The organism is Candidatus Zixiibacteriota bacterium (genome assembly GCA_040753875.1).
Lineage (GTDB): Bacteria > Zixibacteria > MSB-5A5 > GN15 > FEB-12 > DATKJY01.
In genome coordinates, this window is record JBFMDV010000001.1 from 1 (window position 1) to 115,343 (window position 115,343).

Here is a 115,343-nt window from a genome sequence, read left to right on the forward strand (position 1 = left end):
ATAGTTTTTCAACAGGCCCAATCATGTGTGCCCTGGCCGGTCAGGCAGATGATCTCGGCAGCAACAAGTAGCGTCGGGCGAGGACGCCCGACGCCCCACCAGACATAGTTGCGTGCCACACAGGCCACCAACCCGCCCCAAGGAGCGGGGTACCCCACCGCTTGCGGTGGGATTACGGTTGCCGGAACATGGCAGATTACACCTTCGCCAAGAACTCCCGCTTCACTGGGCCGGATTTGACAATGCTCGGCGGGCAGCCATCGGAGAACTTCTTGAAGTTCTCGATAAACAACGCCGCCAGCATCAGATACCGGTTCTGGTACGCCGCCCTGTCGTCCCAGGTATTGATCGGGTTCAGCACTTTCTCCGGCACGCCGTCGCACGACTTCGGCACCGCAAACCCGAACACCGGATCGGTAGCAAACTGAACATTGTTTAGCCGTCCATCCAGCGCCGCATTCAACAGTGCGCGGGTGTGATGAATGCTCATCCGTTTACCGATTCCGTATGGTCCGCCGGTCCAGCCGGTGTTCACCAGCCAACAGTTAGCTTTGTGCTTCTCGATCTTGCGCGCCAGCATCTCAGCGTAGAAGTACGGATGATGCACCATGAACGGCGCGCCAAAACAGGCGCTAAAGGTGATCTCCGGCTCTTTGTTCATGTCGATCTCCGTACCGCTTACTTTCGATGTGTAACCGGAGATGAAATGATACATCGCCTGTTCCGGTGTCAGTTTGGCAATCGGCGGCATCACGCCGTTGGCATCACACGTCAGCATGATGATATTGTTCGGATGCCCTGCCATTTTTTCCGGAATCGAATTAGCGATATAACTAAGCGGATACGCCGAGCGCGTGTTTTCCGTGAGCGTGCTGTCATCCAGATCGAGTAGGCGAGTCACCGGATCGAAGACAACGTTTTCGAGAATGGTTCCAAATTTCCGCGTGCAGGCGTATATCTCCGGCTCGGCAGTGGGGGAGAGGTTGATGACTTTCGCATAGCAGCCGTTCTCAAAATTGAATACACCGTCGTCGCTCCAGCCGTGCTCGTCATCTCCGACCAGAAAGCGGTTCGGGTCGGCCGAGAGAGTAGTTTTGCCGGTGCCGGAAAGACCAAAAAACAACGCCACGTCGCCCCCCTTGCCCTTGTTGGCAGAGCAATGCATGGTCATCACGCCGTTAAGCGGAAGCAGGTAGTTCAGCAGCGTGAACACCGACTTCTTTATTTCACCGCCGTACCCGGAGCCGCCAATGATGCACAGCCGATGCTCGAAATTGAGAAGGATGAATGTCGGCGACGCCGTTCCGTCGATTTCCGGCGTTCCTCTAAACGATGGTATCGACATGACGGTAAACTGCGGAACGAACTTGCGTAGCTCGTCATGAGTTGCAGCCGGTATGAACATATTCCGCGCAAAGAGACTATGCCAGGCCAGTTCAGTGATTATGCGTACCGGTAGACGGTGATTGGGATCGGCCCCGCCATACACATCCTGCACGAACAGGTCGCGCCCCTGAAGGAACCCCTGGAGTCGTCCGTAAACAGTGTCGAACTTTTCCGCCGAAAACGGACGGTTGTACTGCCCCCACCAAATTCTATCCTCGGTGGTTGCTTCGCGGACAATGAATTTGTCGTTGGCCGCACGAGCGGTATGTTTACCCGTGTTGACCACCACCGGTCCTTGAAAGGAGAGTTTCCCTTCCGCTCGGAAAATGATCTCCTCGTACAGCGCCTCGCTGGGGAGATTCCAGTAGACGTTATGCAGATTGGTCAGACCGTGATAGGAGAGGTCGTACTCGCTCTTAACCGCTTTGGCCTCGGCCTGCGCCGGGGTTTTCAATTCCAGTATATAGTGGCTCATAGCCAGTCTCTCCTCATCTTCCGATCGCCAATGTATATCTCATTCGGGGACTCTGGATCCAGAGACCACTTGATCCGCTCCACGCCAGTCATGATCTCTTTGATCGTGCCGCAGAAACTGAGTCGCAAGTGTCCTTCCATCCCGAACTCCTTGCCGGGAACCGCCACTACCAACGCTTTTTCAAGGAGGAACTTGGACAGTTTGACCGAATCTTTCTCATAAGCGCTGAAATCCGGCAGGCAATAAAATGTCCCCTGCGGCGGAATCAGGCGGACACCGGTGAAGGCATTGAGCTCGCGCACCATGACATCGCGGTTGTTCTGGAGTGTCAGTCGGAGCGCCTCAACGCCGCTCTGGACACCGGTCAACGCGCCTGCGGCGGCCACCTGCTCGATGATCGGCGGACACGATGTGTTCTGTGCCTGCACATTGATCATCGCCTGGGTGATCTTCTTGCTCGCCACAATCCAGCCGATCCGGAATCCAGTCATGGCGTACAGTTTGGAGACACCGTTGATGACGATCATCTTGGAGGAGTCGGTATCGTCCTTAGAGAACTTGTAGCACGGAGGAGCCTGAACACCATCGAATACCAGCTTATGATAAATGTCATCCATGATAAGATAGATGCCCTTACGCTCGCAGAATTCAACCATCTCCCGGATGAAGTCTTCGGAATAGACAACGCCGGAGGGGTTGTTTGGGCTGTTTACGACGATGACCCGAGTGTACGAGCTTACGCACTTAACAATATCTTCCATGCGCGGATGAAACCGGCCATCCTCGGGTGTAACAATCACCGGCACACCGTAGACCATCTTGACGATTTCCGGGTAACTCACCCAGTACGGTGCCAGAATAATGACTTCCTCCTGAGGATTGATCAGGGTAATCATGAGGTTGTAGAAAGCCTGCTTGGCGCCGTTGGCGACAAGTATCTGCTCCGGTCCGACGAGCTTGTTGTAGTTCTCTTCGGTGTACCGCACGATTGCTTTCAGTAGTTGGGGAATCCCCTCGGTCGGAGTGTACCGTATGTCAGCGGTGGTGAGTTTGCCGGCCGCTGCGAGAATGGCATCAACCGGTACCTTGCTCTTGGGTTCACCGGCGCCGAGATGTACCACTGCTTCGCCTCGGTCGCGCAAAATCTGAGCTTTCAGATTCAGCGCCAGCGTCGGCGACTCTTTAATTTCACGAGCCAATTGGCTGATACTCATATGCTTTAACCTCGCATCAACGTCGCAATAGCAGACACATCGACAATATCGTCGGCTGAGCAGCCGCGCGACAGATCGTTGGCAGGCTTGGCCAGCCCTTGTATGATCGGCCCGGTAGCGGTAGCGCCGGCCAGTCGCTGCACCAGTTTGTATCCGATGTTGCCGGCATCAAGGTCGGGGAAAATGAGACAATTGCAGTTGCCGGCGATAACCGAACCGGGCGCCTTGGACTTCGCGACTTCCGGAATGATGGCGGCGTCCAGTTGGAACTCGCCATCGACCTTCAATTCAGGATGTTCGCGCTTAAGAACATCTATGGCTTTCAAAACCTTGTTAACATCATCGTGTTTGGCCGAGCCTTTGGTCGAGAACGATAGCATGCCGATCCGCGGCTCTTCACCGATCAGGTTCCGCATCGTATCAGCCGTGGACGCCGCAATCGAGGCAAGCTGTTCGGCGTCCGGATTGGGTACGACAGCACAATCACCAAACATAAACACTTTGTCGGTCACGTCGCGGAACTTCGGAAGTGTCATTATAAACGAACTTGATACCGTTGTGATGCTAGGCTTCAAGCCAAGCACCTGGATAGCGGCGCGGAGAACATCGCCGGTTGTGTTGATGGAACCTGCCACCGATGCCGCCGCCCGGTCCCGCCGTACCAGCATAGCCCCGAAGTACAGAGGGGAGAGCATGGCTTTTTTGGCCTCGCCTTCGGTGATCCCCTTGGCCTTGCGGATTTCCATGAATTCCGCGACAAACTCTCGGTATTCCGGAGCGGTGGCCGGATTCAGAGTTTCCACTTTGTTCAGAGCCAGGCCGTGCTCCTTGGACAGCCGTTCGATCTCCTTCTGGTCTCCCAGAAGAATTACTTCGGAAATCCCTTCGGCAATAAGCTTGGCTGCCGCTTTGATGGCACGCGGTTCAGTTCCCTCTGGAAGTACCACCTTCCGATGTTTCGCTCTGGCTTTTTCTTTTATCGATGCTACAACGTTCATGTGTCAACTCCCGCTGCCCGTGTCGCGAGCGTGATGTCCTTCCGATTACAGCAATTGGTCTTTCAGTTCCGGATCGGACAGATACGCCTCAATAAACGGATCGATGTCTCCATCCATCACCACCTGCAGGTTAGAGGTCTCGTGCAGGGTGCGGTGATCCTTGACCAGGTTATACGGATGGAAAACATACGAGCGTATTTGCGATCCCCATTCAATCTTCTTCTTGGCCTTTTCGAACTTCTCCATCTTCTTAGCTTCCTCCTCCCGTTTAAGCTGATACAGGCGGGACTTGAGCACCAGGAAAGCGGATTCTTTGTTCTTGTGCTGACTTCGTTCCGTCTGGCATGTAACTACGATACCGGTTGGGAAATGGGTGATTCGAATGGCCGACGATGTCTTGTTCACGTGCTGCCCACCGGCGCCCGACGAGCGGTATGTATCGATACGAATATCCTCGTCCTTGATCTCTATCTCGACGTTGTCTTCCACGACAGGGAACACATGGACAGATACGAACGAGGTGTGCCTTCGGGCGTTAGCATCGAACGGGGAAATACGCACCAACCGATGCACCCCCATTTCGGCTTTCAGATAGCCGAAAGCATATTCGCCCTTGATTTCCATGGTCGCCGATTTTAGTCCGGCTTCTTCGCCGGCTTGGTAATCCATGAGTTCAATTGTGAAGTTGTGCCGCTCGGCCCACCGGTTGTACATGCGGAAGAGCATCTCCGCCCAGTCCTGCGATTCGGTGCCGCCGGCGCCCGGATGGATCGTCATGATGGCGTCGCGATAGTCGTCGGGGCCCGACAAAAGCGTGGCAAATTCGAATTTCCTGAGTTCGCCCTCAAGTTTGTCCAGCGAGGTCTCAAGTTCTTTGGCATCGGCGGAATCATCGCCGACAATCTCAGAGAGCTCTCCGAGGTCGGAGAGCTCGGTGGCCAGTTTGCGATGCGCCTCTATCCAGCGTTTGTGCTGGGCGATCTCCTTGAGGACAGCTTGTGCGGTCTGGTTGTTGTCCCAGAAACCGGGTTGGGTGCTTTTCTCCTCGAGTTCGGCTATCTTCGCCGCGCGGCTCTCCAGGTCAAAGATACCTCGCTAACTTGTCGAGACGAGTTTTCAGTTCAGGCAATCTGCTTTTCAGTTCCGTTATCATCGCTCTTTTCGGCCTTCCGGCTTGAGAAATAAGGCACAAATATACGTTGTTTAGTTGTTGGCGTCAAACAGAATTCGTCAGTAAATCCGGCTCGTTTTGCGGTCATCTAACCCTGTTGCGAACAAACCCTTACCGTCGTTCTGTCGTTGACAAAAGTGGTCTATCATGTATCTTCGACCAATGGCTAAAAGGCTGGAAATCTTGGTAGTGGGACCTTTTGAAGTAAACTGCTATCTGTATTGGGATGCGACCACCGGTGACGGCGTGATTATTGACCCTGGTGCCGAGTGTGAGACTATCCTGAAGACTATCGAACGGTGTAACATGACATCCAAAGGTCTGTTGCTAACCCACGGTCACGGAGATCACATTGGTGCCGTAAACGAGGTGATGAACCGGTTGTCCGTTCCATTGTATGCATCTGTCGAAGAACTCCCGCTTTTGTCGAATCCGGCGGCGAATCTGTCGGCTTTCCTTGGACAAGCGGTCAGCACACAAAAACCCGACCATTTCGTAGCCGATGAACAGCTTTTGGTCCTTGGGGCGATTCAACTGCGCGTCCTCTCAACACCCGGCCATAGCCCGGGTGGAGTAAGTTACCTTGACGAAACAGAGGGAATCCTGTTCTGCGGTGACGCGCTATTTCAGGGATCGATCGGAAGGACAGACCTGCCCGGTTGTTCGCATGAAACGCTGATCGACTCGATTCAGCGGAAAATACTGGCACTTCCGGATTCGGTCATCTGTTATCCAGGTCATGGGCCATTCACAACCGTGGGGGCAGAACGGAGCTCCAATCCTTTTCTTGTAGGAGGCTATCATGCCTGAAAAGAAGCGTGTGACACCGCTTGAGATAGGCGGCCTAGCCGATATGCATTGCCACTGTGATTATTCGATCGACGCCGTGGGTACGATCGATGAGTACTGCAACGCCGCACTTGAGCGTGGCTTGGCTGAAATCTGCTTCACCACGCATTACGATTCGAACCCAAACGCCGAAGGCGACGCCAACCACATTTTGATTGGGGGGAAGCGGAAACCGGCCACGATTGATAACCTTGCCCCCTATGTCGAGAACGTCCAACGTGCAAGGGAGGAATATTATCCGCTTGGATTGGCAGTCAAACTCGGACTGGAGTTTGGCTGGTATCCCAATTGCGAAAAAGAAGTTGAGAAACTCAAGAATTGCTATCCGTTCGAGTACGTGCTGTGCGGCGTGCATGAGATCGACAACGTCTGCTTCTGTTGCGTGAAGGAATACGAGCGCTGTTTCGCTCGTTTTTCCGTCGAACAGATGGCCGAGCGGTATTTTGGCGACGTGATCACGGCTGCGCGGTCGGGCCTGTTTGATACGATTGCTCATCTCGAATATTATCGTAAGTACGGAGTGCAATACTACGGCCAGCAGGAGATCGCCAACGCCTGGCGACCACATGCCGCCGAGTTGGCGCAAGCGCTACAAGAGAGCGGCACGGGCCTTGAGGTCAACACCGCTGCGCTTCGCAAGGGACTGAACGGTTACTATCCGCAGGTGAATCTGGTAAACGCACTGAGGAGAATCGGTGTTGAAGTACAACATCTTGGCTCCGATGCCCACACACCGGAAGATGTTGGCTATGATTTCGATGCCGCCGCGTCGTTAATACCTCATGCAATCGGCGGCTGCGACGACTAAGGTCTGATATCCCGTGTCCCGTCACCAGAAACTCACCCGCTCGTTTTACGGCCGCCCGACTCTGGAAGTGGCGCCCGACTTGCTTGGCAAGTTTTTAGTTCATGCTTCATCGAGGGAGGTCTATTCGGCGCGGATCGTCGAGGTGGAGGCATATATCGGGGAGGAAGACCCGGCCTGCCACGCAGCCTGCGGGCCGACTGAACGAAACAGGATCATGTATGGCCCACCCGGATTCGCCTATATCTATTTCATTTACGGCATGTATTATTGTCTCAACTTCGTAACCGAGCCAAAGGGGAGGCCGGCGGCTGTGCTGATTCGCGCGGCGGAGCCGTTCGACGGTTTTGACAGACTTCTCTCAAAGCAAGGTGGAGCAAAGGGGATACGCGCATTGAGCGGGCCGGGAAAACTCTGTCGGGCGTTCGGTCTGACTTTCCAACATAACGGACTGGACCTGACCGGCCGGCGTCTGTACCTTGAGGACCGTGGCAGCGCGGTTTCGCACATTCGTTGCTCGACACGCATCGGGATCCGCAAAGGGGCCGACAAGCTCTGGCGGTTTTTCGACGCCGATTCAGCGGTGGTGTCGTCAAGGAGATTGGACTCGCGACCTATTCGTGCGACGAACATCGGCGTAAGCCCAAAAGATGACTTAGACGTAGAAATAGCCCATTGACATGTTCAGCCCGGAGTTCCTTCAACGTGCACTTATCGCCGCACCGGCCATTCTGTTCGCGCTTACCGTGCATGAGTTCTTCCATGCCTGGACCGCATACCGGTTTGGGGACACCACCGCCCGCGATCTGGGGCGACTTACCCTGAATCCGCTGGCGCATTTGGATTTCTTTGGGACCATCATGATGTTCGTATCGCAGTTCCGATTCGGGTGGGCCAAGCCGGTCCCTGTCAATCCGATGAATTTGCGAAACCCGCGCATGGCGGACTTGTGGATATCCGCAGCCGGCCCGTTATCGAATCTGGGGCTGGGATTCATCTTCGGTCTCATTTTCCGGGCCGTGAACACGGCATCGGTGCAGCTTCCAGAAGCGGTTGGACTGTTCTTGTTCTTCTCGGTCATGATCAACGTTTCGCTCGCCTTCTTCAACCTGATTCCGCTGTTTCCGCTCGACGGCTCCCATATCCTGCGCAATCTGCTTCCGCCGGAATATGGGCCCAGCCTGGACCGGTTGGATCAATTCGCTCCGTTCATTCTGATGCTGCTCATCATTGTGGGAGCGTTCTCGTACATCATCGGCCCGTTTGTCACTCTTTTCGTGCATCTCTTCTCCGGAATACGGATCGGTTAATCGCCGCCTCTGATGTGCCATGAATCCAAAGTCTGCATTCTGGTTCTGGTCCTGCCGATTCCGACTGGTCTTACTGCTTATAGTTTTTGGACTTTCGGGCTGTGGCGGCCGAGGTATTAGCGAAGGGCCGTCAATCGATGAAAGCACCGTGAGGGGAAAGGTCTTCGCCGATGCTTTTCTATATGACGCCAAACTGGTACGGCACGGCAAACCTACATCGTTCCGACTGGAATTGTTCCGTACCGATTCGGTCATTGCGCTGGGGGGGAGAGGGTATCTCGGCAAAGGAGCCTTGCGAGGTCGAATGACCAGTGACTCGCTTGTGGTCTATTTCCCCGCCACCAACGAATATCTTCGCGAGACTATAAGCGAATTGCTGAACTCCTTTGGATGTTCCCTCGCCCGGACATCCTTGGACGCGATCGAATTCTTCGCGCGCCCTCCGGACAGAACCACAACAGACTCGTCTCTCCAAGTGGTACTTGTTAGGGATGACAAGAAGCGCCCAGTCTATGGACTATTTTCGGACGAGTGTGCCTGGCGAGTCGAGATTGAGTATGAGCGGAATAAAGAAGCGTGGCGTGTACGCGAGTTGGTGTTCGATGACGGTGCCGGTGTCACGTTGACGGCGCGCCTCCGCGAGAGCCGGAGCCACGTAGGTATTCCAGCCGCTCGCTTTGAGATCTCCTGGCCGCCCGATGCCTTGCGGCTCACCCCGTAACGATACGTCCTGCCAATTGACTTCGCATACTCAATTGGCGATTTTCCCTGCATGGATAACGGAGTTGACGCGTGAATATCTACAGACGCACGTTCGCCGCCATTAAGCTGTACTGGAAACAGCTGGTTTTGGCGTCATCGTCTGCTGCTCTGCATGCAATCTTCTCCGGATTGTTGGTCTGGATGGCCGGTCCGCTCCTGATGAATCTCTTTCAGGTGCAAGGACTGCCCGGCGTGTCCGATATGCCGATGCCTGACTCTGCCATCCAGCAGCTACCTCAGCCCGCTGCCGATTCGGCCGGTTTCTGGGGTTCGGTGGCACGGGCCGCAGTCAACCTGAAAGAGGGGATGAAAGGGATAATCGATAATCTGGTCGCGGCCGACAGCAGGAGCGAAATGCTGGTCAACTTCTGTATTATTATCCTGGTGGTGGTGCTGGCCAAAAATCTGTTTCTCTACCTCCAGTCGTTTTTCACGATTTACGTGCAGCAGTCGATGATGCGCAGTTTCCGGGATCGCCTGTTCGACAAATACCAGCGGCTTTCGCTCGACTATTTTCACCAGCGCCGCACGGGACAGGTGATGTCGCGTATCACGAGCGATGTGGTGGTCCTGAACGAATCCATAGATCTCGGTTTTAACCGTCTGGTGACCGATTCGGTGTTCGTCTTGGTGCTGTTCGCTTTTCTGGTCATCCTGAGTTGGAAACTGACGCTCTTGGCGATGGTCATCCTGCCGGTCGTGTTTGGATTCATCTGGTTCGTCGGCAAGAAGATGCGGCGGTACTCGGCGCGCTCACAGGAGCGGATGGCAGATGTTAATTCGGTGCTGGAGGAATCGGTCAGCAACATACGGATCGTCAAGGCCTTCTCCATGGAGCAGTTCGAGGCCACGAAGTTTTTCGCCGCTACCTATCGATATTTTCGCGCGCTCCTCCGCATGGCGCGCATCGGGGCGCTTGCCTCACCCATTAACGATACGCTGGCGACGGTCGCAGGAGTGCTAATCCTGCTCTTCGCCGGTTCGCAGATCATTTCGGGCAAAGGGGAACTCGATGCCGGCGACTTCATGACTTTTATCCTGGCCATGTTCTCGATGATCAAGCCGGTCAAGTCACTCAGCCAGATTCACGTCAAGTTGCAGGAGGGCATGGCGGCGGCTGATCGGATATTCGAGGTTCTGGATACGACGGAACAGATTGTCGACGGACCTCAGGCGCAGCAACTCAACTCCTTCCAGTCCTCGATCCGGTACGAGCACGTCGGTTTCAGCTACAATCCCCAGGAGCCTGTATTGACCGACATCTCATTCGAGGTGCGAAGGGGGGAGGTGGTGGCGGTAGTAGGACCGTCGGGAGCAGGCAAATCGACGCTGTTTGACCTGCTGCCGCGCTTCTACGACCCGCAGGCTGGGAGGATTGTTATCGACGGACACGACATCCGAGACCTTTCCCTGACATCACTTCGCGGGCTGATGGGGATAGTCACTCAGGAGACATTTCTTTTCAACGATTCGATCTTCAACAACATCGCGTACGGCATGAACGGCATTCCCAAAGAGAAGGTTGTAGAGGCGGCCACGGTAGCTAACGCACACGAGTTCATCTCTCAGTTCGAGAAGGGGTATGACACGGTCGTTGGTAACCGGGGTGAAATGCTTTCGGGTGGCCAACGGCAGCGACTGGCTATTGCGCGGGCGCTTCTCAAAAATCCGCAAATATTGATCTTCGATGAGGCCACCTCGTCGCTGGATACCGAATCTGAGGTGCTGGTTCAGCAGGCGATCGATCATCTGATGAGCAACCGCACCACGCTCGTCATCGCTCATCGGCTGTCTACTATCAAGCACGCCGATCGCATCCTCGTCCTCGCCGAGGGACAGATCAGAGAATGCGGCTCACATGCTGAGCTCATGGCTCTCGGCGGTTTGTACGCGCGGCTTTATTCGCTGCAGTTTCGTGACCACGCATGAACCTGCTGTTTCTGGATTCTATCGAGGCCAACACGTATGGCGGCATGGAAGAATGGATACGTCTGGTTGCGCACGGGCTGAGTCAACGAGGGCACCATATCACGCTTGTGGGCAGGCCGCGTTCGGAGTTCCTACGCCGAGCGACTGCGGGTGCAGGTCAGATCGAAACCGTGGAACTGAAGGTCTCCGGCGACTTTCATCCGGTGACAGTTGTGCGTTTGGCGAGAATGGTCAGAGCGCGCGCGATTGATGCGGTTGTCTGCAATTTCAACAAGGACATTCGCCTGGCCGGCCTGGCCCGGTCGATTGGCGGCAGGCACAGAGTAATCTGGTCCGCCGGACTTGATATTACGAAGAACACGGTAGTACATCGGTGGTTGACGCCGCGGCTTATTGATCGCGTATTTGTTCCGTCGCAATCGTTGAAGAATCAGATCACGCGACACGGCTATATCATGCCTGAGACAGTCGACGTGATCCCAATCGGGATCGACGATCTAAATGGATCGTTGCGAAACGGTGTGGCATATCGGAACCTTCGGTCTCGGTACAACCTGCGAACTGACGCCGTAGTGGGAGTAACCGTGGCTCGACTGGTCGAGCAGAAGGGGCATCGATTCCTCATCGATGCCCTTCCGGCCATCGTGGCCGCGCAGCCTCTTTTCAAACTACTTCTGCTCGGCTCCGGTCCGCTGGAGCAGGCGCTCAGAGAACGGGCAGAAGCGCTGCGGATGTTGGACCACCTCATTTTTGCCGGTATGTTGGATTCAGTCAGCGAGACACTCGCTGGTTGCGACCTGATGATCCATCCGTCGATTGATGAGCCGTTCGGGATTGCATTGCTTGAAGGGATGCGCGCAGGTATTCCCATTGTTGCTTCCGACGTTGGAGGGATTCCCGAGGTGGTCGGCGAGTGCGGCCTGCTGGTTCCTCCACGCAATTCGAAGGAACTTGCAGCTGTGGTCATTTCTTTGTTGAATGCACCGGCCCGCCGGACAGAGCTCGCCAACCGTGGGCGTGAGCGTTTCATGAAACAATTCGGCGCCGGGCTCATGACGGACCGGGTGGAGGAAGCCCTCAAAGCGGTAGTAGGACAACTTTAGCATGGATATTGTCAAGGAAATCGAATTGCGTGTTCGGCGGGCGGCCTTCGCCATGCTCCGGCCACTGCTTAAGAAAGGGAGGAATATCGGGGCTGTCGATCCGGCACGCATATCCAAGGTACTGTTCATTCGAAAGGACCGAATCGGCGATGCAGTTTGCTCCCTGCCGGTTCTTGAAGCCCTCAAGTCACATTTGTCGCATCTTTCCCTCGGCATGTTCTGCTCGCCGCGCAATCATGAGGTGTTTCGGGATGATCCCCGACTCGACGATGTGTTCCTGTACCGCAAGCGGTTTTGGCGAGACTTTTCAGAAATTTGGCGCATTCGACGAATGAAGTACGATGTCGTAATCGACCTTATCTGCGATGATTCCGTAACGTCGCTTTTTCTCTCCCAGCTATGCTCGGCACATGGCGTCAGGATAGGAGCGGGGAAAGCGCGATTTCGCCAATTCTACGACCTGGCATATGAGTTTGCTCCAGATGCCGATGAGCATATCATCGACGTGCACCTCAAAATGCTGGCCGCGTTTGGCCTGGAGCCGCGGTCATTGAATCCGCATGTCCCTATCCATGAAAGCAAGTCGGCGCGCGAGAAGGTCGATCGGTTTTTCGCCGGGCTGCCACCTCTGTCCGAAAACGGATTTCGGATCGGTTACAATCTTTCGGTGGGGAAACCCGAGCGTGTATGGGCTCTCGAGAACTCCAGACAACTGGTGGCCAGAATTGTCGAGCGGCATCCGTCCAGCCAGTTGGTGTTCATCTGCACATCGGCCGACCGCCATCGTGCGGAATCGATCATGAATGACGTGTCCGGGTCGCTGTTTCTTCTGCCGGACCGAATGAACATGATGGAAGTGTCGTCGCTGGTATCTCGGTTGGACCTTCTGATCACGCCGGACACGTCGCTCGTCCATGTCGCCCGTTCGTGGAACGTGCCGGTGGTCGGGACGTATCCTAAGTGGGACGCCCGCCGCCTCGGCCAGTGGCGCCCGTATGGACAGTTTTTTGGCGTGGTCATGTCGGAAAAAGACGACAATGTGTTCGCTATCACTGTCGATCAGGTATTTGATGCCTATGTGGAGACACTCAATATCCTGAAAACCGCTGCGGAATGAGAATCCAGGGGGATTGGTGTGACAGGATTGTTGGAATGCTTGGTACTGGCGTGATTGAAATGTATACTTTGATTATGAAACATGGAGATTTGCGAGGTTCGCACAACCCACAGCGCAATCCCGGCGCGGGAAAAGGCGAGGGCTCGTGAAGCGGTTGACAGTCATGATCATCACTCGCAACGAGGCATACAACTTGCCCCGCTGCCTGGAGTCGGTCGGATGGGCCGATGAAGTTCTTGTAGTGGACAGCCATTCGACGGACCGTACCAGGGAGATCGCCCGCGATTTCAAAGCGCGAGTGATCGAGATCGACTGGACCGGTTTCGGCCCGGCCAAAGGGATCGGAGTTCGTCAGGCGACCGGCGACTGGATCCTCTCCGTCGACGCCGATGAAGTCGTCTCCGATGAACTGGCCGGGCAGATTCGGGCGATCCTCAATCAGGAAGAGACCTTCCACGGCTACTTCGTGCGTCGCCGTACTAATTTTCTCGGACGGTGGATCTACCACTGTGGGTGGTACCCGGATCCTGTGCTCAGGCTGTTCCTGAAAGAGTATGGTCAGTTCAATGATGCCGTCGTACATGAGAAAGTCCAACTGCGCGGGATCGCCGGTCATCTCAGTGGAGAACTCCTCCATTACAGTTTCCCGACCCTCGAGCACTACATGGTCAAGTCGGACCGATATACCACATTAGGTGCTCAAGAAGCGTTTGCCGCGGGCCGGCGTACGCGCTGGTACGACCTGGTACTGAAGCCGCCCATCAGTTTTTTCAAGCACTATGTGTCCAAGCGCGGATTTCTGGACGGCACGGAGGGGTTTATGGTCGCGGTCCTGTCGGCTACGGCGGTGTTTGTGAAGTACGCCAAACTTCGCCATCTCTGGTTGATGAAACTGCGATCCGGGGAGAGCAGCCGTGCATAGACGTGTGGAGTTTTTCCCCGGTGATCGCATTCTCGTCAGCCGGACGGACAAGCTGGGTGACCTGATTCTGGCGCTGCCATTCGTGGAGTCGCTGAAGCTGCGCTATCCGGAGTGCCGGATCGAAGTTGTAGCTTCGCTCTATGCTTCGCCGGTGCTGGAGCAGAACCCGAAAATTGACGGTATCGTCCGCGTCCAAAATGACCAGCTTCGTGCCGACAACCTGTATCGCAAGGATCTTCTCCGACGTCTTCGATCTGCCAATTATCGGGCCGTAGTGGCGCTATTTCCTGAATCGCAAATCTGTCGCCTGTTTTACGCCGCCGGTATCCCGCATCGATTCGGCACAGCGGGCAGATTCCATTCTATCTATTTCAATCACCGTTTGTTGCACAGTCGAAAAGCGAACAGGAAGCACGAGTCCGAATACAACCAGGATTTTCTGAAGTACTTTCGATCAGGCCAGACGGTTACCATGCCAAAAGTGCATTTGGTTGACAAGGAACTGACCCACGCCAGACGCATTTTGTCTGAAATCGGTGTCGATGGCCGATTTGCGGTGGTTCATCCGGGCTCTGGTGGCTCTGCCGAAGTATGGCCGGTGAAACGGTATCTCGAGTTGGCGAGACGTCTGGAGGGAACCGGGCTGCCGGTGCTGCTTACCGGCTCCGATCCAGAACGGCAGTCGATAGATGAACTGTCGCGTACGGCCGACATAGCTGTCAGGAACCTCGCCGGCAAGACCGACTTACGCACCCTTGCGGCCTTGTTGTCACTGGCGTCGGTGGTGGTCAGTAATTCCACCGGTCCGCTGCATCTGGCCGTCGCAGTTGGAACGAGAGTTGTCGGGGTGTATCCGAGCAGAGTAGTCATGTCACCAGTCCGGTGGGGACCGCTCGGCGACGGCCACCGTGTTATTCAGCCTCGTACCAGCAATTGCACGTGTCCGTCGCACCATTGTCGCTGTATGGAGTCGATAACGATAGAGAAGGTTGCGATGGAAGTCCTGGCGGTGAGCGGATAGATCCATGAATCTGGCGGAATTCATCATTCGCGTTGAATCCTACAACGCCAATATCGATATCCCGCTTATTCGCCGGGCGTACGAGTTCTCGGATCGTGCGCACGCCGGGCAGAAACGGCAGTCCGGCGAGCCGTTCGTAGAACATTGTCTCGAGGTCGCGTTTATACTGGCGGAGCTGCACATGGACTCCACCACCATCGCCGCCGGGCTGGTTCATGATGTTGTCGAGGATACATCGTTCACGCTGGAGGATGTGCGGCGGGAATTCAGTGACGAGGTGGCCGAACTGGTTGATGGCGTTACCAAGATAGGGGCTGTCGCGTTCAGTTCTTTCGAGGAACTGCAGGTCGAGTATTTCCGCAAGATGCTCTTGAGTATGGCCAAGGATATTCGCGTGATCCTCATCAAACTGGCCGACCGCCTGCACAACATGCGCACGCTGGAACATCTGCCTGCAGAAAAACAGACACGGATAGCGCTGGAAACGCGTGACGTCTATTGTCCGCTCGCACATCGACTGGGCATCAACAAGACCAAGGTCGAGCTCGAAGACCTGTCGTTCAAGTATCTCGAACCGGAGGTGTATCAGGAGCTGGCCCAGCAGATCAAGGAGAGACGCGAGGAACGCGAGGCGTATATTCATGAAGTTGTGACACCAATCAAGGAATCGCTGGCCAAGGACGGCATCCTTGGGACGGTGAGCGGACGCGCCAAGCATCTCGACTCGATCTATCGAAAGATCAGAATCCGCAAGGTGCCGTTCGACGAGATTTATGATCTGTTCGCCATACGCGTCATCGTGAACACCGAGCGGGAATGTTACCACACGCTCGGCATCATTCACGCCATGTGGAAGCCGGTGGCGGGACGATTCCATGACTACATCGCCAATCCCAAGCCGAACGGCTATCGCTCTCTTCACACCACCGTCTTCGGCCCGCGCAACAAGATGGTCGAGATCCAGATTCGCACCCACCAGATGCACCACGTGGCGGAGAACGGAATCGCGGCCCACTGGCTGTACAAAGAGGGGCGCCAGCAGATGAGCCGTGACGACCGCCAGATGATCTGGCTTCGTGACGTGCTCGAATGGCAGAAAGACATGACCAATCCTTCGGAGTTCATCGAATACCTCAAGATGGATCTCTACTCCGAGGACATCTTCGTGTTCACACCCAATGGACGGCTGGTACATCTGCCGCGCGGCGCCACGCCGCTCGATTTCGCTTTTCAGATTCATACGCAGATCGGAATCCATTGTGCAGGCGCCAAGATAAACGGCCGGCTGCAGCCGCTCTCCACCGGCTTAGAATCGGGAGACGTGGTCGAGATCATCACCAACCCCAGCCGCACGCCATCGCACGATTGGCTGAAACTGGTCAAGACTTCAAATGCCCGCACCCGGATCAAACGGTGGCTCAAACTGGCCGGTTTCGAGCAGTCGGTGGCGCTCGGGCGCGAGATCATGGAGCGGCGCCTGAGGGAAGTTCACGCCAAACTCCCGCCAGACGAACAGCTCCAGGAATTCGCCGAGCAACTGGGGAAGAAGACAGTCGACGAGCTGTTGAGCGGAATCGGTAACGGTTCGGTTTCCGCTCGCGCCCTGCTCACCCTCATCCAACCGGAGGAAAAGAAGGAAGAGACCGGTTTTGTCGGGAAGGTCATCGAGCGGATCCGCGGGACCAAGGGGATCAAGGTTCAGGGGATGGACAACATGATGTTCCGCTTCGCAGGCTGCTGTCAACCGGTTCCCGGGGACGACATTGTCGGCTTCATTACCCGCGGGCGCGGTGTAACGATCCACCAGGCGGATTGCACTCTGGCCGTCGACATTGGCAACAAATATCCCGAACGCAAGATCGCAGTGAGTTGGGACACCGGCCGCGACCAGTCATTCATTGTGCAGCTCCAGATCATCGTTGAAGATCGTCGCAATATGTTGCGCGATGTTACCCAGGCGATTGCCGATGCCAACACCAACCTCAGGGCCGCGGAAATGTACGCGCACGACAGTACGGCGGAGGGCCGTTTTGTAGTCGAAGTGGCCAACCTGTCGCACCTGAACCGCATTATCGACAAGGTGAAAAAGGTCAAAGGCGTGATATCCGTGCGGCGTGCCCGCGGCGGGACACGAGACGCGCACGAATCGACCGGATAATCGGTACAATGGCTACTTGAAGACCACCGTGACTTCCAGCGTGTCGGTGCCGCGCTCCAGGGAAATTACGGTGCTGTCTCCCTTCTTGAATTTCCCCAGCGCACTCATGTAGCCGTAGATATCCTCGATCGCGAAACTTCCCATCCGGAAAATGACATCGCCTTTGAGAATGCCGGCGCGCTCGGCCGGCTTATCGGGCGACACCCCGTCCACTTTGACTCCCTTTACCTCGGCCACATAGTCCGGCATAATGCCGAGGGTCACCGAGAACGAACTGCGCCGTTTGCCTTCGTCGGGGTCCTTGGTCTTCTGAAAGGTCAGCGAGGCAGTCTGGCCGTCGAAGTGCGTGACCACATCGGCAACCAGATTGGCCACCGTAGCCACGCCGTTCAGATCGATCTTCTCGACCACGTCCTCCGGCCGGTGATAGTCCTCATGAGCTCCGGTGAAGAAATGGAGCACCGGGATCCCCTGGTTATAGAACGCCGTATGATCCGATGGTCCTGTCCCAGGCTCGCGAAATGTCAGCTTTAGCGAGTCAACCTTCAAACTGTCAAAATAAGATTTGAACTCGGCAGCGGTGCCGGTGCCGAAAATGGCCAGTCCGCTCTCCTGGTCCCTGAGCCGTCCGATCATGTCCATGTTGGCCATCATGAGAATCCTCGACACATTGATCGTAGGGTGCTTCGCGAAATAACTCGATCCCAGTATCCCCTCCTCTTCACCGGAAAAAGCCATGAACAGGACGGAGTGGTGAAGCTGCTCCTTGCGGGATGCAAAGTAACGCGACAATTCCAAAAGCCCGGCGGAGCCCGAACCGTTGTCGTCGGCTCCATAGTGAATCTTCTTCTCGGTTCCTTGATAACGCGAGTTGATGCCGCCCCAGCCCAGGTGATCATAGTGCGCCCCGACGACAATTGTCGTGTCGCTCCGCCCGCGCACGAGACCCAACACGTTGTAGCCGGTGTCGCGCACACGGATTAACTCCGTTTCGCCTGAAACTGACCTGATATCGGGGGAATCGAGATTTAAGCCGAGCCGCTCCAGTGCTGCGCGCCTGATGAAGACTATCGGGATATCTTTCGCTGCCATATGAGTGGCACCTGTGGCCGGGAGGGTATCGTCCTTGTCGGATGGCGTCAAGAACAGTATTGCGGCTGCTTTCCGATTCACGGCACTGCTGATCTTGTCAGATAGGGAGCTGTACTTGTCAAAGTCGACGTGAGGATTGGATTCAGCCGAGGGTGCGAATCGCCTAACCAGTACCGCTTTCCCGGTTATGTCTTTGCCTGCATAATCATTGTACGTGCTGTCTTCAGTGACTATACCGTAATTTACATCGACTACCTGATCGAACGAGAACGGACCGTTAGCCGACTGGGGGAGAGGTTGAAATTCTTCACTGATCTTCAAATCCTGGCCGTTCAGCACCAGGCGGTTTTTCGGTCCGGGATCGATCCGCTTGATGAACTCGAACGCTTGCAGGAACGTGCCGTTGTCGCCGTTTGGCTGCAAACCGGCCGCGCCGAACACTCGCGTTATATATTGCGCCGCTTTCCATTCCCCCGGTTCGCCGGTCTCGCGCCCTTCGAGTGAATCTGACGCCAGAATAGCAATATGCCTGTGAATAGAATCGGTGGAAATTACATACTGATTTGCCGCAGTTGACAGGCACGGCACTAGATAAATGGCAAGTGCGAGAAGAAGCTTATGCATAACAGTCCAATTCCTTTCTGATACAAGGCTCGAATATACAAACCTACCTGGACCCTGTCAGCCGGAATTTGGTCAGGACCATGGTCGATTGGAGTTGCGCAACTCTTGTGATGGCATATATTTGTCGCAGCACGTTTGAACAAGGATATAACGAGTATGGGTTCGAAATTCTGTCCCAATTGCGGCAAGCCAGCACCACAGGCGGCCCGGTTTTGCCCTGAATGCGGTGCCACAGTGAGCGGAGGTAAGACCGGTTCGGGTGAAACACGCGGTGTGAAGTCGACCGGCATGAGGGACCTGATCATTATTGTCGCCGCCCTTGCCATAGTGGCGGTCGGTTATTTCGTATTCAAAGATCAGCCAGAGCCGCCTGCCAAGCCGGCGGAGATGCCACAGGCCCAGGCCGGCGGGGTCAGCAATCCGCATCAGGGGATGTCCATGGCCATGCTTGACAGTCTGCCGCAAGATTTCAACACGCTGGTCGGCATGGGGAATCAGTTCATGGATGAGGGGAACTATCCGATCGCCGCGGAGTGCTACAAACGGGCGCTTGCCATCGATTCCACCAAACCGGATGTGCGTGTGGACTACGGGGCGTGCCTTCATGGCATGGGGCTGGCGGAACGCGCCGTGGACGAATTCAGAAAGGCTCTCATCTACAAACCGGATCATGGCATCGCGCATTTCAACCTCGGCATAGTTTTTCGCGAACTGAATCAGAACGACTCCGCCAGGATTTATTGGAACAAGTACCTCAAGATCGACCCGAATGGCCAGGCAGCAGAGGCGGCACGCAAATTTCTGAAAGAGTTGGGCGGTTAGCGCGTTGGCACAATTCATCGCGATCTGGGCCGAATCCACCTGGTTCATGCTGGTTGATTCGGCTCTTCTGTTTCTGATCGGACTCATGCTGGCAGGGCTGCTCTGGCTCGTCCTCAACGAGAATAACATTGTCCGCTTGACACGCGGGTCACCGTTGGGAAGCGTCTTCAAAGCAGCCCTGGTTGGTCTGCCATTGCCTCTCTGTTCGTGCTCCGTCCTGCCGGTGGCGACACAACTTCGGAAATCCGGTGTCGGTAAAGCCGGGGTAACGGCATTTCTCATTTCCACCCCGGAGATAGGTATCGATTCTATCCTGCTCACATACTCACTTACCGATCCGCTCCTCACCGTGGCCCGCCCCGTGTCTGCGTTCGTGGCAGCGATGACAGCGGGGCTCCTCGAGGCGACCGTCGCTTCCGAACTCCCCCCGATCGAGTCGGATCAGATGGATGGCTGCCATGAAAGTTGCGATTGTAAACAAGGTGACGAACCAAAAACGAACTCACGAATGCCCGGTCGTCTGGTTTCAGGTATCCGCTACGCGTTCACTGACCTTTTGAGTGACCTGGCGCCTTATCTTGCTGTCGGGTTCGTGTTAGCCGGCCTGGTCGGTGCGGTGCTTGGCGGCAACCTGATTCCATCGACGCCCGGCGTTGTCGGCGGGTGGATGGGGTATCTATGGGCAATTGTCATCGGTTTGCCGCTGTATGTCTGTGCAACATCATCGACTCCTTTAGCGGCCGCCATGCTTGGAGCCGGTTTTGCTCCCGGCGCTATTCTGGTGTTTTTGCTGGTTGGCCCTGCCACCAACGTAGCATCACTTGTCGTGCTCAGGCGGGTGCTGGGCGGATGGTCCACCGCCCGTTACGTTTTTGCCGTCATACTCGCGGCGGTTCTGTGTGGACTGGCGACCGATGCGGCATATCGGCTTCTTGATCTTGCGCCTCAGTATGACGGTAGCGTGTCGCATCACTCAGAACACAGCGCGGTACAAGTGGTCGCGGCGCTCCTGCTTGCCGTCCTGATAATCTACTATACCGGCCGCAGGCTCCTGAAGCGTTGGACTTAGTTTTTTCTTGAGAGTCGGTGATTCCATTTTGTAATTACGCGTATGAGCGAGTTGGACAGCATGCGTTGGACCAAGCCCGGGGGTTGGTTGGATTTTTTCCTGCCGCCATTGTGCCTCGGTTGTGGGAAATACTCCGATGCCCCGGATTTCATCTGCGATCGGTGTCGGAGCCGAATTGACGCATTTGAGCATCCTATCTGTCTGACCTGCGGTCAAATGATCGATCGTGGTCACCGGTGCGACCTTTGCCGTGAGGACGCCTTCATGCTCTATGCCTTTGGCGACTATCGCGACCCGCTCAAAGAAATTATTATCCAGTTCAAATTCAGAGGAATAACAGCACCGGCGAAGACCCTGGCGGCAGCGATTGACGGGAAATTCGGCGACCGATTGCAGCCATTCGGGGATGCCCAGTTGGTGCCGATTCCTCTGTACCCGTCTCGGGAATACGCGCGCGGATATAATCAGGCGTATCTATTTGCCGAAGCACTTTCTGAACAACTGCGAATGCCGTGCCTCGGTGATATTCTCTATCGTGTGGCGCACCGACGTCCCCAGGCAAAACTCCATCACGATGCACGTACCCGAAATGTCAAAGGCGTGTTCGAGGTGGCGAGGGAAGCCGAAGGGCGGCAGCAGGTCATTCTTGTGGATGACGTCGTCACCACGGGAGCGACGGTGGCTGAGGCGCGTCGGGTTTTACTCGCAGCCGGATATCAAGTCCCGGCCGTGATCGCTATGGCGCACGGGTTGTAGGTCAATATGCTGGATACCGCCATCGACGAGTTCCTTCAGTACTTGCGTTTGGAGCGCGGGCTCTCGGCCAACAGCCTTCAGGCGTACCGACGTGACTTGATCGAATTCAGCCGTGCGTATCCATCGAAACGCCCCGCTCAGGTGTTACCCGCTGATGTCACCAGGTTTTTTGCAGGACTCAGCGCACGCGGACGAAAACCCGCGACAATGGCGCGAAAAATATCGAGCCTGAGGCAGTTCTTCGCTTTTCTACGTGAATCCGGCGTAACCAAGGAAGACCCAACCAGTTCGTATGGCGCACCAACCATATCCCGATACCACCCGGATTATCTTTCACCCGAAGAAATAGACAGGATCATCAAGAGCGTAGAGCCGACCGCAAAGCATGCCCGGCGAGACCGAGCGGTGATCGAAGTGTTGTACGGGTGCGGTCTCCGCTTGTCGGAACTAATCAATCTGAAGTGGTCCGATATCGAGTTTGAGGCCGGGTTCGTCAGGGTGCTCGGGAAAGGGAACAAGCAGCGTCTGGTGCCGATCGGTGAATATGCCCGACGGGCGCTGACGGACTATTCAGAGCGGACCCAGAACTTGACAGCATCGGTTCCCCACCGCTCGATCTTCCTCAATCGCTTCGGGCGCCCGTTCTCACGGGTTGGCCTGTGGAAGATCGTCAAAGGGATGGTCAGGAAGGCCGGCATCTCCAAGAGGGTTTCTCCCCATACTTTTCGGCATTCGTTTGCCACGCATCTCATTGAGGGCGGGGCGGATCTGCGAATGGTACAAGAAATGCTCGGCCATGCCGATATATCGACGACAGAGGTATATACCAAACTTGACCGTGACTACATTATCGCCGAGCATCGAAAGTACCACCCTCGCGAACTGGCCGGACATAAGCGACCTGCCCGCGCCACGTAGCCTGACCAGCCATTTTGCTATTAAGCAAAATGGTGTGAGCCTTGATTTTCATATCAGCCAATTCTATCGCCACCAGCCGGTTTCATTTCACTATTTTGAATCGTTTGAACAACTTCAGGTCATTTGTCGCCGTTTTTCCATCAGCGCCATCGTGATCGGAGGGCGAGGGGACTTTCTGAAAGAGATCGACCTCGTGCGAGGCATCAAGCAGAATGTTTTTCTCTCCATCGTCCCGATCATTCTGTTCCACCCGGATCCGCCGATGTCGACTGTCGTCGCAGCGTTCGAAAACGGCGCCGAGGAGTTTATTTACGGCGAATGGATCGACAGGCTGGTCGAAGTACGTCTCCGCAGGGTGATCGAACGAAACCGACGTGATATGGCGGTGAATCCCTCGACGATGCTGCCGGGGACGGCCATCATCGAACAGGAACTCACCCACCAGATGAGTCTCCGCAATACTTTCGCGGCCTGCTACGCCGACTTGGATAATTTCAAGGCTTTCAACGACTACTATGGCTATTACCGGGGCGATCGAGTCGTCAAGCTGACGGCCCGCATCATTAAAGACGTGGTATACGACCTCTGCCCGGAAGGATTCGTGGGGCATATCGCCGGCGATGATTTCATGTTCATTATTCCATCGGAGATGATCGATCCCGTCTGTTCGGGGATCATCCGATGCTTTGACACGCTTATCCCGTACCGGTATGAATTGGAAGACAGAGAGCGGGGCTTCATCACCACGGTCAACCGAAGGGGAACCGTAGAGAATTTCCCCATTCTGACCATTTCAATAGCGGTCATAATCAACGACAACGGGAAATTCACGCACGTGGGGGAACTGGCCAGGATGCTGGCCGACCTCAAAAAGGCCACCAAGCAGAAGCCCGGCTCAAATTACATGATCGAGCGACGCGCCAAGTACTGAGCTCTCACTTTCTCGCACAACAACCAATCATGCATGGCAGGTCGGTCGCCGGGTCTGCTAACCGATGGCCGACCGTGAAAGGGTGTGCGACAAAAGACCTAATTTCTCTTGTCTTCTCTGATCGCCGCGCGATAGAGGGCCAACGCAAGCATCACGAACAAGACAATGGAAAGCGAGGGGCCGAAGCCGCCCGACAATGTGGTAAGTCCGTCATGCGCCTTGTCGTAGTCTGAAAACCAATTCCAAAATCCTACCAGCATCGCAACGCAAAGCCCCGTCAAAGCATCCCCGGCCACGAGACCCGACGCAAGAAGCGTCCCCCTCATGTTGCGAGCATCAGCGGTGGCCTTGTCCGTTCCCTTTGAAGCCAGCCACGCAATGGTACCGCCTACCATAATGGGTGTAGACAGGCTTAAGGGCAGGTACAGCCCAATAGCAAACGGTAAGGCGCCGATCCCAAGCAGTTCGACTGACAGGGCCAGCATCGCGCCGACAATGATCGGTGCCCAGGGAAGATTGCCGTTCATAATGCCGCTTACTACCGTGGCCATCACGTTGGCCTGAGGTGCCATCAGCGGCGTGCGAGTGGTCTCACCTGCAACGAAGCCATAGGTATCCCTCAGGTAGAACAGTATGAATCCTATCACAATTGCTGGTGCGGCGATACCGAGCAGGGTGGTAAGTTGCATTCTGATAGGCGTACCGCCCAGGAGAAAACCGGTCTTCAGATCTTGAGAGATGTCCCCTGACATACTGACGGCAACGGCGACAATCGTTCCCACCATCATCGCCGCGATCATGCCTTTGGGGCCGGAAAAACCCAACCCGACAAGTACCAGGCATGTGACAATCAACGTGGAAATTGTCATGCCTGAGACAGGCATGGAGGAGGAACCAACCAATCCTACAATGCGAGCACCAACTACCACGAAGAAGAACCCAAAAATCACCGCAAGAATCACCCCGATCAGAGGTAGTCCAGTGCCCGGCAGAAGCGCGATCATTACAATGACAGCAATGACCCCAAGAAGCACCCACTTCATTGGGAGATCGTGGGCGGTGCGGAGCGCGGTGTTCGAACCATCCGATCGTGCGATCAACTGCTTGAAGCCCTCGCGAAACGACGAGATAATGATAGGCAACGACTTCATGAGGGAGATGAAACCACCGAGAGTCACAGCTCCAACTCCCAGATACTTGATATAGAAATTGCGCAATTGCCCTGGGTCCATCTGCGAGAGCGGAATCGTACCGGGTGACACGATCATGTCTGGCGCTTGGTTGCCGATAAAGGCCAGCAACGGACCGATTGCCAGATAGCCAAGGACTGCTCCTGAAAGCATCATGGCCGATATCTGCGGGCCTATAATATAGCCGACTGCGAGGAGGGCAGGCGTGGCATCGATCCCCAGTACACCGCCTCTGAAAATTCCCTTCAAGTTAGTTTCTACGACCTCCGGCCACCCCTTAACCAGGTTCATCAGTATCTTATAACCTGCGCCAACGCCGATTCCGGCGAACACCATCTTGGCGCGACTGCCTCCTTCATCTCCAGCCTTGATTATTTCAGCACAGGCGGTTCCCTCGGGGTACTTCAGTTTTCCGTGCTCCTTATCAACCAAGAACCGCCTCAGTGGGATCATAAGTAACACGCCGAGACTACCGCCCAACACTGCCAAGGCAAGTATTTGCCACCATTTAATAGCAAACGAATATCCCTGAGCGGCTAATTGCGTACTGGCCGACCAGATGAAAAATGCCGGCACCGTAAAAATGACCCCCGCTGCAAGAGACTCACCGGCCGAGCCCATCCCCTGCACGATGTTGTTTTCCAGCACCGTCGGCTTATTCTTAAATGCCCGTAGAACTGCCATCGAAATGACGGCCGCCGGAATCGAGGCCGATACCGTCATACCCACCTTGAGGCCGAGGTAGGCGTTGGCCAGTCCGAAGATCAAGGCCACTGCAATGCCAAGAACAAGGGCCCGAGTGGTGACTTCGGCAGGCGATTCGGTGTGAGGAATAAACGGTTTGTAAGTCTCCGGAGCCTTAGAGTCGGCGCTTCCTGTCGGTCTCACGCGACCTCCCTGAGAGCTAAATTTTCGTGTGTCAATTACCTCCAGATAAAGCAGAACTGTTGTCGTGTCAAGCATTTAGTCGGTCGCGTCTGTATGATCGTCTGGTAGGTCCACCTGGTCCATTACCTCGCCGGCGAAGGCAGGCAATAATGGCAAGCTCGGAGGAAGCTGCCTGTTCTGTGTGTCAGCTTCTTGTAAGGCCGGTGTTGCGCCGGCATGAGCCGCAGAATCTGCGTCATACCAAGGCTCAAATATCGGGCGATGGACCTGAAGCTGATGATGACATCTTGTCAACAACAGGAACAATTTCGCAACCGTATTGTATAGGTATTGGACGATGCGAAATCGCGAGGAGGACAGGTTGACCGTCCTAAGTCCAGAATCTGCTCACCGGCCGGCCGATCCGATCGGCGGAATCTCGGCAAAGACCTGTACAAAAACACTTGACAGCGACTCTGTCAGTCGTTAGACTACCTTTGGACACGGGGTAATCTGATTTTCCTCACGATTGCGCACATTAGAGTAACCGCTAAGCAGTAGCAATTCGTATTGCGGATAGAAAGCGGCTGCGTCGTGCAATGGACTGTACGGGCCGGCGACAGCCACAACGTTAACCACATGCTAACCCTGAGGGGGTGAGCCTTGTTGAGACGTATTATGACGTTCGCAGTCATCTCAGCCATCCTGGCTCTGCCGGCAATGCTGTTTGCCGCGAGCGACCAGGCATTGGTGGCCGGTAAGCCGCTTGTCAACGCGGACAGGACGATCACCGTCCCGTTATCGATCACTAATCAGGACAACCTGATGGCAATCGACATCCCGCTGAAGTTTTCGGACGGGGTGACCCTCAAGGAGGTTAACTTCGAGAACACCCGGGTCTCCTATTTTGACCTGAAGGTGGCCAAAATCGACAACGCCAATAAGAACGTTGTCATTGGTCTGGTCTCGCAGTTGACTCCGACTCGGAAGCCGGAGCTCTCAGCCGGCACCGGGCCTGTCGCTAATCTGGTCTTCGAGGTGAAGGATCCTTCAGTGAGCGAGCTCTCGCTCGAGACCGTCAAGCTGGTGAATCCACATCATTCGCTCCTGTTTATCTATCACACCTGGGATCAGAACGGAAGAATCGGCCAGCAGCGTGTCGAGCCGACCTTCGACAAGGTCGCGTACGCGCTGACGGCGGGTTCTGGTCTGCCGCAGAATTTCGATCTGAAGCAGAACTATCCGAATCCATTCAACCCGTCCACCGAGATCTCATTCGATCTGCCGGTGGCCTCGAAGGTTGAACTAACGGTGTACAACGTCCTTGGCCAGCAGGTCAGGACATTAGTGAATGAGGAGATGACGGCCGGTTCTCACGTAGCCACGTGGGACGGCAGAGCCACTGATGGCAACCAGGTTGCCAGCGGCGTCTACTTCTATCGCATTTCGGCCGAGAGGTTTGAGATGACGAAGAAGATGCTGCTTTTGAAGTAAGCATGGTCGTAGGCTGACTACGATTGCTCACGCGTTCGATAAAGTTCGAGCCCTCGCTGCTGGTCACAGCGAGGGCTTTTCTCTGCGCAGATTCTAACGACCACACAAGCCGATTATCGCACAGTCTGCGACTAATCGCCTTCCCGACACGGGGGACGCCACAGCATCTTATTGATAATCAATTGGTTATGCCTTATTGAATGCCCCGGCACGCTTCTTGATATACTGTGCTTCAAACCGAGGTAGTGGGATCAGTAGTCCCATACGGGGCTGGGAGATTCCCCAGCGGACCTCGTGCGGATGGTCTTTCTTGGCGGTTATACCGTTCGCATCGAGAATCGGTTTTTGAGGAGAGCTGGGTCCTGACGTGAGTCGGGACCTTTTTTTTTCTGGGGGATGCGGGCGAGTTTACGCTTGCTCAGCCAATGTGCTCGGCCTACATTTTCGATGAAACCCATAAGGAGGCTGATCATGAAACGAATCGCAACCTGCGCAGTGGTGCTGTGTTTTGTGGCCGCGCTTGCCGTCGCTCAGGAAGCAGCGGAAAAACCGTGGTTTGATCTGCAAAACTGCGTGTTCTGCAAGGAAGTTGCAGCCCAACCAGGTCTGCTGGAACACATGAACACTGAATACCACAATATCTCCAGCGGCTTTCTGTCAATAAGCAAAGTCGATGACGAGTATCTGCCGGCGTATGAGAAGATGAAGGCGGGTATGAAGAAGGTTATCACGGACATGCAGACCACAGGCAAGATTCCATATATGTGTCAGCATTGCAGCAAGTACGGCGAGTTCGCGATGGCCGGCGTGAAGATGGAAGAAGTGGAGACGGGGTACGGCATTATTCACATGGCCATGTCATCCGATTCTACGGTGGTGACGAAACTTCAGGAGTTCGCCAAGCGGACCGACACTGAGTCCAAAAAGTACAAGAAGGAGATGGCGGGGAAGAAGTAACGGCATTCACCGTTACTCGTCGGAATAGATGTGAGGCCGCACAGGAAGGTGCGGCCTTTCTTTTGAGATCAAGGCAATGGTTCTCGGCCTTCGACTCCGCTCACCCCGACGATGATGGGGGCCGCATCACAACCGCCATCGCACTGGCGCTACGTTGCCGCGTCACGTCTCACCCCATCACCGCCAGCATATACTCCAGCAGCTTGACCACACCGTCACGGCCGTGTTCGCCGACCTCCATGGGCGGGCCGACACAAGTGGGACAGCCCGACGAACAACCGCATTTCTTGGCATGTTCGCGACACGCCTCAAACAGGCGTTCAGCTTCGCCGAACAGCTTCTCGGATAAACCCACCCCACCAGGGATGTTCTCATACACATAGACCGTGGGCCGCTCAGTAAACGGCGCGCGCACTTGTGAAATGGACCGAAGGTCCCTTGCGTCACACATCACCCAAAGCGGCGCAATCTTGCCGAGGATATTGGCCAGTCCGCGCAGCGCTCCGCCGAAGGTGTCACCGCTCAATCCCAGCTTAACGGCAACATCACCGGGAAACGCATACCAGAACGCATTCGTGTGCATTTCGAGTTCAGGGAGATTCAAAATGCCCGAGCCGACATTCTCATGTGTCTCGAACTTGATCTTCTTGAAGAGCACGGTCACGTTGGAGACTGAGACCTCACCCGATTGCATGCGAGCATCATCGAGCAACACGGATTCCTGGTTTGTCGCCAGCACTTTGAGATCGCTCTTTGTTTCGGCATCGGTGTAGTAATCGACCTCAGTCTCTTTCACATATGCCTTTTTCCCGTCCCAGTCCAATCGGGTGACCTGGTACTGGTTGGCGGAGTGAAGATAGATCGCCTCCGGATGCAGGAAGATCGGCGCCGAGAAATAGTCTACCTCGCCGATCACCTCGGCGTTATTCGATTCATTAAGGATGACGAAATTGTCCGGCGACGCGGAGCGAAGCGAGACCTGTTGCGCAGGATAGATCTCCGATGACCAGTGATACCGGTCGGATGCCTTGCGAACAATATTCTGGTGCGATAGATAATCCAGGATTTGCCCGGTCGAATTGTCGGCGGCAAGCTCTTCCTGCCCGAACGGGAGCTCGAACGTAGCGCATTTGAGGTGGTTGGTGCGGATGATCAGATTGTCCGGATCCACAATGCCGGACTCAGGTGTTCGTTCGAAAATGTATTTCGGCTCCGTGCACAGGAATTGGTTGATAGCAGTCGAATTGGCGACCATCACGGTGATCGATGTCCCTGCGCGTCGCCCGGCTCGCCCAGCCTGCTGCCAGAGCGACGCTATGGAGCCGGGATAACCAACGATTATTGAGACATCAAGATGGCCGATATCGACCCCCAGTTCCAGTGCGTTGGTGGATACCACGCCGGTAATGGACCCGCTTCGAAGACCCGCTTCGATCTGACGTCTCTCATTGGGCAGGTAGCCGCCGCGATAACCGGAAACAGTGATCCCTTTGCCAAAGTCCCCTTTTAACTCGCGCTGCAGATAGGTGAGAAGGACTTCAACATATAGGCGGAAATGAGCGAACACGATGGTTTGTATGCGATGACGGAGAAACGTGGCCGCCAGGCGGGCCGCCTCGTTCACCGCCGACTTGCGAATGCCCAGTTGCTTGTTTATGAGGGGCGGGTTGTAGATGAGAAAGTGCTTCTCACCCGAGGGAGCGCCGTTGTTGTCGATCAACTCGGGTCTGCGACCGATGATCTTCTCGGCCAATTCATCCGGATTGGCAATGGTGGCGGAACAACAAATGAACAGCGGATCTGAACCATAGAAACTGCAAATGCGTCTCAAGCGCTTGATCACGTTGGCCAGGTGTGAGCCGAAGATCCCGCGGTACTGGTGGATCTCATCAATGACCACATATCGCAGGTTCTCGAACAGCTTGATCCACTTGGTGTGATGGGGCAGGATACCCGCGTGCAGCATGTCAGGATTTGTCACCACGATATGTCCGGCGGACCGGATCAACCGTCGCGCGGTCTGCGGCGTGTCACCATCGAAGGTATATGTCTTGATGTCCACATCCAGTTTCTGGATGAACTCATACAGTTCACTCAGCTGGTCCTGCGCCAGTGCTTTGGTAGGGAAGAGGTATAATGCCCGGGAATCAGGCTGACGGAGTATTTCATTCAACACCGGCAGGTTGTAGCAGAGCGTCTTTCCGGAGGCGGTGGGAGTGACGACAACAACATCACTTTCCTTCATGACCGCGTTGATCGCACTGGCCTGATGGGAAAACAGACGTTCGATCCCTCGCGCGCTCAGCGCGTCTGTCAGTCGGCGATCGAGTCCATCGGGAAAGTCGGCGAATTTCGCCTCGCGTGCAGGATAGGTTTTCCAATGCGTGATGTTCTTGCCGACAACCGGGTCGGTTCTCAGAAAGTCGAGGATCTGGTCAAGGGTCATTTATGTCACGCTGGTGAGCTGGCGGCGACAGATATCGCAGAATCGTTCGGTTTTGTTGTCGATATCCAGCATCACCTGGCTATAATAATTAACACATCTGGGATTGCGGCACTCGGTGAGGTCAAAGAGATGTGCCAGGCGGTGTACCGCCTCTTTGAACAACCGTGGATACACCTTGCTTTCGTCCTCCGGAAGCCCATAGAATTCCTGCCTGATGCGGTACAGCGACACCACGGCGGTCCCGGACAGCCGGTCCACACAGGCCATTACAAACGACTCGTCCGGGAGATACAGGTCTTCTTCGCAGACGCCAATCACTTTTTCACGGCTGTTGGCTTTTGTCCGTTCGAGTTTCGCCAAAATGACCTGGGCATAGTATTGGCCGCGGACGGCATTGTACGCCTCCGAGGGCATTTTCATCCCTTTGAGAATATCGACCGAGCGGTTGAACACCGGCCCCACGTTGGAGGCCAGCTTGTTGACTGCCATGAAGTCAACATCACCCATCGGTACAACGACGATCTTCGATTTCACCAGTGTCATCTCCATTCACCGGCCTGATCTCAGTCGGCCGAGAAGAAGCGGGTATCTGAACCGGTCGGCGTGACCCGAACTTCGGCTTTCCTGGCACACTTTGGGCACCAGCCCACAAACGCCGTTCCGGCCGCGTTCAAGTATATCCGGGAATAGACTCCGCAGCAGCGAAAGTGCATGCCGACAAACGGCTTCCCGGAGCCGCCCTGTTTCTCCGGTTTATCCACATGTCAAATATACAGGGAGCTGAACCAAAAGCAAAGGGGGAGAAGCCACCGCCGGGAAGTCCGTCTGATTCCAAAGGAGACTGTCTATTCCCTGCTAATACAGGGTCGCGAACTCTTTCATGATTGCCACTGATGCCGATGATCCCAGCCGAGTCGCGCCGGCTGAGAGCAGGCGTTGGCAGTCTTCGAGAGTGCGAATCCCCCCGGAGGCCTTGACCTCAATCTGCCCTTCGGCTGCCCGAAACAGGGTCCTGACTTGTTCGACTGTGGCGCCGCCAAAGAAACCGGTGCAGGTCTTGACGAATTGCGCCCCACCGTTTATCACACACTTGGTAGCTTCGACCTGTTGCTGTTCGGTCAGTCTGCCCGCCTCAATGATCACTTTGAGGATTACTTCTGGTGGCAGATTTCGCCGAACCTTGCGAATTTCGGCTTCCACATCGGAGAATTGGCCTGCGCACAGCCTGCCAATATTAGCCACCATATCGATCTCATGGGCGCCGTCGCTGACTCCCTCGACCGCTTCCACTATTTTGACATCCGTCCTATTGGCACCGAGGGGAAAACCAGCCACGGTAAGGACCTTGACCGAGGTCTTCTTGAGAAGTTCGACTGCAAGCGCGGTCCACGCCGGATTGACAGCCACTGAATAGAATAGATACTCCCTGGCTTCGCAGCACAGCCGCCGGATGGCCGCCTCGTCCACTTCCGGTTGCAGCGCCGCGTGGTCAATCTTTAGGTTCAGGTCCATGAGTTCCTTATCCATTCTGTTCTCCCTTGCTTCCGGTCAACTGGCTCAGAAACGAGGTCCCGTCGAGAACTTCCGGGAGGTCGAAAATATCGGCAATGGTGGATCCAAGATCAGCAAAGGCGGAACGAGTGCCGAGGTCTGCACCCTGTCGCGTCGTTTTGCCGTAAGCAAGAAGAGGCACGAACTCTCTCGTGTGGTCGGTCGAACTCTTGATCGTCGGGTCACAGCCGTGGTCGGCCGTCAGCACCAGCAGATCGTCATTGTGCAGCACCGCAAGAAGTTCTCCAAGTTGGAGGTCGAACGCTACAAGCGCACGACCAAAACTGACCTCGTCGTTGCGATGTCCCCAGAGCTGGTCGAAATCTACGAGATTCGCGAAGATCAGTTGATGTTCCCTGTCCTCTTTCACTGCTCGCGTGATCTCGCTCATCACCTCGTTGTTGTTGCTGGTCTTGATAACGGTATTGATGCCGCGCCCGGCAAACAGGTCATATATCTTGCCAATAGAAAGTACTTTGTGGCCCTCGTTTGTCAAAAGATCCAGGAGGGTGTCGCGGGGTGGTGTCCGGGAAAAATCTTTTCGTCCAGCTGTGCGGACATAACTGCCCGGTTTGCCTGCAAACGGTCTGGCAATCACTCGCCCCACCTCGAACGGCCCGGTCAGCAGGTCTCTGGCGATGCGGCAGATCTCGTAAAGTCGCGGCAACGGGATTGTCTCTTCGTGGGCAGCGAGTTGGAACACCGAATCCGCCGACGTGTAGAGGATGATGGCCCCGGACAGTTGATGTTCTTCACCAAGTTGCTCGATGATCTCGGTACCGCTGGCGGCACAATTGCCAATGGTCATTACTCCGGCTCGCCGCTCGAACTCGGCAACAATGTCATGAGGGAAACCTTGCGGGAATAATGGAAACGGCTCCTTGAGGATGACCCCTGCCATCTCCCAATGACCAGTAGTGGAATCCTTGCCGGGAGATTGCTCCGCCATCCTCCCGTAACTGGCTAGCGGCGAGTCAGCGTGCGGCACACCCTTGATCTGGGTGATATTCCCCAGTCCCATACGTTGACAATGTGGCATCTGCAGTCCGCCAACGGCGTTTGCCACATGAGGGATCGTTGCCGCTCCCTGGTCGCCAAAGAGGTGAGCGTCGGGGAGCGCTCCGATACCGCAGGCATCAAGGACTATAAGGACTACCCGAGCGATCGGCATCACAGGATCCAGCGTTACCGGAAGGGGGTGCGGTTACATTAGCTTTCGCTCTTTGAGAGCGAAGCGTGTTTCGGACTGGCTGTCGACGCGATACGACTTGCTCGCACCTTCAGACAGTTTCTCCCGCTGTCCTGCGACCGTCCAGTTCTCCACTTGCATCACGACACAGCCTTCTTGGTAGGCAAAATACATGGTCCCGGTCGCCCGGATGCGATCGACTCCCTGACGTTGCGTGCTATCCTGAGGCGAGATCTTGACCGGAATTACCAGGTTGCCGTCGTAGGTTATGACAGCACACCGGTAGCCGAGCTGGCGCTCGACTCCTGTGAAGATATAGCAAGTCGAGGCCACGGTGGGAACGCTGTCGATAAAAACGCTCGTTTCCTGAGTCCAGCTTTGACCCGGCCGCAATTCGCCGGAAGGAAACACGGGTGTGGCCTGATCGAAGTAGTCCTCTATGTACGACGCAGTGGAGCTGTCCATTTCCGATGTGAAGTCGATATCAACAACTTTTCCGTTTGGCTTGACGAACACGACCATCTCCCGACTTCCGCGGACCGTATCCAGCTTTGTGGAGTCCTTTTCATTCACTTGTGTGTAGTCCCAGGAGTCTCTCTCCAGGATTTCCGCGGAGGTATCGGGAAGCACTCTGCGGACGGTTTGCTCGATCTGGAGAAGAATGGTAGCGCTCGATTGCTTGGTCACCGAGTCGGCTTCGGTAACGGTCAGACTCCTTCGGGTCGTTTGATCGTACACCAGTTTCAAGCCCGGCTCGAACTTGAATCTAAGACTAATCTCTTCGCCGCCCGTGCCGCATGACTGGAGCACGGCGGTCAGAAGGCTGATCCCAACGATGGCGGTTATTTTATTCACGACTGTCTCCGTATGGATTATCGGCTATTGTGGCCAAAGTAACTCCGGGAGGGTGGCAAATCTTCCCAATGGCCCCGGCGCCCCAAGCACCAAAGAAGCCCGGGCTACGAGGCGACGTTCATGGACCGACATGATAGTGGACTGGTCCGACGCAAGCAGTCCTCGAAGTGGTGCCGTTACCAGAAGCGGATGGGGGGAGGCATTGGCGGCTGTGACCTGTTCGCGTCGCTGGCTTCCCACCCAGACGGCGGCAAAAAGGAGCAGCAATGATGCCGCACATGTCAGGAGCGCACGCGAAAGTTCCGGGTTGATGCGCCGGGGGAGATGCGTGATCGACGTGCGCTCGACAACCGGTTCACGGTCAACGGTCTTGGCTGCTATCAGCGGGCTAACTTCCGCCCAGTAGTCAGGGCCAGGATCGGTCGCTGGCGCCGCGGCCAGCATCCTCTTCAATCGCAGTGCACGATCGTACTCCGCCTGGCAAGCGGAGCACGCCGCCAGATGCACTTTCACTTGTGCCTCATCCGGCGGGGAGAGTTCGTTATCGACCAGATCGTCAATGAGCGACAGGACAACGTGACAGGTCATTGTTACTCCTTTGTGCTCAGCCGCTTCGACAGAATTTTCTTCAGCTTGGTTCTTGCAATGTGCAGGTTTGAGCGGACGGTCGCCTCCGGGCAGTTCAGGATGCCCGCTATCTCCGTCTTGGTGTATCCTTCAATGTCATGGAGGATAGCGGTCAACCGCTGCCGCGGTGGAAGTCGATCCAGTGCCTGCAATATTTCCTTCATCAGCACCCGGTCATCGAAGTCATCGCTGGGGGTCCGAACGCGCCGGGACAACTCCATCTGGACGTTGCCGGGCAGCGTCGCCGGATCGTCGCCAACACTGCCCCTCCCTTTTCGCTTGCGCAAAAGGTCGATGGCATAGTTGGTTGCGATGCGCATCAAGAACGAGGTGAAACTGGCTACATGCTGTAATTCCTTTCGTCTTCCATATACCCGCACAAACGTTTCCTGAACCACCTCGTCGGCATCAAGATGGTTCCCCAGCAGTCGAAACGCTACTGAGTATATCCTGCGCTGGTGAAGTCGCACCAACTCGGTGAAGGCGCCGGTGTCGCCCCCAATAAACCGCTCGACCAACTCCGGGATGGTCCAGTTCATACCCCGAACGCGGATACGCCACTCACTTTAGACGCTGCCACCGACCGATTGTTCAATGCCCCTGAAACCTGTTGACCCTGCATCGGGTTTAGGTTATGGTTAGCGCCGACGGTTGTCAATTCATTTTTTGGCAACGCTTTGACAGATAAGAAGTTATGGACGAACAGGCAATTCAAACCAACCGCTACAAGTTTTTCACGGTCGGTGCTCTGGGAACGTTCATGGCGACATTCGATGGTTCGATTGTCAATGTCGCCCTCCCGACCATTGCTGAGAAATTGAGCTGCCCAGTCGATGTTGTCGCGTGGGTCGTGCTCGCCTACTCACTAACTCTGATCGCCCTCATGCTTGTCTTTGGAGCCTGGACTGAGTCGAAAGGGTACGCATTCGCGTACCGATTTGGGTATATCTTCTTTCTCCTCGGATCGCTGACCTGTTCTCTGGCCTGGGACATCTATGCGCTGATCATCGGCCGCATACTGCAGGCAACTGGCACGGCAATGTTTGCGGCTATCGGCCCCGGCATGGTGTCACGGGTCTTCCCGGCCAACGAAAGAGGCAAGGGGATCGGTATGATGGTCATGATGGTAGCCGCAGGCTTCATGGTTGGCCCGCCGGTCGGCGGACTGATGCTGGGGATCTGGTCCTGGCCCTCGATCTTTCTCGTGAATTTGCCCGTCGGCTTGGTCGGTCTCTATCTTGTGTACCGTTATTTTTCGCTTCTCCCGCCCCCCAAGTCAAAGCGAGAAGTTCGGTTTCCCAGTGCCGCGGCCATTTCAACGTCGCTTGTCGCGGGGATTTTTGCGCTGTCGATGCTCAACGATCATCCGTTCAACGACGTTCGGATCTGGGGACTGCTGCTGCTTTCCGCGGCCGCTTTACTGGTTTTCTTTCGTATCGAGTCAAAACCCGAAAAGGCGCTTATCGGGCTGGAGATATTCCGCAACCGACAATTCACGACTTCGATCCTGGCACAATCGACATACTTTATCGCCTCCTCGGGTGTATTGGTGCTCATTCCATTCTATTTGGAGCGCGTGAAAGGGCTGGAGCCGCGACAGGTCGGGCTGTTTCTCATCATCCTGCCGGTCCTCATGTTCGTTCTTTCCCCCTTAGCTGGCCGTCTCTCCGATCGCATCGGTTACCGGCTGCTCACCTCGGCCGGGATGTTGATCACAGGACTGGGTCTTGTGCTTCTGGGGCGAATGGACCTTGAAACCACGAATATGTATGTGGTTTTGTCGATGACCGTCATCGGCGTTGGTGTGGGCCTGTTCAGCACTCCCAATTCATCAGCTTTGATGGGCTCGGTAGAAGCGTCGCAGCAGGCGGTGACATCCGGCATCCTGGCTACCAACAGGAACATCGGGATGTCGGTCGGAGTCGGTCTATCCACGGCCTTTTATTCATTTCTCGAAAACAGGAACGGTGCACTGGCAGATCCCAAGCTGATATTCATCCGAAGTTACAGGCCGGTGATCTACTTCGCCGTTGCCCTGACTTTGGTGGGAGTTGTTTTCTGTTTAATCCGCGGCAACGGCGAGAACAAAGCAGTTGACATAACGCCCCCCGGCGTGTAAAATCGGGGACTCATAATACGGGGCCATAGCTCAGCTGGGAGAGCGCTTGACTGGCAGTCAAGAGGTCGGGAGTTCGATCCTCCCTGGCTCCACAAATTCCGATCATACGCCCCGACTTTGCAGTCGGGGCATTTAGTATCGAGTTAATTCACGGACATAGCGGCAGGGCAGAGCTGAAAAAAAGAAATGAAACCATCCTATTCAGGTCCGAGATGTCGATAACGCCCCCCAGGCTGCCGTCCACATTCGCTTCATCAGGGCATGACGTTATCGCACCGCCGAAAAAAAGGTAATCCACCAAGGCTCCAAGGTCGCTGATATCACTGAGATCACCCAAGTCACCGTCCACATTGCCGGTTGTGCCGGTACAGCAACCCAGACTGCACTGGCTGGGGACGCCGTTCGGCACGATCTTGTAAACGCGTCCGGCGTTCAGGTTGACTACGTACAACTCTCCACGGGCATCTTCGCCGAACGAGGCAACGCCGGAACTGGTTAAACCCAATTCCGTATTTCGGTTCTGGAAACCGGTAATACCCGAACCATCATACGTGAAACTCCATATCTCGCCGGTACAGTAGTCGGCGAAAAAGTAGGTTCCTTGCAGGTCCGGTATGGCGCAACCACGATAGACGTAGCCACCGCTGATGGAACATCTCCCTCCCGAGTGGGTGTACTGATAGATCGGGTCCACCAACGTGAAACCTGCCTCACAGTTGGTTGGCGGGTTGTAGCAGTTCAGACCTTCTTTTCGCCGCCAGCCGTAGTTCTCGCCACCGGAGCTCGAACCGGGCTGGAAGTCGATTTCTTCGATGACATTCTGGCCAACGTCGGCGATATACAGATCGCCGGTCTGCCGGTCGAAACTCCACCGCCATGGGTTTCGGACGCCAAGAGACCAGATCTCGTGGCGGTAATTCGCCGAATCGACGAACGGGTTGGAGGGGGGGATGATCACCGTGTCGGCGCTGACGTCGATACGGAGCATTTTGCCGAGAAGGGAAAGGGGATTCTGAGCGTTGTTGTTAGGGTCTCCTGCGCTGCCCCCATCACCCATGCCAATATACAAATATCCGTCGAACGGCCCGAAACCGATCATACCCCCGTTATGATTTGAAAAAGGCTGGTTGATAGTCAGATAATCGTGACGTGTGGCAATGCTGGCGCTGTCGGGGTCACTGCTGACACTAAACCGTGTGACAACGGTGTTGCCCGACGTGTTGGTGAAATTGAGAAAGAAATACCCATTTGTGGCATAATTGGGGTGAAACGCGAGCCCCAGCAGCCCTTGCTCCGTACCGGAAGACGTAATAAGGGAAGCGACGTCAATGAACGGTCGCGACAGAGTGGCGCCGGCCCGCCAGATCTTGATCTTGCCGGTTCGCTCGACTATGAACAAGCGGGTGGTGTCGCCTGGCGGCGACGTTATGAACAGTGGCTGTGTGAAAGTCCCTCCGATCTGCACGGTCGTGAGCGGCGTGGCCGCCGGAACCGGCGATGCGACGAGTGCCGCCGCTGCCAGTACCGCGACTACTGGCAATATCCCGGTCTGAGTCATGGCTACCTCCTGACTGTTTTCCTATACAGAGATCTGCCCTGTTATACTTGTACAACCTACATGTCATGGACCGATGAAGTTGATTACAGAATAACAGCTGGATCGGTCGGTCGGTTCGCGATTGCTTCGCGGCTGGTCTACCGGACCAGCTTGAACGTGAGCAGGCGATCGAGGCGAAACGTTCGTTCCGCCTGTGCTTTTTCGCAGTAGGCTCGGATGTATATCGCGAATCGTTGTTCGAAAACACGCAGTGGGCGTATACGACGCGTCTCCGCGGGTCGGCCAGAGGACGAATACACAATCTCAAGCGTCAGTTGTTCCCGGCAGGCCAGTGAAATGTCGGCGAACTGCTCCGGCAGTTCTGCCTCCCGAAGTCGACCATCGGTGAAATGATATTGCCCGCACTTGCGCACTAGTTCATCCAGCTCTGACGTGCGGCCCAGATCATCCATCAACCGAGTGAACAAGCGCTGCACGCATCCGGCATCGGCCAGCGCCCGATGCGCCTGGGTCTGCTCAATATCAAACTTCTGTACCAGCGACAAGAGGGAGTATGACGGGAGTTGCGGGTAGGACCTGCGATAAAGATCAACCGTGTCGAGAATCAGGTTATCAGGTAGCACGTCGTCGCCTCGGTCCAGTTCACAGGCAACGAAGGCAATATCAAAAGGGGCGTTGTGTGCCATCAGAACGGCCTCCGGGCCGCAGAATTCGAAGAAGCTCATCAGCGCCGTTTTGGCCGATGGTGCACCGGCCACCATTTCATCCGTGATACCGTGAATTGAGATGACTTCCGCCGGTATGGCGCTCCGGGGATCGATCAATGTCTGGAACGTAGTGACCTGGTCGTCACCAAGTCTGAATTTCACGCCGGCAATCTCGACCAGCCGATGCGAGGGGGCCCACAAGCCGGTTGTTTCGGTATCAAACGCGACGAATGTCAACTCATCAAGGCGCATATCTGCCTTCGGGGTAACTGACCTACGGCAAGATGGTGCGCCGTAAACCGATTGACAATCGCAATCTCCGGCATATCTTGGTAGCAAAGGTGTTTGTATGATATCTGTATGCAGTAGACCCCATCACAGCTTTATTCGGACCAAACCGGTCCAGTCTTTTGCCTCTCGCTATAACGCTCTGGCCGGTTCCGGCCTCCAGGACGAGTAGTCTCGCTCTCGGTTCCACGCGGCCGCCAAGAGGTCGCACGTATCCGTAACAGCTATGTGAATCAATATGGCATCGGTTTGGAGAAGTATATGGCATTGAAAGAAGTCATTATCACGGGCGCCGACCTCACGGTTGATGAGGTTGATGCTGTCTGCCGGCGTGGGGCGAAGGTTATGCTTGCCCCGCAGGTCGAAGGAGCAGTGAAAGCCAATCGTGACGTTATCGAGCGCAAAGTGAAGGCCGGCGTAGCCGTTTATGGCGTCACCACAGGAATAGGCGAGTTTGCCCGAATTCAGATCTCGCCCGAACAGGGGATGGAACTGCAGAAACGAATTGTCTACTCCCATGCGGCGGCGGTGGGGGACCCGATACCGGAATCTGATGTTCGTGCGGCCATGTTGCTGCGCCTGAACTGCCTCTCGAAAGGGTATTCCGGTGTTCGTCCGGTATTGGTTGAGACATTGGTTCAAATGCTCAACAAGGGTGTTCATCCGGTCATCTATCAGAAAGGGTCACTGGGTACATCGGGCGATCTGGCGCCGCTGTCACAATTGGCCGAGGTTGTGATGGGAGAGGGGCGTGCCGATTTCAACGGCAAGCGGATGGCGGGAGGAGAGGCCATGGCGGCGGCAGGCATTCGGCCGATCGTGCTCAGCTTCAAAGAAGGGCTGGGCGTGATCAACGGCACTCAGGCGTTTACCGGTGTGGGAGTTCTGGCCATCCATGATACGCGCAAGCTTTGCAAGAATGCGATAATCGCAGCCGGGATGACCGTGGATTGCGTCAGTTCGGCTATTGCGGCCTTTGATCCCAGGGTCCACGAGATCCGAAACCACCGCGGACAGAAAGTGGTGGCCGAGAACATCCGTCGAGTCATTCAAAATTCTGAGACAATCCCCGCAAACAGGGGGAAAGTGCAGGATGCCTACTCGCTTCGATGTGTCCCGCAGATCATGGGGCCGACGCTCGATGCCCTGCAGTATGTGACTCAGCAGCATGAAGAGGAGATGAATGGTGTATCGGACAACCCACTCTTCTTTACGAATGACGATGCCTACCTTGCCGCCGGTAACTTCCACGGGCAGCCGGTGGCCATGGCCCAGGATTTTCTGGCGATAGCCATAGCCGAAATCGCCGACTTGGCCGAACGGCACACCAATCGGCTTATGAACCCGGTGCTTTCCGGACTTCCGGATTTCCTTGTCGAGGGTAAAGGGCTCAATTCGGGCCTCATGGTGGCCCAGTACTCTCAGGCGGCGTTGATGTCCGAAAACAAGATTTTGGCTCACCCGGCTGTAGTGGACAACGTCTCCGTCTCAGCTGACCAGGAAGACCATGTCTGCATGGGCTCGGTGACGGCCATGAAATTGACTACCATTCTCCGCAATACCGAGATATGTGTGGCGATACAATTGATGTCAGCAGCTCAGGCGCTCGATTTCAAACGGCCGCTTAAGGCCGGCAAGGGGACTGAGGCCGCGTATCAGGTCATTCGCCGAAAACTCAAAAAGCTGGTGGATGATCGCCCCCTCTATCCGGACATTGAAATTGTCACCGCACAGGTCCGCGACGGTTCGATTGTGGAAGCGGTTGAGGAAGCCGTAGGCGAAATCAAACTGTAAGCCCAAGCTGTCGGATTACAATCGAACACTGCCGTTCGTCCGTACGAGCGGCAGTTTGTTTGGAGTCCATCACGGCGTTGGTGTCGTCGATTGCTCGGCTACCTGCATGAAAATGCGAAGCCGTCGCTGCAGCCGCGCCAATTCGTCGGGGTGCTCCCGGCTGATATCCCGCGGCTCACTATTAAGCGAATCCCGGTCGAACAGGCTGATAAACTCTCCGAGCGCCTCGAGATAGAAATAGTCCCGTTCAAGGTAGGCGATACAACTGGTGGAGTTCATGGTTGCGAAACCACTGTCGTCGGCCGGCAGTAACAGCAGGTTGCGTCCCCAGCTCTGGTGAGTGTAGTCCCCCCCGAGTAAGCCCATGAGCGTCGGAAGGACATCCGTCTGCCCCCCGATTTTGTCGATCCGCTTCCTTTCGGCGCCCAGCAGCGAAGGTCCGTAGATCAGGAGCGGGACCTGAAAATCGCTCAAATTCACCGCCAGGTTTCCGCCGCGGAATTTGGCGTGGTCCGCCGTCACGACGAAAATGGTACTGTCGAACGCGGAATGAGCGCGGAACTCATCGATAAATCTCCCCAGAGAATGGTCGGCATACAACTGGGCATTGTAGACCATCGAAGTATCGGATCTGTCGAAATATCGCTGCACCGAGGAATCCGGCAGGTCGAACGGCTCGTGATTGGAGAGGGTCAGGATGGTCAGTTGAAAAGGGCGAGGGAATGAATCAAGCCGCTCAACCATCTCATGAAATACCACATGGTCCGGGATACCCCATTTGGCCAGGACTTTCTCTTTTCCCAGGTCCTTGTCCCCATAGAGGCGGTCAAACTGCTTGGCGCGAAAGAATCCGCCACAGTTGTCGAACACCAGGTCGCCGCCATATGCGAAGGCGTTGTAATAACCGCGTTCGTGCAATATCTCCGACAGCGCTCGGAACGGGTGCAACGCATTATATCGTGTCATAACCGATCGTCCGGGCAGCGCCGGAAAAGCACATAGGACACCCGGCAGACCATAATTGGTGCGGGTGCCGGTGGCATAGAATTGAGTGAACAGGATCCCATCTTCCGCGAACTGGTCAAAGCGGGGCGTGAGATTGCGCGGCGAGCCGAGCGCGCCGGTGTTTCGCCCTGACCAGCTCTCTTCCAGCACGATAATGATATTCGGTCGAAATCCCCAGCTCGCCTCCGCCTGGTGTGTCGTGCGTATGAGTGTCGAGTCGTCATCACGCCACGTCTCATTAGGTTGTCCCAACAGGGTCCGAACCGTGTCCATTCCCGTCTTGAAGTCTACGAACGGGAAGCGATCATCTTCGGGTAGGTACGCAAGGCGCGGGTCTGATTTCTCCTCGCTGAACGCCCGCCCCAGCATATAGATGCCGTTCAGCCCGAGCTGGTTGAGAAAGTGATTCTGACTCACGTACGCCATTCCCCAGTTGATCGTGGAGAGACTGGTTCGCCCTCGTATACCAACGAAGCTGATCCCCAGGAACAGCACGAAATACAGTATCTGCGATCTCCATGAGTTGCGGTAGGGCACCCGGGAGGCGACATTGAATAATACGCCAAATAGGTGCCACAAAGCTGCACTAACGGTGACCCATAGTAGCATGAATGGCACGAAGCGTGATTCAGACACGACCAAGTGCCAACTGGTCTTGCCGCCCTCGATCCCTTGGATTGCCTGGAAATTGAGGTGGCTGTCGAAATAGAAAAAGAAGCGAAGGTCGGCCAGCAAGAGCAGCACCGAAAGAGAAAACATGATGGTGGTATAGGATACGATAAGCCTTCGCCAGAAGCGAGTCACTTCGGGCAGCCATGGAAGTACCAGCAGTACCGGCAGGAGAGTCACCAGAATGACGATGGTATCAAAACGGGCGCCGATCAGAAAGGCACGAAGCAGATCCGTGTTGCTCACCCCGCTCATGCGTTCGTTAAACTGGTACCAGAACACAAAGCGCCAAAGCCCAAAAAGCAACAGGCCGGAGATCCATACGAGGAGGGAATACAGGTACGGGCAAGATGGCAGGTAGGCGCTGAACCGCGGCGGCAGTCTACGAGTCATCAGGTAAATTAAGTACTTCATGGGGCAAAAGACAAGCCCCAGTGTCGATCATACTCGATTCGTCGCATCCACTTTGTTCCTGACAGGACACACAACGCGTTAAAAGCTTGCCCGCGGCTCGCACGTGAGCAAATTTGAAAGTGCAGGCAGCGATAATCAAGGAGGTCTCGATGAAGCGCGTGTATTTCACGGTATTTCTGGCCGGGGCAACGGCGGCGCATGCTGCCGATATATCAGGTCTATCAAGGCCACTCCGCCCGGTCCATACCTATTCGATCGTCTGCTATGACTCCACCACTGGGCAGTTTGGCGCTGCAGTGCAGTCCCACTGGTTCAAAGTGAGCGATGTCATCTGGCTGGAGCCTGGCGTTGGGGCAGTTGCCACCCAATCACTCGTGGAATTCTCATACGGTCCACTTGGTCTGGCGATGATGAAAAACGGCAAATCGGCCCGCCAGGCGCTGGCCGGATTACTGGCAAGTGATTCCGCCAATGCCGTTCGCCAGGTTGCCATGATCGACCGGCATGGCATCGTCGCCACCCATACCGGATCGCGTTGTATCGCCGAGGCGGGCCATCACGTCGGGAAGTTCTATTCCTGCCAGGCTAACCTGATGCGAAACGCCACGGTCTGGGACGCCATGGCAAAGGCGTTCGAGCAGACTACCGGCGACCTTGCCGACAGAATGATGGCGGCGCTGGAGGCTGCACAGAAAGAAGGGGGAGATATTCGCGGCATGCAATCTGCCGCCATGGTTGTCGTGTCCGGCACGCCGACCGGCATGCCTTGGCGAGATCGCATTGTCGATATTCGCGTGGATGATTCGCCGCAGCCGCTGGCCGAGCTGCGACGGCTTCTTGATATCACTCGTGCCTATGACCTGATGAACAAAGGGGACGAATTGGCGGCTGTCGCGAAGCTCGATGACGCCGCGCGAGCCTACGCTGATGCTTCGCGTCTGGCCCCGGGCAATCTGGAAGTACAGTTCTGGAACGCGGTCGGTCTCGTAACCAACGGCCAGCTCGAACGGGCATTGCCGTTATTCAAGGAAATATTCGCCAAGGATGATTCTTGGCGCACCCTGGTGCCGCGGCTTGTGAAATCAGAACTGTTGCCCAACGACAGCGCCACGATAACCCGCATTATCAGCCAGTAGCACGCGCTGGAATAGTGGAGAAAGCCTGAGGTCGGAAAGACGAAGCCACGGGTTGCGGATGCACGGCTATTCGGGGAGCGCTACCATCCGATCGAGTTCTTCTTTGATCGATGCCCCCTCCAGCTTGCTGACCCGAATGGTGGCCCGGCTGCCGGGCGTGCGCGTTTTTTCGGCGATATAGTGATGGTCCGCAAGACGGGCGATCTGATGCAGGTGGGTCACCACCATGACCTGGCTGGTCTCAGACAGCCGCTTGAGTTTGAGACCCACCTCATGAGCGGTTCGGCCGCCAATACCGGCATCGACTTCGTCAAACACCAAAAGAGAGTGCCGCAGTCGAGCGTTTTTCTTTTCGGCCGCCTTGAGGGCCAGCAGAATTCGCGACATCTCACCCCCTGACGCTGTCTTCACCAGCGATTTCAGTGGCTCGCCCGGGTTGGCGGAGAAGAGAAAGCGGGCATGTTCCAAGCCGTACGCGTACGGTTTTACGGCCTTCCCATCCAGCAACACACCGTCGGTCTCTTCCTCGTACATGAACTCGGCTTCAAATCCTGCCTTGTCAATAGCCAGTTCGCTCAATTCCCGCAGCACGAGCTTGCACAGATACTCAGAGGCTTTCTTGCGCAAATCGGAAAGCTCCTGTGCCTTCCGGCTATATTCCTTGAAATTTCGCTCGACCGTCCTTTCGAGCGCCAGGATCATGCTGTCAACATCGGGATATTCACCGAGCTGCGCTTTGATATCGGCGAGCATCGCCAGGATCGCTTCCTCCGAACCGCCGTATTTCTTCTTGAGGTTGTACAGCTCATCAAGGCGCGCGTTGATCTCGTCGAGTCGTGACGGGTCATCGGGAATGGAGGCGCCGTACTGCTCGATCACGCGTCGCAGTTCTTCAAGGCGGAAGTCAATATCACCCAGCTCATCGGCCGAGTGATTCAGCCGGTTGTCGATATCCGCCATCTTGTCCAGCTCTTTGCGCGCCGCGCGCAGTTGGTGAATGACCGATTGCTCTTCATTATCGAGGATATTCTGCACCAGCTCCGCCGACGCCATGAGGGTTCGGGAGGAGTCCAGTATTTTTCTCTCACGCAGGAGATCTTCTTCTTCGCCCATCCGGACCTGAGCCTTTTCGATCTCGGCCTTCTGGTATGCCAGTAGTTCGTGTTCCTTCCGAGTCTGCTCCCGGCGCTCGACTACCCGCTTGAACTCCTTGACCGTGCGTTCCCATTCGGCGAATAACTGGCCGACCAATTCACGAAGCGTATCAAGCCCGCCGAAATGGTCCAGAAACAGGAGGTGATTCTCCTCGTTCATCAGCATTTGATTGGCGTGCTGGCCCAGAATCTCTGCCATCGGGGTGGTGAGCTCTTTGAGCCGCGCCAGCGAAGAGGGGGTGCCGTTGATCCTGATGCGGGAGTTGCCGTCTTTGGTAATCTCTCGAACCACGGTAATGGTGTTGTCGATGATGTAATCGGCGAAGTCCCGCTTGTACTGGTTGGACATGTTTGATATCTGGAACTGAGCCTCGACCACTCCCTTGGCGGCGCCGTGGCGCAAAAACTCCCGGTCGGCCCGGTCCCCCAGCGCGAGGGAGAGCGCCGTCACGATAACCGATTTGCCTGCCCCAGTCTCACCCGTTAGCACGGTAAGCCCTTTGTCGAATGCCAGGTCAGCCTCGGCGACCAGGGCGATGTTCTGTATTTTAAGCGAAGTCAGCATCAGAGTCCAAAACTCTTGAGTTGTTGCAGCAGCGCATCAGCGGTCTTCTGATCGCCTGATGCTTCCGCCGCCGCCAATTCCTTCTGCAGTTGCGCCCGAATCCGTTTGCGCTTTCGTTCGGCAATCAGTCCAATATAACGTCTTGTTTCACCGTCAACAACCTCCGGTGCCCATTCGCGGGACGCCAGTTCGGTCAGGAGGGAGATAGTAGCATCATCGGCAAGATTCTGAACGAGTGTAGCGGCGTTGACAATGCCAACAGCTTTGTATTGCTGGATCATGGCAGCGTAGAGCCGTGACAACTGCTTGGAATCGAGATCGTCCGGCGATACCGCTTCAAAGGCAGTGTCGATTGAACCGGGATTGGCAAGAAGAAGCGACACGTAGTCCATCTCCATTTGGTGTTGGCGTGCTTTCGCCCCTGCGTTAGATTGTTCCGGAGTTCCGCGCGCCGGAGATGAAGCCTTGAATATCCCCGGCTCAACGCCGATCTGAACGGCCGCCTCAGCAAAAAACAGCGTCCTGCGAGTAGGATCCCCGATCTTGCTGCCGAGCGCGCTTAGCTCCTTCACGAGCTTCTCCTTGGCAATGATACCGGCGTTGTCGAGATTCACTCGTTTCACCCGGAACGGAATGAACCCGATTGCGTCGAGCCGAAGTTCTTCCACTTTGCCCCGGCCGAATTTGCGGGAGATGCTGTCCGGGTCTTCTCCCGGAAGCGCCGGCATAACCTTCACCTCCAGGCCGGCATCGTACAGATGCTCGACCGACCGTAGCGCCGCATTCTGTCCGGCTGAATCGGCATCGAAAAACAAGTATACCTCGTCACAGAACCGCGCCAACAGTCTTGCCTGCTGCGGCGTGAATGCTGTGCCGGACGATGCCACGACGTTTTGAACACCCACCTGCCAGAGCGAGATGAGGTCAAAATACCCTTCGACGATATACGCCGCACCGGCCTGTCGGATATGATCTCGCGAAAAGTTCAAGCCATAGAGGAGATTTCCCTTGGTATACAACGGCGTCTCCGGTGAATTCACATATTTCGCCTGCTCACCCTTCTTGAGGGTCCGCCCTCCGAATGCCACCGGCTTCTGACTCAGATTGAAAATCGGTATCATCAAGCGCTGGCGGAAGAGATCGAAGTAGCTCTTTCTGGTCTCCGAGAAGCTCGCCAGCCCGGCCTTGTGCAGGTCGTCCGATGTTACATCTTTGCACCGCGCATACTTGATGAGCCCGTCCCACTCCTCGCCGCTTAGCCCGATCTTGAAAAGCTCAATGCTTTCGTCGCTGATCTGCCGCTGCGATCTCAAATACTTATCCAGGACAACAGCATATTTCGATTGAAAAAGTACCTTGTGAAAATAGTCGAGTGCGATCTGATTCGCATAGTTGAGCCGTTCGAACTGCTCGCGTTTGACGTCGGTAGCAGCCTCTCTGATGGTGATGTTCGCTTTGCTCGCCAGGAACCGCACGGCCTCCACAAACGACATCTTCTCATGCTCCATGAGGAAACTGAAAATGTTGCCCCCTTTGCCGCAGCCGAAGCAGTGGAATATCTGTCGATCAGGGTTGACATTGAACGAGGGTGTTTTCTCGGTGTGAAACGGGCAGAGGCCGAGGAAATTGCGCCCGCGTTTCTTCAATCGGACAAACTCGCCGATCACCTGGGCAATATCGGTTGCCTGGCGGACCTGCTCGATAGTTTCGGCTGGTATCATTGTTTCAGCTTCACAACCGTGACTCCCGCGCCCCCCTCGTTCCAGTTCCCGAGCGTGAAGGAGTCGACCTCGGCGTGCTTTTTGAGATAGTCTGTGATTATCCGGCGGAGCGCTCCGGTCCCTTTGCCATGGATGACATATATCTGGCCCAGGCCGGCCACGACCGCTCGGTCGATGAATTTTTCAAGCGCTTCCACGGCTTCCTCACCGGTCATCCCTCGAAGATGTATCTCCGGTGAAATATCATTGTTGTGCGGAATTCGGCCGGCCGGGCGCACGACACTACGCGCGGACCCATCGGCGTCAGGTTGTCGAAGATGCCTCAGTTCGACAATCGTATTCACGTTCCCCACTTGTACCCTGGCGCGATCTTCGCCGACCATTTCAAGAATGAGTCCCTGCTGATTCAGGGTGGCGATCCGCACCTGATCTCCCTTTTGAAAGCGTATGGTCTCGATCGCTTCCTTGTGCGCCGCCGTCAGGCGTTGTTTCAGGTCACCGACACCTTTCTGGGTCACCTTGAGCGTTTGCTGTAGTTTCTTGATCGACTCCTTTGACGCCTGCGTTTTGCGTATTTCGCCAACCAGTCGTTCGGTTTCCTTGCGCGTCTCATCGAGCAATCTCTGGGTCTCTTCAAGTGCCTTGGTTCGTTCTTCGTCAATCTCATCTCTGAATTTCTCCGTCTTGATCCGGTACTGCTCTTCAAGGTCTCTCGCCTTGGTCAGGCGGTCGGTCAATTCCGCCCGATCTGCCGTGATCTGCTTGAGTTCCTTTTCAAGCGAAGCTATCAGTTCGTTGAGGGATCGCTCACCGGTGCCGACCAGTATCGACGCATGCTCGCATACTTCGGCCGGCATACCGAGTCGACCGGCTATCTCAACGGCATATGACGAGCCGGGCAGACCGACATGCAGCCGATAGGTGGGGGCAAGTGTCTCACGATCGAATTCCAAGGAAGCGTTCTCGATGGCCGCATGGTCGAGCGCCAGTGACTTGAGCTGCGAATAGTGAGTAGTAGCCACTAATCGGGCACCGCTGCGAACGATGTGCAGTATGATCGCTTCGGCCAGCGCCGCCCCTTCCTTTGGGTCGGTCCCGGCTCCGATCTCATCAAGCAACACCAGCGTATCCGGCGACAGACGGGTTATGGCACGAATGATGTTGCCGATGTGCGATGAAAACGTCGAGAGTGACAGCTCAATCGACTGCTCATCACCAATGTCTGCGTACAACTGCCGGAACGTGCCGACTGTGGATCGTTCGGATGCCGGGATCGGAAGGCCGGACTGAGCCATCAGGACCAGCAAGCCGATCGTTTTCAAGGCTACGGTTTTCCCGCCGGTATTCGGGCCGGTGACCAACACCGCCTGGCGTGCATGATTTAGCTCAAGGGTCAGTGGAACAACTTTGGCAGGGGAGCCAGACTGCCAGACAAGGAGCGGATGTCGCGCCACTTCGAGCTTGAAACCGGCGGAATCCACAATGTTTGGTCGGTGTGATTCGGTCCGAATGGCGAACTGGGCTGTGGCATACATGCGATCGAGACTGGCGATGAGCGCGATATTTCCCTCCAGCGCGTCGGCGCGGGCGGCGATTTCCGATGTGAGATGCCGAAGGATCCGATCCATTTCGATTCGTTCTTCCTGCGAGAGCAGGTTGACGCGATTATTGAGTTCCACCGTCTCCTTCGGTTCGACAAAGAGCGTGGCGCCGGATTGACTTCGGTCGTGGAGAATGCCGATCTCGTTCCGAAAACTGCTGGCCGGCACCGGTATTACATACCGTCCGTTCCGCTGTGTGACGATATCATCAGTCCAACCAGGCTGTTTCTTCTGCGCACCCAGTAGTTGTTCGAGTCGATTGATCACGCGGCGGCGTGTATCGTTCAGTTCGATCCGGACCCGTCGCAATTCGGGGGAAGCGTCGTCCTTGATATTAGCATGTTCGTCAATCGCCTTGTGAATCTCTTTGTGCAATTCCGGGAAGGCCCTCAAGTTCTGGAGATACTCTGCTACGAGAGGGAACTTCTCGCGACTTTCCTTATCATAACCGTGAAGGGCCGTGGACAATGCCACCAGGTCAGCCACCTGAAGTATCTCGTCAGGGGCCAGGAACATACCCGATATCCGTGATTTGGCCAGCAGTTCGCGGCAATCCTCGGTACGGTACAGGGGAAAGGGGAGTCCAAAACGGACAATGTCCTTCATCTGGCTGTATTCCGACTGGAGCCGGTCGATCTCGCTTCTGTCGAATATCGGCCGAATATCCGCCACCTCGGCGCGACCGTACGGCGTGAGACATTGACCGCCTATGAGGGCGATGACCTTGGGGAATTCGAGCGTGTCTATTGCGTGTGCGTCGATCATGGTTACTTACCCACAAACAAAAACCGGCCGGAGGCCGGTTTAATATACGCTCAAGCGCACTGAATCAAAACCATATCAACTGCCACCGGACGTGTTGAAGAACCGGTCTATTTGATACATAACCCGATACACTTTCTCCCGATCATCGCTCACCGTCCCCTTCTGATTTCGCTCATTCTTGGTATCCTGACCGGTCGTTAGAAGGGTGGTCTCCACTTTGGTCATGAAGCTGGGATTGCTCGGGTGCATGACACGGGTTCCTTCATACATGAGCGGGACTGTTTTGGCCACGACCTTGCCGAACAGCGAGGAATCGTAGGCCAGGTAGAAGGATTCCGGCATAGGCAGGAGGAACACCAGAAACGCGAGCACCCCCACCGAAACCCAACCCCGGATAAGTCCGACGATTGCCCCGCCGACTTGGTCTTGTTTCCCCTGGCTCTTGATACTGGCCACTTTGTAGAAAAGCCAGGCGAGCAGTTTGAACAACCCGTAGGCACCTGCCAGCAGGATGACAAAAGACACAAAGGCCGAAACAAGGCTGGAACCGCCGATCTTGTTGTATACCCAGACGGCAAAGCTGTCCAGGTAGTTGATGGACAGCACTACTGCCAGGCAGACCACGATGAAGGCGGACAGCTCCCGCACCAGCCCCTTCTTGGAACCGATAATGACCGCTGCCAAGAGCAGCGCGATTAACAAGAAGTCGATCCAGTTCATGACGACACTCCCTGTCTTTGGATTCGTGACTTTGGCTGGGAAGGTAGAGAGTTTTTAAACTACTTGGCAAGAAATTCTGACACCAGGCGGCTGACCAGCTTACCGTCGGCTTGCCCCTTGACCTTGGGCATCAATGCCTTCATGACCAGCCCCATCTTCTGAGGGGAATCGGCGCCGGTCTCGCTGATGGCTTCCTGGATCAACTCACGGAGCCTGGCTTCCGAGAGCTGCTGGGGGAGATACTCTGTGATCACTCCAAGCTCGAACTCCTCCTTTTGCGCCAGGTCCTCGCGCTTCCCCAATCGGTACTGCTCGATAGACTCGCGGCGCTTCTTGGCGGCTGTCGAAAGCACACCAATAACCTGCTCATCAGTCATGGACTCAGAAATAAGCTCGATCTGCTTGTACTTGATATCAGACTTGAGGCCACGAAGCACGGTCAGCTTGTCTTTCTGACCGGCCTTCATGGCCTCTTTAACGTCTTGATCAATGCGCTCAAGAAGGGACATTGCTCTTAGTCTTCAAAATACCTGTTCCGACGCTGCTTGCGCTTAGCCGCAGCGAGTTTCCGCTTCCGGGTTTCGGAAGGCTTCTCGTAATGCTGATGTTTCTTGTAATCTGAGAGAATACCAGACTTCTCGCAAAACTTATTGAAACGTCGGAGAGCTTTCTCAAAGGACTCGTCGTCCCGCACTCTCACACCAGTCAATTAGATTCACCCCCTTCCCCCTTTTGTAACATGCTATATTTCAACATCATATCTAAAATCTACTGTTGCTGTATCGCTTTGTCAACCTCTATCGGCAGATTCCTCGCCAAAAACAACAGGTACAATTGCCCAACCCTCCGCTTTGCATCGATGGGAATAGGATCAGCCGGTGGGTTTATCCGAATCATCAACATCAGGAGATTTCATCAGTGCTCCACAACTAATTGCAATACCTACAGATAGCCGAGCTTGTCCACCCCCTCGTTCGACAAGAAATGAAAGTGTACATGCGGGACTTCTTGTCCGTAGCCGTTGTTGATGAGAATCCGGTAATGGTCTTCAACGCCCAACTTCCTGGCAATCAGTTTGGCGGTTTCACTCATCATGCTCAGGACCTCTGGGGGAGTGCTTTGAAAATCGGAAAACTCGGCTTTAGGAATGATCAGCAGATGAACCCGGTCTTTTGGGCGGTGGTCGGCGATGACAATGACCTGATCGGTTTCATGGAAAATCTTGGCGGGCAGCTCCCGGTTGATAATGCGCGTGAAAATTGATGTCATTGTTCCAATATATGTGAGTCCAGAGCCGGGTCAATCTGAAAGCAGATTGGTGAACCGCTCTTGCCAAGACTGAGGGGGTGTGGTAGATTACATGTTCGGATTCGACTCTCCTTGGAGAACGCCGCCTGATATGACAACCAGGGCGTGCGAACCTTCACGAGAGAGGGTCCAAGGAGAACAGGCTGGCTTTGACTATGATGATGGATGGCATATACAAGGAGGCGTAACCCATGTCAGGTCATTCTAAATGGGCGACGATAAAACGCAAAAAAGGGAAACTTGACCAGGAGCGGGGGAAGATCTTCACGCAGCATATCAAGGAGATCACCATTGCCGCACGTGAAGGCGGAGGGGACCCGAACAACAACGCCCGACTCCGAAGCGCCGTTGCCGCCGCCAAAGGCGCCAACATGCCGGCCGACAACATCAAGCGTGCCATTCTGAAAGGGACTGGCCAGCTTCCTGGTGTCACATACGAATCGGCTGTTTACGAGGGATACGGTCCTGCCGGGGTCGCTATCTTGCTCGAAGTGATGACCGACAACAAGAACCGCACGGTGGCAGAGATCCGTCACTTGCTCACGAAGTATGGCGGCAACATGGGAACCGCTGGTTCCGTAGCCTGGATGTTCCATAAAAAGGGCGTCATTACCGTCGACCTGAACGCTGCTGATGAAAATACGCTCATGGAGCTGGCGATGGAGAATGGGGCGGAGGATTTCTCTGCGGATTCCGGCTCCTATGAGATCACCACAATGCCACATGACCTTGAGGCCGTGCGAAGCGCTCTTGAGACAAAAAAAATCCCGATCGTCTCGGCTGAGATCACTATGATCCCGCAGAATTCTGTCAAGATCACTGCCGAGAACGAGGCCAATTCGATGTTGAAGCTGTTCGAGTATCTGGAGGAACACGATGATGTCCAGAAGGTCTATTCGAACTTCGACATCGACGAGAAGATTTTGGAGAAATTGGCGGGGTGAGAAACCGGATCAAGTCAGCCGGATGTTCTCGCACTTGAAGTCTTTCGGTTTTACCTGATGCCAGGCGTCCCCGCCTGGCATTTTTGTGTTATGTGACAACACGGTCCCAGATTTTTATTGGAAATGCGAGGGATTCGGACTATTTATCGTCCTATGCGAGTGCTTGGCATAGACCCTGGTCTGGGGATCACCGGCTACGGTGTTTTGGAACTGGAGGGGGAACGGCCGGTTGTTGTCGAGGTGGGTGTCATCCGCAGCGATGCCCGGCTTAGTATCGAGAACCGCCTCAGAGAAGTCTCGACTGGGCTGTCTGAGATTGTTGGGCAGTTCCGACCGGAGGCGATAGCGGTCGAAGAACTCTACTCGCACTACAGCCATCCCATAACGGCAGTCATCATGGGGCACGTCCGCGGGGTCATATTCCTCAAGGCAGCCGAGGCAGGGATCCCGGTTGTATCATACGCAGCTACGCGGATCAAGAAATCGCTGACCGGCAATGGTCGGGCCACCAAGGAACAGATTCAGCGGATGGTCAAATCGACGCTCGGCCTGCCGCAGATCCCGGAACCGCCGGATGCTGCCGATGCCCTGGCGATTGCGCTGTGTCATTGCCGCGCCATGCAGCAGAACGCGACGGTAGACGTATGATAAGCCGTCTTCGCGGGACACTCACGCAGGTTTCGGATCAGTGGGCATTGGTCGAGAACTCCGGCCTCTATTACGAAGTGTTGCTGCCGTCGGGGCTGGCCGGGCGGCTTAAGGAGAGCGGTACCATTGGACGGGAGATCAGCCTCGAAACGATTTACTATATCGAGGCGGGGGATAAGAAGGCCAATGAATACCCCAGGCTGGTCGGTTTCATAGATCCGATCGACCGGGAGTTTTTCTCGTTGCTCACCCAGGTGCCTGGGCTCGGTGTAAAAAAAGCGCTCAAATCGCTGGTGCTGCCGATTCGGGATATAGCGACTGCCATTGAAACAAAGGATGCCAGTACCCTGACCAGACTCCCGGGAGTGGGGGCGCGGCTGGCGGAAAAAATTGTCGCGGAGCTTCACGGCAAAACCGCCAAGTATGCATTGTCCAAAGCCGAAGAGCCGCTCGCAATGAAAGTGAAGGCCCGCTCGCCGCTCATGGAGGAGGCAGTTGAGGTTCTCCTGCAGCTTCAGTACAAGCGGGCCGAAGCGGAACAGATGGTGGATGCGGCAATCAAGAGCAGCCCAAGGGTCGACCGGGTCGAGGACCTGATTACCGTCATATTCAAAAGCGAACAGAAGACCAAAGCGGAAGTCCAATGACCCGCGAACGCATTGTTACCGGTGGACAACTCGGGCCGGACGAAGACCTGGTTCAATTTTCGCTGCGCCCGAAGAGTCTGTCCGAGTACATAGGGCAGAGCGAATTAAAGGCGAAACTTCAAGTATTACTTGAGGCGGCAAAAGGGCGTAAAGAAGCGGTTGAGCATGTGCTTCTCTACGGTCCGCCCGGTCTCGGCAAAACGACACTCGCCCATATTATTGCCAACGAAATGGGCTCGCGGTTGATCGCCACGTCAGGGCCAGCGCTCCAACGTACCGGTGATCTGATGGGGATTCTGACGAATCTGAACGAAGGGGATATCCTGTTTATCGACGAGATCCATCGCCTCTCGCCGGTTATCGAAGAGTTCATCTATCCTGCCATGGAAGATTTCAAGGTAGATTTCGTGGTAGACAAGGGGGCGTTCGCCAAAGTCATCAATGTTCCCCTCAAGCGGTTTACTTTGGTGGGTGCAACCACTCGCGCCGGTATGCTTTCAGCGCCTCTTCGCGACCGTTTCGGGCTCTACTATCATATCGATTTCTACGAGCCGGCAGACCTGGAAACTATTGTCCTCCGCTCCGCCAGGCTTCTGGAGATAGCCATCGACCGTGAGGCAGCTCGTACGGTGGCAGGACGTGCACGAGGGACCCCGCGTATCGCCAATCGGCTGTTGCGGCGGGTGCGGGATTACGCCGCGGTGAAGGCGGACGGGAAGATCACTTCTGAACTGGCAGTGAAGGCGTTGGACGCCGAAGGGGTGGACAGCATGGGACTGGATCCGTTGGACCGAAAGCTGTTGAAGATTGTTATAGACTATTACAAAGGCGGTCCGGTCGGTATTGAGGCCCTGGCCGCCACGTTAAGCGAGGAGATGGACACACTGGTGGATATGGTGGAGCCGTATCTGCTGAAGATCGGTTTCGTGCAGCGTACCAAACGAGGTCGGATGGCATCGACCGCGGCAGCCAAACATCTTGGATTGATGGTTAAGGGGGACTCCCCACAGGAGAGTTTGTTCTGATATGTCCGACGATGCCCTGTATCTGTTGCTACAATCACTTGGCGCCCAGGTCCTCGAGGGACGTACGAACCCTACCGGCACCGTAGCGATTCTGATGTCCGAAACACTGAAATTCCGCGACAAGCTGAAGGCGGAGACGGGCATGATTCTGACAGTCGATGACACCCGGCTGGCGCTCGACGGGCTCGAGTCGCTTCTTAATGAGCGGGAGATACCGCCTGGTCTGACCAGTGAACAACGGATGCTCGCACAAATCTGGTTTGACCGGCTGACTCTCTTCAATAGGGAGTAGACTTCGCGGGATCGCGCGTCATCCGGAGCAATACCCATCACCTGGCGTTTGATCATTCTCTTCGTGAGGCCGACCCTTGGCGACCGACATCGCACTTTTTGACTATAACCTGCCACAGGATCTCATCGCACAATTCCCAACTGTTCGCCGCGACCAATCCCGGTTGCTTATTCTTGACAGGCAAACAGGAACAATTCAGCATCTTCGTTTTGGTGACATAACCGGCTTCCTACGGCGAGGGGATGCGCTTGTTGTCAACAACACTCGCGTGTTCAAAGCGCGCCTTTGGGGAAACCGCTGTTCGGGCGGCCGGATCGAGTTGTTCCTGGTACGGCCGGCCGAGCCAGGGACAGAGCATTGGGAGGCCCTTGTAAGTCCCTCAAGGCGTCTGAAACCTGGCGAGGAGATTCTCTTCGATAATCGGCAATCTGTCCTCTTATCGACGCCCCTTGGCAACGGCCGGTGGCGCGTCCAATTCAAATCGGTCTCGGCCTGTCGCCGGATAATCGCCACGTTCGGACATGTCCCGTTGCCGCACTATATCGGCCGTCCCGACCAGCCGACCGACCTTCGGAGATACCAAACCGTGTTTGCGGCTAAGGAAAAAACCGGAGCGGTAGCGGCTCCGACAGCCGGTTTTCATTTCACTCATCCTCTAATACAGCAACTGAAGGCCAAGGGTGTGCAGGTCATTGAGTTGACGCTTCATGTCGGTCCGGGCACGTTTAAGCCGGTGAAATGCGAGCACATAGAGGACCATATCGTTGATCCTGAATACGCCGAGATATCATCTCAGTCGGCTACTGCGATCAACAATATCAAGCAGCAGGGCGGTTCCCTGTTTGTGGTGGGCACCACCACGGTCCGTACGCTTGAATCGGCGGCAACAGACGGGGGAGACGTTCGGCCATTCGCGGGATTTGTGAGTACATATATCAAGCCGGGACATAACTTCCGGCTGGTCGATCACCTAATCACCAATTTCCACCTCCCGCGCTCGTCGCTTCTGATCCTTGTCTCTGCCTTCGCAGGGCGCGAACGGATATTAGGCTGTTATCGCGAGGCGATAGCGAGAGGATATCGCTTCTACAGCTATGGCGATGCCATGCTGATCCTATAATCCACTTTTGTGCCGAATTCTGGCTCTGTATATTCGGGCCGCATGGATACCGTTGCGCTTATAGTTGCAGCCGGTCGGGCGAGCCGGTTCGGCGGTGCTGTCCCCAAGCAGTTTCGGGAGCTTGGTGACCGCCCGTTGCTGGCCTGGACCATCAGTCGTTTTGAAGCGGCGCAGAGCATAACAAAGATCGTACTAGTAGTAGCCGAGGAACACCTGCTCTATACCAGCCAGAAAATTGTCGATCCATACGGGTTCACAAAGGTTTTCAAGATTGTCATCGGAGGCGAGTCACGTCAGGAATCCGTGCTGAAGGGGCTTCGCTCCCTCCCCTTTTCGACGCCTTTCGTGGCCATTCATGATGGCGCCAGGCCACTCGTTACACCCACTGATATCGACCGGGTCGTTGCGGCAGCAATAAAAGAGCGAGCGGCGATGCTCGCGGCCCCGGCGACTGACACAGTTAAACGGGTGCGGGATGGTTTTGTCCTTAGCACTCTTGACCGTGACTCATTGTTCCTGGCACAGACACCGCAAGTTTTCCAATACGACCTCATCCTGCAGGCTCACATGGAGGCGGCCGACCGCACCATCGCGACCGATGACGCCTCCCTGGTCGAAAGCAGAGGTTTCAAAGTGTGTGTTGTCGAACCGACCGGTCCAAATCCGAAAGTGACTACTACGGAGGACTTCCAATATGTTGAGACACTGCTGAATCGAGAGCACCGTGACTAAGCTCAGAATTGGACACGGATTCGATGTTCATCCTTTCGTTGGCGGAAGACCCTTGGTCATAGGCGGTGTACAGATTCCGTTCGGGCAAGGGTTGGCCGGTCATAGCGACGCCGACGTGCTCCTGCACGCTGTCTGTGATGCCCTGCTGGGCGCGATGGGACTTCCTGATATCGGCCAGCATTTCCCGCCAACCGATCCGCGGTATAAGGGGGCTGATTCGAAGGGGCTTTTGGCCGACGTGGTCAAGCTGACTCGCTCAAATGGGATGCGAGCAGTCGTGAATGTCGATGCCGTGATCATGGCCGAGGCCCCACCAATGAACCCTCATATCCCCGCCATGAAGAAGATCATTGCCGCGTTGCTGGAGATTCCGGAAAGCTGTGTTGGTATTAAAGCCACAACCTGCGAGCGAATGGGATTCGTTGGACGGCAGGAAGGCATAGCTGCCTCGGCAGTCTGTCTGGTTGAAATGTATGACTGACGCCTCCCCAGACCTGCAACGGTATCTCGACTACCTCTTCTCCCATGGACCCGTGTGGGCGTACTCCGCCTTGTTTCTGGCCTGTTTCATTGAGAATTTGTTCCCGCCATTTCCCGGGGACTCGTTTGTCGTCGCCGGGGGAGGCTTGGTAGCGCTCGACCGGTTGAACTACCTGCCCGCCTTGTTCTCGATTGTCGCAGGTGGTATGTGTTCGGTCATGCTCCTGTACCTTTTTGGTCTCAGGTACGGTCGGGACTATTTTCTCCGGAAGAATTACAGGTACTTTGGCGTCCGCGATATCACCCAGATGGAGGCGCGATTAGTACGATGGGGCGCGCTAATCCTGATCGGTTCCCGTTTCGTGGTGGGACTCCGAACCGTGCTGACCTTGGCAGCCGGCATTGGCCGATACCCGATTGGGAAAATGATCCTGTTTTCGCTGCTTTCCTACCTGCTTTTCACCGCGCTTCTTATGTACCTGGCAGATGCACTGGTCACGAATTTTAATGTCATCGAGCAATATTTTCGCACGTATAACCGGATAATCTGGCCGATAATGATCGTAGTGGTGGTCATATGGTTTTGGCGCAAATGGCGACCGGCATCAGACCGGAAAAACGGACCGAACGACAGATGAAGATCCTCCTGTTGGCTGGCGGTAATTCAAGCGAAAATCAAGTCTCTCTCAATACGGGCGCTGCCATTTTCGATTCGCTTAAACGGCTGGGCCACGAAGTCCTCCCGATCGACCCGGCCACCGGTCGCTCGTTGATCGGCACGGACGGGACGTATCAGAATCAGTTGCCTCCTGGCGAAACAACAACCCTGACTACTACCGGCTCGCGAGCGCTCACGGCTGCACTGGCGTCGCCGGTCTACCGCAATATCGATCTGGTATTCATTGCCTTACACGGTGGGGAAGGAGAAAACGGCACCATTCAGGCGCTACTCGATCTGAGCGGCATAAAATACACCGGTTCCGGTATGGCCGCCTCTGCAATTGCCATGAACAAGGCGATCACAAAGCGCCTGTTCACGTCGGCGCAGATCCCCACCCCCGACTGGGAACTATATCACCTGAGTAGGGAACTTCCGACAGAAAGGATTGTCGAATCTGTCCGGAAACGGTTCTCTTTGCCGGTGATCGTCAAACCAAACGACGGCGGTTCGACAGTTGGACTTACCAAGGTTAAGTCTATTAAGATGCTGCCTGACGCCATCGATATTTGTGCGCACGAATCAAGAGAAGTACTCGTGGAGCAGTTCATTGCCGGCCGGGAGATGACGGTCGCAGTGGTCGACGGCAAAGCGCTGCCGGTGGTAGAGATCCGTCCCAAAAATGAGCTCTACGATTATGAAGCGAAATATACCAAAGGGAAATCGGAGTACCTTGCCCCCGCGCCTATCGATGATGCATTTGCCGTGCGTATGCAAGAGTACGCTGAGACTGCCTTTGAGTTGATCGGTGCCTCGGGGTTGGTACGAGTCGATTTCATATTGTCTCCCGACGGCACGCCGTATTGCCTGGAAGTGAACACGCTTCCCGGCATGACTAACCTGTCGCTTGCCCCAATGGCGGCCAAATGCGCCGGCATTTCATTCGATCAACTAATCGAGCGGATTGTTGCTTCGGCACTTCGCAGTTAAACTCGCCTCATGCAGAAACTCAAGCCCAGGGCGATCATATTTGATCTCGGTTCTACGCTCATTGAATACGAAGTAGTCTCGTGGGACCAGCTTAACCAATTTTGTTCGCAGAGTGCCCGTCAATTCCTGATTGCCGAGGGGTATCTGGTCCCCGACGAGGCGGAATTTCACGCCGCCTTTGAGTCTGCGAAGTCGGCCTATCGTAAGGCCGCCTCTGAGACACTTGTCGAGTGGGATGTCCCGACTGTTGCGGCCGTCTACCTGGATGCACTCCAGATCAATTTCCCGTCGCCCAGGCTCGATGAATTCTTCGATGCCTACTACGCGCCGGTGGATCGATTGCTCTATATCTACGATGATACCATAGCCGCTCTTGAATTGCTCAAGGCTCGGTTCGGTGTTATCGGTCTCATCTCCAATACGGTCTTTCCCGAGAGGGCGCATCGACGAGAGCTACGACGGTTCGGTATCGAACCATTCCTCAATTTCGCCATTTTCAGTTCAACGTTCGGTCTGCGCAAGCCTCATCCCGATATATTCCTGAAAGCGGCCGAATTGGCCGGAGCCGAACCATCGGAGTGCGTCTATGTAGGGGACCGCTACGTCGAGGACATTCTTGGCCCTGCCGCCGTCGGGATGCCGGCCATCCTTCGCGTAAAAGAGGGCCGCGAGTACCCGGCCGATATGCCGGAGTCCGTGCGCAAGGTGGCCACGCTGACGGAACTACATTTCCATATCGAAATTTGAGTAGACGCGCGAATCCGCACATCCTATATTCCGTTTTCATGACATGATTGATGAACGATCCGCCTCAGGTTGGCGCATTCAAACTACACACGAGGTGCTACAGTGGATACAACTGAACAGCTTCTGAAACGACTCACCGAGGCCAACGGCGTCTCCGGATACGAAGACGACGTGCGCGCTCTCATGGCCGCCGAGCTGAAGGGGAAGGTAGCCGAGATTCAGTATGACAAGATGGGCTCGATCCTTGGGCGCAAGAAGGGGACAGCGGCCGATCCCAAGGTCATGGTGGTGGGGCACTTGGATGAGATCGGCTTCATGGTGAAAGAGATCACCAAGGAAGGATATATCAAGTTTCTGCCGCTCGGCGGCTGGTGGGGTCATGTGGCGCTTGGCCAGCGGATGCGTATCATCACCGCAAAAGGGCCTGTCCTCGGTGTGATCGGCAGCAAACCACCCCACATGCTCCTTCAACCCGAACGCGAGAAAGTGCTCGATATCAAAGATATGTTCATCGATGTCGGTTGCCAGGAAAAGTTCGATGTCAAGAAAAAGCTCGGGATCAAACTCGGCGATCCGATCATCCCGGACAGTCAGTTCACGATTCTCGGCAACCAGAGCATGTATATGTCCAAAGCGTTTGACAACCGCGTTGCATGCGCGATCGTGGTAGATGTGATCAGCCGTCTGCAGAAAGTCAAGCACCCCAATACCGTGCTGGGCTGTGCCTCCACGCAGGAGGAAGTCGGTATCCGGGGCGCCCAGACTCTCGCGCATCTGGCTGACCCCGACGTGTGCATCGTGGTCGATACCGGCATTGCACTTGATATGCCGCCCGATGGCTATAGCCGCTCCGAGAAGCTGGGCGGCGGGCCGGCGATCCTTCTGTATGATGCGGTGATGATACCAAATATCCGTCTCCGCGATCTGGTTATCCAGACCGCCGAGAAGAACAAGATGAAGTTTCACCTGACCTACATGGAACGGGGCGGGACGGACGGCGGTCGCATACATATCAGTCGGATCGGCGTCCCGTCTATCGTCATAGGGCCGCCGGTTCGGTATATCCACAGCCATAACGCGATTCTGAATCGCGCCGATTATGACAATACGGTCAAGCTGATAGTGGAATTGATCAAGCGTCTGGATAACAGGACGGTCAAAGGGTTGACGGAGGCATAACGGGCATGCCGTTGGTATTCAAGAACAGTTACTCACGGGTGAAGGAGGAATTCAAGCCGATCGTACCGGGCGAAGTACGCATGTACACGTGCGGGCCGACGGTCTACAATTTTGCTCATATCGGCAATTTTCGCGCCTATACCTTCGAGGACCTACTCCGCCGCTACCTCAAATACAAGGGGTATACGGTCACCCAGGTCATGAACCTGACCGATATCGACGACAAGATCATCAAGGGGACCATTCAGCAAAAAGTCACGCTGAAGCAGTTCACTGCGCCGTATATCAAGGCGTTCTTCGAAGACATGGACAATCTTGGCATCGAGCGTGCCGAGATATATCCAGCCGCCACCGACCATATCCCGGAGATGGTGGCGCTGGTCAAGAAACTGGTCGAACGAGGTCATGCCTATGAAGTGAACGGCGATTACTATTTCAAGATCGCTTCATTCCCTCCCTACGGGCGTCTGGCCAATTTGGATATGGAAGGGCTGAAACCCGGCGCCCGGGTACAGGCCGACGAATACGAGAAGGAATCGGTGTCCGATTTCGCGCTGTGGAAAGCACATGATGAGTCCGATGGCGATGTGTTCTGGGAAACCGAGATCGGCAAGGGGAGACCCGGCTGGCACCTGGAATGCTCGGCTATGTCTCAGAAGTATCTCGGCACGACCTTCGACATTCACACCGGCGGTGTCGACAACATGTTTCCGCATCACGAAAACGAGATCGCACAATCGGAAGGGGCCAGCGGGAAACGGTTTGTCAACTACTGGCTGCATTGCGAGCACTTGATAGTCGAGGGGCGGAAGATGTCCAAGTCGCTCGGCAACTATTTCACGCTGCGCGATATTCTGGACAAGGGGTATTCCGGCAGCGTCGTGCGATATCTATTGCTGGCGACTCACTATCGCCAACAGCTCAACTTTACGTTTGAAGGACTCGATGCCGCGCGTCACGCGCTGGAGCGTTATAACGACTTCATCGCCAACCTCTCGGATTTCGCGGGCGGCCGGTCCGATGGCTCCGCCGAGATGACTATCAGCGCCGCATTGAAGGGATTTGAAGAGAACCTTGACGACGACCTCAATATCTCCGGGGCTCTTGGCGTACTGTTCGATTTTATCCGTGACATCAATCGGCTCAAAGCGGAGAACCGCCTTTCGGAGGACGAACGGGACAAGGCGCTGTTTGCAATCCGGCGATTTGATACGGTACTGAACCTGCAGACCCGGGTGGTATCGCTCGATACCGAGATCGAGGAGTTGATACGACAACGCGCGGAGGCACGCAAGCAGAAGAACTTCGCGCTATCGGACAAAATTCGGGATAACCTGCTTGGCCGCGGGATCGTCCTCGAGGATACCCCCCAGGGGGTAAAATGGAAGCGCAAAGTGTAGGTGCGTTCATAAGGGCGCAAACGCTGCAGAATCTGCTTGAACCTCATTCAGTCATTGCGTTTATTCTGCTCAGAAATAGCCGGCCGGCGTAACTCAGTTGGTAGAGTACCTGATTTGTAATCAGGCTGTCGGGGGTTCGAGTCCCTTCGCCGGCTTCTTCACCCGCCATCGTCCATGAACAGTAGGAATCTCTGATGTTGCTGTCCGGATATGAAAGGCGTATCGCCGTCACGGGCGGGGCAGGATTCATCGGCTCGAATCTCCTGCTTCGCCTGGTATCGAAATATCCGGACTACGGGTTTGTCAACATTGACTGTCTTACCTACGCAGGAAACCTGGCCAATCTTCGTCAGATCGAGCGCGCCCCCAGCTACCGTTTTGAGAAAGTGGACATTTGCGATCCTGCGTCTCTTCGGGCCTTATTCGAGAAGTACGCCTTCACAGACGTAATTCACCTGGCCGCCGAGACACACGTTGACCGCTCCATCATTGGTCCTGCGGCATTCATTCAAACCAATATAGTGGGTACGTTCAATCTTCTGGAAATGGTGCGAGAGCGCAGTTCGAAGACCGGACGGATGCGGTTCGTGTACGTTTCCACAGACGAAGTATACGGGTCGGACGGTGAATCTGGACGGTTTGTCGAAACCAGCCCGTTTCGACCAAGCTCACCATACGCAGCCTCAAAGGCAGCCGCTGACAATCTGGTGAGCGCCTACCACCGGACGTATGGTGTGGACACGGTCGTGGCGCGATGCTGCAATTGCTACGGACCATACCAATTCCCTGAGAAGCTGATTCCGCTGATGATTCTGAACAGTATTGCCGGAAAAGAACTCCCGATCTATGGCGATGGACAGCAGATCCGCGATTGGTTGCATGTGAGCGATTGTTGCAACGTCCTTGATTTGCTTCTTCACCGTGGTCGTGTCGGTACCACCTACAACGTTGCTGCCAATGTCGAGTTACCGAACGTGGAATTAGTCACGCGTCTGTGTCGCTTGATCGATCGGGAGCAGGGGGGAGGTCAAACAGAGAGTCTGATCAAATATGTGAGTGACCGTCCAGGGCACGACCGCCGATATGCACTCGATTGCAGCCAACTACGAGACGAGCTGGGCTGGAGCCCGGGGTTGTCTCTCGATGAAGGACTTATGCGGACGGTGAAATGGTACCTGGAGAATCAGGATTGGTTGACCGCATGTGCCTCCGGAGAGTATCAGAAATACTACGAACGGATGTATGCTGATCGATGAGGCTGGATTGACGCCATCAGGGATCACCAAAGGGATCATCCTCGCCGGCGGGGCCGGGAGTCGGCTCTATCCCGCCACCCGGGCTGCCTGCAAGCAACTGCTGCCTGTTTACGATAAACCGCTCGTATACTATCCGTTGTCGACACTCATGCTGATGGGTATTCGCGATATTCTGATCATCTCCACGCCGGCGGACCTGACCCGCTTTCGCGACCTGTTCGGCGATGGCCATCAGCTTGGACTTCGGTTCACGTATGCCGAACAGCCAAAACCTGAAGGTATAGCGCAGGCGCTAATCATCGGCGAGCAGTTTATTGACTGCAATCCGGTTGCGCTGATCCTTGGTGATAACATCTTTCACGGTACCTTTGACTTTCATGCCATCGCATCTGGATTCCAAAAAGGTGCAGTTATATTCGGATGCAGTGTGCCCGATCCGGGTCGGTTCGGTGTGCTGGGGTTCGATCGAAATGGGAATGTGCTTTCGATTGAGGAAAAACCGGATCAACCTAAATCGAGTTATGCTGTCACTGGCCTCTACCTATACGACGGTCAGGCCGTGGACATAGCGAAGGCCCTTAAGCCGTCGAATCGAAACGAGCTGGAGATCACTGACGTCAACCGCACGTACCTCGACCGCGGCCAGTTGTCGGTCGTCAGATTCGAACACGGTATGGTGTGGCTCGATACCGGTACGCACGAGAGCATGCTGGAGGCAGGGAATTTCATCGCGACGATCGAGAAACGCCAGGGTCGCAAGATCGCCTGCATCGAAGAGATCGCGTACCGCATGCGGTATATTGAGCGGTCACAATTCGAAAAACTGGTATCTGAAATGACGAATAACAGCTACAAGACATACCTGGACGGAGTATTACGGGAGGCGGATGACCGTTCGTCGTAGGGTCCTTGTTACCGGGTGCCGCGGCCGGCTCGGTACAGAACTGATGCGCTTCCTTAGCGACGATTTCGATATGCTCGGAGTCGATCGTCACGATCTGGACGTCACCGATTCGGACAAAGTGTTCGCCTGCATTCGCACGATTAGACCAGATGTAGTTCTGCACACTGCGGCGGTCACCAATGTCGATGCGTGCGAAAAGGACCCCGCAGGCGCAATCAGCGTCAATGACACCGGAGCAGGGAACGTGGCGAGAGCCTGTGAGGAGTCACACGCTGCGCTCGTATGTTACTCAACGGACTACGTTTTTGATGGCCGAAAGTGCAAACCATATACAGAGACAGATCTTCCCAATCCGGTTAATCGTTACGGCCAAAGCAAACTGGCGGGCGAACGGACGGTCCTTGCATTGTGCCGGGGTGCTGTCGTTCTGCGGGTGGCCTGGTTGTATGGTATTTACGGAAGCAACTTTGTGAAGTCGGTAGTGCAAGGGGCCAGGTCGCAGCAGGAGACGCGTGGCACCGGAAAGACTGTGGCGCCGATGCGCATCATCGAGGACCAGACAGGAACGCCTACCTGGACGGCTGAGGTGGCACGGCAGACTAGAACTGTGGTCGAGAATGATCTATCCGGAGTCCTGCACGCCACCGCGAACGGATCGGCTACATGGTTGGAATGGGCAAAACTGATCTTGTCGGAGCTTGCACTTGTGGCAGAGATTCAGCCATGTAAGGCACAGGACTTCTGGGGCGGCGTGCCCCGCCCGGTGTCCTCGGTGTTGGAAAACGTTCGTTTACGGAAAGCCGGTATGGACCTTATGAGACCCTGGGATATTGCCCTTGGCGAGTTCCTGGCTCAATACAAACGGGAGTTGTTGGCATGATCGAGTGTCCAATTCCTGGTGTCGAGATCCGAACGCTCATGCGGCATTCGGACCATCGCGGCTGGCTCATGGAATTGTTTCGAAAAGACGAACTTCCGGCTGAGCAATTCCCCGCTATGGGCTATGTTTCCATGCTCGTTTCGGGGGCAGTTCGGGGACCGCACGAGCACCGTACCCAGACCGACTACTTTGTGCTTTGGGGACCTTCTGACGTCAGATTGTATCTGTGGGATAATCGATCTGCCTCGCCCACTAAGGGGGTTTCCTGGGTAATGGATTTTGAAGAGTACGACGCGGTCGCTGTCCTCATTCCACCTGGTGTGGTACACGCCTACGAGAATGTCGGGTCGAAAGACACCTACGTCATCAACTTGCCCAACCGCTTGTATGCTGGACCGGGGCGGACTGAAGAGATCGACGAAATTCGACACGAGGACGATCCCAACTCGCCTTTCAGGACCCGATCATAAGAGTCGTCAATCGCACCCACCTATTTTTCGGAATCATTTTCCCGCACCGCTAACCATTCCTTTCCGGGTTAGTCGATGCCCCTGGTACGATCTTGCTCCTTCTTGAACTTTCGTGGGTCGTAACCCGTTGGGCGCTAAGGTGTGACTTGTTTGTCACCTAACGGCACGAATCTTGTATGCATTTTGCCTGGTTAAGTGGAGAAAATTGGATGCAAGGACGCATCATACACCAGTCTTTAGTTTCCCCTGCGTGTCGCTGTCGGCGGTCTGACTCATTTGCTCTGTGCCGTCATTCGACGCCCAGCAGGGCGGAATCATACCGCAGCAGATTCACACCGCGAAGAGGAGAGAGGGTCTGATCGATGTTTTCAGGTAAGTCAGTCTTGGTTACCGGCGGCACTGGTTCGTTTGGCCGCAAATTCGTCGAAACCGTATTGGCGAGATTTCCAGAGACAAAGCGGCTGGTCATCTATTCGCGAGACGAACTCAAGCAACACGAAATGGCGCAACAATTCCCCGTATCGAAATACCCGCAATTGCGATTCTTCATAGGTGATGTCCGCGACAAGGAGCGGCTGTTTCGCGCGATGGAGGGGGCCGACATCGTGATCCACTCCGCGGCGCTCAAGCAAGTGCCGGCCTGCGAATACAATCCCTTTGAGGCCGTCAAAACCAATATTCTGGGAGCCCAGAATGTCATCGAGACGGCCATAGATCGCAATGTCCAGCGTGTCGTGGCTCTTTCGACCGACAAAGCGGCAGCTCCGATCAACCTGTATGGTGCGACCAAGCTCTGTTCCGACAAGCTGTTCGTATCGGCCAATAACTTCAAGGGAAGTCGGGACATTCGTTTTGCGGTGGTCCGGTACGGCAATGTGATTGGGAGCAGGGGAAGCGTGATTCCGTTTTTTCTCCAGCGCCGCAACGACGCCTTCATCCCGATCACCGACCCGCGCATGACACGATTCAATATCACCCTTGAGCAGGGTATCAACCTCGTCCTGCATGCCATCGCCAACATGTGGGGAGGCGAGATCTATGTGCCCAAGATCCCGTCGTATCGGATCACCGATCTGGCCACGGCCATAGCGCCGAACACGCCACAGCAGGTTGTGGGAATCCGCCCAGGCGAGAAGCTTCACGAGGAGATGATAACCGAAACCGATGCCATGAACGCCGTCGAGTGCGGCGACTATTTTGTCATTCTCCCCCCTACACCTCACTGGAATATCGGTTCCTTTACAGAGCTGTTTCACGGTACGCGATGCCCTGATGGCTTTCGTTACTGCAGCGGCGCCAATAGCGATTGGTTGACCATCCCGCAGATTCGACATCTCATTCGAACCCACCTGGACCCCGAATTCTCGGTCGAAGGCGAGACCTTCGGTTGGGAGAAGAGACTGATCACCGTCCATGCCCCGAAGGAGTCGCTGCAATGCCGCTGAGCAATTCGCACCCCGGGTTCCTGCCGTATGGACGGCAGTCGGTGACCCCTGGTGACATACAAGCGGTTATAGAAGTGCTGCAATCGGACTGGTGGACTCAGGGGCCGATGATCGAGCAGTTTGAACACGACCTGGCTTGCAGGATTGGGGCCACATATGCAGTCGCATGCTCCAGCGGCACGGCGGCGCTTCATCTGGCGATGCTTGCCCTCGGACTCGGCGACGGAGACGCGATCGTTACCAGCCCCAATACATTCGTGGCCAGCGCCAATGGTGCTCGCTATACCGGCGCCGAAGTGTTATTCGCGGAGATCGACGCCGCCACCGGGAACATGAATCCGGACCGGCTCGAAACGTTGCTTGCGCACGATACTCCCCGGCGGATCAAGGCGGTCGTGCCTGTGCACTTTGCCGGTCTTCCGTGCGACATTGAACGTATCGCGCGGCTGGCCGACCGACATGGCGCGGTTGTTGTCGAGGACGCATGTCACGCGTTGGGCGCGACAATTGGAATTGAGGGTTCGGTTCACGCGGTCGGTTCAAACACACATAGTGCCATGACTGTTTTCTCGTTCCACCCGGTCAAGCACGTGGCCATGGGGGAAGGGGGAGCCGTTACTACCAACGATGCCGAGTTGGCAGAACGCCTTCGCCGCTTTCGAAGCCACGGTATTGTCAGAAATGAGTTTGTGAATGCCGACTTGGCGTATGCGCCAGACGGAAAGCCGAATCCGTGGTACTACGAAATGTCCGATCTCGGCTTCAACTATCGACTCACCGACCTTCAGGCAGTCCTTGGCAGAAGTCAGTTGCAGCGTCTGGATGCGTCAGTTGCCAGGCGTCAGGAGTTGGCACGGGCATATAGCCGAAAATTACAGGAGGCCTTCGTCGATGGTACAGTTCGACCCCTGCATGATCCGTCCGTATCCGGGCATGCGTTTCATCTGTTTGTCGTCCGTATAGATTTTGCTCGCCGTGGCGTGAGCCGGGCTAAACTGATGACTGAAATGCGCCGTCATGGCATTGGTACCCAGGTTCACTATATTCCGGTCCCAATGCAGCCGTACTATCGTAAGCGATACGGTTTCAAACAAGGCGACTTTCCGGTTTCCGAAGAATACTACGCGCAGGCTCTGAGCCTTCCCATGTATCCGGAACTTACCATCCATGATATAGAGCGCGTGGTGACGACGCTGAGAGATCTGCTCGCCGATGCCACCGATGTTGCCGCCATCGACCCGATCAGACAAGAAGCGTCCAGCTGTTAGAGAGAAACAATTGTATGGTACTCGGAGTTCTTCAAGCCCGCATGTCTTCGACCCGCCTGCCGGAAAAAGTGCTCAGGCCGATCCTGGGCCGACCCATGCTGGCGCGTCAGCTCGAACGCGTAGCGGACGCCACGATGATCGACACATTGGCGGTAGCCACCAGTACCGAAAAAGACGACGACCCAATTGAGCAGTTGTGTTCGACAATTGGCATCTCATGCTACCGCGGGAGTTTGCCGGATGTGCTCGACCGCTATTACGGATGCGCGCAACAGTTCGGCGGTGATACGATCGTGCGTTTGACCGGGGACTGCCCGCTGGCCGATCCCGACATAATCGATCAGGCTATTGTCCTCTTTCAGCGCGGTGGAGCGGACTATGTGAGTAATAGTGTAGAACGGACATTCCCTCGAGGACTGGATGTGGAAGTGTTCAGCTTCGAAGCACTTGAGACGAGCTACCGCCACGCTAAGCTGGCTGGTGAGCGTGAGCACGTTACACCCTATATCTACACACACCCACTGCAGTTCTCACTCTGCCAATTGACTCAAGTGGAAGATATGTCGCACCACCGATGGACCGTCGATGAGCCAGAAGACTTTGAATTCGTCAGTCGCGTGTACGAAACGCTGTACCCACGGAATCCACGCTTCCGAACTGCCGATATTTTGAAGCTGCTGGAACAGGAGCCCAACCTGATCTCCATTAACGCACACATTGGTTCGGGGGCCAACCAGGCGCGGCCGGCACGTGCGGAGGTCGCTCGATGAAAGTCCTGATTCGAACCGATGCCTCAATACGAATTGGTACCGGACATGTCATGCGCTGCCTCACCCTGGCCGGTGCACTGACCAAGTCAGGCCATGATGTGGAGTTTATCTGTCGCGCGTTGCCGGGGCACCTGTGTGACCTGATAGCGCAACGAGGGTATTCTGTGCACCGATTGCCTGATACCACCCTCGGCCATGCACACGAAGCAAATCGACTTGCCGGCCGATGGCTGGGTGCTTCTATAGCGGATGACCTGCATGATACCTCTCGACTACTCGGTCGATCCTCAGCCGGCTGTGATTGGCTTATCGTAGACCACTATTGGCTGGATGCGTCATGGGAGGAACCAATGCGGAAGATGACCGGGAATATCATGGTGATCGATGACCTGGCCGACCGCATCCATTGCTGCGACCTGTTGCTCGACACGGGCTATTTCGCTAATGCCAGTGAACGATACGGACACCTTGTGCCATTCGATTGCACGACACTTCTGGGACCGCGGTATCTGCTGCTGCGACCTGAGTTCCTGGCCGCACGAAACCTGCAAGCCACGCGAGATGGGAGAATCCGAAGAATCTTCGTGTTTTTCGGCGGCGTGGACCGGACCAATGAGACTGCCAAGACTCTACGAGCGCTCGGCTCACTGAAACACCATGATCTCGAGATCGATGTTGTCGTTGGCCAGGCAAACCCCTGCATGAACGAACTGGAGTATCTCGCCACCAACCAGGTGAACTGTCGGCTTCACGACAATGTACAGGACATGGCAAGTCTTATGCTGCGAGCCGATCTGGCAATTGGCGCGGGCGGCACAACGACCTGGGAGCGGTTATACCTGGGCTTGCCAACGCTGACTATTATGGTGGCCGGCAATCAGATACTGCAAACTGAGTCACTCGAGCGCGAACGATGCCTGGAAAATCTTGGCTGGTATGCGGATGTCACGCCTGAAAGCATAGCTCGTAAGATCAACCAGCTTGTGCTCGATCCCGAATATCTGATCGCGATGTCGACGAGGGGTCTGCAGTTGACCTCGCGAACGAAAGGACCGGACGCCGTGGTGGCACGGATGGAGGAGCGATCACGTGTTTGCGCGTGACGACATACAACTTCGGCCGATGACCGAATCGGATTTGCCATTGGTTCTTCACTGGCGCAACCAGCCGCACATACGCCAGAACATGTACACCGATCATACTATCACGCCCGACGAGCACGCGGCCTGGTTTGCCGGGGTATCCGCCGACGGTTCCAGCGTACCGCAGCTGTTTGAATGCGAAAAGCGGCCTCTGGGCGTTGTGAATTTCAGCGATTTTGCCAGACATGACGAACGCTGCCGTTGGGGGTTCTATATTGGTGAGCCAGGTGCCCGGAAAGGTTTGGGTACGGTGCTGGGGATCCTTGCCATGGAGTTCGCGTTTGGATCGCTCGGGATGCGAAAGGTAACCGGTGAAGCGTTTGCCTTTAATGAGGCGAGCCTTCGCCTACACCGCCGTTTGGGTTTCTTTGAGGAAGGGCGGCTCATTGCTCATGTACACAAGAATGGTCGATATGAGGACATTATTGTCATGGCACATTTTGCCGAACACTGGGCAAGCCTGAAGGACTCATTGACAGAGAAATACCTGTCTGAGGGAGTAACGACATGAAAGAAATTGTTCTTGGTGGGCGCGTCATTGGCCCCACACAACCGCCGTTTATTGTGGCGGAAATGTCGGGCAATCATAACCAGTCGCTCGACAGAGCGTTGGCCATCGTCGATGCCGCCGCCGATGCCGGTGCACATGCGCTGAAGATCCAGACGTACACACCGGACACGATGACGGTCGACAGCGCCGCCACCGAGTTCAATATTGCTGATACCAACAGCCTGTGGCGCGGAAAGTCATTGTACCAGCTTTATGGCGAGGCCTTCACGCCGTGGCAGTGGCACGAACCGATTTTCGAACGGTGCCGCCGACACAACATGGTTGGGTTCAGCACGCCGTTCGATTCAACCGCGGTCGACTTCCTGGAAGAACTGAATGTCCCCGCGTACAAAATAGCGTCGTTCGAATGTACCGACCTGCCTCTCATAAGGCGGGTCGCCGCGACGCGTAAACCGGTCATCATCTCCATTGGCATGGCCACGGTGGCCGAACTCGATGAGACTGTTCGTACCTGTCGTCAATACGGCTGTGACAATCTCATCTTACTCAAATGCACCAGCAGCTATCCGGCGCTTCCGGTCGACAGCAATTTGCGAACAATCCCACACCTCCGCGCCTTGTTCGACGTACAGGTTGGTCTGTCCGACCACACGCTCGGCTTCGGTGCGGCGACCGCAGCGATAGCATTGGGCGCGACATTCATAGAAAAACACGTCACCCTGAATCGGGCTGACGGCGGCGTGGACTCGGCCTTTTCATTGGAGCCATCAGAGCTGCGAACGCTGGTACAGGAAACAGAGCGGGCCTGGCAGGCGCTGGGGAAGATTCAGTATGGGCCGACCGAAAGTGAAAAGAAATCACTCCAATTTCGCCGCTCACTCTATATCGTGAAGGATCTGCGCGCGGGGGAGCAGTTGAGCGCCGATAACGTCCGATCGATTCGACCCGGATTGGGACTTGAGCCAAAGTTTTATGACGTCGTGCTTGGCAGGCGCGTCACGCGTGACATCGCCAGGGGGACAGCCCTGAGCTGGGAGCTTGTGGGGTAGTCTCGGCATGTTGAAAACCAGTCTGACAAACCTGGTCCTCCGCGGCCTTACGCTGGCCTCGAAGTTCGCGCTCATGATGCTTATCGCGCGGCACGCAACGCCTGCCGACATGGGCATTTACGGACTGATGGCGGTTTCGATCTCGATCGCTCTCTATCTGGTGGGAATGGACTTCTACGTGTACAACACCCGCGAGTTACTGGCCCGACCCGAGCCGGAGCGGCTGCCGCTGATACGGGATCAATTAGTATTCCACAGCGTTGCCTATGCGCTGGTTCTGCCGGCGCTGATGATTGTCTTTTGGGGCGGCATTCTGGACTGGCGATTGGTCGGGTGGTTCTACGGGCTTCTCGTCCTTGAGCATCTCTGTCTTGAAGTGGGCCGACTTCTGGTTGCGATGTCTCACCCAGTCGCTGCAAACCTTGTGCTGTTTGGACGAGGCACTGTTTTACTTGCTGTTGTGACGGCGCTCTCGTTTGTGCATTCACGGCGAGTCGAGCTTGACTACGTATGGTTTGGCTGGTCCGCAGGCATTGTCACGGGTCTTATTATCGGTCTCTGGTATCTGCGAGGTCTTGGCTGGCGTCACGTGAGTGCTGTCCCGGTGGACTGGCGCTGGATTCGGCGGGGCCTGAAAGTAGCACTGCCGTACCTCAGTGCGACAGCAGCTCTTCTGGGGGTACAGTATACCGATCGCTATTTCCTTCAGCAGTATCATGGCGAAGCGACCGTTGGGGTCTACACGTTCTTCGCCGGTTTCTCCAATGTGGTGCAGGTGTTTGCGTTTACCGGTATCACGATGATTATGTACCCTCGCATTGTGGCCGCGTATCAGTCCGGCAAAACGCGGGAGTACCGCGACCTTATGCGGAAGCTGGCAGTACGAATAGCCGCAGCGGTAGTAGTTCTGACGATTGCCGCCGCCACTCTGATTCATCCGGTTCTGTCGCTGGTAGGCAAAGAGGTGTATGCGGTGAATCTGTCTATCTTCTGGATCATGTTGGCTTCTACTGGGTTGTTTGCGCTGGCGGATATCCCGCACTATGCGCTCTATGTCCGTGGTCGCGATAAAGCGCTAGTACTCAGCACGCTTGGAGCGTTTGCGGTAGGGCTGATGGCGAATGTTTTTCTGGTTCCGGACTTCGGTCTGGCGGGGGCTGCGACAGCAACCTGCTGTGCAATGGCAACGTTGGTCACTGCAAAGGGAGCGTTATTGCTTCATTATCGAAAGAAAGATCTGGCGAAAAGTTCAATTCGGCCGGTCGTACAGGATATATCTATCGAAGCGGAGGTGGCGCTTGAATCGACGCCGCTGGAGCGCTGACCTGGTCACCGCCGACAGGCTGAACCGAACAGGGGACAAAAACATCCTGTTCTCATCCATCTTCGACCTGACAGTCCTGTTTCACGGTGTGGCTGAAAAGCTGGTGGCCGAGGGGCATCGTGTGTTTTGGATCACCACCGACCAGCGATGGACTGATTGGCTCGCGTCGCGTGGAATCGATCGAGATAACATATGCGAGTTGGTGTATACGCGAAACGAAGCGGTTCATCCTCACTCGATGGCTGCGATCAAGGAGCAGATTGTCGGTTGCGAGCGGCGCAACGACCTTACGGTCAATCAACTCATGCTCATGGACCGCTTCGCGCGCGTGGTGCCCGAGGTCGTGGCGAATAGGTACATGTACCTCTACTACCGGGACATAAAGAACTTCCTTTTGTCGCGACGGATCGACGTTGTCTTTGCCGAACCCACGAATGCCAACGAACTGCTGACAGCCATGATATGCCGCGAGCTGGGGATACCGTTTCTGGCGCCGCGAGATATGCGGTTTCCGCTCGGGCGGCTGATCTTCAACTCGGGATACCGTGCGGATGAGCTGATCGGAGGGGAGGGCTGTGGCGGTGCAGAGGACGCCTCACGGTTGCTGTCCGAATACAAAGCCACAAGGCCGACTCCATACTATTTCGAAAAGCTGAAGCGGTCCAGAGTTGTCACGTCGTCGTATGTTGCCAGGAGCACTCGGAACCGGATTACGCGTGTGGCGGCCGGCCATCGCCACGGCCTCACGCACCACCGCTTGTCAAGCCGAGCCCGCGTGCTTGCCGGTCGAGTTATCAATGGGTTTTATCTACGGCACCTTTATCGGTATGACAAGCTCAATGACATTCAGGAGCGGCTGGCATTCTATCCGCTTCATGTCCAGCCGGAAGCGTCGATTGATGTCCTCGGCCCATACGTGAGCGACCAGCTCAACCTGATCAAGGATATCCGGCGTGCTCTGCCGTTCAACATGACGCTGCTGGTGAAAGAACATCCGAACTTCCTCGGTCTGAAAGGGCGCCGTTTCTTTCGCGAACTGAAGCAGCTTCCCAACGTGAAGCTGATCCGACACGATGTGTCCAATTTCGAAGTGTACAAGCAGGCATCGCTGGTGCTTACTGTGTCCGGGACCCCGGCATACGAGGCAGCCTTGCTGGGAATCCCCGCCATTACCTTTGCTCCGATGTACTTTGGCAAACTATCGTCTGTTCATCATTGTCCCGATATTACCGGTCTGAAGGACCTTATCCAGTCAACTCTACGGAACAATCACAGAGACATTGAGCATGACATCCGGGCAATGGCCGAAATGCTGGCTCATTCCTATGATGCCTACTGGACTGACCCGGTGTTTGACCGATGCGTACTCGATGAGGCGAATCTTACGAAACTGGCAGTTGCATTTAATGACGTTGTCCGGCAGATCACGACTCCAGCTGTCAAGCGGATGACGGGAGCTTTGATCTCGTGAACCTGAGCAGCTTGCAAGATCGAACAACAGCATCGCAGTCTGTCTCTACGCCACAAACAGATGCGCCTCTCGACATAGTGATCGTAAACGACTTCGCTTATGTGAACGGCGGCACGGCGCAAGTGGCCATAGCCGAAGCAGCAGCGCTCCAGGCGAGAGGTCATCGGGTGAGCTTCATGGCGGGAGTAGGACCTGTCGACACGCGTCTCACAGAAGCCGGCGTCCACGTGCATCTAACCGGACAACAAGAGATTGCTGTTGACCGAAACCCTTTTCGGGCTGCGTTGCACGGATTCCGCAACGGTCAAGCGGAAAGGGCGATGAAAGAACAGCTTGAGGGGCTCTCTGCCAAACAGACGGTCGTTCACTTGCATGGCTGGACAAAATGTCTGTCGGCATCGGTCATCAGGCCGGCCGTCGACGCGGGCTTTCCGGTACTGGTTCACCTGCACGACTATTTTTCGGTCTGTCCGAACGGCGGACTCTACAACTTTCAGACCAATCTGTCGTGCAGCCTCAAACCGATGTCTGCAGCCTGCCTGCTGTCGCATTGCGACAAAAAAAGTTATGCACACAAATTGTACCGGGTCGCCCGTCAGACTATCCAGAACCGCCTAAACGGGATACCCTCTCGCACACGATACTTCGCGGCGGTCTCGTTGTTCAGCCGGAAAATCATGGGGCCATATCTTCCGATAGAGGCGACGATTTTCGATTTGCCCAACCCGGTCGATATTGAGCGGCAGCTGCCCGCCAGACCGCTCGATTCTGAGACGTTCGTGTGGGTCGGAAGATTATCTCCAGAGAAAGGGACAATGCTGTTCGCGCGTGCGGCAGCACGTGCTGGAGCCAGCGCTTTGTTTGTGGGGGACGGTCCTCAACGGGACGAGATCGCCAGAGGTTACGCGGGCGCAGCGATCACCGGTTGGCTCGAACCGCTGCAAGTGCAACAGATGATTCGCAAAAGCCGCGCGCTCGTGTACTCACCGGTCTGCTATGAGACACAGGGTCTTGCCGTTCTTGAGGCGGCCGCTCTTGGGGTACCGGCCATCGTATCTGATGGTTGTGCGGCCCGCGAAGCTGTGGTAGACAATGTCACCGGCCTGTTGTTTAAGAGCGGTGATGAGGAGGACCTGGCCGACAAGATCCGCCACCTGGCGACAGGGGATCAGGCTGCCGAGATGGGGCGACAGGCATACGACCGGTATTGGACAGAGCCTCCAACCATGGCGGCACATATCGAGAAGTTGGAAAGTGTGTACCGAGCGATCCTTAACCGCGAGAGCGCCGCACTGGACCGGCCAGCCGTGTCCGAAGTGACTGCGAGTATTTCCGGAATGAGCGAGTAGCAGATGAACAGATTGGAGTTACACGACCGCATTGGTTCCACGGGTTGGTATCAGGACGCTACACCCCCCCTGCGCGGACAAGGGTGTCCGCTCAAGGTGGCGATTGTCCACGATTGGCTTGTCACGTACGGCGGCGCCGAGCGGGTGTTGGAGCACATGCTTGAGGAGTACCCCGATGCCGACCTGTATTCGTTGTGTAATTTTCTTCCGGAAGCTGAGCGTTCGTTCTTGCTACACAAACCGGTGACGACATCGTTCATTCAGAAATTGCCGTTTGCCCGATACAAGTATCGTTCATATCTGCCACTCATGCCGCTGGCGGTCGAACGATTCGATCTGCGGGGTTACGATCTGGTGATCTCCAGCTCCTATGCGGTTGCCAAAGGGGTAATTACGGGTCCCGATCAACTGCATGTTTGCATGTGCTATTCACCTATGAGATATGCATGGGATCTGACACACCAGTATCTTGCCGAATCCGGGCTCTCGAACGGTCTGCGCGGCATGCTCGCGCACTGGCTCCTGTATCGGCTGCGCCAATGGGATTACCGCACGGCGAACGGTGTGGATGAGTTCATCGCTATATCGAGATATATCGCCCGACGAATCATGAAAGTGTACCGCCGGCCGGCGACCATCATCTATCCACCGGTCGATGTCGATCGATTCTCCCTCCGCGAGCATAAAGAGGATTTCTATCTCACAGCTTCCCGATTGGTTCCGTACAAGCGGATCGACCTGATCGTGGAATCCTTCTCTCACATGCGGAATAAGCAGCTTGTCGTGATCGGCGATGGCCCCGAGTGGAAGAAGGTCAAGCGAAAGGCCAGCCCCAACGTTCACCTGCTCGGACACCAACCGTTCGACATACTATGCGAACAGATGCAGCGGGCTCGGGCGTTCATTTTTGCGGCTGAGGAAGATTTCGGAATTGTCCCTGTTGAAGCCCAGGCATGCGGCACACCGGTGATCGCCTTCGGGCGAGGAGGTGCGACTGAGACGATTGTTGATGGCGAAACCGGGCTGTTCTTCGATGAACAAACGGTCCCGAGTCTGGTCGATGCGATAAACCGCTTCGAGGCCGCCGGCGACTCTTTCGATCCACGCCGCATTCGACGCCAGGCCGTCAAGTTCTCGGGGGTTCGCTTCAAGCGCGAGTTTCACCAGTTTATGACTCAGGTGATCGACACCCGCTTCGGTGGCGTTGCCAGGTCGCACCCGGCACTTTCTTCCTGATTAGCTGGAAAAACATTCGCTTTTCGTCGCGATTTGGCCGGCTTCGTAAACGGGAGGTATGCGGCGACCCGTAACGCCTTGAATGCTATTCAATTATATCTCTCCCGACAGGACATTTGGTGGCACGGAGTTTGATACAGAATTCTGTGATATGCTACGTCCGGAAAACACGACTTCAACGGCTGTTGGCGCAGGGAACCTGATATCTGAGCCGGGACAACTGACTCGGACTTGGTCGGGGATTGCCCTTTTCAATCTCTCGCTGTTGACCATGTTGGTGCAGTCGGTCGTGGTGGCTACAGCCATTAAGGGACTCCTGATTCCATATCTGCTAATTCTGATGCAGGCGGCTAAGGGCTTCATACTCTCCGTGATCGAACGGCCCCGCGTTCAGGTGGTAGCACCTTTTGTTTGCTTTGTCGCTGGGTTTACGGTGTATGTGGGAATCTCTCAGTTACTCAATCTCGCGTATGCGCCGCGTCTGGACAATCTGGTGCTCGTTTCGCTGGAAAACGCCAATGTAACTCTCCTGCGCTCGAGCCTTTTCACACAGGGACTATATCTGACCACTTGTGTGTTGTTTTTCCTGTACACGCTGGGATACCTGAAAACGGTAGAAACGACCCAACCGGTAATGAAACTGGTGCGGGCGGGACTCGTATTCTTTGTCGCATTCGGATTTTATGAGTTCATCGGATATCTGTTGACCGGCGGTAACGTCGATTTCATTTCGAACCGGATCACGGGCGACGAACGCACGTATAGCACGTTCCAGACATTTGATCTTGCCGGCCTGACTATTCCACGGATGAAGTCGCTGGCCGGAGAAGCCTCCATGTTCGCTTTTTCGGTCGTTCCCTTTGTCGCCCTGTTCTATTTTCTGAGGGACCGGTTCTGGATTGTTCTCTTGACGGCTGCCGTACTGTCAACGTCTACGACTGCGTATATAGGCCTGTTCTGTTTGGCCCTTTTTGAGAGCCTCCTGGCCAGGCGTCTGGGTAAACTCCTGCTCGGAGCGATGGGTCTCATGGCCACGCTCTGGCTGGTGTTTCCCAATACGGTTGCCAGCCTGGTGGATTTTGCCATGGAGAAATTTCGGCTGGAGCACATGTCGGGGATTGATCGTATGAGCAATTTCCAACACGCCTGGCAGTTCTTCGCGAATTCAGATATCCTGCACATGATGTTCGGGTACGGCTTCGGCTATATCCGCTCGACCGACGGTTTCACCACACTGCTTGTGAACGTTGGTGTGGTGGGGCTTATAGCCTTCTTGTGGTTTCTTGTGTACCCGGTAGTCCGATTGGGCGCACAGACACCGTACCATCGCGGACTCCTCGCCGCAACAGCTGTTTCAGTCGTCATGATAATGATCAGCGTACCCGAATTTTACTACCTGCACGTGTGGTTGTTGGCGGCACTCGCCTGGTTCGAGTACCACAAACTCAGTACCGTGTCACGTGCAAACAGGCCGATGCCTGCCATGCAAACAAGAATCGTACAGTGAGACAGGGAAGAAGATGTCACGAAGACTGGTTTTGACAGATACACCCGGAGCGAACAGATGTCCGGAGGGGAATGGAAACGGCACGAACGAGATGATACGCCTGGCCAGAGTGCTCCTGAAATACCGGTATAGGTTCATGATTGTATCTGTTAGCCTGGCCGTCGTTACCGGACTCATCGCGTTTCTGTTGCCCTCAACCTATACTTCACGTGCCACGCTGCTGCCGACCGGCAAAGTTGACAAGATGGCCGATCTCAAAAGTCTGGCCGGACTTTCCAGCCTGACCTCGCAGGATGAAAGCTCGTCTGAGCTGTTTCCAACTATTCTCATGTCGCGCGCGGTCGCTGATGCTGTTCTGGCACGTCGCTATGAATGTTCTGTAAATGCACGACATAGGACGCTTTATCTAAACCAATACTTCAAGATTGAAAACCCTGACTATCTGCACCTTGCGCTGGCCGGGATCACGACTGTGGAAAAGGACAAGAAGACCGGCGTTATATCCTTGGCAGTCGAAACTACTAGCCCCGAGCTCTCCCGACAGATCGCCGAGGAGTATATTACACAGCTCGACGACTTCAATATGCACCGCCGCCGCACCCAGGCCGGTGAACGGGCCAGGTATCTTGAAACGCAGGTGGCTCAAACCGCCCGGAACCTGCGGGCCGCAGAGGACAGCCTGGAAGCATTCCAGAGAGTGAATCGCAATTGGATCGGAGGCGATGATCCCGAGGTCTCCAAGATTGTAGCTCAGCTCTCTCGCGAGGTGGAACTCATCACCCAGGGCTACGGGTTCCTTCGCCAGCAGCTCGAGATGGCCAAACTTGATGCCCGGAAAGATGTGCCGGTTGTTTCCGTGCTTGACAGGCCTTCTTTGCCGACGGTGCGGACTGGACCAAGGCGATTTCTGTCCGCCGCTGCCGGCGGCGTAGCCGGACTCTTACTCGTATTGTTGTGGGTGATGGTTCGTGAGAGGTTTGTCGGAGCTCGTGATGCCGAATCGCGGCACGAACTCAAGCAATTGGGTGCTGAACTGACACAGGCTATTCGCTGGCGGCGTCGGATTCACGCTGCATCCAGTTCCACAGAGAATGAGCCGGTTGCGCCGCGGTAGCGATGATCCGCAACTGAGATACCATCAGGCTGTGGATCAAAGAGTTAATCGAACCTCCTCGCCTGCGATTCCGCTCCCGTCTTTTTTTGACCGAATCCAGTTGCTCCATGTTATTTCGGTTGATTTTTGCCCCAACACCTCATATACTCCCGCCTGACTTGCGCCGGCGTACAGCCGCGGAGGTCCGGAAATCACAACATTGGTGGGGTTCCCGAGCGGTCAAAGGGAGCAGACTGTAAATCTGCCGGCGAAGCCTTCGAAGGTTCGAATCCTTCCCCCACCACCATGTCACGCCAGCACTAAGCAGTTAGTGCTTTTTTGTGACGCTGGTGCAGTTTCGAGATCTTACTGGAGCTTTGAGATATATGCAGAGAGAGGAGTAACGGATGAGTGAATCCCTGCTATTGGGAATAATCATCGGGATCAGCGTCCTCGGACTGGTCGCGGCCTGGGCATTGGCCCAGTGGGTGCTGCGACGGCCAACCGGTTCGGAGGCTATGCAGAAGATCTCCAACGCTATCAAGGAAGGTGCTGAGGCGTTCCTTCGTCGCCAGAATCGGACCATCATCATGCTGGCGGTGGTCGTGGCGGTAGTGCTGTTCATTGGGTATGGGTTCATACGGAGTCACCGCGAGTTCGACCCGGTCGACAGCACTATGGAGCTCGCTGCGTGGATTACCTTGTCATTCGTGCTCGGTGCGCTCTGTTCGGTAATCGCCGGGTATGTTGGCATGTGGGTTTCGATTCGAAGCAATATCCGCACTGCCACTGCGGCTCTGACGAGTCTGAACGACGCACTTCGCATCGCGCTCCGCGGTGGAGCTGTCTCGGGACTGCTGGTGGTGGCTATGAGCCTGCTCGGTGTGGGCGGCCTGTACGCCATAGTCAGTGCGTTTTCGAATGTCAAAGAGACTCAAATTCCGCTCTTGATCGTGGGCTATGGGTTTGGTGCCTCTTTTGTAGCGCTCTTCGCCCAGCTTGGCGGCGGTATTTATACGAAGGCCGCCGACGTGGGTGCCGATCTGGTAGGGAAGGTCGAAGCCGGAATTCCCGAAGATGATCCCCGCAACCCTGCGGTCGTCGCCGATCTCGTGGGTGACAATGTTGGCGATTGCGCCGGTCGTGGCGCCGACCTGTTCGAGTCAACGGCCGCCGAGAATATCGGTGCCATGATTCTGGGTGCTTCTCTTGCGGCGGCGGCGGAGCAGCAGGGATTTGCATTCTCTGCCGGTATTGTCGGTGTGATGATGTTTCCCCTGATCGCCCGTGCCTTCGGAATCATTGCTTCTGTTATCGGGATCGTTTCGGTCCGGATGGACAAGGAAGAGAAGATGGACCCGATGGAAGCGCTCAACCGCGGATACTATGTGGCCGTCATCCTGGCCATGATTGGATTCGCAGGCGCCTCTTACTGGCTGCTCAATTCCCCGGCTGCACCGAACGCCTGGTGGCATTTCTTCCTGTGCGGAGTGATCGGCGTTTTGACCTCAGTGGCCTTTGTATATATCACGCAGTATTATACTGAGTATCGATATAGTCCCGTACAACGGATCGCCGAGGCTTCGAAGACGGGCCCCGCCACCAACATCATCGCGGGGGTGGGCGTGGGGTTGGAATGCACCTGGATGCCGGCTTTGGTCATGGGCGCTGCGTTGCTGGCTTCGTATTATCTTGGTGCATCAAGCGGACTACCGCACGCCGGACTTTTCGGAACTGCTGTCTCCACGATGGGAATGCTGGCGACCGCCGCATACATTCTTGCGATGGATACGTTTGGACCGATCACCGACAACGCCGGCGGCATCGTTGAGATGTCACAGCAGCCTGAAGAAGTGCGCAAGAAGACCGACCGCCTCGATTCGGTCGGCAACACGACGAAAGCGCTCACCAAGGGTTATGCTGTCGGTTCTGCAGCGTTGGCTGCCTTCCTGCTGTTTCAGGCCTATATGGATGAAGTCGCGCACTACGCCGGACAGGAAATGGAGGGAGTCAATCTGGCCAATCCGGTGGTATTTGTCGGCAGTCTCTTCGGCGCTGCGCTCGTGTTTCTCTTTTCGGCCATGGCTATTAGGGCGGTTGGCGCCGCGGCACAATCGATCATCGAGGAAGTCCGCCGTCAATACGCCAAGTTGCCTCGTTTGAATGATATCATTCAGTTCCCCTCGGACTTCAAGCCGGATTACGGCTCCTGCGTCGACATTGTCACCAAAGCAGCGCTCCGTAAGATGGTAGTGCCGGGCCTTTTGGTGGTGTTGACGCCAATCGGTGTCGGACTGGCGTTCAAGGTGTTCATAACAGAAGGGCACAGGCTGATTGCCGCCGAGGCAGTGGCTGGCCTGCTGATGGTCGGCACGATCGCCGGCATTCTCATGGCGCTGTTTCTCAATAATGGCGGCGGCGCCTGGGACAACGCCAAGAAGTACATTGAGACAGGGGCCCACGGCGGCAAGTACCTGACACTGAAAGATGGTACTCGCGCCAAGAACCCCACCCACGGCGCGGCCGTGGTCGGCGACACGGTCGGTGATCCGTTCAAGGACACCGCCGGTCCCTCGCTGCATGTGCTTATCAAGCTGTTGTCGACCATTACGCTCGTGCTGGCGCCGCTGTTTATTTAGTGCGTCCACTATCACTTTCTGCGAAGGGGTCTCGGCCAAGCCGCCGGGCCCCTTTTCCTTTGCTGATCGATAACGTATCTTGCGCCGATGACCGTCCCGCCGACCGTGAATAAGCGCCAGCGCACCGATTACACCGAGGGCTCGATCGTTGCTTCAATCCTCAAGATGGGGCTGCCATCGATGTTTGGCTTCCTCATGCAGCATACCTACTCCCTGGTGGATACCTGGTGGGTTTCACGTTTGTCAGACAGTGAGGCCTCAGTAGCGGCCATCACGTTTTTCGCCAGTATTCACTGGCTGTTCTTCACGTTCAACAACCTGATTGGGCCGGGCTCGGTGGCTTTAATCTCCCGACGTTACGGGGAGAAGTCATACGATCTGGTCGAGAAGCTCACCAAAGAAACGATCGTCATGAAGCTTGCACTCGGCGGCGTATTCGGACTTATCGGTTATATCTTCGCCGAGCCGATGTTGACATTTGTCGGTGCGGAGGGAGTTACACTCGACCTGGGTGTCCAATACGGGCGCATCATGTTTATCGGCATGGGCATCATGTACGCCACGTATTCGATCTATACTGCGATGCGCGGCGTGGCCAACCCGCACCAGGCTATGGCGCTGATGCTGGGGGCGAATGTCCTCAACATGGGACTTGATCCCATTTTCATGTTCGGCTATCTCGGTTTTCCGGCGATGGGTATTCGAGGTGCGGCATGGGCTTCGGTTCTGAGTTTCACAATCGTGTTTCTGGTCGGAATCCTGTTGTTCTACTCCGGTCGGACAAATGTGCGTCTCCACCTGCGAGGCAAGGAGCGAATGACCTGGGAGTCGATCTGGAAAATCACGTATATCGGCATTCCTGCATGGATCGGTGACATGTCATTTGCGGGCGCTCGCCTGGTCCTCGTTCGTCTGGTGGCGCCGTTTGGTACTCCGGTGGTGGCGGCATATGGCGTGGGCAACCAGGTAACATCGATCGGCGTTGCAATGCTGGTGGGAATCGGGCTGGGACTGTCCGCCCTGATCGGGCACAATATCGGCGGGGCGAAAATGAAGCGGGCCAAGGAGACCGCTGACAAAGCGATCCTGTTGGGCGTCGGTCTTAAAACCGGCATGGCGACCGTCGTCTTTCTGTTCGCGCCCGAGATCATGAGAATGTTCTTCGAATCTCCCGAGACTGTCCACGTCGGCAGCACCATGCTTCGCATATTCGCCCTCGGGTTTCCCTTCATTGGCGCATTCATGATGATAGCACAAGTGCACACGGGCGTTGGTCTTAACGGCCCGACCATGGTCGTGAATCTCATCAATGCGTGGGTGCTGGAGGTAGCTCCCGTCTACCTCCTGACCGTCTACTTCGGTTTTTCTGAATTGTCGGTGTGGTGGTCTATCAGTCTGGCTGGTGCGCTCAGCGCACTGCTCTTCTACTGGTACTACCAGCGGGGGAAATGGCTGGCCGTCAGCTTGTGACGTCAGGCAGCTGTCCGGCACTGTCCTTCACCAACATTGAATCTGACAGTTGACATTGCTAATTCATGTATTAGTTTGCCCGGCGTTTGGCCCGGTGATGGCGCTATTGGTGGGCGACATCCTGGTCCGCTTGAAACAGGGAAGAGAATTGCATGAACGGACTTACCGCCGAGCCCTGTCCTGCGGCATCGCGTCCTGTGATGTCGGTTCACTCGTTGTCCTGTGACTGGAGGGTCCATGTTTAAGCGTCTACTGCCTGCCGAGACAAGTTTTTTCGATTTCTTTGAGCGCCACAGCACGCTGGCCATCGAGACCTGTCGGGAGCTGCATGCAATCTCGGAGAATCCATCGGAACTGGTCGTGCGCGCCAATCGCATCAAGGAACTGGAGCACGAGGCGGACGATGTCACCCACAAGTGTATCGACGCCTTGCACCGGACCTTCATAACGCCAATCGACCGTTCGGATATTCACCGACTCATGAAACGCCTCGATGACATCGTCGATTCCGTTGATTCGGCCGCGTCCCGGCTCATGCTCTACGAAATGACGGAGCTGCGGCCGGAAATGCGGCAGTTCACCGAAGTACTGGTGAAAGCATCGACCGCCATCAACGGCGCCGTGCACAATCTTCGGGACCTGAAAAAGGGAGGCACATCCATCGAGAAATACTGCCGCGCTATTTACGATGCCGAGAACGAAGGGGATCAGATCCTTCGTTCGGCGCTTGGCCGCCTTTTCAAGGAAGAACCGGAAATGATGCACGTGATCAAATGGAAAGAGGTGTTCGAGCGGCTCGAGAAAGCCACCGACCGGTGTGAAGAAGTGGCCAATATCGTTCAGGGCATTGTGATCGAGGCGTCGTGACCGTGTCGCCGCTGTTTGTTGTTATCATCATCACTGTCGGCGTGGCGCTGCTCTTTGATGTCATCAATGGGTTTCACGATGCCGCCAACTCGATCGCTACTGTCGTTTCCACGCGGGTGCTAAGTCCCAAAGTTGCCGTCTGGTGGGCGGCCTTTTTCAATTTCGTGGCCATGTTCGTCTTCGCACCCCGTGTGGCTGATACCATCGCCAAGATCGTCAAGATCGACGGCAAGGATACCGTATATGTCTATGTCGTGCTCGCGGGACTGGTGGGGGCGATTGTGTGGGACCTGTTGACCTGGTGGCTGGGTCTCCCCACCAGTTCCTCGCACGCGCTGATTGGCGGCGTTGCCGGCGCCGGACTCGCGTATCAGGGACTTGATGTGATTCGCTGGGGGAATATCTGGAAGACCGTTAAATTCATCCCGCTCGCACCGCTTATTGGACTGGCCATTGGTTTCATGGTCATGATAGGCGTATATTGGTTGTTCCGGAGATGGCGGCCAAACGATGTGGATCGTCTGTTCCGAAAAGGTCAATTGCTTTCCGCGGCGCTGTACTCTCTTGGTCACGGCGGCAATGATGCGCAGAAAACGATGGGGATCATTATGGCGCTTCTGATTGCCGGCGGTGTCCTGAGCCCAGACGCGGAGTTGTCACTCACCAATGTCAGCACCATGTGGATCATCCTGTCATGCCATCTGGCCATGGGATTGGGGACTGCGTTCGGCGGTTGGCGGATTGTCAAAACCATGGGCATGAAGATCACCAAGCTTAAACCTGTCGGCGGGTTCTGCGCCGAGACAGCCGGTGCTTCGACCCTGTTCATGGCCACTCATCTGGGCATTCCGGTTTCTACCACGCACACAATCACCGGCGCGATCATCGGCGTTGGCGCCACCAACAAACTTTCGGGTATCAAATGGGGCGTAGCCGAACGTATCGTGTGGGCATGGATATTCACGATCCCGGCCTCGGGGCTCATCTCGGCCGGTTGTTTCTATCTTATTAAAGCCCTGCACTCCGGCTTCTGAGATCTGTTGCCATCGCATAATCGTCAAGGTTACGGTTGATTAGCCGGTTTTCCCCTCCAACATAGACCAAAAAAGTCCTTAACAAGGGTCGCCGGATTACTTATTTAACTCATAAGTTAATTAACCGGGTGGTATAATATAGTATGGTAAGTGATAATCTCAGCCTGACATTTTCCGCGCTGGCCGATCCGACACGGCGGGCGATCCTGGCCAGTCTCACCAGGGGGGAGGCCTCGGTCCAGGCGCTGGCAGAGCCTTTCAATATGAGTTTGCCGGGGGTCTCCAAGCATCTCAAGGTATTGGAACGAGCCGGCCTGATCGAGCGCAGCCGCGCGGCCCAGTGGCGGCCTTGCCGTCTAAAGGCGGCTCCGCTTAGAGACGTGGATGCCTGGCTGGATCGCTATCGCCGCTTCTGGCAAGAGAGCTTCGACCGACTGGACCATTACCTTCGCGAAATCCAATTGAAAGAAAAAGCTCGTGTGGAGAAGCCGCAAAGGAAGAGGCGGGTTAGGGGAGACAAAATGCGCGTGAAAAAGCATGCTCACAGAAGATAGTCCAATGATAAAACACCATGACGAAGGAACAGATGTATGAACAGTAACAAATCATCTGAAACAAAAGCAGTCGACCGGGAGTTTGTCATCTCGCGGGTCTTCGATGCCCCGCGCGAACTCGTGTTCAAAGCCTAGACCGAAGCCGACCATCTGGCGAACTGGTGGGGGCCCAAGGGATTCGAGACGCGTGTCCGCAAGCTGAACCTTCGACCCGGTGGCGTTTTTCACTATTCAATGAAATTGCCCGATGGCCAACTCATGTTGGGCAAGTTCCTCTATCGCGAAATTGTCGCTCCTGAACGACTCGTATATGTGGTCTCATTCTCTGATGAGCAGGAGGGGATAGTCCGGAGCCCGTTCGGTCCCACCTGGCCTCTGGAGATGCTGAACGCAGTGACCTTTTCGGAACAAGGGATTCGGACGGCCGTCACTCTTCGCGGAAAAGCCATCAATGCGACAGAGGAAGAACGTAGAACCTTCGAGGCCGGGTTCACATCCATGAAGCAGGGCTTTACAGGGACATTGGATCAGCTTGAACAATACCTGTCAACCATGAGTAAGGGGTAACTCGAATGAAAGCGACCTCCAACGAACTCGTCATTACCCGTATCTTCGAAGCGCCGCGCGAACTGGTATGGAAAGCCTGGACCGAACCCAAGCAGTTCATGCGCTGGTGGGGACCACAGGGGTTCACTAACACGTTTCACGAGTTTGACCTGCGTCCCGGTGGCTATTGGCGGTTTATCATGCACGGTCCCGACGGTTCCAGCTACGAAAACGAGTCTGTCTTTGTCGAAGTCTCGAGGCCGGAGCGCATAGTCTTCAGACATATATCGGCGCCGCATTTTTTGATGACGATTACGTTGGATAACCAGGCAGGCAAGACGAAAATCACCTGGCATATGTTGTTCGAGTCTGTCACCGAACGGAACAATATCGCCAAGTATGCCCTTGACGCGAACGAGCAGAATCTGGACCGACTCGAAGCGCATCTGGCCGCGATGACGGTGCAACATGAATGACATTTACGAAGGAGACCGAACTTGAACGCTGAACGGACTAAGAATGTCGCCGCCGACACATCGGACCGCGAGATCACCGCTACGCGCATCCTTGATGCACCGCGTGACCTCGTTTTTCAGATGTGGACCGATTCAAAGCACCTGGCGAAATGGTGGGGACCGAACGGTTTCACGACCACGACGCACGAGATGGATGTAAGGCCGGGCGGGGTCTGGCGGTTCATCATGCACGGGCCCGATGGCATCGACTATCCAAACAAGATCATCTATCTTGAGGTCGCCAGACCTGAACGCCTTGTGTATAAGCATTCCGGAGACGAAGGAACTGAGCCCGTGAACTTTCATGTGACTGTTACTTTCGCAAGTGTAGGACAAAAAACAAGGCTGACTGTCAGGTCACTCTTTGCAACCGCCGCCGAGCGGGATGAGGTCATCAGAAGATACGGCGCCGATAAGGGTCTGGAACAGACACTCGATCGGCTGGCCGAGCATCTCGTCAAGATGTGAACGCTAAGCCGAACCTACTCACTAAACCGGTGCGAGAAACCCGATCAAGACAGAATTACAACCCAACGGAAAACGGAGCTCACGTATGGAATGGCTTGAAACGTACACCGACCACGCCTACGCCGTATTGCGCATCATGGCGGGATTCATGTTTTCGTTCCATGGCGCCCAGAAGATTCTCGGTGTGCTTAGTGACTACCGACCGGAAATGTGGTCACAGGGCTGGTTCGGCGGGATCATTGAACTGGTAGGGGGGCTCCTTATCATGGTTGGCTTTCAGACCCGGCTGGCGGCGTTTATTTGCAGCGGCACGATGGCCGTGGCGTATTTCCAATTCCATTGGAAACTCCAGTTCGGATCTGCATTCTTTCCAATTGTGAACAAGGGGGAGATGGCGGTGCTCTACTGCTTCACTTTCCTCCTCATTGCATGTCGCGGCGCGGTGAAGTGGGGGATAGACCGAACGCGCTGAGCATTTCAGCGTTCAGACACAATGCCGGTTTGAAGAAATGACCTCATGTAGTCATTGCGAGTCCGAGCGCCTCGCTCGGGCGAAGCAGTCTCGTACCGTGAAAAGTCCCTTGTTCCTCCGGCCGAACCCGCGTAATTTGCTCTCAGCCGGAGTGGTGGAATAGGTAGACACCAGGGACTTAAAAAGCGAATCAGGCGAATCGGATTCTGATTGAGTACCAATGCACTTTGATGGACGGCATGTAGTTGGCCGCAGAAAGTCGTTGGACTGACTTGGATGCAGTTGGGTTGTTTTGGCTCTCGAGTAGTCACAAATTGGTCACACGCCACTTCCCTTGTAGATTTCTCAGTCTCGTTGCTTGAGGCAAATGGGCGGGCACGCCACTGATGCTCACTCGTTGAATGAATCGTGTTCGTTAACTGATCGCAGTGGCCATAAAGGAATGGAATACTATGGGTGCGGCCAGAGATTATACCGTTCAGTATTTTGATGCTCTGAAGGACTATCTGCACGCTGAAAGGGGCATCAGTGGAAAGTTGGAAATCGACCTTAGGAACGTAAATGGGGTGACTATAGATCGTCTTCGTGGGGCAATCCGGGATCTTCTGGAGAGCAGTCTCGCCGATAGTGCGGTCAGGGACATCCGTACTGATACGACTACGAAAATCATAGACCGGAAGATCAGGACAACCGCTGTGGGATTCAGTGATAATCTTGATCTTACCACGAGAATGGGCTTCGTCCTCGGCGAGCAAGTAGTCCTATGGGATGTCCTGATTCCGAGTATCCTTTTCGATCGCAATGGCATCGATCTCAGGTTACTCAAGGACACGACGGAAAATCTGTTGACTTGGTATTCCGTTGCTTCAAAGGGCGGGCTGGTTTATTTGAAACACCCTGCCTTTTGGTCGGACGCCTACAAGAGAGACGTTGCCAAGATAAGGAACATACCCGATGTTCCCAATGATTTCCTAGGGTTGCTCACGGCTGAAGCATTGGCTGAAGAGCATTATGATCTAAGCCCGTATGCGTTCACGCCAGGGACGGTTGAACTGTTCGAATTGCATAAGAAACTGAGACAGAAACCGCCGAGTCAGGCCAATTTGGATAATCAGAGTAGTCTCCGACGATTCTTGCGCTGCGGCTCTGTCTACGCGCTCAGGCATCTGTCACCAGAAGGGTTCTATTCAGTCATCCAAGACGCCGAAGATGTTAGGGGGGATGAGACTTCTCCCATGTATCAGGATGATTGGCGAAAGCAACTCAAAGAGTATCTAGCTTTCGATACCGGTGATTTATCTGAGCCCGAACGAGAGATTCTTCGGGAAAGGAGACTTGACGAACTCGATAAGGTGATGAAGCAGCAGGCCATGATTCTGGAAAGGGAATATATCGGCAATCGTGCGAAAGGTGCCGAGAAGGCAGGGGCTGTCTCCGGGCTATTTGGTTCAATCATGGGATTCTTTGCCCCGATGCCTGCGGCTATCATAAGCACACTGGGCAATGCTTTCCGTGCTTATGGCCGACTCCGAACGGACTTCGGAGACAAGCTTCCAAAGAGGAGAGATGAGTTGATCTTCCAGGTCTTTTTCAACTTTGAGAAGCAGTGGGAGCAAGAGTTGAAAGAGGATTAGAAGAGGGGGCGAGGAGCGATGGCTCGATAATGCTTCAATAGCTACTCCCCTTTTGTCTTGCCAATATCGCCCGACAATCTTATATTTGTCTCGCTAGTTAAGAAAGGAGGTCGTCATGAGTTCATGCAAAGTGAATGGATGCACACACGAGGCAACGCATAAAGGCCTCTGTGGCTTTCATTCCAGTCCGCTGTATGTAAGCGCACTTCCCCCGGACCTTAGAGACGGTTCTGACCCACTGCGACCGAGCGCTCTTCCACCTGATCTGAGGTCATCATTCAATCCAATGGCTCCGAGTTATCTTGTCCTCAAGGGATTGAAGAAGTAAGCCTTTCACCCCGGACTCATAAGTTTTGCGGCAGGCGCCACTCACGATGGGTGGCGCCTTGTTTCATTATTTAGTGCTCTGTACATCGACGTACTTCCAGCGTATACGGGCTGCCTGACCAGATTTGCGGCTGCGCGATTCCGAGCAGCACGGCATTACCCACCCACGCATTTTCCCCTCGCCACAATCGGGCACCAAGAAACACGTCCGGCTTGTCCGCTGTCTTGGGCAGGGTATCACAGAGTCTCAGCGACCCGTCCAAGGTCGTACAAGTCTCCACCTTGACGGGCTTGCGCGCCATGCGGCGACTTGGCCTCCGCTCCGCTGCCGCGAACACTCCGGCTCCTCCACCCCTCTGTGCTGCTGAGTGACGCGGAGAGACAAGCCGGTGTGCGTCTCACCACTTCCCACTCACCACCGGAGAAAGGTTCATCCATATGGACCTGTGCAAAGTGACGCTGCTGGGCGTCGTCGGGGCTGATCCCCGCACCAGCGAGGGCGACGGCGGGCCGACCGCCGTGCTGCGGTTGGCCATCAACCGCGCGGAGCGCGACCGGAAGACCGGCGCGCTCCTCAAGACCACCGACTGGCACGCGGTGGTCACCGTCGGCAAGCTCGCCGAGGTCGTCGGGAAGTACGTCCGCAAGGGCGCCCGGCTCTACGTCGAGGGCACGCTGCGCGCGACGAAGGAGAAGGGCGTCGACGTGCTCGCCCACAACCTCATCATGCTGGGCAGCGCCCGGAAGGCGAAGTAAGCCGACGACGGAGAGGGGGTAACTCCCCCTCTCCGTTTTTTCGTGCTCGGGGAAAACGCTCCCACCCTATGTTGGAGCCAGCCACTGCTGGATTTTCTCCTCAATGCTGTGCTTCGGTCGGCAGTAGCGCATGCGCGACTGCGCGATGATCGCTGCCCGGTGCGCGGGCGTCGGCGCGGGACGCGGGGGTAGCGTCTCCGCGCTGAACGGCTCCGACGTCCGGCCGTCGATGGACAGCCGCACGTACGTCGCGAACTGCGGCAGGCTCTGCAGGTCCACCGCGCCGAAGGTCGGCGCGAATTCTCGGCTGAGGATGGCGGCATCCTCTGCGCCGGTGGCGAAGGCCACCAATGTGCCGGCGTTGCCGAGGATCGCTGACGCGAAGCGCAGCGGCAGCTGCGCGATGAACTGGTTCGCGACACCCGCGAAGTTCAGCCGGTACTTCCGCGCTTCCGAGAGCATCGTCGGGAAATCCTCGGTCGTGAACGACTGCAGCTCGTCGATGTACGCGTAGAAGTCGCGGCGGGTCGCTTCCGGCGCGTGCGCCCGACGCAGCGCCGCGAGGTAGAGTTGCGTGAGGAAGAGCGAGCCCAAGAGCGCTGAGGTATCTTCGCCAATCTTCCCCTTTGCCAAATTCAGCAGGAGAATTTGCCCGTCGTTCAGAATGGCGTCGAAGTCGATCCGCGTCTGCGTCTGCCCGAGGATGTTCCGCGTGAGCGGCGTTGTGAGGAACTGGCCGACCTTGTTCTGAATTGGCGAGATTGTCTCGGTGCGGAACACCTTCGGGTACTGCTCAAACTCCACCTGCCAGAAGCGCCGCACCACCGGGTCGTGCACGGCAGCCACAATCCGCGCGCGGTACACGCCGTCGGTGAGCAAGCGCGGGAGTCCGAGGAGTGTGCTGCCGGGCGCTTCCAGCAGTGCCAAGATTGCATTGCGCAGGACGTACTCTAAGCGCGGCCCCCACGTGTCCGCCCAAATCTTCTTGAACACCTGCACGAGGCCGGATGCCTGGAGCGACCGCTGGCGCGGGTCCGCGCTGTGCAAGACGTTGAAGGCAATCGGGTAGTCGAGGTCGGCGGGATTCACGTAGACCGTCTCGTTCACCCGGCGCGCGGGGATGTGGTCGAGTGCCTGCTCGACGAGGTCGCCGTGGGGGTCGAAAACCGCTACCCCATTCCCCCCTACGAGGTCCTGCACAATGCAGTTGAGGAGCAGCGTCGATTTCCCCATGCCCGTCTTGCCCACAATGTACACGGGCCGCCGCCGGTCGGCGGGCTTCAGCCCGAACCGGCGTCGCACATTGCGGTAGTTTGTCTGGCCGAGGATGGTCAAGGGCGCAGCGTTCATGCGTCCAGCCTAGCCGAAAACGCTCTCCACAGTCAGCGGGGAAAAGTTGCTCGCCCCGGCAATTGCGGGTCTCTACCGCTCGCGTACCCTCACTCCCACGGCGGCAGAGCGAAATCGCACGCTCGCGCCGCACGCACCTTCACAAACTATCCAAAAGACGAAAGGAGAGTATCCCATGCACGACGGGAACGGTCTCGTCCGCACCATCGAGATCAAGGACAAGCACGGGCGGGTTGTCGAGATCAAGGAGGTTGTCACGTACGCTGGCCTCCTCAACCGCGCCCACCAGGAAGGCCTCAAATCGATACGCACGAGGCTGGTGCAACGGCCTTCCGCGGAGAACGAGATGACCGCGATTTCCCTCGCAGAGGTCGTGACGGACAAAGGCGTGTTCCGCGACTACGGCGACGCGAACCCCACGAACGTCACCGCGCGCATCGCGCCGCACATCATCCGCATGTCGGTGACGCGTGCGAAAGCGCGGGCGCTCCGGGACGCCATCAACGTCGGGGTCATGTCGCTGGAGGAACTCGGGCAGGAGTACGTCAACGGCAACGGCCACGCGGTGGAGGGGAACGGTTCGACGCGCGCCCGCCGGGCGGACGGCGACCGCCCGCTCACGGACAACCAGCGCAAGTACCTGTTCCGCCTGCTCGACGAGCGCGGCGTGAACGCCGAGGAGGGGGACGCGTGGCTCTGCCGGACGTGCGGCGTGGCGGCGGTCACGGACATCAGCCGCAAGCAGGCCAGCGAGGTCATCGACCAGCTGGTGGGCGCTGCGGCGGGTACGCCCGCCGGAGAGGAGCGGCCGTCATGACGAATCTGTACGACGCGCACTCGCAGTGGCTCACCCGGCCCGCGGACGAACGGTTCCCTGACCTCACCGCGCTCCACGCGTTCACCCAGCGGCGGCGCGAGGAGTCGAGCGAGGACGCGCGCCACTTTGCCCACGTCCACCTCGCGGTCACGCCGGAGGGCGCTGTTGCGGTCAACGGCGAGACCCCACCCGCGTACCTCACCCACTGGGCGTTCAGTCAACTCGCTACGGCGGTCGGCGCGCCCGCGCGCTACCTCCGTTCGCTGCCGCCGCAGACCGTGTGCGACTGCCTCACGCACGGTCTCGCGCGCTCCCCGGAGCGGTGCAAGCTGCTCTTCCGCGTTCGGCCGTACCCGAACGGTTCCGGCGAGCAGGTTCAGATCGCCGCGTTCACGGGCCCCACCTACGGGCGGATTTGGGACGCGGACGTCACGGCGTCGCTCATCGAGGCCGTCGAGGGCACCGGCTGGCACGTGCCGCCCGCGCACCCCATCCACGGGAGCGCGAGCGCCGGGCTCTACGCCTCAGACCGCGACGTGTTCGCGTTCCTCGTACACGACGCGAACCCCGTCGAGATCGGCGACGCCAAACTCAGTCGGGGATTCTTCCTCTGGAACTCCGAGACGGGCGCGGCGACGTTCGGCCTCACGACGTTTCTGTTCAACACCGTCTGCGGAAACCACATCGTCTGGGGCGCGGAGCACGTCAACGACATCCGCATCGTGCACCGGCACCGGGCTCCCGACCGCTTCACCCGCGAGGCACTGCCGATGCTCAACCGCTTCGTCGAGAGCCGCACGGTGACAGCAGCTGTCACCGAAACGGTTTCCCGGGCGATGGCGACGAAAGTCGGCGGCGCGTGCGGGGAGGTGCTGCAGTGGTTCGCCGGAAAGGCGTTCACCAAGCACGAGGTGATCGCCGGGTACCAGGCAGGCCTGAACGCCGGTGACGACGTTGCCACGCTGTGGGGGATGATCCAAGGCCTGACGGCGGCGGCCCGCACTCTTCCGTTCGCGGACGCACGGGTTGACCTGGAGCGGCGGGCCGGGGCGCTGTTGAACTAATCTGCTAAGCGAATCCTCATTACCAAAACAAACCTAGAGAGAATACTGGAACCTGGCTCAATATCGAGGGACTGGAACATTGCTCAGTCCCTCTTTCTTATTAGTCCAGAATCAAGAAAATCCTTTACATTATCGCATAAGTCGCGGTATCATCTACGGATAGAGCGGTGGAGACTCTGCTGATTAAATTCACTTCTGTTGCAGACGAATCCGCCAACGTGCTGAAGGGCCATTTGACTTCCAACTGTTGATATGGTGCGGACCAACGAAGCCACAGACACCGACCTCAAGGTCATCGAGGACCTAACCGCGCTCGGCTGGAAGCGCAAGGATACCCTGCTATACCAACAGGAATACATTTTGACTCCGGAACAGCAGAAGGTGTTCGAGGGCCGTAAGAGCGTCAAGCCGGACATCACGCTCACAGACCTGAACGGGAACATTGTCGCCGTCTTCGAGAACAAATTGGATGACGCCAAGAAGGCGTTGCCGAAGCTTCGGACGCTCTACGCGGCGGTACTCCAGCCGCGTTTTCTCTATGCGTGTACCCCCGAGCGCATCCTCTTCTACGACTTGGAGTGGCGTGGATTGGAAGCCGGCGAGTTTCGCCAAGTCAACGGCTTCCTGACGCTTGAGGAGATGCAGCTCAAGATCGAGCAGGCGAAGCAGGTGAACCTCAGCCGGGAAGTCGTCATCGACAAGAACATCGCTGGCGGCATCAACCCCAGCTGCGGCAAAGAGACGTACTTCCAGACCGAGTGCATTGAGACGCTGCTGACGAGATTCAAAGAACGCAAGCAGAAGATGCTCGTGCACATGGCAACTGGTCTCGGGAAGACGCGAACGATGGTTGCGCTCGTAAAGGCACTCCTTGAATACAACATGGCGAAGCGCGTGCTATTCGTCGTCGACCGGATCATGCTGGCAGACCAAGCGTTGAATGATGGCTTTGCTCTCATCAGCAAACAGTTCTCGGCTGTCCGCATAACGTCGTCGAACTACAAGCAGTACAAGAACGCGCAAATCCACGTCGTGGTGATCGATACACTAGAGAATATCTTCCAGGATATCCAAAGCACTTTTTACGACCTCATTATCGTTGACGAATGCCACCGATCCATCAACATCAACCGCAAGCTCATTTTCGATCACTTCCTCTGCCCGCGCATCGGGTTGACCGCCACCCCGCGGACGGCGGTCGCGGCCAAGGGAAAAGACATCTCCGATGAAGACCTGGCAATCCTCGACACCTACCGACTATTCGGCTGCGAGGTTGGCGAGCCTGACTACCAGTTCGACCTCGCACGCGGCATCGACGAGGGATTCTTGGCCCCATACTCGGTGCTGTCTATTGAAACAGAGCTGACGAAACTCGCACGAGAGAAGGGCGTGGAGTTTACCTATGTGCTCGATCCCGACGAGCGGAAGAAAATCGAACTCGACGAGACGAAGCGCCTCATGCTCGAGCAGCTGAACCGGAAGTACATTTCTGAGCAGCACTGCGACCGGATTGCCGAAGAGCTCAAGACCAATACCACCTACGGCGAGAAAGTAATCGTCTTCGGTGCGAGCCAAGCGCACTGCACTATGCTCGCGAAGGCAATCAACAAAGCGTTTGCAACATTGGAAGACGAAGCTAGCCCGCGTTACGCGGAGGCCATCATTTCCGATAATAATGACCTAAACGCCACGTTTAAGAGGTGGTTCAAAGATGTAAACCATAAACCCTTTGTTGCGGTGTCAGTGGACATCATGGGTACGGGTGTAGACATCCCATGCGTTCGCTACATTGCGTTCGATGCGTTGACGAAGTCAGTAGGCAAGTACATCCAGATGCTTGGCCGTGGTACGCGACTTGATCCGAAGAGCGGCAAGTTCTCCTTCAAGGTCCTTGACTTCGTCGGCTTATGCGAGAGAATGGCGGACAACGGCAAAGGGACGCCGAAGCCAAACGTGGATACGGTGAAGGGCAGGGGCGGCGGTGCCGGTCCAGGACCGGGGCCTGGTCCGAAGGGCGAGTGGTTCATTATCGACAATCCCGATCCGGCCCACCTCATCCAGCGCATCTACCTGCACGGAGATCAAGTGAAAGTGATTGACAATATCCCAATCGAGAAAGCACGTTCACTATTTGAGGACCAATTGACGCAGACTAAGTCGCCAGGTGTGATTGCGCTCAAAGCCAAGGCCGAGAAGAACGCCGACTACCGGCCCGACGAGATGGAGCTCGACACGATAAGGACGTGGGCCAAGAACCCCGAAGTGTACTTGGATGAAGGACAACTGCAGCGTGTTTATGACTTCGATCAAGGGTCGATGTGGGATTTCTTTCTCCACGCGTTGGGCGTGCGCAAGATTCCGACACTGCGAGAGCGCATCGAACGTGGCTTCGAGGCCTACGTGAAAACTTACGACTTCACTGATGAACAGATTCAGGCACTCCGCGACCTGAAGGATATTGTCGCGGAGAATATCGAAGCCAAGAACAAGCTGTCGCCGAGGGATATCTTCAACAATCCGGTGTACCTCCGCATTATCGGCGCTGACTTCGAAGAGATGAACCGCAAATTCGAGCACCAACTGCCGAAGGTGTTCGAAGAACTTGAAGCGGCATTGCGAGTCTAACGACAATGGCACGATCAACCATTCACTACGCCGATACCGACACGAACAACATCCTGAAGCGTCTGCACAATAAGCTGCGACCGGCAGGCACTCCGGTGGAACGGGTCGAGTACATCATCGAACTCCTGTTGCTGCGCATCTTCGAGGCGAAGCTCAAGCAAGACGAGGAGTTCAAGCCGCTCCGCAACCTGTTTAAAGGCGAGCGCTACCGCCTACTGTTTTCGCACTTGCTGTCGCTCACCGGCGACCAGGTACTTGCCGAACTCAATAAATCGAGCTTCCCTTTTTACGCTACAATTCTCACGAAGAGCCGTGACGTTATTAAGGGCAATCTTCCAACAAAGATTCAGGATCAGCTGGTGCTCATGGAGGAAGTGTTCGCCAACTCGAATTTTACGAACAACGTCAAAGGTGGCGTAATTGCTGAAGTGATTGGTCTAGTCCATGAGATCGAGGAACAGCGCATTCTCCGCACGGACTTGCTGGGTGATGCTATCGAGTCGGCACTATCCGAGACCGGGGGCACTCAAGCTTTGGGGCTCTATCGCACTCCAGACCATATTCGCCGAATGATGATCGAAATGGTCGACCCCGATTTCACGGATACAATATTTGACCCTGCGTGCGGCACCGCTGGATTCTTGTTCGACGCGTATGAATACGTTATCGAGAAAGCCCGAAAAACGCGAAAGTTTCCACCTGCACACGTCGCGAACCAGTTTTATCGAACTGGCATTGGTGGGATAGAGTACCAGGGCCGAATTCGTAAGATGGCCGCTGTGAATATGTACATTCGCGGGCTCAATCCGCATAACATCGATCAGGGTGATTCCCTCAAAGCCTATGATCCCGGCCGGGACGCAGCGTCAAAGACCGTTGTTATCGCAAACCCTCCTTTCGGGGCTGAACGTGACCAGCCAGCTTACCCCAACGTGTGGGAAGATTTTGCGAAGGAATCGGAAACGACGATTCTGTTTGTAAAACTCATGTTCGACTTGTTGCGGGTAAATGGGCGCTGTGCTGTCGTTGTATCGGAAGGCTTTCTCACTTGGGACCAGAACAGCGCCTGTGCGCTTCGGAAGCTGCTATTGAACGACGCCAACCTTCGGGCAATTGTCAGTCTGCCGCAAGGAGTTTTTGTATCTAAAAATGGCCAAGGCGCAAAGACATCGATCCTGTACTTCGAGAAGGGCAACGCTACGAATTTCGTCTGGCACTACCGCATTGATAACGACGGGTTCTCGATGGGCACAACGCGGAAGACAATCGACGGCAGCCAAATTCCTGAGATGCTTACCCTCTTTCGTGAAGTAAAGCGAGGGAAGCTGCCGAAGGACACTGCCCGCAGCTTCTCCTTACCCAAGGAGTGGATAGAGACTCTCGATCCCAGGGCTATTGAGCGTCTCCGACGCGAGGTTGAGTCGAAGTTGCAGACCGCGGCCAGCGACCGCAGGGCCAAGCTTCGCACGCAGCTCCAAGGGAAGAAGGACAAAGGGGCAATCGACAATCACGAATTCAAGGAGAGAATTCGTCAATTGGATGCTGTGCTAGAAGCGCAGCGAGGCAATGAGATCGCCAAGGCCATTGAACGCGCCCACTCCTTCAGCTTCAACCTAATAAGCTACCGAAGCGAGTTGAGTGATGATGCAGTCGCAGCATGGCACAATGCTCTCGCTGGAGTGGTCGCAGCCGCGCGTATGTCAGTAGAGGAAAAGTACTCCACCTTGCATAGCGGTGTAGAAGTTAAAAAAGCGCTCACGGTGATTGCGTCTCTTGACCCACGTTGTGCCCTGCACGTTGATATCGTGCGTGAATATTTAGATGGACTGCCCGATGCTGCCATGAAGCGAGACAAGTCGCTGCGTGAGCTGGATAAGGTGGTAAAGACTAGCGGCCACCACGATCGGGTCGTGCTTCGTACGCTCGTTACTCAGAGACTCGAAAAAGCGGAAATCGTTCCCGCAGGCAACTACAAGCAATTGACCGTACGACTATACGGCAAGGGCGTAGTGCTCCGACAGGAGATTGCGGGCCGAGATATTAAGACGAATAATCAGTCGATTGGCCATTCTGGAGACATTGTCCTTTCCCGCATCGATGCGAGAAATGGGGCCTTCGGCATTATTCCACCAGAATTGGACGGGGCAATACTTTCACAGGACTTCCCCGTATTGTCAGTGAATAGCCACGTAGTGATTCCCGAATTCCTGGAATTTGTGCTGCAATCGAAGCCATTCTACAACCAGATAGAGCAATTGGTCTCTGGCGCGACAGGACGACGGCGAGCAGAAGTAGAAGTTCTGTTGGAATTGAAAGTGCCGTTCCCGCCGTTGGCAAGACAAGCAGAGATTGTGGAGATCGTTCGGAGGCAGCGGCAGATATTGCAGTCGGCGGACAGTATGATTAAGTCATATTCAGTCGACATTGGTCGGTCGCCCGCTCACTCAATCAGCATCGAGCTTGGTCGCGTCTGCGAATTCGTCTATGGCGATCCGCTGCCCGAAGGCAAGCGAGTGGACGGCCCCTATCCAGTTTACGGCGCGGGCAACATCATCGGTTATCACGATAGCTTCATTGCCGAGGGGCCCGTAATTGTCATCGGTCGTCGTGGGGCAACATCGGGAACGGTCATGTGGTCGGATAGTAGCTGCTGGCCCATTGACACGGCATTTTGGGTGCGCGTCACTCAACCGGAGAAGGTGATGCCCAGGTACCTGTATTACGTCCTGCTGACCTTGGGCCTCGCAAAGCACCAGTCTGGTGGCGCAATGCCCGGCGTAAACCGAAACGACATCTATAGAGAGGTCATTGCCTTGCCGTCGCTGACAGTTCAGACGCAGGCTGTCAAAAAGCTCGATAACCTTGAGACCGCGATGGCCGGAGTACGACTGCTAAGGTCAGATGCGGAACAACGATTGGAAGACCTCATCGCAGACCTGTGGATGGAATGACTAATAGTAGAGTATGCCAGAACGATTGAGAGCAAAAATTACTCCCGCTATTCTCATTTGGGCACGGGAGCAAAGCCACTTCACCGTTGAAGAAGCCGCGAAGAAGATTGGTGTACCCACGGAGATGCTGGCTGCCTGGGAGTCTTCCACTGCCCAACCGACGATCAGTCAACTTCGCAAAACGGCACATGTGTACCGATACAGCTTGGCTGTATTCTTCCTGTCGCAGCCACCCTTGGGCAAGTTTCAGCCGATTCGTGACTTTAGGCGGTTCACTGATGGTGTTGTGCCGAGTGTGTCTAGCGCCCTGCAACTCGCCATACGGGAGGCGTATGACAAACGTGAAAGCGCCCTCGATCTCTTTGGAATGCTAGACGAGAAGCCGAATGAGTTCACGTATACTACAACTCTGAATGCAGATCCGGAACGTGTCGCAGCCGAACTGCGCCAGTACTTTGGAATAGGTGCCGATGATCAGTTAAAGTGGAAGGACCCGCAGAGGGCCTTCACCGACGTTCGCTTACGATTTGAACATCAGGGTATCCTCGTCTTTCAATTCTCCCACATCAGCGCAGGCGAGGCACGTGGTTTTTCCATCGGAGAGTTTCCGCTGCCGTCAATCGTGGTGAACCGGACCGACACGACTGCCGGCCGATTATTCTCGCTCTTCCATGAAGTAACGCATATCGCTTTGCGAAATGTCGGTATCTGCAACGAATTTGAACGATCTGCGCCCAGCCGCAATGTGAAGAAGGACGTGGAAGTGTTCTGCAACTACGTTGCGGGTGCGGTTCTCATCCCGAAGAAGGACTTGCTTGGGCACCCGGTTGTGCACGGTCACGGGGCTAAGACCTGGTCGATTGACGACCTTGGGAAGATTGCACTCACAATCGCATGCAGCAGGTACGCCCTTGCCCGACGCTTGCTCATTTTCGACGTCATCACACCGACGGTGTATGACCGCCTTGTTGCCGAGCTCAATGAGCAGTTTTCCCGTCGGCCCAAGCAGAAGGGTTTCATTTCCCCAGCGGAGAACGTTGTGAGTTTGGGCGGCAACGTCTTTCCGGGCCTCGTCTTGGAGGCCTTCAGTCGCGATCACATTTCGGCCAGCACTGTCAGCAACTACCTTGGCCTGAAGCTGAAGCACTTGCAGAAGGTGCGATCAGCATTGGATCGAGCACTATGAGTCGTGGCAATTCGACCATCTACAGCCTAGATTCGAGCTCCCTGATTGTCGCGTGGACGGATGCGTATCCCATTGCAGCATTCGAATCCTTCTGGAAGAAGCTTGACGAGTTGATTGCCGCAGAGAGAGTCGTCGTTTCCGAAGAAGTCTTCTGTGAACTGGAGAAGCAGGACGATGACCTCTTCAAGTGGGTCAAGGTGCGCCCAAAGATGGTAGTCCCCCACACGGAAGAAATCCAGGATGCCGTCATCGAGCTCCTGAAATCCCACCCGCTGCTCATCAAAGCAACGGGTACGAATCGGTCGGGCGCAGACCCCTTCGTGATTGCCCTCGCGCGATGCAGGAAGGCTGTGGTCATTAGTCAGGAACGGACTGGAAGCAATGGGAAGCCAAAGATCCCTGATGTCTGTAGTCACTACAAGGTACCATGTGAACGCCTCAAGTATCTCATTGCCAATGAAGGTTGGAAGTTTTAGTGCTTGCGTTCGCAGTTAGATTTCCAACTTCAGTGCCGAGCGCGAAAAACGAGATGACATTTCATCTTGCTAAAGCCACACCGTAGTATTTTACTGAAACATGAGCCTTTCACTCCCAGCAACTTTCTGTTGGACAAAGATCCAAGCGGAGGCAGGCGATCCGCTCGACGAAATTATTCGTCGCAAAGAAATCGAACGGCAGGCCGGCAGTGGCCTATTCTTCTGGGGAATTGGGAACTCGCTTGGTTCAAAGGTCCTTCCAATAGTTTCAGGCGAGGTGAGTGTTGTCGTTTTTTCGAAGATGCCTTCGAAGCCGAAGGCAATGGACTCTGATCCAGATTCGGTGGCCCTTTGGCTGAAATACAGAGACCACTCCGGAAATCTCGCCGATATTCCTGAGCATGTAGTGCTCAAAAGCAGAGCCTTCGCCGGTGGCGGCGCGAAGAAGAAGCACTATGCCCTAGTTTGCAGCGCCGATACTCCCCTGAAGATCGCGTCCCTTGGCATGTTTGATATCGGCGACTACCGCAATTGGGGAAGCAGCAACCCACAAATTGGTAGCTCGCAAGTGACATCAGTTGTCGAACTGAGCGACATTAATAAGAACTTGGTTGTCCCGAGGAAACAGTACCAAATTAACATGGTGGCCAAATTGGTCGCGCCCTTTTTTGTGACACTTTGCGATCCCGTAAGCTTGACTCGTGAAGAAGTTCAGTCGTTGCGCTCTATATGTACCGATTCGCCGTCCACGAGTAACTACGTGAGCAAGTTGCGCGCGTTTCGTGACGCGTTAGTGTACGATGCTACACGCCGTCACTGAACCAAGGAGCGGCTGAGTGTGGCCCAGACTTAGGGCATTACATAATCCGCTATTTTCGGGCTTTTGCAGCCTCTTTCTGGGGTGGGCGCCATGCAGGGGCATCACTAAGCAGCTGGTGCTCACCCCGTGAAAAAACCATTTCCGAATTTATAGAAATGTACTCAGGCATTCGCCGTGCGGTACGCCCGTAGAAGTTCTTCAATTTGTCATCAGTTATGCGCTGGCCGGCAAAGAGGGGTTTCTTGTTCTCCACTCGATCGACTACCATGTTGCATGACCTCAGGCTTGGTCGATCATCCAAATGATATTGATGAATTTCCCGGATCATTTCGGAGACAACGTAACCCTGGGAACAAAGAAAAGTCTGAATGTTAAACATGGCTTTTCGACTCCAGTCCTCTTTATGTGCGAAGGGTAAGAGCGCCATTCCCCAGCTCGGAGCTGGTTTGCAAAATTCCATGCAGCGGGCAAGAAACAACTTTCCGCATTCTCCACCGTCGGCAGAGCCATACGGCGGATTCGTATAGAATACGTCATGTGCCTGAGCAAACTCAGGCGGCACAGGGTTGCGGACATTGTACCGATGGCAAGTTATGAGGTCTGGAGGAATGTCGAGGTCCTTAATCGCTTGCTCGATGAACGCAAGCAGGCGCTCATCAAAATCGAAGACCCTAATCTTTGATGGTGCTTTGAAAATGCCTTTGTTTGCTAAGTGCGCGACCACCAAGGACATGCAATCGCCATCTCCGACCATGACCACGTCTCGGTACTTGAGATAGTCGATAGCCAGAAGTGCTTGCACAAGTTGACTGCCGGGTAACATGAAGATTTGATCGACCGTACGGAGTGGTCGGGGGCGGTCGGGGTGTTGTGTAACTTGAGCGACGAGATCTACCCACGCCGGTTCAGGCCGAAGGTAGCGACGAAGTTCCTCTCCGAACATCTGAGACCTCCGTTAGAATACTGTTCAGGATCGTTGTGGATCAATATATAAATATAGCCAAAGGGCTCTTCGAGTGCAACTCCTTCTGCTTTGAATGTCGAGCGCGTATCGAACTATGCTCTTGAAGCACTTACCGTTTGGAGGCATGCTGCGTCTGCTGAATCCTATAATAAGTGGTGGTGGCGAGAATGTGGTGATGCTTGCAATTCAACTTGGTGGGGCGTAGATTTGTTATGGCCAGATTGGCTATAGAGCCACCAAAAACACGTGGGTTTATAGTGTGAACATGGAGCTATACAATTGAACCTGCTGAAATTCCATGACTAGGCGCAATCCTACGCACACAATAAGGACGGGGTTCCTCTACGAGGAACTTTGGGCACTTGACTACTGTACCAAGTGGCTCGCTCAACCGGATCTCTATCAGAACGTTCAGTTCCAAACCGCGCCGTCCGAAGCAGACGCTGGCCGCTTTTCGCTTGACGACGTCGTCCTACGCATGAAGGATGGCGCGTACGAACTCTGCCAAGTTAAGCACCGAGAGTCCCCGGAGCGAAATCTGTGGACCTGGGATCAGTTGCTCAACCCCGAAAAGCCTCGAGGATCATCGCTCCTGAAGAAGTGGTCGTCTTCCTACCGGAAGCTCATCCGGGCTGGACGAATCTCCGAAGCGTTCCTCCTCACTAACGGCGCAGCGGACGTCACAGTATCGAGATTTGTCGCACCTGACGGACGACTGAGGATCGAGGACGTGCGTGGGCACGACGGCGACCTTTATGCCCGCATTGCGGCTGAGGTTGGCGTAGATATACTCGATGATTTCTTCGCCGTTTTCCGGTTCCGGTTTGGACAGTCGGGCGTAGATGATCTCGCGTCTCGTACAATCTCTGCTCTGCATGGTCTTCGTGCTACCGACAGTGGCATTCTGTCAGTCACCGATCAACTGCGCAAGGAATTCGGTGCGAAGTTTCCTCGCGCCATCAGCCTCGACGAGATCCGCGCTTGGTGTGACTTCGACGTGCCTCGCAAACTCGTAGAGGCGTTTGAAGTGCCGAGCGATTTCCAGTGGTTCAATGAGAACACGCACAATCAGCTTGTGGAAGCCCTCCGTGCTCCGGAAGGTGGCCTTCAGGTTATCGTTGGGAAGCCCGGCTCCGGAAAGAGCACCTACCTGTCGAAGCTACACGATGTCTTAGTCGACAAAGGCGTGGTCTGTATACGTCACCACTATCACCTCGCCCCAAGTGATGAGAATCCTCAGGAACGGCTCCCAGCGCATCGCGTCGTTGAAGCTATTAAGGCGCAGTTCAAAGAACACCAGGACGCCATTGGATCGCTCGCGTGGCTCAATTCGGCAGGCGTTGACCTGCGAGAATTCATTGCGCAGGCTGCACAGCACTTCGCTGCAGCAGGGAAAGCGTATGTCTTCATTGTCGACGGGCTCGATCACGTCCCCCGCTATGAAAGCGCAGATGAACTGCAAACATTCCTTCGCCAGGTGTGCCAACCGCAGCCTGGACTCTGGATACTCCTGGGCATGCAGGAAGTGGCAGAGCCGCATCTCCCGCAGGTTGTGCTAGATAAATGCCCGAAGGCATCTTGGATTGAGGTCCCTGGCCTGACTCAGGACGCCGTCGACGCTGTCGTACGGAAGAACGAAATCGGACTCACATTGCCTAAAGAACCGCCCGTGCTCCAACCGCTACTGCAGCGGATCAATACGCTTACCAGCGGCAATCCCTTGCACCTTCGGTACACGCTCCGGCAACTCAAGATCGCCAAAGGCACGACTGAAGTGAACCAGTTCGATCTCGACCAATTGCTCCCGCTGAACCAGGAGATCGAGCAGTACTACGCTGCGCTGTGGCGGCAGCTGCCGGCCCTGAGTCGTACGCTCTTGGTCGCACTGCAAGTCGTCAAGGAACGACTCAGCGAGACTCAGTACCTTAGTCTCGCTACACAATTGGCTGTGGCCCCAGCGGACATACACACCGCGTATCAGGGCATCCAGCACCTGCTCGTTGTGAAGCGAACCACGGTCGAAACGTTTCACAACAGCCTCGAGGTGTTCGTGGCGAATCAACCAGAGTGCAGGACAGAAAGTGCTGCAATCTTGCTGCGAGTACGGCACTGGCTTGAGGGCAGTACGGAAGAGTACCTCAAGTGGGGACTGCTGCCGGTGGTAAAAGCTGAACTCGGTGATCACGCAGATCTCTTTGCCATTGACCGGCAGTGGGTCATAGATGCACTGGTACGCCGTCGACCCCAGCACACGGTCCACCGTCTCATTGAGGCTGCGACTCGATTCGCCTTCGAGGACGGTGACTTCGCAAAGGTATACGAACTCGGTTCGCTGGGCGGTTACTTCGAGAGCAATACGGACTTCAGCAGGTCATTGGCCGACCGTCTGTGGATAGCTACCCTCGTGGCGGAGAGGCCACGTGCCATCGACACCAATCTCAAGGGCCTGCGCCCTGCGCAGGTTGCCGCTGTGGTGCGGCTCGCCGATCAACAGGGCGAACTCGAGTCCATTCTGGACGACGCCATTGACCAGATTAACAGCGTCCACAGGGAAGCGGAATTCAGGCGGAAGGGAGATTGGTCGAACGAACCGCCGGAGGTCTCGCTTGCCATCATTGAAGTGATTGCGCGCGACCGCCAGCACGACCCCCAGCGCATGCTCGACTACTGTCTGCAGTTTCGCGACTTGGAATGGAGCGCAGACTTCTTGGGCAGCTACGTGACGACCCTACTGCGCACGGGCCAGACGAGTACAGCGCAGTGGCTGCTGCGACAGGCGTTCGAGCCTGATGAACTGGTAGCACTCCTGAACGCAAGTGTCAGGGAAGAGTTCATGCAGCGGTCGGCGGCGCTGTTGGATGTAGTCAAGGCGCTCGCTGGCAAGGCCGTGCCGCCGTCGGTTGCGCTGTACCTCGCTCTTCACGGGGCGACGGAGCAGCCGCCCGTTGCGCTGCCAACGTACGACGCGCTTCCGGATACGGTTCCAGAGTTCGATTCGAAGTCGCGACCGGCGCGAGCGCTGCTTTTCGCAGACGGAGTTGTCGCAGCAATTGTGCTGGTCCTTCGCGGGGACTCGGCCGTCGTAGCGACTTGGCTGGATCGCGCACCGCGACGCTGGTCAGTGGACATGTTCGCGGCCTTGCTCGAATTCGCCACCCGCTATGGAGAAGCGATTCGTTCATCGCGGCCACTCGACGTACACGCACTGTGGCAGTCTCTCGCCTCGGTGACACCGCTCGAGTGGCCTGAGGATCGCGAGAGGCTCGAGTGGCAAATGGGCATGTCTCTAGTGGTTCGCGAGGTACTCGACACGCTGGTGGGCGTCAATACATTCCTCGGACACCGCGTCGCGCTCGACGTTGCCACCATGGCCGCCATCGTCCCACGCGCGTACTTTGGCCCCGAGCGGATGGTGGAGTACGTAATCGCCGCAGGGCGACCGCTGTTGGATGCACAGAGCTTTCGCCAGTACATCGCCGACGAGCGCACGCGCTACCCGCAGATCATGGAGGAGTTCCCGAACCGTGCCGAGCACTACCTAGACTTGGCAGCAATCAGCAGCATGTATGCTGATGACGCCGCGCAACAGGAATTCTGCAGGAGAGCAGCGAACTGCCTCCTTGGGTACGGCTCGCACAAGGACACCTACATCTACCGTGTGCTCAACGCCGTCGAATACTGCCACGCCGCAGGATCGACGCGCACTCGCGAGTGGTTGCGCCGCCTGATTCCGATTGCCGTGCACATTCGCAAGTTTACGGATGGCGATGAACTCCAGAGTGTGCCGGACGCCCTCGCTGATGCGATGAGCAGCGTCGATGTGGGCATGCTCTGCCACTACTGGGCGTGGGCCTGCCGGAGGGAGGAGTACACCCTCGCCCAGACTCTCTTCAGTCGGATCGTCACGGTCGCGAATCTTCGCGATCCGTTCTTTGCGGCGCTTGCTGAGACGTCGCTCGACCAGGAGTCGCTGACGGCGCTGCGGACGCGAGCGATTTCCGAACCCGAAGCAGCCGCGGCGGTCAGCCGTATTGAGGCAGTCTTCGGAGCAATTGTCTTCCCAAAGCGTGACCAATCGTCCTCATCCTTTAAAGAGTACGGTCAGTCGGACGTAGCAGCTGTGGCCCCAGATCGCCTTGATGCTCATCTGGAGACTCTCGATAGCTACGACCGGCAACGATTTTTGGGTGTCTGGGCGAACCATTGGCTCGGGGCGTCGAACTCGCAACGGGCGACAGCTTATAGCATTTTGAAGCGGCGCATTGCCGATACGAAGCCTGAGTTGGTGGATAGTCAGGTGCTCGACGCTGTCGCAGGCTATGAGCTATCGCTGGCGCCGGAGAGCGCCTTCACACTGCTTACTTGGGCGCAAGCCAACGACCGGGGCTGGGACACCTATTGGAACAAGCCCGAGTATGCCGTGAGGCGATGGAGTATCGTACAGCAGCACTTTCCGGGACGCCACCTCGAGTTCTTCGAGAAAAGCGTGCGGCAGTACGACCAGCGTCCGGGACACAATCACCACGTGTTCTTTCCGTTGCCGAGGGGAATTGAGTACTTCGCTCGGTTCAATGAACTGACGCTCATTGAACATGTCACAGAGACTGCAGTGTCCTTCCTCGAAAAGCTCATGGCCGACCTCGTGGTGCCCACTCCGGAATGGATTGATGAGTCGCAACCCGATGCCGTTGACTTGCTTCTTGCCAGGCTTACCTCGCCGTCGCCCCTCGTGCGTGAGCGGACGGCAACGGCCGTCGCTAAGCTCCTCAACGACCAGGGCACGCGCGCGGAGCTTGTTCCCAAACTGCAGAACTGGCTCTCAAATCAAGAATTGGAGACAATGTCTGCACTCGGCTTACTGATCACTCTGAAGGCCGTGTTGGATGGTACGCAGTTTCCCGAACCGGAACTCAATGCGATTCTGCGCGCAGTACCGCATTCGAGTGTTGCTATGGACGAACTCGTGGAAGAGCTTCGCGTCCGCACGGGCCTGCCGTTGCAGGACTGCGGTCAGTGGGCTGCCGTCGGACACGTGCGATCAGCATACGCTCCGAGCAAGGCGATCCTGAAGGGCATGGAACACGGCTTGCCCCCAATTTACCGGGAATATGCAACGATTGCGGAGACGAGTGGCATTCCGCAATTCACCCGACACTGGTGCCAAGTTGCCGATGATATCGTTGATCACATGGCCATCGCTGAACCCGGTGACGATGTCGCCTACTTCATGGGCGTTCGACACGATCCACGCCTCGTAGCAGCAACGACGCAACTGACCGAGGTACTCAAGACCGCTTTCGTTCGAGTGCTTCAGCACTACTATACACAGAAGCGTGTGCCTGAACCGTTCCTGCGAAAGTGGTCTACCTCCACGATTCCAATCGATTTGTCTTACTGGCAGGTGACGCCCTCCCGTTGCCCTGCTTGGTGGCCGAGAATCGTAATGCACAATGCGTATAGCAACGAGACTCGGTCTTCAGTTGCTGGTATTGAGTACCAGCGTGCGCTGGAGGAACTCGTGGGTCGAGCCGGACCTGAGATAGTCATAGGCCTCAACGGAGAGATGCTACCTACAGCCGCAGCCGATATCGACGACACTGTCTCGGTAAGCATCTGCATGTTTGGTTTCGCGTATGACGTGAGAGGGCATCGATTGCCAAGCGCTACAGATGTCGCCGCAAAGGTCCTCGCCATGCCTTTAGTGAATGTGAATCCTGCGAATCCAGGCCGTTGCCTGAGTTTCATGGAAAACCACACGCACCACGTTTGCATGGAGATGGAGTCGATTGACATCGATGACTTGCGAGTATTTCCGCTGGTAGCTGAGGGCAAGCCCTGGCCAATTTCAACGTGGCAGTGGTTCCGAGGCTACCATCCTTTCCTTATGCCAGTGCCAGAATTAACTCCCATCGACAGTATTCAGCCAATGGGAAACGAGATCGAGTTTCGCGCAGCTCAACGCAGAGTGGCCGCGTGCGCTGACTGGACAGAGGGGCTGTCGGATCGACTCGTTGACAAGCATGAGGGGCACCACGGAACCTACTTGGTGATGCAACGCCACGTCGTCGATGCGTGGTTGGCGAGTAATGGGCTGCGTCTTGGGTTCGTTGCGAAAATTGCTGTCAATCAGCAGAAGTATAGGTACGAGGAACCTACGGAGGTCACAGATTTCAGGCTATTTGGTGTGAGTCCAATAGTCATTCCGCGAAGGAGATAACCACCTATCGCTTCCCGGGCCAAAGAAAAACACCCCACGGTTTCCCGTAGGGTGTGTTGAGTGTTAGTTGGTTATTACTTCAGTAAGAGCATCTTCTTCGTCTCCACCGCGTCACCCATGGTGATCCGGTACAGGTACACTCCAGAGGAGTTGGCACTCGCATCCCAGGTGACCTGGTGGTCACCAGCAGGCTGCGCCGCATCGACGAGGGTTGCCACTTTCTGGCCCAGGATGTTGAACACATCGAGGGTCACGTGCGTGGCAGCCGGGAGGCTGTACGCAATCACGGTCACCGGGTTGAACGGGTTCGGGTAGTTCTGGTTCAGCGCGAAGGTTACGGGGAGTTGAGCCGAGGGCTCACCGACCACCTGCTTCGCGAGCGGCGCACTGTAGTCAATAAAGACGTCGAAGCCTGTCGGGAAGCCGTTCGTTGAGTAGTTAATAGCGAAGATCCGCGTCTCCTGGTCGAAGATCGCAATGTCCGCGGCACCGTCTCCATCGTAGTCTCCCGGGTCTGGGAAACGATATGAGCTTATGCCGTACCACGGCAGCATGAGGTCGAAGCCACTCGCCAAGTCCGGGCCGTAGTTAATCCGGTAGTAGCCGGAAGCCTGCTCGTACTGGGCGTAGTCATCCACCCCGTCACCGTTGTAATCAGCAGGACACGGAATAATGCTCTGCGATTCTCCGTACCATGCGTAGTTGACGTTGTAGCCCGTGGCGAAGCCGTCGGCGGCGTAGTTCACCATGAGGTGGCCCGTGCTCGACCGGTCGAGGATCGCCATGTCGGCAGCGCCGTCCCCATCGTAGTCCGCAGGACACGGCAGGACCGTAGGGCCGGACCCGTAGTACGGGTACGACTCGGTGAAGCCGTCCGCCAGGTTCGGGCCGTAGTTAATCTGCCACAGCCCGCTCTGAATGGACTTGTCGAGTTGGGCGTAGTCGTCGTAGCCGTCGCCGTTGAAGTCCGCTGGGCACGGGATGATGTCCAGCGAGGTCCCGTACCAGTCGCGCATCTCGGTGAAGCCGTCCGCCAGGTTCACGCCGTAGTTCACCATGAGCGTCCCGTGCTGGTAGCTCCGGTCAAGCTGGGCGTAGTCGGCGTAGGCGTCCCCGTTGTAGTTGGCGGGGCAGGTCCAAATGCCCGTGCTCGTGCCGTAGTACGGGAAGGCGCTCTCGAACCAACCGTAGCCGGCAGTCCAATCGACGTACAGGGTGCCCGTCCCGCGTTTGTCCAAGAGGGCGATATCGTCCTTCCCGTCCCCGTTGTAATCGGCGGAGGCGGGGAAGATTGGCGGGATAGGGGGCGTCGGCGGAGCGACGACCTGCACCCAGATGGGGTGCTGGTTGGTCCAGCCGGTGAGGGGCGTGTTGCCGTGGTAGGGGCGGAAGTAGATCGGATACGTCCCGGGGGTAGCGTCTACTGGCACCTTGCCAGTGAAGCTGAACCACGCATTCTGGCCGTGTCCAACGTTCGCAGCACCTTGGGCAACCACGCGCTGGTGGTCGTTCGCAATCCAGATACCGTCACCCGGATACAGCCAGCTGTTCGCTTGGTTTCCGCCAGATACGCAGGAGCGTAACTCGACGTAGCTCGGATCACCCGTCCCGCCGGTGTTGTGCCAGGTTACATTCCCGGTATTCTCGTACGAGACGATGAACCCGTAGCTGTCTCCGGCGTGAAGTGTGATGGTCGTGGCAGGACTCTGGGCGTGCCACTGGCAGGCAAATTCAGGAGCGGGCGAGTAATCTGGATCGCGAAGCCATCCCTGAACCACATACCCGCCACCAATCGACTGAACAGAATATGGGGCTTGTGTAGATAGCGAGAGCTGAATTGGATTGTCGACGCTCGATGTAGCTCGGTTCTGGTCGATCATCTTCACATAATTCGATCCGACCTCCGCTATGATTCCAACGTGACCGGAGTTTTCCTCCCCCTCAGCTTCGCCAAAGCAAAGTATGTCTCCCGGTTGGGGTTTCGTTGAACTCCCCTGAGAGTATGCGACGAGATTGGGCCCAACGTCATCCTGGTCTTTCTTGGAGAAAGCATTCTTGGCTTCGCCCCAAGACGTAGATATTGGATCTCCTACTTCGACACCATAAAACCGTTTGACGTACTCTACACACTGCCATTTGTAGCCGTACGTGGTGCTGCCATTTGAGCAACCAGTGCCGTTCCACTCGCCGGTGGAATAAGCATCCACATTTTGGTAGCTGGCAATTTCCGCACCCCAATTTCCGCACGCGTCCTTGCAATTGCCGTTTTCATCGAACGGGTCGCAGGCCAGTGCACGCGTCGTGGGGACCACGCTTATACAGCAGAACCAAAACACCAATAAAAAGAAGCGAATCATAAGCTCCTCCATTCTGAACGCACAGTTGCGCGCTTGTTAGATTTTTAACGGACTATGTCTGGTTTCTTGAAGTGATTTGCGAAGAGTTTATTGGGTGAACGATTCTATTATGGATTGATACATTACGTGATAATCTGCAAAGGGTACTTTATCCTCTAAGACGCCAAGGTTGACTGCTATGAGGTAGCTTCCGGCATTGGCAATAGCAGCATAGTTTTCAGTGTTCAGCTTATAGATGTTCCCGTTGAATTCACCAAATGCGATCGTCTCATTAGATGAAACTAATGTTCCTTCAGGTGCAAAGAGCCAATTCTTGTCAATCCACGAGGCCACTTGAGAAAAATCCCCAGGCATCGCCTTAATGAATGGGATAGGTTCCTGAAACTGTGGGGGCGCGACGGAAATGGTTTTGTTAGGATAGGTACTCAGTTTCCAGTCTTTGGGGAATTTGAACGTGAAACCATAGTCCTTGTCGGTGTAAGTGCGCCAGTCAACGGTGTTCACGGAAGAGTTGCTGTTCAGTGCAGAATTCGTATTTGAACTCGCTTGGTTGCGATTCAGATTGCTCGAGACATTTGCGTTGTCGTTTGTCGCAGCGTTTACATTGCTACCGCTATTAGCGTTGGTATCACTGTTCACTACTGTGTTTACATTGCTATTGGCGTTAAGCGTAGCGTTCGAATTGTCATTCTCGTTGCCTTTGGTGTACACGTACAGACTCAGTCCGACTATGGCGGCGACGATTACGACAATGATAGTCCATAGCACAGCTTTTGGCGTCTTCTTGGGGGAAACGGGGATTGGCATGTCGGTGGCCATATGGAAACCCGGTTAATGGAAGGGATGAACCAATCCTGGCACTCCGGCCCTCAGGCGTCAAGGACGGAGATAGCGACTGTTATCCGCAGGTGTTGCTCGCCAGAGCAATTGTTCCGCCTATACAGCCCTCGCGCATCGTGTAGAATTAGTTTGTCGAAGGAGCCCTTGGAATGACGGAGAGCTTGGGTGAGTCAGGAAAAAGGTTCGAACATCGTCTACTAGGGCCCACCACTTAGACAAGGGGGCCACTACACGCGTGTTTTTTGGCTCAGCTAAGCGCAAATGTGCGGGTTCGAACGGCGACTTTTCCTGCTTCGCGGTCTTTACCGTACGTTGGACGAAAAGCAACGGCTTTTGCGGCTCAATCGTGAGAATTTTGTCTCGTAGCGTGAGGTTCGAACCGGTAAACCGGAGTATTGCTCTTCGCTCCTCTGGAGAGCCGGTCCTGAAGGCATTACTTGCTTGTGCGGCAAAGTCAAAAACCTCCTCGCACCGCTTGACCATGGCGGTCACGCGGCCGTCGTTATCGTGCAGGAGTTCGCGCAATCGCGCCCGTTCCGTCTCGAGTTCTCGCTTCTTATTCACGTACTCGTCATCCGTCAGGAGGCCCCGCAGGCGGAGGTCGACGAGTTCCGATAGCTGTCGTGCGCACGCCGCGTACCGCTTGGCCGTTCCGTCGAACGCCGCGCGGTCTTTTTGGGCCTCTTCTTCGTTCAAGGCTCGTGCTCGCCCTATTGCCCAGTCACGCAGACGAGGGGAAATCGTGACAGTTTGGAGAAAGGCCTCGATTTGCCGCTCTAACGACTTCACTTCGATGACGGGTTGCGTGCAGGCGACGCCCGCCTTGCGCTTCGTGCAGTGGTAGTAGACGTACTCGCGCCCGTAGCGATTCCGCTTCTGCTCGGCGGTCACGGACGCGCCGCACTCGCCGCACTTCATGAGGCCGGTGTAGGCGAACGACGGTCGGATGGAAGGGCGAGGATTGGTCGAATTGCCGAGAATGCGCTGGGCGTGGTTGAATTCGGCCAGCGAGATCATTGGCGCGTGTTTGCCTTGGAAGAACTCGCCGTTAATGACAAGCCCACCGTAGTAGAATGGATTCTGGAAAAGGCCGTACAGCGCGGAGCGCGTTAGCGGCTTCCCACCCCTGCGCTTGAATTGCCGGGTCACGAGGCCCCACTCGCGCGTGGCAATCTGGAGAATACGGGGCGGCGTGTGCGCGCCGCCGAGGAGGAGGTCCCACATGCGACGCACGAGCGGAAAGCGCTCCGGATCCTTCACAATCGTGCGATTTACGGGATCATTCAGGTACCCGAGCGGCGGCAATCCTGATATCCACCCGCGTTCCAGTTTGGCGCGGATACCCCGCTTGACGTTGTCGGACAGGTCATCCACGTACTTCTTCGCCATGCCGAATTCGAGCTGCATCCAGAATTTGTCGTTCCCGGTGTTCAGGAACGAGCGGTGCGGCGTATGGATTGCCGCGAGCTTGCGTTCCTCCATCGCCCAGATGACCGCCCCGCCGTCGACGGGGTTGCGGGCCAGACGGTCGAGCTTCCAGACCAGGACGCCGTCGAACTCGCCGCGCTGAATACGCGCGAAGAGGTCGTTGAACACCGGCCGACCGGGGGACTTCGCAGACTTCGACTCGGTGAGTACACAAACGATAGACAAGCGTTCGCGTGCAGCGAACTGCTGCAGTTCGCGAATCTGGGAGTCAATAGAGAGAATCTGCCGGTCCTCAGA

Annotated in this window: 96 protein-coding genes, 3 tRNA genes and 3 pseudogenes (1 of these 102 running past the window's edge); 73 read left to right on the top strand and 29 right to left on the bottom strand. The window is 55.8% G+C overall.

The genetic code is table 11. The features are described from left to right. Nucleotides 1-196: 196 nt before the first annotated feature. The 4 genes and pseudogenes from pckA to prfB form a co-directional block, all read right to left on the bottom strand. A complete protein-coding gene (gene pckA, locus AB1644_00005) occupies nt 197-1,861 on the bottom strand; it encodes a phosphoenolpyruvate carboxykinase (ATP) (protein ID MEW6049444.1) in 1,665 nt (554 codons plus the stop codon). After that, the gene (locus AB1644_00010; protein ID MEW6049445.1) at nt 1,858-3,075 is read right to left on the bottom strand and encodes a pyridoxal phosphate-dependent aminotransferase; all 1,218 of its coding nucleotides are present in this window, start codon (nt 3,073-3,075) and stop codon (nt 1,858-1,860) included. The genes pckA and AB1644_00010 overlap by 4 nt, the downstream gene beginning before the upstream one ends. Before the next feature lie 5 nt (nt 3,076-3,080). Beyond that, complete coding sequence (pta, locus tag AB1644_00015; GenBank protein ID MEW6049446.1) at nt 3,081-4,073, bottom strand: phosphate acetyltransferase; 993 nt, start codon at nt 4,071-4,073, stop codon at nt 3,081-3,083. Between the two features lie 45 nt (nt 4,074-4,118). Continuing rightward, nucleotides 4,119-5,226 (bottom strand): annotated as a pseudogene (prfB, locus tag AB1644_00020) (peptide chain release factor 2). A gap of 207 nt (nt 5,227-5,433) precedes the next feature. Here prfB and AB1644_00025 point away from each other — a divergent pair. From AB1644_00025 to AB1644_00075, 11 genes are all read left to right on the top strand, one after another. Then, complete coding sequence (locus AB1644_00025) at nt 5,434-6,054, top strand: MBL fold metallo-hydrolase (protein MEW6049447.1); 621 nt, start codon at nt 5,434-5,436, stop codon at nt 6,052-6,054. Continuing rightward, nucleotides 6,047-6,901: a histidinol-phosphatase gene (locus tag AB1644_00030; GenBank protein ID MEW6049448.1), complete on the top strand. Its 855-nt coding sequence runs from the start codon at nt 6,047-6,049 to the stop codon at nt 6,899-6,901. Before AB1644_00025 ends, AB1644_00030 begins: the two co-directional genes overlap by 8 nt. A gap of 13 nt (nt 6,902-6,914) precedes the next feature. Next, the gene (locus AB1644_00035) at nt 6,915-7,577 is read left to right on the top strand and encodes a DNA-3-methyladenine glycosylase (protein MEW6049449.1); all 663 of its coding nucleotides are present in this window, start codon (nt 6,915-6,917) and stop codon (nt 7,575-7,577) included. Nucleotide 7,578: 1 nt separating this feature from the next. Then, nucleotides 7,579-8,208, top strand: a complete 630-nt coding sequence (locus AB1644_00040) for a site-2 protease family protein (protein MEW6049450.1) — start codon at nt 7,579-7,581, stop codon at nt 8,206-8,208. A gap of 148 nt (nt 8,209-8,356) precedes the next feature. Further along, nucleotides 8,357-8,929 (top strand): hypothetical protein, encoded by a 573-nt coding sequence (locus AB1644_00045; GenBank protein MEW6049451.1) that lies wholly within the window; start codon nt 8,357-8,359, stop codon nt 8,927-8,929. A gap of 71 nt (nt 8,930-9,000) precedes the next feature. Then, nucleotides 9,001-10,899 (top strand): ABC transporter ATP-binding protein, encoded by a 1,899-nt coding sequence (locus AB1644_00050; GenBank protein MEW6049452.1) that lies wholly within the window; start codon nt 9,001-9,003, stop codon nt 10,897-10,899. Next, complete coding sequence (locus AB1644_00055; protein ID MEW6049453.1) at nt 10,896-12,002, top strand: glycosyltransferase family 4 protein; 1,107 nt, start codon at nt 10,896-10,898, stop codon at nt 12,000-12,002. The genes AB1644_00050 and AB1644_00055 overlap by 4 nt, the downstream gene beginning before the upstream one ends. A 1-nt stretch (nt 12,003) precedes the next feature. Continuing rightward, nucleotides 12,004-13,119 carry a glycosyltransferase family 9 protein gene (locus AB1644_00060; protein ID MEW6049454.1) on the top strand — a complete coding sequence of 372 codons (1,116 nt, stop codon included), beginning with the start codon at nt 12,004-12,006 and terminating at the stop codon, nt 13,117-13,119. Between the two features lie 145 nt (nt 13,120-13,264). Further along, nucleotides 13,265-14,041: a glycosyltransferase family 2 protein gene (locus AB1644_00065; GenBank protein MEW6049455.1), complete on the top strand. Its 777-nt coding sequence runs from the start codon at nt 13,265-13,267 to the stop codon at nt 14,039-14,041. Then, the gene (locus tag AB1644_00070) at nt 14,034-15,062 is read left to right on the top strand and encodes a glycosyltransferase family 9 protein (GenBank protein ID MEW6049456.1); all 1,029 of its coding nucleotides are present in this window, start codon (nt 14,034-14,036) and stop codon (nt 15,060-15,062) included. Before AB1644_00065 ends, AB1644_00070 begins: the two co-directional genes overlap by 8 nt. A gap of 4 nt (nt 15,063-15,066) precedes the next feature. After that, nucleotides 15,067-17,220, top strand: coding sequence for a bifunctional (p)ppGpp synthetase/guanosine-3',5'-bis(diphosphate) 3'-pyrophosphohydrolase (locus AB1644_00075; protein MEW6049457.1), 2,154 nt, complete (start codon nt 15,067-15,069; stop codon nt 17,218-17,220). A gap of 12 nt (nt 17,221-17,232) precedes the next feature. Here AB1644_00075 and AB1644_00080 read toward each other — a convergent pair whose 3' ends face one another. Further along, the gene (locus tag AB1644_00080) at nt 17,233-18,936 is read right to left on the bottom strand and encodes a M28 family peptidase (GenBank protein ID MEW6049458.1); all 1,704 of its coding nucleotides are present in this window, start codon (nt 18,934-18,936) and stop codon (nt 17,233-17,235) included. Nucleotides 18,937-19,092: 156 nt separating this feature from the next. Here AB1644_00080 and AB1644_00085 point away from each other — a divergent pair, with 156 nt between their 5' ends. From AB1644_00085 to AB1644_00110, 6 genes and pseudogenes are all read left to right on the top strand, one after another. Then, a complete protein-coding gene (locus AB1644_00085) occupies nt 19,093-19,758 on the top strand; it encodes a tetratricopeptide repeat protein (GenBank protein ID MEW6049459.1) in 666 nt (221 codons plus the stop codon). Nucleotides 19,759-19,762: 4 nt separating this feature from the next. After that, a complete protein-coding gene (locus tag AB1644_00090; protein MEW6049460.1) occupies nt 19,763-20,827 on the top strand; it encodes an SO_0444 family Cu/Zn efflux transporter in 1,065 nt (354 codons plus the stop codon). 60 nt (nt 20,828-20,887) lie between these two features. Further along, a pseudogene (locus AB1644_00095) lies at nt 20,888-21,067 on the top strand (double zinc ribbon domain-containing protein). A gap of 24 nt (nt 21,068-21,091) precedes the next feature. Beyond that, on the top strand, nt 21,092-21,583 hold the full coding sequence (locus AB1644_00100; protein ID MEW6049461.1) for a ComF family protein: 492 nt from the start codon (nt 21,092-21,094) through the stop codon (nt 21,581-21,583). 6 nt (nt 21,584-21,589) lie between these two features. Then, the gene (locus tag AB1644_00105) at nt 21,590-22,501 is read left to right on the top strand and encodes a site-specific tyrosine recombinase (protein MEW6049462.1); all 912 of its coding nucleotides are present in this window, start codon (nt 21,590-21,592) and stop codon (nt 22,499-22,501) included. A 34-nt stretch (nt 22,502-22,535) separates the two neighbouring features. Next, complete coding sequence (locus AB1644_00110) at nt 22,536-23,432, top strand: diguanylate cyclase (protein MEW6049463.1); 897 nt, start codon at nt 22,536-22,538, stop codon at nt 23,430-23,432. Nucleotides 23,433-23,530: 98 nt separating this feature from the next. On the opposite strand, the gene AB1644_00115 is transcribed toward AB1644_00110, so the two are convergent. Next, complete coding sequence (locus AB1644_00115) at nt 23,531-25,510, bottom strand: oligopeptide transporter, OPT family (GenBank protein ID MEW6049464.1); 1,980 nt, start codon at nt 25,508-25,510, stop codon at nt 23,531-23,533. Between the two features lie 657 nt (nt 25,511-26,167). On the opposite strand from AB1644_00115, the gene AB1644_00120 reads away from it, so the two are divergent. Together AB1644_00120 and AB1644_00125 are read left to right on the top strand one after the other, a co-directional pair. Then, complete coding sequence (locus tag AB1644_00120; GenBank protein MEW6049465.1) at nt 26,168-26,983, top strand: FlgD immunoglobulin-like domain containing protein; 816 nt, start codon at nt 26,168-26,170, stop codon at nt 26,981-26,983. Nucleotides 26,984-27,454: 471 nt separating this feature from the next. After that, a complete protein-coding gene (locus AB1644_00125) occupies nt 27,455-27,940 on the top strand; it encodes a hypothetical protein (protein ID MEW6049466.1) in 486 nt (161 codons plus the stop codon). Nucleotides 27,941-28,109: 169 nt separating this feature from the next. Here AB1644_00125 and AB1644_00130 read toward each other — a convergent pair whose 3' ends face one another. The 8 genes from AB1644_00130 to AB1644_00165 form a co-directional block, all read right to left on the bottom strand. Then, on the bottom strand, nt 28,110-30,386 hold the full coding sequence (locus tag AB1644_00130; protein MEW6049467.1) for a DEAD/DEAH box helicase: 2,277 nt from the start codon (nt 30,384-30,386) through the stop codon (nt 28,110-28,112). Beyond that, the gene (locus AB1644_00135; protein ID MEW6049468.1) at nt 30,387-30,920 is read right to left on the bottom strand and encodes an archaemetzincin; all 534 of its coding nucleotides are present in this window, start codon (nt 30,918-30,920) and stop codon (nt 30,387-30,389) included. Between the two features lie 29 nt (nt 30,921-30,949). Then, nucleotides 30,950-31,147, bottom strand: a complete 198-nt coding sequence (locus tag AB1644_00140; GenBank protein MEW6049469.1) for a hypothetical protein — start codon at nt 31,145-31,147, stop codon at nt 30,950-30,952. A gap of 94 nt (nt 31,148-31,241) precedes the next feature. Continuing rightward, entirely contained in the window at nt 31,242-31,913 is a 672-nt protein-coding gene (deoC, locus tag AB1644_00145) for a deoxyribose-phosphate aldolase (protein ID MEW6049470.1), read from the bottom strand. Continuing rightward, a complete protein-coding gene (locus AB1644_00150; protein MEW6049471.1) occupies nt 31,906-33,108 on the bottom strand; it encodes a phosphopentomutase in 1,203 nt (400 codons plus the stop codon). Before AB1644_00150 ends, deoC begins: the two co-directional genes overlap by 8 nt. A gap of 33 nt (nt 33,109-33,141) precedes the next feature. Further along, complete coding sequence (locus AB1644_00155) at nt 33,142-33,981, bottom strand: hypothetical protein (GenBank protein MEW6049472.1); 840 nt, start codon at nt 33,979-33,981, stop codon at nt 33,142-33,144. Nucleotides 33,982-34,005: 24 nt separating this feature from the next. Continuing rightward, entirely contained in the window at nt 34,006-34,569 is a 564-nt protein-coding gene (locus AB1644_00160) for a zf-HC2 domain-containing protein (protein MEW6049473.1), read from the bottom strand. A gap of 2 nt (nt 34,570-34,571) precedes the next feature. Continuing rightward, nucleotides 34,572-35,147, bottom strand: a complete 576-nt coding sequence (locus AB1644_00165) for an RNA polymerase sigma factor (GenBank protein MEW6049474.1) — start codon at nt 35,145-35,147, stop codon at nt 34,572-34,574. A gap of 155 nt (nt 35,148-35,302) precedes the next feature. Here AB1644_00165 and AB1644_00170 point away from each other — a divergent pair, with 155 nt between their 5' ends. Next, the gene (locus tag AB1644_00170; GenBank protein MEW6049475.1) at nt 35,303-36,727 is read left to right on the top strand and encodes an MFS transporter; all 1,425 of its coding nucleotides are present in this window, start codon (nt 35,303-35,305) and stop codon (nt 36,725-36,727) included. A 19-nt stretch (nt 36,728-36,746) separates the two neighbouring features. Further along, nucleotides 36,747-36,819 (top strand) — tRNA-Ala (locus AB1644_00175). 56 nt (nt 36,820-36,875) lie between these two features. Here the strand turns inward: AB1644_00175 and AB1644_00180 are convergent. Both AB1644_00180 and AB1644_00185 read right to left on the bottom strand, forming a co-directional pair. Continuing rightward, nucleotides 36,876-38,285, bottom strand: a complete 1,410-nt coding sequence (locus AB1644_00180) for a PQQ-dependent sugar dehydrogenase (protein MEW6049476.1) — start codon at nt 38,283-38,285, stop codon at nt 36,876-36,878. A 137-nt stretch (nt 38,286-38,422) separates the two neighbouring features. Further along, nucleotides 38,423-39,244, bottom strand: a complete 822-nt coding sequence (locus tag AB1644_00185) for an exonuclease domain-containing protein (protein ID MEW6049477.1) — start codon at nt 39,242-39,244, stop codon at nt 38,423-38,425. A gap of 297 nt (nt 39,245-39,541) precedes the next feature. On the opposite strand from AB1644_00185, the gene hutH reads away from it, so the two are divergent. Then, nucleotides 39,542-41,074 (top strand): histidine ammonia-lyase, encoded by a 1,533-nt coding sequence (gene hutH / locus AB1644_00190; GenBank protein ID MEW6049478.1) that lies wholly within the window; start codon nt 39,542-39,544, stop codon nt 41,072-41,074. 69 nt (nt 41,075-41,143) lie between these two features. Here the strand turns inward: hutH and AB1644_00195 are convergent, their stop codons facing one another. Further along, nucleotides 41,144-43,162 (bottom strand): LTA synthase family protein, encoded by a 2,019-nt coding sequence (locus AB1644_00195; GenBank protein ID MEW6049479.1) that lies wholly within the window; start codon nt 43,160-43,162, stop codon nt 41,144-41,146. A gap of 149 nt (nt 43,163-43,311) precedes the next feature. Between AB1644_00195 and AB1644_00200 the strand changes: the two genes are divergently transcribed. Then, nucleotides 43,312-44,298 (top strand): DUF1028 domain-containing protein, encoded by a 987-nt coding sequence (locus AB1644_00200; GenBank protein ID MEW6049480.1) that lies wholly within the window; start codon nt 43,312-43,314, stop codon nt 44,296-44,298. Between the two features lie 66 nt (nt 44,299-44,364). Here the strand turns inward: AB1644_00200 and recN are convergent, their stop codons facing one another. The 7 genes from recN to AB1644_00235 all read right to left on the bottom strand — a co-directional run bounded on the left by recN (nt 44,365) and on the right by AB1644_00235 (nt 52,093). After that, the gene (gene recN / locus AB1644_00205; protein MEW6049481.1) at nt 44,365-46,017 is read right to left on the bottom strand and encodes a DNA repair protein RecN; all 1,653 of its coding nucleotides are present in this window, start codon (nt 46,015-46,017) and stop codon (nt 44,365-44,367) included. Further along, nucleotides 46,017-47,738, bottom strand: a complete 1,722-nt coding sequence (gene dnaG, locus AB1644_00210; GenBank protein MEW6049482.1) for a DNA primase — start codon at nt 47,736-47,738, stop codon at nt 46,017-46,019. The genes recN and dnaG overlap by 1 nt, the downstream gene beginning before the upstream one ends. Continuing rightward, nucleotides 47,735-50,104 (bottom strand): endonuclease MutS2, encoded by a 2,370-nt coding sequence (locus tag AB1644_00215; protein MEW6049483.1) that lies wholly within the window; start codon nt 50,102-50,104, stop codon nt 47,735-47,737. Before AB1644_00215 ends, dnaG begins: the two co-directional genes overlap by 4 nt. A gap of 75 nt (nt 50,105-50,179) precedes the next feature. Then, nucleotides 50,180-50,824: a CvpA family protein gene (locus AB1644_00220; GenBank protein ID MEW6049484.1), complete on the bottom strand. Its 645-nt coding sequence runs from the start codon at nt 50,822-50,824 to the stop codon at nt 50,180-50,182. A gap of 59 nt (nt 50,825-50,883) precedes the next feature. Then, nucleotides 50,884-51,333 carry a GatB/YqeY domain-containing protein gene (locus AB1644_00225; GenBank protein ID MEW6049485.1) on the bottom strand — a complete coding sequence of 150 codons (450 nt, stop codon included), beginning with the start codon at nt 51,331-51,333 and terminating at the stop codon, nt 50,884-50,886. A gap of 5 nt (nt 51,334-51,338) precedes the next feature. Continuing rightward, a complete protein-coding gene (gene rpsU / locus AB1644_00230; GenBank protein ID MEW6049486.1) occupies nt 51,339-51,533 on the bottom strand; it encodes a 30S ribosomal protein S21 in 195 nt (64 codons plus the stop codon). A gap of 233 nt (nt 51,534-51,766) precedes the next feature. Beyond that, nucleotides 51,767-52,093 (bottom strand): HIT family protein, encoded by a 327-nt coding sequence (locus tag AB1644_00235; protein MEW6049487.1) that lies wholly within the window; start codon nt 52,091-52,093, stop codon nt 51,767-51,769. 230 nt (nt 52,094-52,323) lie between these two features. Here AB1644_00235 and AB1644_00240 point away from each other — a divergent pair, with 230 nt between their 5' ends. From AB1644_00240 to ssb, 42 genes and pseudogenes are all read left to right on the top strand, one after another. Then, nucleotides 52,324-53,076, top strand: a complete 753-nt coding sequence (locus tag AB1644_00240) for a YebC/PmpR family DNA-binding transcriptional regulator (GenBank protein MEW6049488.1) — start codon at nt 52,324-52,326, stop codon at nt 53,074-53,076. A gap of 153 nt (nt 53,077-53,229) precedes the next feature. Continuing rightward, nucleotides 53,230-53,724: a crossover junction endodeoxyribonuclease RuvC gene (gene ruvC / locus AB1644_00245; protein MEW6049489.1), complete on the top strand. Its 495-nt coding sequence runs from the start codon at nt 53,230-53,232 to the stop codon at nt 53,722-53,724. Then, nucleotides 53,721-54,371: a Holliday junction branch migration protein RuvA gene (ruvA, locus tag AB1644_00250; GenBank protein MEW6049490.1), complete on the top strand. Its 651-nt coding sequence runs from the start codon at nt 53,721-53,723 to the stop codon at nt 54,369-54,371. Before ruvC ends, ruvA begins: the two co-directional genes overlap by 4 nt. Beyond that, nucleotides 54,368-55,396 carry a Holliday junction branch migration DNA helicase RuvB gene (gene ruvB / locus AB1644_00255; GenBank protein MEW6049491.1) on the top strand — a complete coding sequence of 343 codons (1,029 nt, stop codon included), beginning with the start codon at nt 54,368-54,370 and terminating at the stop codon, nt 55,394-55,396. Before ruvA ends, ruvB begins: the two co-directional genes overlap by 4 nt. A 1-nt stretch (nt 55,397) precedes the next feature. Then, entirely contained in the window at nt 55,398-55,688 is a 291-nt protein-coding gene (locus AB1644_00260; protein ID MEW6049492.1) for a hypothetical protein, read from the top strand. A 76-nt stretch (nt 55,689-55,764) separates the two neighbouring features. Then, nucleotides 55,765-56,808 carry a tRNA preQ1(34) S-adenosylmethionine ribosyltransferase-isomerase QueA gene (gene queA, locus AB1644_00265; protein MEW6049493.1) on the top strand — a complete coding sequence of 348 codons (1,044 nt, stop codon included), beginning with the start codon at nt 55,765-55,767 and terminating at the stop codon, nt 56,806-56,808. A gap of 42 nt (nt 56,809-56,850) precedes the next feature. Further along, entirely contained in the window at nt 56,851-57,540 is a 690-nt protein-coding gene (ispD, locus tag AB1644_00270) for a 2-C-methyl-D-erythritol 4-phosphate cytidylyltransferase (protein ID MEW6049494.1), read from the top strand. Then, a complete protein-coding gene (gene ispF / locus AB1644_00275) occupies nt 57,533-58,021 on the top strand; it encodes a 2-C-methyl-D-erythritol 2,4-cyclodiphosphate synthase (GenBank protein MEW6049495.1) in 489 nt (162 codons plus the stop codon). Before ispD ends, ispF begins: the two co-directional genes overlap by 8 nt. Continuing rightward, complete coding sequence (locus tag AB1644_00280) at nt 58,014-58,658, top strand: DedA family protein (protein MEW6049496.1); 645 nt, start codon at nt 58,014-58,016, stop codon at nt 58,656-58,658. Before ispF ends, AB1644_00280 begins: the two co-directional genes overlap by 8 nt. Then, nucleotides 58,598-59,668 (top strand): D-alanine--D-alanine ligase, encoded by a 1,071-nt coding sequence (locus tag AB1644_00285; protein MEW6049497.1) that lies wholly within the window; start codon nt 58,598-58,600, stop codon nt 59,666-59,668. Before AB1644_00280 ends, AB1644_00285 begins: the two co-directional genes overlap by 61 nt. A gap of 9 nt (nt 59,669-59,677) precedes the next feature. Continuing rightward, nucleotides 59,678-60,415, top strand: a complete 738-nt coding sequence (locus tag AB1644_00290) for an HAD family hydrolase (protein MEW6049498.1) — start codon at nt 59,678-59,680, stop codon at nt 60,413-60,415. Nucleotides 60,416-60,517: 102 nt separating this feature from the next. Further along, on the top strand, nt 60,518-61,594 hold the full coding sequence (locus AB1644_00295; GenBank protein MEW6049499.1) for a M42 family metallopeptidase: 1,077 nt from the start codon (nt 60,518-60,520) through the stop codon (nt 61,592-61,594). A 5-nt stretch (nt 61,595-61,599) separates the two neighbouring features. Further along, nucleotides 61,600-62,994: a cysteine--tRNA ligase gene (cysS, locus tag AB1644_00300; protein MEW6049500.1), complete on the top strand. Its 1,395-nt coding sequence runs from the start codon at nt 61,600-61,602 to the stop codon at nt 62,992-62,994. A gap of 82 nt (nt 62,995-63,076) precedes the next feature. Then, a tRNA-Thr gene (locus tag AB1644_00305) sits at nt 63,077-63,149 on the top strand. A gap of 39 nt (nt 63,150-63,188) precedes the next feature. Then, nucleotides 63,189-64,250 carry a dTDP-glucose 4,6-dehydratase gene (gene rfbB / locus AB1644_00310; GenBank protein MEW6049501.1) on the top strand — a complete coding sequence of 354 codons (1,062 nt, stop codon included), beginning with the start codon at nt 63,189-63,191 and terminating at the stop codon, nt 64,248-64,250. Next, nucleotides 64,237-65,154, top strand: coding sequence for a glucose-1-phosphate thymidylyltransferase RfbA (gene rfbA / locus AB1644_00315; GenBank protein ID MEW6049502.1), 918 nt, complete (start codon nt 64,237-64,239; stop codon nt 65,152-65,154). The genes rfbB and rfbA overlap by 14 nt, the downstream gene beginning before the upstream one ends. Further along, nucleotides 65,138-66,034 carry a dTDP-4-dehydrorhamnose reductase gene (rfbD, locus tag AB1644_00320; GenBank protein ID MEW6049503.1) on the top strand — a complete coding sequence of 299 codons (897 nt, stop codon included), beginning with the start codon at nt 65,138-65,140 and terminating at the stop codon, nt 66,032-66,034. The genes rfbA and rfbD overlap by 17 nt, the downstream gene beginning before the upstream one ends. Next, nucleotides 66,031-66,504 (top strand): dTDP-4-dehydrorhamnose 3,5-epimerase family protein, encoded by a 474-nt coding sequence (locus AB1644_00325; GenBank protein ID MEW6049504.1) that lies wholly within the window; start codon nt 66,031-66,033, stop codon nt 66,502-66,504. Before rfbD ends, AB1644_00325 begins: the two co-directional genes overlap by 4 nt. Before the next feature lie 362 nt (nt 66,505-66,866). Beyond that, nucleotides 66,867-67,949 (top strand): UDP-N-acetylglucosamine 4,6-dehydratase (inverting), encoded by a 1,083-nt coding sequence (pseB, locus tag AB1644_00330; GenBank protein ID MEW6049505.1) that lies wholly within the window; start codon nt 66,867-66,869, stop codon nt 67,947-67,949. Continuing rightward, on the top strand, nt 67,940-69,217 hold the full coding sequence (gene pseC, locus AB1644_00335) for a UDP-4-amino-4,6-dideoxy-N-acetyl-beta-L-altrosamine transaminase (GenBank protein ID MEW6049506.1): 1,278 nt from the start codon (nt 67,940-67,942) through the stop codon (nt 69,215-69,217). The genes pseB and pseC overlap by 10 nt, the downstream gene beginning before the upstream one ends. A 14-nt stretch (nt 69,218-69,231) precedes the next feature. Continuing rightward, a complete protein-coding gene (locus AB1644_00340) occupies nt 69,232-69,987 on the top strand; it encodes a glycosyltransferase family protein (protein MEW6049507.1) in 756 nt (251 codons plus the stop codon). After that, nucleotides 69,984-71,090 carry a UDP-2,4-diacetamido-2,4,6-trideoxy-beta-L-altropyranose hydrolase gene (pseG, locus tag AB1644_00345; GenBank protein MEW6049508.1) on the top strand — a complete coding sequence of 369 codons (1,107 nt, stop codon included), beginning with the start codon at nt 69,984-69,986 and terminating at the stop codon, nt 71,088-71,090. Before AB1644_00340 ends, pseG begins: the two co-directional genes overlap by 4 nt. 19 nt (nt 71,091-71,109) lie before the next feature. Beyond that, nucleotides 71,110-71,640, top strand: coding sequence for a UDP-4-amino-4,6-dideoxy-N-acetyl-beta-L-altrosamine N-acetyltransferase (pseH, locus tag AB1644_00350; GenBank protein MEW6049509.1), 531 nt, complete (start codon nt 71,110-71,112; stop codon nt 71,638-71,640). Next, nucleotides 71,637-72,689, top strand: coding sequence for a pseudaminic acid synthase (gene pseI / locus AB1644_00355; protein ID MEW6049510.1), 1,053 nt, complete (start codon nt 71,637-71,639; stop codon nt 72,687-72,689). The genes pseH and pseI overlap by 4 nt, the downstream gene beginning before the upstream one ends. A gap of 7 nt (nt 72,690-72,696) precedes the next feature. Beyond that, the gene (locus AB1644_00360) at nt 72,697-74,013 is read left to right on the top strand and encodes a polysaccharide biosynthesis C-terminal domain-containing protein (protein MEW6049511.1); all 1,317 of its coding nucleotides are present in this window, start codon (nt 72,697-72,699) and stop codon (nt 74,011-74,013) included. Further along, a complete protein-coding gene (locus AB1644_00365; GenBank protein MEW6049512.1) occupies nt 73,988-75,484 on the top strand; it encodes a hypothetical protein in 1,497 nt (498 codons plus the stop codon). Before AB1644_00360 ends, AB1644_00365 begins: the two co-directional genes overlap by 26 nt. A 101-nt stretch (nt 75,485-75,585) precedes the next feature. Continuing rightward, complete coding sequence (locus AB1644_00370; protein ID MEW6049513.1) at nt 75,586-76,833, top strand: glycosyltransferase family 4 protein; 1,248 nt, start codon at nt 75,586-75,588, stop codon at nt 76,831-76,833. A 3-nt stretch (nt 76,834-76,836) separates the two neighbouring features. Further along, complete coding sequence (locus tag AB1644_00375; protein ID MEW6049514.1) at nt 76,837-78,069, top strand: glycosyltransferase family 4 protein; 1,233 nt, start codon at nt 76,837-76,839, stop codon at nt 78,067-78,069. 151 nt (nt 78,070-78,220) lie between these two features. Continuing rightward, nucleotides 78,221-79,576, top strand: coding sequence for a hypothetical protein (locus tag AB1644_00380; protein MEW6049515.1), 1,356 nt, complete (start codon nt 78,221-78,223; stop codon nt 79,574-79,576). Between the two features lie 91 nt (nt 79,577-79,667). Then, a complete protein-coding gene (locus tag AB1644_00385; GenBank protein ID MEW6049516.1) occupies nt 79,668-80,690 on the top strand; it encodes a Wzz/FepE/Etk N-terminal domain-containing protein in 1,023 nt (340 codons plus the stop codon). Nucleotides 80,691-80,891: 201 nt separating this feature from the next. Beyond that, nucleotides 80,892-80,976 (top strand) — tRNA-Tyr (locus tag AB1644_00390). A gap of 100 nt (nt 80,977-81,076) precedes the next feature. Beyond that, entirely contained in the window at nt 81,077-83,308 is a 2,232-nt protein-coding gene (locus AB1644_00395) for a sodium-translocating pyrophosphatase (protein MEW6049517.1), read from the top strand. Nucleotides 83,309-83,395: 87 nt separating this feature from the next. Beyond that, a complete protein-coding gene (locus AB1644_00400) occupies nt 83,396-84,778 on the top strand; it encodes an MATE family efflux transporter (protein ID MEW6049518.1) in 1,383 nt (460 codons plus the stop codon). 237 nt (nt 84,779-85,015) lie between these two features. Then, nucleotides 85,016-85,645, top strand: a complete 630-nt coding sequence (locus AB1644_00405) for a DUF47 family protein (GenBank protein MEW6049519.1) — start codon at nt 85,016-85,018, stop codon at nt 85,643-85,645. A gap of 2 nt (nt 85,646-85,647) precedes the next feature. Then, nucleotides 85,648-86,679, top strand: coding sequence for an inorganic phosphate transporter (locus tag AB1644_00410; GenBank protein MEW6049520.1), 1,032 nt, complete (start codon nt 85,648-85,650; stop codon nt 86,677-86,679). 143 nt (nt 86,680-86,822) lie between these two features. Further along, nucleotides 86,823-87,233: a metalloregulator ArsR/SmtB family transcription factor gene (locus tag AB1644_00415; protein MEW6049521.1), complete on the top strand. Its 411-nt coding sequence runs from the start codon at nt 86,823-86,825 to the stop codon at nt 87,231-87,233. Nucleotides 87,234-87,380: 147 nt separating this feature from the next. Then, nucleotides 87,381-87,800 (top strand): annotated as a pseudogene (locus tag AB1644_00420) (SRPBCC domain-containing protein). A 5-nt stretch (nt 87,801-87,805) separates the two neighbouring features. Continuing rightward, complete coding sequence (locus tag AB1644_00425) at nt 87,806-88,255, top strand: SRPBCC family protein (GenBank protein ID MEW6049522.1); 450 nt, start codon at nt 87,806-87,808, stop codon at nt 88,253-88,255. A gap of 21 nt (nt 88,256-88,276) precedes the next feature. Further along, nucleotides 88,277-88,762, top strand: coding sequence for an SRPBCC family protein (locus AB1644_00430; GenBank protein ID MEW6049523.1), 486 nt, complete (start codon nt 88,277-88,279; stop codon nt 88,760-88,762). Nucleotides 88,763-88,847: 85 nt separating this feature from the next. Further along, nucleotides 88,848-89,234, top strand: a complete 387-nt coding sequence (locus tag AB1644_00435) for a DoxX family protein (protein MEW6049524.1) — start codon at nt 88,848-88,850, stop codon at nt 89,232-89,234. A 452-nt stretch (nt 89,235-89,686) separates the two neighbouring features. Further along, entirely contained in the window at nt 89,687-90,868 is a 1,182-nt protein-coding gene (locus tag AB1644_00440) for a hypothetical protein (protein ID MEW6049525.1), read from the top strand. 765 nt (nt 90,869-91,633) lie between these two features. Then, nucleotides 91,634-91,951, top strand: a complete 318-nt coding sequence (ssb, locus tag AB1644_00445; protein ID MEW6049526.1) for a single-stranded DNA-binding protein — start codon at nt 91,634-91,636, stop codon at nt 91,949-91,951. Between the two features lie 66 nt (nt 91,952-92,017). Here the strand turns inward: ssb and AB1644_00450 are convergent, their stop codons facing one another. Beyond that, nucleotides 92,018-93,301, bottom strand: a complete 1,284-nt coding sequence (locus AB1644_00450) for a DUF87 domain-containing protein (protein ID MEW6049527.1) — start codon at nt 93,299-93,301, stop codon at nt 92,018-92,020. A gap of 175 nt (nt 93,302-93,476) precedes the next feature. Here AB1644_00450 and AB1644_00455 point away from each other — a divergent pair, with 175 nt between their 5' ends. The 7 genes from AB1644_00455 (at nt 93,477) to AB1644_00485 (ending at nt 103,240) form a co-directional block, all read left to right on the top strand. Beyond that, nucleotides 93,477-94,118, top strand: coding sequence for a hypothetical protein (locus tag AB1644_00455; GenBank protein ID MEW6049528.1), 642 nt, complete (start codon nt 93,477-93,479; stop codon nt 94,116-94,118). After that, nucleotides 94,115-95,182, top strand: coding sequence for a DUF932 domain-containing protein (locus AB1644_00460; GenBank protein ID MEW6049529.1), 1,068 nt, complete (start codon nt 94,115-94,117; stop codon nt 95,180-95,182). Before AB1644_00455 ends, AB1644_00460 begins: the two co-directional genes overlap by 4 nt. A 252-nt stretch (nt 95,183-95,434) precedes the next feature. After that, nucleotides 95,435-97,807: a DEAD/DEAH box helicase family protein gene (locus tag AB1644_00465; protein ID MEW6049530.1), complete on the top strand. Its 2,373-nt coding sequence runs from the start codon at nt 95,435-95,437 to the stop codon at nt 97,805-97,807. Between the two features lie 5 nt (nt 97,808-97,812). Continuing rightward, nucleotides 97,813-100,758, top strand: coding sequence for an N-6 DNA methylase (locus AB1644_00470; GenBank protein ID MEW6049531.1), 2,946 nt, complete (start codon nt 97,813-97,815; stop codon nt 100,756-100,758). Between the two features lie 13 nt (nt 100,759-100,771). Beyond that, entirely contained in the window at nt 100,772-101,944 is a 1,173-nt protein-coding gene (locus AB1644_00475) for an XRE family transcriptional regulator (GenBank protein ID MEW6049532.1), read from the top strand. Then, nucleotides 101,941-102,420, top strand: coding sequence for a DUF4411 family protein (locus tag AB1644_00480; GenBank protein MEW6049533.1), 480 nt, complete (start codon nt 101,941-101,943; stop codon nt 102,418-102,420). The genes AB1644_00475 and AB1644_00480 overlap by 4 nt, the downstream gene beginning before the upstream one ends. A gap of 100 nt (nt 102,421-102,520) precedes the next feature. After that, nucleotides 102,521-103,240 (top strand): hypothetical protein, encoded by a 720-nt coding sequence (locus AB1644_00485; protein ID MEW6049534.1) that lies wholly within the window; start codon nt 102,521-102,523, stop codon nt 103,238-103,240. A gap of 49 nt (nt 103,241-103,289) precedes the next feature. On the opposite strand, the gene AB1644_00490 is transcribed toward AB1644_00485, so the two are convergent. Beyond that, complete coding sequence (locus AB1644_00490) at nt 103,290-104,183, bottom strand: bis-aminopropyl spermidine synthase family protein (protein MEW6049535.1); 894 nt, start codon at nt 104,181-104,183, stop codon at nt 103,290-103,292. 319 nt (nt 104,184-104,502) lie between these two features. On the opposite strand from AB1644_00490, the gene AB1644_00495 reads away from it, so the two are divergent. Then, nucleotides 104,503-110,421, top strand: coding sequence for an ATP-binding protein (locus AB1644_00495; GenBank protein ID MEW6049536.1), 5,919 nt, complete (start codon nt 104,503-104,505; stop codon nt 110,419-110,421). Between the two features lie 74 nt (nt 110,422-110,495). Here AB1644_00495 and AB1644_00500 read toward each other — a convergent pair whose 3' ends face one another. The 3 genes from AB1644_00500 to AB1644_00510 all read right to left on the bottom strand — a co-directional run. Next, entirely contained in the window at nt 110,496-112,778 is a 2,283-nt protein-coding gene (locus tag AB1644_00500; protein ID MEW6049537.1) for a CHAP domain-containing protein, read from the bottom strand. Nucleotides 112,779-112,865: 87 nt separating this feature from the next. After that, nucleotides 112,866-113,597, bottom strand: a complete 732-nt coding sequence (locus AB1644_00505) for a hypothetical protein (GenBank protein MEW6049538.1) — start codon at nt 113,595-113,597, stop codon at nt 112,866-112,868. Nucleotides 113,598-113,714: 117 nt separating this feature from the next. Beyond that, a protein-coding gene (locus AB1644_00510) for a recombinase family protein (GenBank protein MEW6049539.1) crosses the window boundary here: on the bottom strand, nt 113,715-115,343 show its 3' portion. 39 nt of this gene lie beyond the right edge of the window; only the last 1,629 of its 1,668 coding nucleotides appear in the window; its start codon lies beyond the right edge, outside the window — the gene reads right to left on this strand; it ends in the stop codon at nt 113,715-113,717.

Bases quoted from the DNA above. Each gene is read 5' to 3' on its own strand.
- AB1644_00400 (MEW6049518.1), top strand. From the start codon at position 83,396: ATGACCGTCCCGCCGACCGTGAATAAGCGCCAGCGCACCGATTACACC.
- AB1644_00360 (MEW6049511.1), top strand. From the start codon at position 72,697: ATGTTGAAAACCAGTCTGACAAACCTGGTCCTCCGCGGCCTTACGCTG.
- AB1644_00125 (MEW6049466.1), top strand. From the start codon at position 27,455: ATGAAACGAATCGCAACCTGCGCAGTGGTGCTGTGTTTTGTGGCCGCG.
- AB1644_00055 (MEW6049453.1), top strand. From the start codon at position 10,896: ATGAACCTGCTGTTTCTGGATTCTATCGAGGCCAACACGTATGGCGGC.
- pseH (MEW6049509.1), top strand. From the start codon at position 71,110: ATGACCGAATCGGATTTGCCATTGGTTCTTCACTGGCGCAACCAGCCG.
- rfbB (MEW6049501.1), top strand. From the start codon at position 63,189: ATGTTGCTGTCCGGATATGAAAGGCGTATCGCCGTCACGGGCGGGGCA.
- AB1644_00415 (MEW6049521.1), top strand. From the start codon at position 86,823: ATGGTAAGTGATAATCTCAGCCTGACATTTTCCGCGCTGGCCGATCCG.
- AB1644_00180 (MEW6049476.1), bottom strand. From the start codon at position 38,285: ATGACTCAGACCGGGATATTGCCAGTAGTCGCGGTACTGGCAGCGGCG.
- hutH (MEW6049478.1), top strand. From the start codon at position 39,542: ATGGCATTGAAAGAAGTCATTATCACGGGCGCCGACCTCACGGTTGAT.
- AB1644_00225 (MEW6049485.1), bottom strand. From the start codon at position 51,333: ATGTCCCTTCTTGAGCGCATTGATCAAGACGTTAAAGAGGCCATGAAG.
- AB1644_00405 (MEW6049519.1), top strand. From the start codon at position 85,016: ATGTTTAAGCGTCTACTGCCTGCCGAGACAAGTTTTTTCGATTTCTTT.
- AB1644_00200 (MEW6049480.1), top strand. From the start codon at position 43,312: ATGAAGCGCGTGTATTTCACGGTATTTCTGGCCGGGGCAACGGCGGCG.
- rfbA (MEW6049502.1), top strand. From the start codon at position 64,237: ATGCTGATCGATGAGGCTGGATTGACGCCATCAGGGATCACCAAAGGG.
- AB1644_00490 (MEW6049535.1), bottom strand. From the start codon at position 104,183: ATGTTCGGAGAGGAACTTCGTCGCTACCTTCGGCCTGAACCGGCGTGG.
- rfbD (MEW6049503.1), top strand. From the start codon at position 65,138: ATGACCGTTCGTCGTAGGGTCCTTGTTACCGGGTGCCGCGGCCGGCTC.
- pta (MEW6049446.1), bottom strand. From the start codon at position 4,073: ATGAACGTTGTAGCATCGATAAAAGAAAAAGCCAGAGCGAAACATCGG.
- AB1644_00235 (MEW6049487.1), bottom strand. From the start codon at position 52,093: ATGACATCAATTTTCACGCGCATTATCAACCGGGAGCTGCCCGCCAAG.
- AB1644_00395 (MEW6049517.1), top strand. From the start codon at position 81,077: ATGAGTGAATCCCTGCTATTGGGAATAATCATCGGGATCAGCGTCCTC.
- AB1644_00435 (MEW6049524.1), top strand. From the start codon at position 88,848: ATGGAATGGCTTGAAACGTACACCGACCACGCCTACGCCGTATTGCGC.
- AB1644_00440 (MEW6049525.1), top strand. From the start codon at position 89,687: ATGGGTGCGGCCAGAGATTATACCGTTCAGTATTTTGATGCTCTGAAG.
- AB1644_00385 (MEW6049516.1), top strand. From the start codon at position 79,668: ATGATACGCCTGGCCAGAGTGCTCCTGAAATACCGGTATAGGTTCATG.
- AB1644_00105 (MEW6049462.1), top strand. From the start codon at position 21,590: ATGCTGGATACCGCCATCGACGAGTTCCTTCAGTACTTGCGTTTGGAG.
- AB1644_00080 (MEW6049458.1), bottom strand. From the start codon at position 18,936: ATGCATAAGCTTCTTCTCGCACTTGCCATTTATCTAGTGCCGTGCCTG.
- recN (MEW6049481.1), bottom strand. From the start codon at position 46,017: ATGCTGACTTCGCTTAAAATACAGAACATCGCCCTGGTCGCCGAGGCT.
- AB1644_00325 (MEW6049504.1), top strand. From the start codon at position 66,031: ATGATCGAGTGTCCAATTCCTGGTGTCGAGATCCGAACGCTCATGCGG.
- pckA (MEW6049444.1), bottom strand. From the start codon at position 1,861: ATGAGCCACTATATACTGGAATTGAAAACCCCGGCGCAGGCCGAGGCC.
- AB1644_00375 (MEW6049514.1), top strand. From the start codon at position 76,837: ATGAACAGATTGGAGTTACACGACCGCATTGGTTCCACGGGTTGGTAT.
- AB1644_00060 (MEW6049454.1), top strand. From the start codon at position 12,004: ATGGATATTGTCAAGGAAATCGAATTGCGTGTTCGGCGGGCGGCCTTC.
- AB1644_00130 (MEW6049467.1), bottom strand. From the start codon at position 30,386: ATGACCCTTGACCAGATCCTCGACTTTCTGAGAACCGACCCGGTTGTC.
- AB1644_00185 (MEW6049477.1), bottom strand. From the start codon at position 39,244: ATGCGCCTTGATGAGTTGACATTCGTCGCGTTTGATACCGAAACAACC.
- AB1644_00120 (MEW6049465.1), top strand. From the start codon at position 26,168: ATGACGTTCGCAGTCATCTCAGCCATCCTGGCTCTGCCGGCAATGCTG.
- dnaG (MEW6049482.1), bottom strand. From the start codon at position 47,738: ATGATACCAGCCGAAACTATCGAGCAGGTCCGCCAGGCAACCGATATT.
- AB1644_00465 (MEW6049530.1), top strand. From the start codon at position 95,435: ATGGTGCGGACCAACGAAGCCACAGACACCGACCTCAAGGTCATCGAG.
- AB1644_00280 (MEW6049496.1), top strand. From the start codon at position 58,014: ATGACTGACGCCTCCCCAGACCTGCAACGGTATCTCGACTACCTCTTC.
- AB1644_00505 (MEW6049538.1), bottom strand. From the start codon at position 113,597: ATGGCCACCGACATGCCAATCCCCGTTTCCCCCAAGAAGACGCCAAAA.
- AB1644_00260 (MEW6049492.1), top strand. From the start codon at position 55,398: ATGTCCGACGATGCCCTGTATCTGTTGCTACAATCACTTGGCGCCCAG.
- ispD (MEW6049494.1), top strand. From the start codon at position 56,851: ATGGATACCGTTGCGCTTATAGTTGCAGCCGGTCGGGCGAGCCGGTTC.
- AB1644_00165 (MEW6049474.1), bottom strand. From the start codon at position 35,147: ATGAACTGGACCATCCCGGAGTTGGTCGAGCGGTTTATTGGGGGCGAC.
- AB1644_00480 (MEW6049533.1), top strand. From the start codon at position 101,941: ATGAGTCGTGGCAATTCGACCATCTACAGCCTAGATTCGAGCTCCCTG.
- AB1644_00040 (MEW6049450.1), top strand. From the start codon at position 7,579: ATGTTCAGCCCGGAGTTCCTTCAACGTGCACTTATCGCCGCACCGGCC.
- AB1644_00455 (MEW6049528.1), top strand. From the start codon at position 93,477: ATGCACGACGGGAACGGTCTCGTCCGCACCATCGAGATCAAGGACAAG.
- AB1644_00500 (MEW6049537.1), bottom strand. From the start codon at position 112,778: ATGATTCGCTTCTTTTTATTGGTGTTTTGGTTCTGCTGTATAAGCGTG.
- AB1644_00085 (MEW6049459.1), top strand. From the start codon at position 19,093: ATGGGTTCGAAATTCTGTCCCAATTGCGGCAAGCCAGCACCACAGGCG.
- AB1644_00340 (MEW6049507.1), top strand. From the start codon at position 69,232: ATGGTACTCGGAGTTCTTCAAGCCCGCATGTCTTCGACCCGCCTGCCG.
- AB1644_00290 (MEW6049498.1), top strand. From the start codon at position 59,678: ATGCAGAAACTCAAGCCCAGGGCGATCATATTTGATCTCGGTTCTACG.
- AB1644_00495 (MEW6049536.1), top strand. From the start codon at position 104,503: ATGACTAGGCGCAATCCTACGCACACAATAAGGACGGGGTTCCTCTAC.
- AB1644_00170 (MEW6049475.1), top strand. From the start codon at position 35,303: ATGGACGAACAGGCAATTCAAACCAACCGCTACAAGTTTTTCACGGTC.
- pseI (MEW6049510.1), top strand. From the start codon at position 71,637: ATGAAAGAAATTGTTCTTGGTGGGCGCGTCATTGGCCCCACACAACCG.
- AB1644_00100 (MEW6049461.1), top strand. From the start codon at position 21,092: ATGCTCTATGCCTTTGGCGACTATCGCGACCCGCTCAAAGAAATTATT.
- AB1644_00220 (MEW6049484.1), bottom strand. From the start codon at position 50,824: ATGAACTGGATCGACTTCTTGTTAATCGCGCTGCTCTTGGCAGCGGTC.
- ruvB (MEW6049491.1), top strand. From the start codon at position 54,368: ATGACCCGCGAACGCATTGTTACCGGTGGACAACTCGGGCCGGACGAA.
- AB1644_00460 (MEW6049529.1), top strand. From the start codon at position 94,115: ATGACGAATCTGTACGACGCGCACTCGCAGTGGCTCACCCGGCCCGCG.
- AB1644_00450 (MEW6049527.1), bottom strand. From the start codon at position 93,301: ATGAACGCTGCGCCCTTGACCATCCTCGGCCAGACAAACTACCGCAAT.
- AB1644_00160 (MEW6049473.1), bottom strand. From the start codon at position 34,569: ATGACCTGTCACGTTGTCCTGTCGCTCATTGACGATCTGGTCGATAAC.
- AB1644_00485 (MEW6049534.1), top strand. From the start codon at position 102,521: ATGAGCCTTTCACTCCCAGCAACTTTCTGTTGGACAAAGATCCAAGCG.
- AB1644_00075 (MEW6049457.1), top strand. From the start codon at position 15,067: ATGAATCTGGCGGAATTCATCATTCGCGTTGAATCCTACAACGCCAAT.
- pseG (MEW6049508.1), top strand. From the start codon at position 69,984: ATGAAAGTCCTGATTCGAACCGATGCCTCAATACGAATTGGTACCGGA.
- AB1644_00030 (MEW6049448.1), top strand. From the start codon at position 6,047: ATGCCTGAAAAGAAGCGTGTGACACCGCTTGAGATAGGCGGCCTAGCC.
- ruvC (MEW6049489.1), top strand. From the start codon at position 53,230: ATGCGAGTGCTTGGCATAGACCCTGGTCTGGGGATCACCGGCTACGGT.
- deoC (MEW6049470.1), bottom strand. From the start codon at position 31,913: ATGGATAAGGAACTCATGGACCTGAACCTAAAGATTGACCACGCGGCG.
- pseC (MEW6049506.1), top strand. From the start codon at position 67,940: ATGCCGCTGAGCAATTCGCACCCCGGGTTCCTGCCGTATGGACGGCAG.
- AB1644_00380 (MEW6049515.1), top strand. From the start codon at position 78,221: ATGCTACGTCCGGAAAACACGACTTCAACGGCTGTTGGCGCAGGGAAC.
- AB1644_00470 (MEW6049531.1), top strand. From the start codon at position 97,813: ATGGCACGATCAACCATTCACTACGCCGATACCGACACGAACAACATC.
- AB1644_00425 (MEW6049522.1), top strand. From the start codon at position 87,806: ATGAAAGCGACCTCCAACGAACTCGTCATTACCCGTATCTTCGAAGCG.
- cysS (MEW6049500.1), top strand. From the start codon at position 61,600: ATGCCGTTGGTATTCAAGAACAGTTACTCACGGGTGAAGGAGGAATTC.
- AB1644_00150 (MEW6049471.1), bottom strand. From the start codon at position 33,108: ATGCCGATCGCTCGGGTAGTCCTTATAGTCCTTGATGCCTGCGGTATC.
- ruvA (MEW6049490.1), top strand. From the start codon at position 53,721: ATGATAAGCCGTCTTCGCGGGACACTCACGCAGGTTTCGGATCAGTGG.
- AB1644_00195 (MEW6049479.1), bottom strand. From the start codon at position 43,162: ATGAAGTACTTAATTTACCTGATGACTCGTAGACTGCCGCCGCGGTTC.
- AB1644_00285 (MEW6049497.1), top strand. From the start codon at position 58,598: ATGGTTTTGGCGCAAATGGCGACCGGCATCAGACCGGAAAAACGGACC.
- AB1644_00240 (MEW6049488.1), top strand. From the start codon at position 52,324: ATGTCAGGTCATTCTAAATGGGCGACGATAAAACGCAAAAAAGGGAAA.
- AB1644_00475 (MEW6049532.1), top strand. From the start codon at position 100,772: ATGCCAGAACGATTGAGAGCAAAAATTACTCCCGCTATTCTCATTTGG.
- ssb (MEW6049526.1), top strand. From the start codon at position 91,634: ATGGACCTGTGCAAAGTGACGCTGCTGGGCGTCGTCGGGGCTGATCCC.
- pseB (MEW6049505.1), top strand. From the start codon at position 66,867: ATGTTTTCAGGTAAGTCAGTCTTGGTTACCGGCGGCACTGGTTCGTTT.
- AB1644_00215 (MEW6049483.1), bottom strand. From the start codon at position 50,104: ATGATCGACGCACACGCAATAGACACGCTCGAATTCCCCAAGGTCATC.
- AB1644_00010 (MEW6049445.1), bottom strand. From the start codon at position 3,075: ATGAGTATCAGCCAATTGGCTCGTGAAATTAAAGAGTCGCCGACGCTG.